This is a genomic window from Stenotrophomonas sp. FR024 (assembly GCF_047500745.2).
Classification (GTDB): Bacteria; Pseudomonadota; Gammaproteobacteria; order Xanthomonadales; family Xanthomonadaceae; genus Stenotrophomonas; species Stenotrophomonas maltophilia_A.
Genome location: NZ_JAXAXM020000001.1, coordinates 1 through 113239, shown reverse-complemented (window position 1 = coordinate 113239; position 113239 = coordinate 1). Strand labels below are relative to the sequence as shown.

Annotated in this window: 104 protein-coding genes (1 of these 104 cut by a window edge); 45 read left to right on the top strand and 59 right to left on the bottom strand. The window is 66.1% G+C overall.

Annotation, left to right across the window (positions count from 1 at the left end; genetic code table 11):
- A protein-coding gene (locus ACMZ91_RS00520) for a TonB-dependent receptor (RefSeq protein WP_414576730.1) crosses the window boundary here: on the top strand, window positions 1-1008 show its 3' portion. It extends 1188 nt beyond the left edge of the window; only the last 1008 of its 2196 coding nucleotides appear in the window; its start codon lies beyond the left edge, outside the window; it ends in the stop codon at window positions 1006-1008.
- A 145-nt stretch (window positions 1009-1153) separates the two neighbouring features.
- On the opposite strand, the gene ACMZ91_RS00515 is transcribed toward ACMZ91_RS00520, so the two are convergent.
- The 5 genes from ACMZ91_RS00515 to ACMZ91_RS00495 all read right to left on the bottom strand — a co-directional run bounded on the left by ACMZ91_RS00515 (window position 1154) and on the right by ACMZ91_RS00495 (window position 6703).
- Window positions 1154-2956 carry a hypothetical protein gene (locus tag ACMZ91_RS00515; RefSeq protein WP_414576731.1) on the bottom strand — a complete coding sequence of 601 codons (1803 nt, stop codon included), beginning with the start codon at window positions 2954-2956 and terminating at the stop codon, window positions 1154-1156.
- 276 nt (window positions 2957-3232) lie between these two features.
- Complete coding sequence (locus tag ACMZ91_RS00510) at window positions 3233-3598, bottom strand: hypothetical protein (protein WP_277778358.1); 366 nt, start codon at window positions 3596-3598, stop codon at window positions 3233-3235.
- 456 nt (window positions 3599-4054) lie between these two features.
- Window positions 4055-4645 carry an outer membrane beta-barrel protein gene (locus ACMZ91_RS00505; RefSeq protein ID WP_277778357.1) on the bottom strand — a complete coding sequence of 197 codons (591 nt, stop codon included), beginning with the start codon at window positions 4643-4645 and terminating at the stop codon, window positions 4055-4057.
- A 139-nt stretch (window positions 4646-4784) separates the two neighbouring features.
- Entirely contained in the window at window positions 4785-5498 is a 714-nt protein-coding gene (locus ACMZ91_RS00500) for a fimbrial biogenesis chaperone (RefSeq protein ID WP_080356495.1), read from the bottom strand.
- 32 nt (window positions 5499-5530) lie between these two features.
- A complete protein-coding gene (locus ACMZ91_RS00495) occupies window positions 5531-6703 on the bottom strand; it encodes a fimbrial protein (RefSeq protein WP_277778355.1) in 1173 nt (390 codons plus the stop codon).
- A 227-nt stretch (window positions 6704-6930) separates the two neighbouring features.
- Here ACMZ91_RS00495 and ACMZ91_RS00490 point away from each other — a divergent pair, with 227 nt between their 5' ends.
- Both ACMZ91_RS00490 and ACMZ91_RS00485 read left to right on the top strand, forming a co-directional pair.
- Window positions 6931-7968, top strand: coding sequence for a fimbrial protein (locus ACMZ91_RS00490; protein WP_414576734.1), 1038 nt, complete (start codon window positions 6931-6933; stop codon window positions 7966-7968).
- Window positions 7969-7978: 10 nt separating this feature from the next.
- A complete protein-coding gene (locus ACMZ91_RS00485) occupies window positions 7979-8716 on the top strand; it encodes a fimbrial biogenesis chaperone (RefSeq protein ID WP_277778353.1) in 738 nt (245 codons plus the stop codon).
- Window positions 8717-8761: 45 nt separating this feature from the next.
- Here the strand turns inward: ACMZ91_RS00485 and ACMZ91_RS00480 are convergent, their stop codons facing one another.
- From ACMZ91_RS00480 to ACMZ91_RS00435, 10 genes are all read right to left on the bottom strand, one after another.
- Window positions 8762-9457: a fimbrial biogenesis chaperone gene (locus ACMZ91_RS00480; protein ID WP_161802494.1), complete on the bottom strand. Its 696-nt coding sequence runs from the start codon at window positions 9455-9457 to the stop codon at window positions 8762-8764.
- A 30-nt stretch (window positions 9458-9487) separates the two neighbouring features.
- Window positions 9488-10567 carry a fimbrial protein gene (locus ACMZ91_RS00475; RefSeq protein ID WP_049460999.1) on the bottom strand — a complete coding sequence of 360 codons (1080 nt, stop codon included), beginning with the start codon at window positions 10565-10567 and terminating at the stop codon, window positions 9488-9490.
- Window positions 10568-10580: 13 nt separating this feature from the next.
- The gene (locus tag ACMZ91_RS00470; protein ID WP_277778352.1) at window positions 10581-13169 is read right to left on the bottom strand and encodes a fimbria/pilus outer membrane usher protein; all 2589 of its coding nucleotides are present in this window, start codon (window positions 13167-13169) and stop codon (window positions 10581-10583) included.
- 89 nt (window positions 13170-13258) lie between these two features.
- Window positions 13259-14002, bottom strand: coding sequence for a fimbrial biogenesis chaperone (locus tag ACMZ91_RS00465; protein WP_049460995.1), 744 nt, complete (start codon window positions 14000-14002; stop codon window positions 13259-13261).
- 70 nt (window positions 14003-14072) lie between these two features.
- Window positions 14073-14603, bottom strand: coding sequence for a fimbrial protein (locus ACMZ91_RS00460; RefSeq protein WP_277778351.1), 531 nt, complete (start codon window positions 14601-14603; stop codon window positions 14073-14075).
- A 165-nt stretch (window positions 14604-14768) separates the two neighbouring features.
- On the bottom strand, window positions 14769-15452 hold the full coding sequence (locus tag ACMZ91_RS00455) for an outer membrane protein (protein WP_277778350.1): 684 nt from the start codon (window positions 15450-15452) through the stop codon (window positions 14769-14771).
- Window positions 15453-15533: 81 nt separating this feature from the next.
- Window positions 15534-16454 (bottom strand): hypothetical protein, encoded by a 921-nt coding sequence (locus tag ACMZ91_RS00450; protein ID WP_049460990.1) that lies wholly within the window; start codon window positions 16452-16454, stop codon window positions 15534-15536.
- 201 nt (window positions 16455-16655) lie between these two features.
- A complete protein-coding gene (locus tag ACMZ91_RS00445; protein WP_414576738.1) occupies window positions 16656-17582 on the bottom strand; it encodes a hypothetical protein in 927 nt (308 codons plus the stop codon).
- 125 nt (window positions 17583-17707) lie between these two features.
- Window positions 17708-18028: a hypothetical protein gene (locus ACMZ91_RS00440; protein WP_149908512.1), complete on the bottom strand. Its 321-nt coding sequence runs from the start codon at window positions 18026-18028 to the stop codon at window positions 17708-17710.
- On the bottom strand, window positions 18021-18686 hold the full coding sequence (locus ACMZ91_RS00435; protein WP_049460983.1) for a response regulator: 666 nt from the start codon (window positions 18684-18686) through the stop codon (window positions 18021-18023). The genes ACMZ91_RS00440 and ACMZ91_RS00435 overlap by 8 nt, the downstream gene beginning before the upstream one ends.
- A gap of 89 nt (window positions 18687-18775) precedes the next feature.
- On the opposite strand from ACMZ91_RS00435, the gene ACMZ91_RS00430 reads away from it, so the two are divergent.
- Complete coding sequence (locus tag ACMZ91_RS00430; RefSeq protein WP_049460981.1) at window positions 18776-19429, top strand: response regulator; 654 nt, start codon at window positions 18776-18778, stop codon at window positions 19427-19429.
- Between the two features lie 20 nt (window positions 19430-19449).
- Here ACMZ91_RS00430 and ACMZ91_RS00425 read toward each other — a convergent pair whose 3' ends face one another.
- Complete coding sequence (locus tag ACMZ91_RS00425; RefSeq protein ID WP_414576740.1) at window positions 19450-22821, bottom strand: hybrid sensor histidine kinase/response regulator; 3372 nt, start codon at window positions 22819-22821, stop codon at window positions 19450-19452.
- 32 nt (window positions 22822-22853) lie between these two features.
- Entirely contained in the window at window positions 22854-25526 is a 2673-nt protein-coding gene (locus ACMZ91_RS00420; RefSeq protein WP_414576742.1) for an ATP-binding protein, read from the bottom strand.
- A gap of 215 nt (window positions 25527-25741) precedes the next feature.
- Here ACMZ91_RS00420 and ACMZ91_RS00415 point away from each other — a divergent pair, with 215 nt between their 5' ends.
- Window positions 25742-26611, top strand: coding sequence for a hypothetical protein (locus tag ACMZ91_RS00415; RefSeq protein ID WP_049460977.1), 870 nt, complete (start codon window positions 25742-25744; stop codon window positions 26609-26611).
- Window positions 26612-26660: 49 nt separating this feature from the next.
- Here the strand turns inward: ACMZ91_RS00415 and ACMZ91_RS00410 are convergent, their stop codons facing one another.
- Window positions 26661-27086, bottom strand: coding sequence for an organic hydroperoxide resistance protein (locus ACMZ91_RS00410; protein WP_032129483.1), 426 nt, complete (start codon window positions 27084-27086; stop codon window positions 26661-26663).
- A gap of 120 nt (window positions 27087-27206) precedes the next feature.
- Window positions 27207-27878, bottom strand: a complete 672-nt coding sequence (locus tag ACMZ91_RS00405; protein WP_134950872.1) for a TraX family protein — start codon at window positions 27876-27878, stop codon at window positions 27207-27209.
- Window positions 27879-27990: 112 nt separating this feature from the next.
- On the opposite strand from ACMZ91_RS00405, the gene pip reads away from it, so the two are divergent.
- Window positions 27991-28938 carry a prolyl aminopeptidase gene (pip, locus tag ACMZ91_RS00400; protein ID WP_049460972.1) on the top strand — a complete coding sequence of 316 codons (948 nt, stop codon included), beginning with the start codon at window positions 27991-27993 and terminating at the stop codon, window positions 28936-28938.
- Window positions 28939-29021: 83 nt separating this feature from the next.
- Here the strand turns inward: pip and ACMZ91_RS00395 are convergent, their stop codons facing one another.
- Window positions 29022-31568 carry an autotransporter family protein gene (locus ACMZ91_RS00395; protein ID WP_223224628.1) on the bottom strand — a complete coding sequence of 849 codons (2547 nt, stop codon included), beginning with the start codon at window positions 31566-31568 and terminating at the stop codon, window positions 29022-29024.
- A gap of 313 nt (window positions 31569-31881) precedes the next feature.
- Here ACMZ91_RS00395 and ACMZ91_RS00390 point away from each other — a divergent pair, with 313 nt between their 5' ends.
- The 11 genes from ACMZ91_RS00390 (at window position 31882) to ACMZ91_RS00340 (ending at window position 44309) form a co-directional block, all read left to right on the top strand.
- Window positions 31882-32616 carry a CS1 fimbrial subunit B flags: Precursor gene (locus tag ACMZ91_RS00390; protein ID WP_049462630.1) on the top strand — a complete coding sequence of 245 codons (735 nt, stop codon included), beginning with the start codon at window positions 31882-31884 and terminating at the stop codon, window positions 32614-32616.
- A gap of 111 nt (window positions 32617-32727) precedes the next feature.
- Window positions 32728-33225, top strand: a complete 498-nt coding sequence (locus ACMZ91_RS00385; RefSeq protein WP_049462631.1) for a CS1 type fimbrial major subunit — start codon at window positions 32728-32730, stop codon at window positions 33223-33225.
- Between the two features lie 54 nt (window positions 33226-33279).
- A complete protein-coding gene (locus tag ACMZ91_RS00380) occupies window positions 33280-35793 on the top strand; it encodes a TcfC E-set like domain-containing protein (RefSeq protein ID WP_414576746.1) in 2514 nt (837 codons plus the stop codon).
- Window positions 35794-36340: 547 nt separating this feature from the next.
- A complete protein-coding gene (locus tag ACMZ91_RS00375; protein ID WP_134950874.1) occupies window positions 36341-36997 on the top strand; it encodes a hypothetical protein in 657 nt (218 codons plus the stop codon).
- 237 nt (window positions 36998-37234) lie between these two features.
- Window positions 37235-37534: an EF-hand domain-containing protein gene (locus ACMZ91_RS00370; protein ID WP_049462634.1), complete on the top strand. Its 300-nt coding sequence runs from the start codon at window positions 37235-37237 to the stop codon at window positions 37532-37534.
- A gap of 293 nt (window positions 37535-37827) precedes the next feature.
- Window positions 37828-38127, top strand: a complete 300-nt coding sequence (locus ACMZ91_RS00365) for a hypothetical protein (RefSeq protein ID WP_049462635.1) — start codon at window positions 37828-37830, stop codon at window positions 38125-38127.
- A 63-nt stretch (window positions 38128-38190) separates the two neighbouring features.
- Window positions 38191-40950, top strand: a complete 2760-nt coding sequence (gene mgtA / locus ACMZ91_RS00360; protein WP_134950875.1) for a magnesium-translocating P-type ATPase — start codon at window positions 38191-38193, stop codon at window positions 40948-40950.
- Window positions 40951-40981: 31 nt separating this feature from the next.
- Window positions 40982-41719: an MgtC/SapB family protein gene (locus ACMZ91_RS00355; RefSeq protein WP_134950876.1), complete on the top strand. Its 738-nt coding sequence runs from the start codon at window positions 40982-40984 to the stop codon at window positions 41717-41719.
- Between the two features lie 358 nt (window positions 41720-42077).
- Window positions 42078-43133: a sensor histidine kinase gene (locus tag ACMZ91_RS00350; protein ID WP_049462637.1), complete on the top strand. Its 1056-nt coding sequence runs from the start codon at window positions 42078-42080 to the stop codon at window positions 43131-43133.
- Complete coding sequence (locus ACMZ91_RS00345; protein WP_049462638.1) at window positions 43126-43767, top strand: response regulator transcription factor; 642 nt, start codon at window positions 43126-43128, stop codon at window positions 43765-43767. The genes ACMZ91_RS00350 and ACMZ91_RS00345 overlap by 8 nt, the downstream gene beginning before the upstream one ends.
- Window positions 43764-44309 (top strand): DUF1697 domain-containing protein, encoded by a 546-nt coding sequence (locus ACMZ91_RS00340; RefSeq protein WP_414576749.1) that lies wholly within the window; start codon window positions 43764-43766, stop codon window positions 44307-44309. Before ACMZ91_RS00345 ends, ACMZ91_RS00340 begins: the two co-directional genes overlap by 4 nt.
- 111 nt (window positions 44310-44420) lie before the next feature.
- Here the strand turns inward: ACMZ91_RS00340 and ACMZ91_RS00335 are convergent, their stop codons facing one another.
- Together ACMZ91_RS00335 and ACMZ91_RS00330 are read right to left on the bottom strand one after the other, a co-directional pair.
- Complete coding sequence (locus tag ACMZ91_RS00335; RefSeq protein ID WP_414576751.1) at window positions 44421-45593, bottom strand: low temperature requirement protein A; 1173 nt, start codon at window positions 45591-45593, stop codon at window positions 44421-44423.
- A 9-nt stretch (window positions 45594-45602) separates the two neighbouring features.
- Entirely contained in the window at window positions 45603-45869 is a 267-nt protein-coding gene (locus tag ACMZ91_RS00330; RefSeq protein ID WP_006369821.1) for a hypothetical protein, read from the bottom strand.
- Window positions 45870-46072: 203 nt separating this feature from the next.
- Between ACMZ91_RS00330 and ACMZ91_RS00325 the strand changes: the two genes are divergently transcribed.
- The 4 genes from ACMZ91_RS00325 to blaL1 all read left to right on the top strand — a co-directional run bounded on the left by ACMZ91_RS00325 (window position 46073) and on the right by blaL1 (window position 50914).
- Entirely contained in the window at window positions 46073-46597 is a 525-nt protein-coding gene (locus tag ACMZ91_RS00325) for an RNA polymerase sigma factor (RefSeq protein WP_049462641.1), read from the top strand.
- Window positions 46594-47445 (top strand): FecR family protein, encoded by an 852-nt coding sequence (locus ACMZ91_RS00320; RefSeq protein WP_049462642.1) that lies wholly within the window; start codon window positions 46594-46596, stop codon window positions 47443-47445. Before ACMZ91_RS00325 ends, ACMZ91_RS00320 begins: the two co-directional genes overlap by 4 nt.
- 71 nt (window positions 47446-47516) lie before the next feature.
- Window positions 47517-49946 (top strand): TonB-dependent receptor, encoded by a 2430-nt coding sequence (locus ACMZ91_RS00315; protein WP_414576754.1) that lies wholly within the window; start codon window positions 47517-47519, stop codon window positions 49944-49946.
- A gap of 95 nt (window positions 49947-50041) precedes the next feature.
- Window positions 50042-50914, top strand: coding sequence for a L1 family subclass B3 metallo-beta-lactamase (blaL1, locus tag ACMZ91_RS00310; RefSeq protein ID WP_134951445.1), 873 nt, complete (start codon window positions 50042-50044; stop codon window positions 50912-50914).
- Window positions 50915-51042: 128 nt separating this feature from the next.
- On the opposite strand, the gene ACMZ91_RS00305 is transcribed toward blaL1, so the two are convergent.
- Both ACMZ91_RS00305 and ACMZ91_RS00300 read right to left on the bottom strand, forming a co-directional pair.
- Window positions 51043-51582: a DUF411 domain-containing protein gene (locus tag ACMZ91_RS00305; protein WP_080356555.1), complete on the bottom strand. Its 540-nt coding sequence runs from the start codon at window positions 51580-51582 to the stop codon at window positions 51043-51045.
- Window positions 51583-52059: 477 nt separating this feature from the next.
- Window positions 52060-54345, bottom strand: coding sequence for an FdhF/YdeP family oxidoreductase (locus ACMZ91_RS00300; protein ID WP_414576756.1), 2286 nt, complete (start codon window positions 54343-54345; stop codon window positions 52060-52062).
- Window positions 54346-54588: 243 nt separating this feature from the next.
- Between ACMZ91_RS00300 and fdhD the strand changes: the two genes are divergently transcribed.
- Window positions 54589-55428 carry a formate dehydrogenase accessory sulfurtransferase FdhD gene (fdhD, locus tag ACMZ91_RS00295; protein WP_414576758.1) on the top strand — a complete coding sequence of 280 codons (840 nt, stop codon included), beginning with the start codon at window positions 54589-54591 and terminating at the stop codon, window positions 55426-55428.
- A 70-nt stretch (window positions 55429-55498) separates the two neighbouring features.
- Here fdhD and ACMZ91_RS00290 read toward each other — a convergent pair whose 3' ends face one another.
- The gene (locus ACMZ91_RS00290; RefSeq protein ID WP_149908527.1) at window positions 55499-56035 is read right to left on the bottom strand and encodes a carboxymuconolactone decarboxylase family protein; all 537 of its coding nucleotides are present in this window, start codon (window positions 56033-56035) and stop codon (window positions 55499-55501) included.
- Between the two features lie 106 nt (window positions 56036-56141).
- On the opposite strand from ACMZ91_RS00290, the gene ACMZ91_RS00285 reads away from it, so the two are divergent.
- Window positions 56142-57023, top strand: coding sequence for an AraC family transcriptional regulator (locus tag ACMZ91_RS00285; protein WP_149908528.1), 882 nt, complete (start codon window positions 56142-56144; stop codon window positions 57021-57023).
- Window positions 57024-57139: 116 nt separating this feature from the next.
- On the opposite strand, the gene ACMZ91_RS00280 is transcribed toward ACMZ91_RS00285, so the two are convergent.
- The 8 genes from ACMZ91_RS00280 to ACMZ91_RS00245 all read right to left on the bottom strand — a co-directional run bounded on the left by ACMZ91_RS00280 (window position 57140) and on the right by ACMZ91_RS00245 (window position 63767).
- A complete protein-coding gene (locus tag ACMZ91_RS00280) occupies window positions 57140-57697 on the bottom strand; it encodes a TetR/AcrR family transcriptional regulator (protein WP_414576760.1) in 558 nt (185 codons plus the stop codon).
- Window positions 57698-57701: 4 nt separating this feature from the next.
- Entirely contained in the window at window positions 57702-59234 is a 1533-nt protein-coding gene (locus tag ACMZ91_RS00275; protein WP_049462649.1) for an MFS transporter, read from the bottom strand.
- A 151-nt stretch (window positions 59235-59385) separates the two neighbouring features.
- The gene (locus ACMZ91_RS00270) at window positions 59386-60114 is read right to left on the bottom strand and encodes a hypothetical protein (RefSeq protein ID WP_134951449.1); all 729 of its coding nucleotides are present in this window, start codon (window positions 60112-60114) and stop codon (window positions 59386-59388) included.
- A 17-nt stretch (window positions 60115-60131) separates the two neighbouring features.
- Window positions 60132-60752, bottom strand: a complete 621-nt coding sequence (locus ACMZ91_RS00265) for a DUF3299 domain-containing protein (RefSeq protein WP_049462650.1) — start codon at window positions 60750-60752, stop codon at window positions 60132-60134.
- On the bottom strand, window positions 60742-61293 hold the full coding sequence (locus ACMZ91_RS00260; RefSeq protein ID WP_134951446.1) for a DUF3299 domain-containing protein: 552 nt from the start codon (window positions 61291-61293) through the stop codon (window positions 60742-60744). Before ACMZ91_RS00260 ends, ACMZ91_RS00265 begins: the two co-directional genes overlap by 11 nt.
- Before the next feature lie 2 nt (window positions 61294-61295).
- Entirely contained in the window at window positions 61296-62549 is a 1254-nt protein-coding gene (locus ACMZ91_RS00255; protein WP_134951447.1) for an ABC transporter permease, read from the bottom strand.
- Entirely contained in the window at window positions 62542-63237 is a 696-nt protein-coding gene (locus ACMZ91_RS00250; protein WP_032129457.1) for an ATP-binding cassette domain-containing protein, read from the bottom strand. Before ACMZ91_RS00250 ends, ACMZ91_RS00255 begins: the two co-directional genes overlap by 8 nt.
- Window positions 63234-63767: a ZrgA family zinc uptake protein gene (locus tag ACMZ91_RS00245; RefSeq protein WP_049462652.1), complete on the bottom strand. Its 534-nt coding sequence runs from the start codon at window positions 63765-63767 to the stop codon at window positions 63234-63236. The genes ACMZ91_RS00250 and ACMZ91_RS00245 overlap by 4 nt, the downstream gene beginning before the upstream one ends.
- A gap of 32 nt (window positions 63768-63799) precedes the next feature.
- Between ACMZ91_RS00245 and ACMZ91_RS00240 the strand changes: the two genes are divergently transcribed.
- Entirely contained in the window at window positions 63800-64276 is a 477-nt protein-coding gene (locus tag ACMZ91_RS00240) for a MerC domain-containing protein (protein WP_049462653.1), read from the top strand.
- A 62-nt stretch (window positions 64277-64338) separates the two neighbouring features.
- Here the strand turns inward: ACMZ91_RS00240 and ACMZ91_RS00235 are convergent, their stop codons facing one another.
- Window positions 64339-66471 carry a TonB-dependent receptor gene (locus ACMZ91_RS00235; protein ID WP_134951448.1) on the bottom strand — a complete coding sequence of 711 codons (2133 nt, stop codon included), beginning with the start codon at window positions 66469-66471 and terminating at the stop codon, window positions 64339-64341.
- Between the two features lie 188 nt (window positions 66472-66659).
- Here ACMZ91_RS00235 and ACMZ91_RS00230 point away from each other — a divergent pair, with 188 nt between their 5' ends.
- From ACMZ91_RS00230 to ACMZ91_RS00210, 5 genes are all read left to right on the top strand, one after another.
- Window positions 66660-67514, top strand: a complete 855-nt coding sequence (locus ACMZ91_RS00230) for a helix-turn-helix transcriptional regulator (protein ID WP_049462655.1) — start codon at window positions 66660-66662, stop codon at window positions 67512-67514.
- Window positions 67515-67624: 110 nt separating this feature from the next.
- Complete coding sequence (gene copC, locus ACMZ91_RS00225) at window positions 67625-68002, top strand: copper homeostasis periplasmic binding protein CopC (RefSeq protein ID WP_049462656.1); 378 nt, start codon at window positions 67625-67627, stop codon at window positions 68000-68002.
- Window positions 68003-68012: 10 nt separating this feature from the next.
- Complete coding sequence (copD, locus tag ACMZ91_RS00220) at window positions 68013-68897, top strand: copper homeostasis membrane protein CopD (RefSeq protein ID WP_049462657.1); 885 nt, start codon at window positions 68013-68015, stop codon at window positions 68895-68897.
- A 45-nt stretch (window positions 68898-68942) separates the two neighbouring features.
- Complete coding sequence (locus tag ACMZ91_RS00215; RefSeq protein WP_049462658.1) at window positions 68943-69641, top strand: heavy metal response regulator transcription factor; 699 nt, start codon at window positions 68943-68945, stop codon at window positions 69639-69641.
- Entirely contained in the window at window positions 69638-71005 is a 1368-nt protein-coding gene (locus ACMZ91_RS00210) for a heavy metal sensor histidine kinase (RefSeq protein WP_414576763.1), read from the top strand. Before ACMZ91_RS00215 ends, ACMZ91_RS00210 begins: the two co-directional genes overlap by 4 nt.
- Before the next feature lie 65 nt (window positions 71006-71070).
- Here ACMZ91_RS00210 and ACMZ91_RS00205 read toward each other — a convergent pair whose 3' ends face one another.
- Window positions 71071-71964 carry a LysR family transcriptional regulator gene (locus ACMZ91_RS00205; protein ID WP_049462660.1) on the bottom strand — a complete coding sequence of 298 codons (894 nt, stop codon included), beginning with the start codon at window positions 71962-71964 and terminating at the stop codon, window positions 71071-71073.
- Between the two features lie 106 nt (window positions 71965-72070).
- Here ACMZ91_RS00205 and ACMZ91_RS00200 point away from each other — a divergent pair, with 106 nt between their 5' ends.
- The gene (locus ACMZ91_RS00200; protein WP_049462661.1) at window positions 72071-72814 is read left to right on the top strand and encodes an SDR family oxidoreductase; all 744 of its coding nucleotides are present in this window, start codon (window positions 72071-72073) and stop codon (window positions 72812-72814) included.
- 111 nt (window positions 72815-72925) lie between these two features.
- Here the strand turns inward: ACMZ91_RS00200 and ACMZ91_RS00195 are convergent, their stop codons facing one another.
- From ACMZ91_RS00195 to ACMZ91_RS00185, 3 genes are read right to left on the bottom strand one after another with little or no spacing between them, the layout of a single operon-like run.
- Window positions 72926-76003, bottom strand: coding sequence for an efflux RND transporter permease subunit (locus ACMZ91_RS00195; RefSeq protein ID WP_414576765.1), 3078 nt, complete (start codon window positions 76001-76003; stop codon window positions 72926-72928).
- Window positions 76000-77172: an efflux RND transporter periplasmic adaptor subunit gene (locus ACMZ91_RS00190; RefSeq protein WP_414576767.1), complete on the bottom strand. Its 1173-nt coding sequence runs from the start codon at window positions 77170-77172 to the stop codon at window positions 76000-76002. Before ACMZ91_RS00190 ends, ACMZ91_RS00195 begins: the two co-directional genes overlap by 4 nt.
- Window positions 77169-78416 (bottom strand): TolC family protein, encoded by a 1248-nt coding sequence (locus ACMZ91_RS00185; RefSeq protein ID WP_049462664.1) that lies wholly within the window; start codon window positions 78414-78416, stop codon window positions 77169-77171. Before ACMZ91_RS00185 ends, ACMZ91_RS00190 begins: the two co-directional genes overlap by 4 nt.
- A gap of 62 nt (window positions 78417-78478) precedes the next feature.
- Here ACMZ91_RS00185 and ACMZ91_RS00180 point away from each other — a divergent pair, with 62 nt between their 5' ends.
- Both ACMZ91_RS00180 and ACMZ91_RS00175 read left to right on the top strand, forming a co-directional pair.
- Entirely contained in the window at window positions 78479-79153 is a 675-nt protein-coding gene (locus tag ACMZ91_RS00180; RefSeq protein WP_049462665.1) for a response regulator, read from the top strand.
- Window positions 79146-80525, top strand: a complete 1380-nt coding sequence (locus ACMZ91_RS00175) for a sensor histidine kinase (RefSeq protein ID WP_414576769.1) — start codon at window positions 79146-79148, stop codon at window positions 80523-80525. The genes ACMZ91_RS00180 and ACMZ91_RS00175 overlap by 8 nt, the downstream gene beginning before the upstream one ends.
- Before the next feature lie 348 nt (window positions 80526-80873).
- Here the strand turns inward: ACMZ91_RS00175 and ACMZ91_RS00170 are convergent, their stop codons facing one another.
- The 3 genes from ACMZ91_RS00170 to ACMZ91_RS00160 form a co-directional block, all read right to left on the bottom strand.
- The gene (locus ACMZ91_RS00170) at window positions 80874-83219 is read right to left on the bottom strand and encodes a GH92 family glycosyl hydrolase (RefSeq protein WP_414576771.1); all 2346 of its coding nucleotides are present in this window, start codon (window positions 83217-83219) and stop codon (window positions 80874-80876) included.
- A gap of 102 nt (window positions 83220-83321) precedes the next feature.
- Window positions 83322-83645, bottom strand: a complete 324-nt coding sequence (locus tag ACMZ91_RS00165) for a thioredoxin family protein (protein WP_180865031.1) — start codon at window positions 83643-83645, stop codon at window positions 83322-83324.
- A 5-nt stretch (window positions 83646-83650) separates the two neighbouring features.
- Window positions 83651-84067: a baeRF12 domain-containing protein gene (locus tag ACMZ91_RS00160; RefSeq protein WP_414576773.1), complete on the bottom strand. Its 417-nt coding sequence runs from the start codon at window positions 84065-84067 to the stop codon at window positions 83651-83653.
- A gap of 162 nt (window positions 84068-84229) precedes the next feature.
- Between ACMZ91_RS00160 and ACMZ91_RS00155 the strand changes: the two genes are divergently transcribed.
- From ACMZ91_RS00155 to proP, 3 genes are all read left to right on the top strand, one after another.
- On the top strand, window positions 84230-84457 hold the full coding sequence (locus tag ACMZ91_RS00155; RefSeq protein ID WP_049462507.1) for a hypothetical protein: 228 nt from the start codon (window positions 84230-84232) through the stop codon (window positions 84455-84457).
- An 85-nt stretch (window positions 84458-84542) separates the two neighbouring features.
- Window positions 84543-84671: a hypothetical protein gene (locus tag ACMZ91_RS00150; protein WP_256200907.1), complete on the top strand. Its 129-nt coding sequence runs from the start codon at window positions 84543-84545 to the stop codon at window positions 84669-84671.
- 263 nt (window positions 84672-84934) lie between these two features.
- A complete protein-coding gene (proP, locus tag ACMZ91_RS00145; protein ID WP_414576775.1) occupies window positions 84935-86422 on the top strand; it encodes a glycine betaine/L-proline transporter ProP in 1488 nt (495 codons plus the stop codon).
- Between the two features lie 93 nt (window positions 86423-86515).
- Here proP and ACMZ91_RS00140 read toward each other — a convergent pair whose 3' ends face one another.
- The 11 genes from ACMZ91_RS00140 to ACMZ91_RS00090 form a co-directional block, all read right to left on the bottom strand.
- Window positions 86516-87133, bottom strand: a complete 618-nt coding sequence (locus ACMZ91_RS00140) for a hypothetical protein (RefSeq protein WP_414576777.1) — start codon at window positions 87131-87133, stop codon at window positions 86516-86518.
- Window positions 87134-87242: 109 nt separating this feature from the next.
- On the bottom strand, window positions 87243-87869 hold the full coding sequence (locus tag ACMZ91_RS00135) for an ATPase (protein ID WP_049462504.1): 627 nt from the start codon (window positions 87867-87869) through the stop codon (window positions 87243-87245).
- A 3-nt stretch (window positions 87870-87872) separates the two neighbouring features.
- The gene (locus ACMZ91_RS00130; protein WP_005413623.1) at window positions 87873-88214 is read right to left on the bottom strand and encodes a type II toxin-antitoxin system prevent-host-death family antitoxin; all 342 of its coding nucleotides are present in this window, start codon (window positions 88212-88214) and stop codon (window positions 87873-87875) included.
- A gap of 70 nt (window positions 88215-88284) precedes the next feature.
- Window positions 88285-89880, bottom strand: a complete 1596-nt coding sequence (locus ACMZ91_RS00125) for a PAS domain-containing sensor histidine kinase (RefSeq protein WP_414576780.1) — start codon at window positions 89878-89880, stop codon at window positions 88285-88287.
- A gap of 9 nt (window positions 89881-89889) precedes the next feature.
- Complete coding sequence (locus ACMZ91_RS00120) at window positions 89890-90294, bottom strand: response regulator (protein ID WP_019337750.1); 405 nt, start codon at window positions 90292-90294, stop codon at window positions 89890-89892.
- A gap of 136 nt (window positions 90295-90430) precedes the next feature.
- Window positions 90431-91885: a surface lipoprotein assembly modifier gene (locus ACMZ91_RS00115; RefSeq protein ID WP_414576782.1), complete on the bottom strand. Its 1455-nt coding sequence runs from the start codon at window positions 91883-91885 to the stop codon at window positions 90431-90433.
- Between the two features lie 90 nt (window positions 91886-91975).
- The gene (locus ACMZ91_RS00110) at window positions 91976-92740 is read right to left on the bottom strand and encodes a Slam-dependent surface lipoprotein (RefSeq protein ID WP_032129432.1); all 765 of its coding nucleotides are present in this window, start codon (window positions 92738-92740) and stop codon (window positions 91976-91978) included.
- A 53-nt stretch (window positions 92741-92793) separates the two neighbouring features.
- Window positions 92794-95916, bottom strand: a complete 3123-nt coding sequence (locus ACMZ91_RS00105; protein ID WP_414576784.1) for a TonB-dependent receptor — start codon at window positions 95914-95916, stop codon at window positions 92794-92796.
- Between the two features lie 182 nt (window positions 95917-96098).
- On the bottom strand, window positions 96099-97055 hold the full coding sequence (locus ACMZ91_RS00100) for a FecR family protein (RefSeq protein WP_414576786.1): 957 nt from the start codon (window positions 97053-97055) through the stop codon (window positions 96099-96101).
- Between the two features lie 82 nt (window positions 97056-97137).
- The gene (locus tag ACMZ91_RS00095; protein ID WP_049462496.1) at window positions 97138-97641 is read right to left on the bottom strand and encodes an RNA polymerase sigma factor; all 504 of its coding nucleotides are present in this window, start codon (window positions 97639-97641) and stop codon (window positions 97138-97140) included.
- A gap of 185 nt (window positions 97642-97826) precedes the next feature.
- Window positions 97827-98753 carry a LysR family transcriptional regulator gene (locus tag ACMZ91_RS00090; RefSeq protein ID WP_071227968.1) on the bottom strand — a complete coding sequence of 309 codons (927 nt, stop codon included), beginning with the start codon at window positions 98751-98753 and terminating at the stop codon, window positions 97827-97829.
- Window positions 98754-98904: 151 nt separating this feature from the next.
- Between ACMZ91_RS00090 and ACMZ91_RS00085 the strand changes: the two genes are divergently transcribed.
- From ACMZ91_RS00085 to ACMZ91_RS00065, 5 genes are all read left to right on the top strand, one after another.
- Window positions 98905-99771, top strand: a complete 867-nt coding sequence (locus tag ACMZ91_RS00085) for a pirin family protein (protein ID WP_134951886.1) — start codon at window positions 98905-98907, stop codon at window positions 99769-99771.
- 71 nt (window positions 99772-99842) lie between these two features.
- Window positions 99843-100523, top strand: coding sequence for a hydrolase (locus tag ACMZ91_RS00080; RefSeq protein WP_071227966.1), 681 nt, complete (start codon window positions 99843-99845; stop codon window positions 100521-100523).
- A 54-nt stretch (window positions 100524-100577) separates the two neighbouring features.
- On the top strand, window positions 100578-101219 hold the full coding sequence (locus tag ACMZ91_RS00075) for a hydrolase (RefSeq protein ID WP_005409869.1): 642 nt from the start codon (window positions 100578-100580) through the stop codon (window positions 101217-101219).
- Window positions 101220-101335: 116 nt separating this feature from the next.
- Entirely contained in the window at window positions 101336-101725 is a 390-nt protein-coding gene (locus ACMZ91_RS00070) for an OsmC family protein (RefSeq protein WP_032129425.1), read from the top strand.
- 126 nt (window positions 101726-101851) lie between these two features.
- Window positions 101852-103246, top strand: coding sequence for an ABC-F family ATP-binding cassette domain-containing protein (locus ACMZ91_RS00065; RefSeq protein ID WP_049462489.1), 1395 nt, complete (start codon window positions 101852-101854; stop codon window positions 103244-103246).
- A 131-nt stretch (window positions 103247-103377) separates the two neighbouring features.
- On the opposite strand, the gene ACMZ91_RS00060 is transcribed toward ACMZ91_RS00065, so the two are convergent.
- The 6 genes from ACMZ91_RS00060 to ACMZ91_RS00035 form a co-directional block, all read right to left on the bottom strand.
- Complete coding sequence (locus tag ACMZ91_RS00060) at window positions 103378-103707, bottom strand: hypothetical protein (protein ID WP_005409871.1); 330 nt, start codon at window positions 103705-103707, stop codon at window positions 103378-103380.
- Window positions 103708-103804: 97 nt separating this feature from the next.
- The gene (locus ACMZ91_RS00055) at window positions 103805-105550 is read right to left on the bottom strand and encodes a putative porin (protein ID WP_414576789.1); all 1746 of its coding nucleotides are present in this window, start codon (window positions 105548-105550) and stop codon (window positions 103805-103807) included.
- A 42-nt stretch (window positions 105551-105592) separates the two neighbouring features.
- Window positions 105593-106258, bottom strand: coding sequence for a cell envelope integrity protein TolA (tolA, locus tag ACMZ91_RS00050; protein ID WP_049462486.1), 666 nt, complete (start codon window positions 106256-106258; stop codon window positions 105593-105595).
- A 39-nt stretch (window positions 106259-106297) separates the two neighbouring features.
- Window positions 106298-106711, bottom strand: coding sequence for an ExbD/TolR family protein (locus ACMZ91_RS00045; protein WP_005409874.1), 414 nt, complete (start codon window positions 106709-106711; stop codon window positions 106298-106300).
- 10 nt (window positions 106712-106721) lie between these two features.
- The gene (locus tag ACMZ91_RS00040; protein ID WP_049462483.1) at window positions 106722-108506 is read right to left on the bottom strand and encodes a DUF2341 domain-containing protein; all 1785 of its coding nucleotides are present in this window, start codon (window positions 108504-108506) and stop codon (window positions 106722-106724) included.
- A gap of 38 nt (window positions 108507-108544) precedes the next feature.
- Window positions 108545-110161 carry a ShlB/FhaC/HecB family hemolysin secretion/activation protein gene (locus ACMZ91_RS00035; RefSeq protein ID WP_049462481.1) on the bottom strand — a complete coding sequence of 539 codons (1617 nt, stop codon included), beginning with the start codon at window positions 110159-110161 and terminating at the stop codon, window positions 108545-108547.
- 201 nt (window positions 110162-110362) lie between these two features.
- On the opposite strand from ACMZ91_RS00035, the gene ACMZ91_RS00030 reads away from it, so the two are divergent.
- A complete protein-coding gene (locus tag ACMZ91_RS00030; RefSeq protein ID WP_049462479.1) occupies window positions 110363-110698 on the top strand; it encodes a hypothetical protein in 336 nt (111 codons plus the stop codon).
- A gap of 130 nt (window positions 110699-110828) precedes the next feature.
- Here the strand turns inward: ACMZ91_RS00030 and ACMZ91_RS00025 are convergent, their stop codons facing one another.
- On the bottom strand, window positions 110829-111293 hold the full coding sequence (locus tag ACMZ91_RS00025) for a general secretion pathway protein (protein ID WP_180862749.1): 465 nt from the start codon (window positions 111291-111293) through the stop codon (window positions 110829-110831).
- A gap of 104 nt (window positions 111294-111397) precedes the next feature.
- Between ACMZ91_RS00025 and gspH the strand changes: the two genes are divergently transcribed.
- From gspH to ACMZ91_RS00005, 4 genes are all read left to right on the top strand, one after another.
- Complete coding sequence (gene gspH / locus ACMZ91_RS00020) at window positions 111398-111844, top strand: type II secretion system minor pseudopilin GspH (protein ID WP_049462512.1); 447 nt, start codon at window positions 111398-111400, stop codon at window positions 111842-111844.
- A complete protein-coding gene (gspI, locus tag ACMZ91_RS00015; RefSeq protein ID WP_032128115.1) occupies window positions 111841-112203 on the top strand; it encodes a type II secretion system minor pseudopilin GspI in 363 nt (120 codons plus the stop codon). The genes gspH and gspI overlap by 4 nt, the downstream gene beginning before the upstream one ends.
- Window positions 112200-112814, top strand: a complete 615-nt coding sequence (locus tag ACMZ91_RS00010; RefSeq protein WP_049462478.1) for a prepilin-type N-terminal cleavage/methylation domain-containing protein — start codon at window positions 112200-112202, stop codon at window positions 112812-112814. Before gspI ends, ACMZ91_RS00010 begins: the two co-directional genes overlap by 4 nt.
- 232 nt (window positions 112815-113046) lie before the next feature.
- Window positions 113047-113239: hypothetical protein (locus ACMZ91_RS00005; protein WP_495497633.1), on the top strand; the 193-nt coding region annotated here is incomplete at its 3' end.

The window sequence follows — 113239 nt, the reverse complement described above, 5'->3', positions numbered from 1 at the left end:
GCCGCCAACGTGACCCACTACCAGCACACGCAGAACGACTACGGCCGCCGCAGCGTGCCGGGCTGGGACTGGACCACCAACCTCTACAACCCGGTGTGGGGCCCTGCGGCACCGTTCGTGGCACCGCACATCTCGCATACCGAGCTGAAGCTGGACAGCCTCGGCTTCGCCGACACCCTGTCCTTCGCCGATGACCGCGTGCAGTTGACGCTGGGCGTGCGCCGCCAGCAGGTAGTCAGCGAGACCTTCAACGTGGCCAGCGGTGCGCGCACCTCGCGCTATGACGAGAGCGCCACCACCCCGGCAGCGGCTTTGCTGGTGAAGGCCACCGACACGATCTCGGTCTACACCAACTACATCGAAGGCCTCAGTCAGGGCGCCACCGCGCCGATGACTGCTGCCAATGCCGGCGATGTGTTCGCACCGTTCCGCACCAAACAGAAGGAGCTGGGCCTGAAGCTGGACCTGGGCAGCTTCGCGCATACCTTCAGCGTGTACGAGATCAAGCGCCCGAGCAGCTACACCGACCCGGTCACGAATATCTTCTCGTTCAGTGGCGAACAGCGGAACCGCGGCGTGGAATGGGGCTTCTTTGGCACACCGCTGGACGGCGTGCGCCTGCTGGGCGGCGTGGCCTACGTGCAACCGAAGCTGACCCGCACGGCCGGTGGCGTGAATGAAGGCCGCATCGCCACAGCGGTTGCGCAGCGGCAAGCGAAGCTGGGCGTGGAATGGGATGTGCCTACTCTGGAGGGCTTGACCCTGACCGGCAATGCCACTGCGATGTCGAAGCAGTACATCAGCGCAGACAACCGCCTGTCGGTGCCGGGGCGCACCTTGTTTGATGTGGGTGCGCGTTACAGCACCACGATGGCCGGACGACCGCTTGCCCTGCGCGCCAGCGTGAACAACGTGACCAACAAGGCGTATTGGGGCATGCCGTTGTTGTCGAGCCTGGCGCTGGGCGCACCGAGGACGGTGCTGTTGTCGGCCACGATGGATTTCTGAGGCGGGCGGCACGCACGCACCACCTGTAGAGTCGAGCGTGGCTCGACCCTACAGAATGCCTGGCACCTCACTCTGTAGAGCCGAGCACGGCTCGGCTCTACAGGGACCCAGGCATCTGAAGGGTCAATCTCCGCTCAACAAGGGCTCACCACTTGTCGGAGAATCGAGCGACGGATTTGGCTCTTGAGTTCATGTTATAGAGCACAGTCTCCTGCCCTGGATTGAAGGCCCAGCGGCCATCCGGCAGCATCCGGTGCGGTGTCGGGTAGAAGGGGAGCTGATCTCCGGAGCCGATAACCGGCACAGGCTTTGAAACACTGTTGTCCGGAAGTCCCAATGCGAAGCCTGCCCGACGACTGAACGCAGACGTGGGGCACGTGAGCGCCGTGGCGATGACGAAGGACTTCTCGGTGTACGAATAGTCGGCCCAGTCGCAGACCTCGGATTTTGTCCAGCGGTTGCTTCCGCCGTAGTAAATGCCGTCAGCGCGGTGTTGCTTGAGCAGCGCCTGCAGGTTCCGATCGCGCGCAAGATCGGCAGGCACGTCCTTGAGGTCCACGCCGGGGTAGGTGAAGCCCTCGATGGGGTTGCCAACCAGCCTGTACCGGAACGTGGCACCCGAGTTCTCCAGTGCCTCGTTGGCCCGCCGGATGTTCTCGCGCATGAGCACCAGTGCATCCCACCTGTACAGAAACTCCCCGGCGCTCCTGTCAAGCACCCACAACAGGTCGATGGTGGTGGTTTCGCGCTCCCAAAGGCCGCGGTCGTTCACGCGGAATGCGATCTTCTCGTTTTGGAGTACGGGAACATTGAGGTTGTCGGCGATGATGTTCATCGTCATTACAGGATGACCCACCGCAATGACACGGAGCCCTTGCCGCGGCTTGGGAAGGATGACGTTGGGCGTGGTCGAGCCGCCGACCGGTGCAGTCACCTCGATCACGTCATAGCCCTCGTCCTTCAGCCGTACTTCCTTCTGATTGGTTGTGTCAACCGGGCGAATCGACTGGCGCAGCAGATGCCAGCGGTTCTGTTCGGCCACGAAGACGAACTCGTACTCATCGCCGCGGCGCAGGGGGAGATGCTTGCTGGCCGGGTCGCCTTTGTTCACCTTGATCTCTGAGTCCCAGGTTGCGCTGGAGCGCAGAATGATCCGATCCCGGTCATGCGCAACGCTCGGCGGGGTTACGGGAGAAGCCCACTCGCCATCCTGGAGTTCCATGACAGTACGGGATGCAACACGGTGGTACCGGTCTTTCACCTTCTTCTCTCTGTAAGGTGCATGCACCCACATCCATCGACGTGCGAAGGGATCGAATTCGGCCCGGACGGCCTCCCCCGATGCAACATCCATGCGCTGGCCGGGGAATGGCGTATGTGTTCCCAGCACCTTGGTCGCCGAAGTTGCATTGTTCTCGATGGTGATCGTGTCGAATGCCTTGCCAACAGAGGGCAGGATCAACTCACCAGCATGCTTGCCATTCCGCAGGTCGATGATGGAAATCAGCTGGCTATTGCGTGGAATCTGCCATCGTGATGTGTTTGGTGGGCTTTGCGACGAGCTATCCCAGGTATACACGGACTGGCCGCTCTTGCGCGAAAGAAAGGAGATGGCACGACCAGCAGCCAGCTTGAGTGGTTTGCCGGGGACGCCGCTGATTGAATCATGAATTTCCAGCGTCTTTTCACTGGAAGCTGCATTGTTGATGATGTCCAGCGGCCCGAATGCATGCGGAAGACGTATCTTGTCCATCCAGCTCCTGTCATTGACAGAGAACTCTGTGAGCGTGCAACCAACGCCTGGCGGCGTGGAGGTATTGGGCAGCTGCTCCTTGAAGCCGATTGTTTCCGGCGTCCAATAGGTGGTTCTGCAGTTCGAACCCGCCGCGAGTACAGGCGTGATTGCCAGGCACAGAGCCAAGCCAAGCGTGGTGCGTGAGCGATTCATGTAAGCCTTCTGGATGGTTGAAGAAGTACGGCCTAGAGAGCCAATACAGCCTCGCTGCAGGCAGGCGCTTCTTCCATAGGACTGCTATGAAAAGCTACGTGGTTGAACTGCCACTGATGCGGCTACACTGATTGTGCCTGCCGTCCTGTAGAGCCGAACCATGCCCGGCTGCCGTTCGCGCGATGATGGAATGAGCCGAGCATGGCTCGACTCCACAAACGGCCATGCCAGAGCATCCACGCGTGGCGTGGATCTACTGAACGTCGGCCTACGCTTTCATTCCGGATGCAGGCGATAGATGGCCTGGTTGGTCAGCGCCAACGCGGCCAGCTTCAACCCTTCCATCACCCGGTCGCCCACGTAGTGCTCGGAGCCACCATTCTGCCGGGCGCGTTCGGCCGCCAGCAGGATCTCCTGCACGATGCGCAGGCCGGCCAACGCGCCATCGGCATCGGCCAACGCCAGGCAGCGGCCCGGCAGTTGATGGCGTTCGGGCCAGGGTTGCCCGTCGGCCGCCGCTCCCAGGCCAATCTGGTGCAGCAGGGCAATCAGGCTGTTGGGATCAGGCGTCTCCGCTGTGCCCTCATCGGTATTGGCCGGGGTGTACTGGGCGCGCAGAGGGGGAATATCGGTTGCGTTCATGGCAGGTCTCCGTGCAAGGCTACGGCACCGCCCTTAACAAAGGCGGCGGACGGTACGTGTGTGGAAACCGGTGGCCGAGTGATCGTGACCGGTGGATGTGCTTGCGCACACCCCACGCACCGCCCGCCATGGAACGCGAACGGATTGCCAGCCGGCGCCACACAAGGCGGCGCCGGCTGGCAAGCGCTTACATCACTCGACCAAACGGGTTTCCACACCCGGCCACCCTTTTTCGGTGGCACCCCATCATGGGCACAACTGCGCGGCAGACATCAAGCGCCGCAGCGGCACAGACGGAGACATCATGTAACGGGCGGCATTGTCGCACACCGCCGAAGCGGCGAATACGCCTTGTTTTCAGCGCTCAACCCGCCTCCGCCTCGCGGCTATGCGGGTCACCCGACCTTCGCTGTGGCGCCCCGACCGGACGCCACAGCGTGCCAGCGGCGACAGGCCTCAGAACTGGTACTGCAGGCCCAGGTTGATCGCGCTGACCTTCAGCTCACCCTTGCTCGGACCGGCGCGGTAGTCACTCTTGCCCAGATTGTCCAGATCCAGGCGCAGGGCCATGGCGTCGTTGAACCAATAGCGGGCGCCCACGCCCACACCCACGTTGATCTCGTTCGTCTTCACCCAGTACGGCTTGACGCTGCCCTCGCGCCAGTGGCTGCGCTCATTGCCAACATAGAGCTTGCCGACCAGTTCGAAGCGGTCGCCCAGCGGCACGATGCCCACCACCGCGCCGCGCATGCCGTAGCTGCTCACCTTGCCGAGCTCGAGCAGATCCGCCTTGCCCAGCGTTGAATGCGCTTCAACCTCCACGGCCAGGTGCCGGTTCCAGCGATAGCCTGCGCCGGCTTGAAGGCTGGACACCGTGTCGTTCTGCTTGACGGATTTCTCTTTGGTGGACAGCTCGCCTTCGATACCGGTGGCACCGATGCCGCCAAAGGCGTAGAAGCCTTCGTGGTCTGCGGCCTGGGCGGCGATGGGAGCGGTAGCGAGTGCCAGTGCGGCGAGGAGGGGAGCAACTGTCTTCTTGTTGAACATGCGGCCTGTTTCCAGTGTTGGTGGAAGGCTCAGCCTCCTCCGCAACCAACGCCAGCGGTATAGGATAACGACGAATTTTCAGCCTGAATTCACGCACCTTTCACCTGGATTCAGGCTCAGCGTCGAACGACGTTCGACGCTACGGGCGCTTAATAACAGGATTTTCCTGGTGCAGAATGCCGTCATCATCCACCCAGCTGTAGCGCACCGCTGTCAGTGGCCCGGTGTACCCAGCCGGATAGGCCAGGGTCTTCGTCTCTCCCGGCGCGAGATAGAAGCTGTCAAGTGGACGCTCGCCTGCTGCAGATACCAGCGTCATCTCCGCAACATTGAAGTAGTGCCGGGAATCGTTGTGTAGCGTCAGTGCATCCTGCGTCTGGTTGAAGCGGACCTTGGCCGCGGGGTTCTCTGGCGCGCCCAAGCCAGCAGGCCGATAGAACACCTTCATACGGAAACGAATCGCCAGCTGCACGGTGTTCTCTCCCGTGGTGGTTTCGCGCGGGGGCACGTCCATTACATTCAACCAATAAAGGTGCTCAAGATCTCCTTTCGGTGCTCGCTCCGGGAGGCCGCGCACGCGCAGAACCTGCGATTGCCCCGCATCCAGCCGGAACAAGGGCTTGTCGAGAACGAATGGCGCCCGGGAGGCTTCGGCCTTCTGCTCAATGCCGCCATCGGCGACCCATGCCTGGATCAGCGAGGCACGTTGTCCTTCATTTTTCAGAACAACTGCTACTTCCGGTTGCCCTGCCGGATAGATCACACGCGTCCCCTGCACGGAGACTTCCGCCTTTGCTGCCACACCAAACAGCAGCGGCAGTGCAGCAATCAGGCAGCGCAAGGTTGTACTCATGGCCATGCTCGCTCCGCGCGTTTCGCTTTGCTTCAAGGGAAAGTGAGGCTGAACACCAGGCCCGCATTGGCATCACCTGGCGTGATGGTGGGCAGGGTCTGCTGGTAACGCACACCGAATGTCTTGGTCAGCACTTCCGTGCTGGAGGAGCCACGCCCGAACTCCTTCGTGTCGTAGAACCCCATGGGCGAGCCGTCGCCATCAAGGAACTGATAGGCCACGCCCACTACGCCACCGCTGGCTTCTGCCAGGCCCTGTTCGCTGTTGATCACCACGGTGGTTGGTACGGCCTGATAGTTCACCTGCCCAACACCCGCCTCGCAATCCAGCACGAGCTCGTAGCGGCGCTCGCCCGCATGCGAACCCACGCCTTTGAACTCCGATACCGGAATAGACCCCATCGGTACATCCTGGCCCCGCATCGTGCAGCTGGGACGATCGCGGATTGTCAGAACACCCGAGCCAATCCATAGATTTTCGTCAGTGAAAGGCCCACCCGAACCATTGTACAAACGGGACTGCATGATCATCTTTGCCGAAGTGGTCCTGCTGCCACTGGGCAGATTACCCGTGCGGATGTATTTGACCATGATGCGGGTGCCGACATCCCCGGCAGGGGTGTCACCCTCGCTGAGCAAGACCTCGTCGAAGCCCAAGGCAGAAGGCCTGCCCTGTCCACCGCGCGACGATTCGACCAGGAACACAAAGCCCACGCCTTCCACACCGGTGGGGTACACCACATAGGAAGCACCGCTTTCGTGGTAACGCTCGATGTTGAAGCCACCATGGCTTTCCACCCTATGGCTGATGACATCACTGGACGAACAATGGAACTCCGCGGTGGGGGCGCCGCCATTTGCCACCAGCCACGGTGTAAGAGCGCCATTCAATGGCACATCCCTGCCGCTGAATTCGACATTCGCTGGCGCGGAGAAGCGAGGGTTGACGCCTCCGCCGCTGCAGGCTGCATGCGCCAACAACGGGCAGCATAGGAAGGCGCACGCTGCCGCCAAGAGCCGACGACGGGTACGAGGCACCAAGGACACCCAGGCTGCGAGGCGCAAGGACGACCGGAAGAGTTCAGGCATGACGAGCACCTGCGCCAGCAATGCGCGAATGTTCCACACCGTACGGGACACAGGCAAGGGCTCCGCGCGGGGAACCCAATGGCGGGTCATCGCGACGATGGCCTTGGCGGCGCCCAAGGCACGTCCCACGGTATTTGGCGTACACATACGGTACTGCCCCACAGGCAAAAGAAGAGGCTGACAGGATCGGCAACAGGCAGGTGAGCATATATAGGACATGTACCAAACGCGGACGCCCTCACAATATCTTCACCTGGAGCAGTCCCTCCCGCAGGCCATTGGCAGTGCTCCTGTGCGTCGCTTACTCTCCACCACAGGCGCCATGCGGCCCGGAGGCCCACACCATGAAAAGGACCGTCTTCATCTGGCGATACGTCGCACTGCTGTGCCTGTTGGCACCCGCGGGGGCGGTGGAGGCGGCCTGCTCGGCCGGGCCGCAAAAATGGATGGCGGCGCTGGCAGGCTATTACGATTCCTACGAGGCAGGCGATGTTGTAGTCGACTGGATGACAGCGCCGGTCGCGTACTACGTGGATTGCGATCCCATTTCAAGCGCACAGATGATGCTTCGCTCCGCAACCGGGTTTGCCGGGTTCCACCAGGGGCGCACCACGTTCCGGACGGACCATGAAGGTATTGGCATTCAGATGGAGTACCGCTATGTGCAATCCATCAACGGCGCGGGCCAGCCGGTCTACTCCGAATGGCAGGAGCCAGGAACAGCAGGCACCCCCATCACAGCGCATGCGCACTACGTGAAAGGCACCCCCACGGCACCCATCATTGTTGAAGTGGACTACCGGTTCATCGCGCTGCGTGAATTCTCCGGGGAAACCATTGCCATGGGCGATCTGGAACCCTTGGTGGCGTCGGACCGCAGCTACGGTTTTTCGCTGGAGCAACTGTCGGTAGAGGGCCCCCAACGAAGGCTGCGCGAGATAGCCAGCTGTAGCTTCAGCGCAAGGCCGCCCACCTCGCTGCGCCTGCCAGACACCCACACCTCCCTCCTGAAGAATACGGGTGACATGGGAGAGCCGGCCGATTTTTCCTTCAGCTGGAGCTGTCGCGCCGGCAATCAGGGCCATAGCGGCAGGGGCGATTTCCTTTTCAGGTCGGCCGACGCCATCACTGACTCAGCTGGACACCTGGCTACCAGCGGCGACGCCAAAGGCGTGGACATGCTGGTGACCTTGGAGCGCTCCGACGGAACCCAGGAGCCCATCGTTTTTGAGACATGGTACGCAAACCACTTGAGCCCGGGTACGGGCGGCCTACCCAGCAGCGGCAGCCAGGCCATGCAGGTGCGCTTCATCCGCAACGCCAGCCCCCTGGTGCCGGGAACAGCCAGCAGCACCCTGACCATCGAAGCCATTCCCTTCTAGGCGCAGACCCATGTTGAATCGCACGCTGTTGACGCTGCTCCTGGCCTCGCTGTCCCTGCCGGCTAGCGCAGATCTGCAGGTCAATGCTACTCGCGTGGTTCATGAGCAAGGCAGCACCGCAGCAACCAGCATCCGGGTGCGCAACATCGGCAGCGACCCATCGCTCATTCAGGCGTGGGTGGACCAAGGCAACGGGGAGTTGCCACTGGAGGCACTGCGAACCCCCTACTTTGTGACGCCCCCACTGTTCCGGCTGGATGCAGGCAAAACCCGTGACATTCAGATCCGCGAAGCGGAGACCCGCACCTTGCCCACTGATCGAGAATCACTGCTGTGGCTGAACATCGCCGATGTCCCTGCCCGCACAACTGGCGCCAACGCGCCGACGCTCGAATTTGCGATGCGCTGGCGGCTGAAAGTCTTTCATCGCCCTGCGGGGCTGACTGGCAGCCCCGAGGAAGCACCTGCGGCACTGCGGTGGAGCGTCAGGACCAATGCTACTGGCCAGATCGCGTTGCATGTGACGAACCCCACGCCCTATTTCGTCAGCTTGGCCGACCTCAAGCTGGGAGCCCTGGCCCTCTCCATTGAAGCAGATCGCGCCCAGGTCCCCCCATTCGGCGAATGGTCACGAACATTGCCAGAGAAACCCAGCGTCCCTGCAAATGCGCTCGACGTGAAGATGACATGGGTCGACGACAGGGGGATCGAACACAGCGCTCAGCGCCCGCTTGATCTGTCTCACTGATTCCGGCTCAAGCCGCTCCGTTTGCTGGCGACCGTACGCGCTCGACTACCGACCGGAAACGCTTGCCTGGCCGTTACGCGCCCTTCCAGCATCATCAACCCATCTGAAGTTCAACTGCACGCCCTCGGTATCGCCGTGCAATGGCAATGACCACTCAGAGAAGGGCGCAATCAATGCGTTGCTTGGCTCAAGCAGCAGCTGTCGTCCGTCTAGATCGAGCCGTGCCAGACTAACGTGAAAGGGCGTTGGGTTTCGCGCAATCAAGCGAGACGTCTCACCGCTACTCTCGATCTGCCAGTCCACCACGGATGCGGCCGTGTCAACCGAGCCCTTCAGGTTTTTCGGACGATGAAAGACCTTGATCCGCCAGTTTACGGCGTACTCAAGCTTCGGCGCCGTGTCCTGTCGAACCCCGGCAGGAACATCAAGGATATTGAGCCAGAACACAGACTCGCGATCTTGAGGCAAGGACTGGCCGGAGATTGCACGAATCATGATGTCGCGATTCCGGCCAGGTGACAGCTTGAACATCGGCGGGACAACCACATACGGAACTTTCAACTGCTCCGGACGCGCGGCCCCGTCTCCCACATCGATCCATGCCTGCACCAGGGAGTCACGGACACCGTCGTTCCACACCCGCACGGAAACCGGTGAGTCGCCAGCCTGCACCACACGGCTGTGCTCCACGCCCAGATCGGCCTGTGCCAAGGGGCAAACTGCCAGAAGGCCAGCAACCATGATGTATATGAATCTGCGCATTGATTGCCCTCACCATGGCTCGATGTAGATCAGCAGCGAACCATTCGCCTCGCCGGCAACCAGAGGATCCGCATTGCGCCTATAGCGCACGTCGAGGTACTCGGTGCCTTCCTCTGCCTCGTACTTAATCCATCGGGGTCTTTCGCCAGGCGTGCTGAACACAACAGGCACCATCGTTCCACCATCACGACGCCTCACCTGCAGGTCCACTCCCGTTGCGCCTCCAGTGACACTCATCAAGCCTTGTTCTGCATTCACCAGTGTGGTGCCGGCTTCGTATTTAATCCCCATTGCTTCCTCTTCACCCTGGTTTCCGTAGTCGCATTGGAAGCTCCAGCTGAATTCGGCCGCTCGCCCAACGTCGCCTTCATCCTTCAGGGATGAAACATGCGTAAACGGAAGCTCGACCTTTCGCCCGTCAACCGCCCCTGTGAACGCACAACTGCGCTGTATGGGCGCATCCAGCCGGAACCCTGTAAAGACCCGCTGGTTGAGCGCATTTCCGTAGGTCAGGTCCGTTACATCGGCAACCTGCACCCTTCCGACCCGCTGATCCCCGCTGAAGGCCCTAAGTGCCACAAAGCGCGCGCGGTAATTCAGGCCAACATACTCAGTGATGGGGTGAGTCCCTACGAAACTTCTGGTGACATGGGTCGCGGCGGTCGTGCTCAGATCGTACCAAGCCGACCAAGACGGGCCGCCACCTTCCCCTCTTCCCCTATTGTACTGATACTGGAACTGAACACCGACGTTGGCGTTGTCGGTAGCAAAAACCGGCATTTCATCGACGGTACCGACCGGCACAGACGTTGCGACAATGGATAGCGAGACCCATACGTTCGGGGCACAACCCTCAAGATAGTTTCCCTGAGCGCCATTGGACCAATCTGTAATCACAGCGCCCACGGAAAAGCCATCCTGGTACACCAGGTTCCGGCTCTCGATAAGCTCATTGGGGTCCGCAGTGCACGCCATTGCTCCAGCGAAGGGCAGCAACCCACCAACGACAAAGGCCAGTTTCATCATCGTGGCTCGGCCCGCCCCACCAAGATGGGTAGAGATCATTGTGATCGATTGCATGCTCTTCATAGCGCTACCTGCTTCAGTTCGGGGCGCCAGGCGCCATCTCGCTTTCGGAATGTTCATTGCGCTCAGCAACGTTGGCACGCAGGCAACTGCTGATGTACAGCTGGTCACTGGCCGCAGCACCAAGGTCATAGCTGATGGTGCAGCTCTGCGCCGGATTCGCACCCGGATTCACCCGCAGTTGCCCCTTGTCATTGATACCGCGCACCCACAGGCGGCTACCCTGCCCGACCACACCGACCACCTGGCCGGCCTCGTCATAGACGTCCAGGCCGAATGGCAGCGGCTGGCCCTGGTTGTCCAGCGCCTCGATCAACGCAGTGCGGCCGCTGGCGGTCGGGATGACCGCCTTGACCACCGCACCGGCGGTGGGCACCGCCGTTACCGAGCCACTCTTCAGTTCGACATCCATCGGCAGACCGGTGGGATCGACCGCGATTTCATTCATGCGATAGGCGCTGAGGTACGGCACCACCGCATAGCCACGCTTATTGGTCTTGACGCCGCGATAGCTGCCGACACCTGCACCCGGGCCATCCGGAACGTGGACCAGGCCCACCGTGTCGCCCAGGCGCTGCGAGAATGTGACGCCGTCGCCGTGCAGCACCACGCCACCGGATGCAGACAGACCCAGCTGCTGGCTGGTGTCGCTGCGGCTCCACGACGCGTTGAGGTTCGCAACCGGTGCGGCATAGGCGACGTTCGCGCCAATGTTGGTGCTGCCGGGTGCCTGGCCGTAGGACAGGTTGTAACTGCCCTGCATGCCATCGCCGAAGCTGCCATTGACACCGGCGCGGTAGCTACCGCCGTTGCGGTCACTGCTGGCGCTGGCACTCAGGCGCGGTGCGGCTGGCGCACGGCCCAGCGGCACGCTGACGCTCAGATAGGCACCCGTGCTCTGCTTCTGGCTTCCACGGTTGAACAGCGACGATTCCAGCGTGCGGCGGGCACTGATGCTGTACGAAGCACGGCCCAGCTGGCCGTTGTAGCCCAGCGAGAAGTTGGTGGTGCGGCGGTTCTCGCTCCAGTAGTCAGTGGTGCTGCCGTTGAGGTACAGCGAGCCCTTCGGCAGGCGCTGGTTGACGGTCAGGTCGATCCGGCTGCGCTGGCGCGTCACACTGGAGCCTGAGTTACCGTTGGCCAGATCGTGGCGCAGGCGCGCCGCATCGCTGAAGGACAGATAGCCCTCCGTCGAGTAGCGGTAGGCCGCCAAGGTGAAGCTGGTGGCCGTATTGAAGCTGCGGCTGTACGCCAGGCGATAGGACTGGCCCTGCATGCGCTTGCCGAAGCCCTCCATCGGCGACGGCAGCCGCGTATCAGAGAAGGTCACGTCGCCAGAGAAGGCACCGAGACGGGTATTCAGCGCGCCGCCAAGAATGATCGCGTTGTAGCCATCGGCAACGGTCGCGCCACCAAACGCGGTGAAGCCACTGCCCACGCCACGGCGCAGGGTCGCCTCAACGAACGCGGGCGCGTCGATCGCATCATTGCGCAGCTGACCGACCGTCAAGCTGGTGCGCTGCTGGCCCTGACGCAGCAACTGCGGCACCGAGGCAAACGGCACGACAAAGGTCTCCACACGACCGTCTGCTTCGGTGACCTCAACCTCAAGATCGCCGCTGCCCGCCGTATTGCGCAGGTCGTCGATCTCAAACGGTCCCGGTGCCACCGTGGTTTCGAACACCACACGGCCTGCCTGACGGATGGTTACCCGCGCATTGGTCTGAGCCAGGCCGCGAACCATCGGCGCATAGCTGCCAAACACTTCCGGCAGCATGCGCGGATCGGTGCGTAGATTGATGCCGGTATAGCTGACCGAATCGAACAGGTCGCCCGCAGTGGATGATTCCCCTACCGTCAGCTGGGCATTCAGCGCACGGATTTCGCGCTCGGCAAAGCTACGGCTTGCGCTGTAGCTGCGATTGCCGTTGCTGTCCTGCGAAAAGTAGCCGCTGTGGCGGAAGCGCCAGGCACCCAGATTCAGCCCGGCATCGATGGTCGCGCCGGTGTGGCTACTCTGGCGGCCGCCGCTCTCGAAGCGATTGTGGTTGACGCTGTAGTTGATGAGCGCCGCATTGATGCCCGTATCCCAGCGGTCCGGAGCCACCCAGCCGCTACGGTTCGAGCGCAGATAGGCCTGCGGAATGGAGACTTGCAGCTGCTGCTCACCGCTGTCCAGGTACACGCTGGCCGACGGGATGAAGCGCGAGATCGCCTCGCATGTTGCCTGCTCCGGCAACGGCAGCAGATCGCGGCCTTCATCCTTCTGGCGGTAGGCGTCCAGCTTGGTCTCGTCCAGCGACATCAGCGCAAACAACGCCGGATCCAGGCACAGAATTACCTCACCATCTTCACCTGCACGTGCCTCAACATCGTGACGGCCCACCAGCACGTCATTGACCACGATGTCGGCACTGTAGGTGCCGGGCAGCGGGCCATCATTCTGGAAGCGGCTCAGGTCCAGGCCAGCACCTGCTCCATGCAGGAAGTCTGCATTGAACTCCAGCGCAGGGGCCGCCATCGCACCGACCGGCAGCAGTGCAGCAAGCACGGCCGCAGCGAGGCGGTGGTGACGCAGCATCGATGTCGAAGATGGACGGTTCATGAGAAATTTCCAGTTCAAGGGCACAAGAGGGCTCGGAGCCCGCGAGGCAGGCCCATGCCGCTGAAACGCGGTGGGAATTCAGACGACGATCAGGGCTGGGAGAGCGGCAGACTGATGCTGCGCACACCGCCCATATCGTTGATATATTCGAACGTGATGCTCTGACCGAGCGATTGACGTTGTGCATGGCTCAGCCGATAGCGGGCCGAACCCATTGGCGGAACTGCGCCCGTGCCAACATCGACCTTTCCACTTGTAACGTCGACACTGTTTACGTTGACGAAGAACGGCGAACCGTTGGTGGCCTGCAGCTCCCACTCCTGGCCGTCCTTGACAACGCTCCATTGCAGTTGAGCGGGCGCTTGGCTGGCTCCGTCAGCACGAAGGGCCTTGGGCCGGTAGAGAAGCTTCATCTTCTTGTTGAGGACGAGATGGAGCATCTGCTGGGTACCACCATCGCCACGTGCAGCTGCGGGCACCTCTCGGACGTTGAACCAGAACAGGCTTTCACGATCCTGCGGAAGCTGTACCCCCGCAGGCATGATACGAATGACCTGGCTCCTGCCCCCATCGATACGGAACAGTGGCGGCCGAATGACAAACGGCACAGTGGAGGATTTCGGCTCAGAGCCAGACGCCTCCTCGGAAATCCACGTCTGCACCAATGACGGGTTGTTTGACTCGTTCGTGACGCGAACAGTGGCTTCACGCTTGTTCTCAGCGAAGATGATGCGTGTGCTGTCGAGGTAGATACGGGCTTCCGCGGTCGACACACCGCTCGACGCGAGCAGCGCAAGCGATGCAGTAGCAGCGAATGAGATAGTGCGCAACATGGTTGGACTCCGGCAGGCGTGTGGCGGCGCTGCGCCGGGGCCAATGACGGCCCCGACGCTACAGTTGGGATCAGCGCAGGGTCAGTTCGACGCCGACGCTGCCTACGAAGTCACCAGCGACCACATCCACGGCGGGGTTCGGGCGGAGGTAGCGTGCCTGCATTACGTACTGGTACACGCCCGCGGTGGCCCGCGTTTCATTGATCGTGTCAACGCCGAGGGTCAGCACCTCATCCTTATGGATCAGCTCCACCGCAACGTTGGTGGCAGCGCCACTGGCGGCGGTGTTGCCAATCTTGCCGTCGACCGAACCCGACGGATCCACGAACTTCACCTCCATGGTGCCGGCAGGGCACGTGTTAGCCGTACTGCCAACTTCCAAAGTGAACGGAGTTGTACGGGACGACTCTGTGCCCGACTCGACGGTGGCCTTAGTGACAGTCGCCAGCCTCAGCGGACCGCTGGCCACGCCAGCGAAGCCCACCGAACAGGATGTGGCATTGATGGCGCCGCTGAAGCTGATGGTGGCGTCGGCCGCATTGGCCGACGCAACAGCGCCCAGCGACAGCGCGGCGGACAGAGCAATTGCAAGCTTGTTCATGTTGATTAATTCCTGTTTAGGGTTGGTTGTTTGCGTTCAAGCCGCGCGTTGATGGGCTTGAGCGAAGGGCATTCCCTTCGAGAGGAAATGCTACGGATGCCGCTATCCGGCAGGCATAGGACAACGACTAAAAGCGTCAGCCCTTGCCGGATCGCAGCTCCCGGTTCAGAACGCCCAGCGGGCGCCCAGGTGGAACTCGCTGGAGGCCAGGTCCAGGCGCATCTTTTCGTCCTGCAGGCCGCGTGCGTTGCCAAAGGTGTTCCAGCCGCTTTCGGTACTGCCCATGTCGACGTAGCGGTAGCCCAGGTCGATATGCACACCGTTGGAAACGACGGCAGAAACACCTACCCCGGCCGACCACGCCAGGCCAGTACGCGTGGTACTGCCATAGCGACGGCCCTCGTTGCCCTGCCAGCCGGCAGATTTCAGCTGTGCAAGACCGGCACCCGCGCTGCCGTAGATCGACCACGCCTCGTTGATGGCGAGGTCGCGATAGACATTGAGCATCAGCCGCTGCGAGGTAACGTCATGGTTGTTGAAGCTGGTGGCGAATGTGCTCGATCCGCTGGTGTAGGTGTCACTGCGGCGCAGGGTGTACTCGCCCTCGGTGCGCCAGCCGTTGCCATGCGCGTATCCCAGGCCCACGGCACCGGTGACGAAGCGCTGGTGTTCGTCGCCTGCCACAAAGCGGCCAATGCCCGGGCGGGCGCTGGCATCCATGTTGCGGGCACGGTGATCGGCATCAACGATGCGAACAGTGGCGTAGTAACCTTCGTTGGTGTTGGCGTGGGCCAGCTGCGGCAGGCAGCAGGCGACCGTCGCCGCCAGGAGCAGTGCGTTTGCGTTCATTGGGTGTCTCTTGCTGTGGAGTGAAACGGATCACCGGGCGGGCCATGACCTCGGCTCGCCCGGACGCGGGATCCACGCGAATTACTTCTCGTACTGGCGCACCCAGCTGCGCTGCGTGGCGTCATAGCGCAGCGTCACCGGCGTGGCGCCCAGCGCCTTGGCGCCAGCACCTTCAACCTTGAAGAAATTCGAGTTCGACGGATCGGTCAGCTGGTAGATGTCACCGTCAATGGCATCGGCCGGCATGCGCATGGTCACCGGAGTAGTCACATCCTCAGCGGGGCTGCCGGTAACCAGGTCGGTCCAGCGCTGCGAAGGCTTCGGCAACTGGTACTCGGTCGGCTTGATGTGGTCGCGACCATGGCGGGCATGCCACTTGCCGTCGCCGCTGTTGAACACGAAGGCGCAGGCCTGGGTGGCCGGGCACGCGAAAGCCCGACCACCTGCGATCTCATTGCCGCTGATTGCAACGGCATGGGCACTGTCATTGGCCACGGCCAGCACGGCCCCCTTCGGTGCAGCGGCCGGCAACAGCATCGACACCGGGCCGAGCTGGCTGCCGACATAGACCTGGGTGACGGCATGCTCCGACTGCGGCACAGCAATGTCACCACGCGCGATCACGCGGCGGGCGCTCAGGCCGTCCCAGATATCCCAACGCTTGTAGTTCTTGCTCCAGCGCAGCTCGACATTGGCATAGGTATCGATCGGCAGGTAGACCAGATCGGCGAAGGCCGTCTTGGCTGCGTCCAGGCGACTGCTGCCGTGGGCCAGCGAGCTGAGCACGACAAAGTCGGCACCCTGCGGGTTCGCCGGCAGCTGCATCTGGTTGACCCAATCGCTGGAAGCCAGCTCGAAGTACAGCTTGCTGTAGCCCGACGGCATGACGCCGCTCCCGCCGTTCTTGCTCGGGGTCAGGTAGGCCTCGGTGGCCGATGCAGCAGCCGGGGCCAGGCACGCCAGCAGGGCGGCCAGCAGGGTATTGCGATGCGACTTCGTCATCAGATCTGCTCTCTCTTGAATGGAATTACCCGGAGCGCACCCGCACTCGCGCGCGTGCGCCCCGGCCCCATCAGGCTGATGGAGATCCGCCGTTCAAGCTGTCTGACTCGTCCTAATTTTCACCAGATCTTCACTAACAAGCTCTGATTCACTGGGGATACGTGCGGCCAGGATTTCTGGCCGCACGCCAGGCAAGGCTTTTTACCTGGGCTGATGCATCCAGATGCGGCGGCCCGCATCGAAGTAGAACGTGTTCACGCCACTACTGACCGGCACCACCTCGCCCAGATCGGTGTTGTCGGCAAGGATGTAGGCAAAGTGATCCCCCGAAGGATTCTTCACCTGATAGACATCGCCATCCACGCCGGAGGCCGGCAGGCGCAACATGCCCGGGGTCTGCAGATCGTCGGCAGGGCTGCCCACCATGACCGTGGTCCAGCGGTTTGTTGGTGCTGGCAGGTCGACCTGCGATGCGCTGATCTCAACAACGCCACTGCGCGGATGCCACTGGCCCGTGGGGAAGTCGAACACATAGGCACAGGCCTGCGCCGCAGCACAGACCATGACCGAGGAACCGCTGCGGACCAGAATGTCATTGCTCTGCCGGCTGGTGACCGCCAACTGTGCACCCTGCGGAGCAGCATCGGGCAGATTGATGGCGGTGAACTTCCAGCCGCTGTCGTGCACCTGCGTTACCGGAGCCCCGGATGGCAGAATGCTCAGCTCCGGCATGCCCCACTGCGGCTGCACGAATTGAGCCGAATGCCCACCCAGCACAAGCCAGCTGTTCACGCTCGGATCCCAGAACAGCCACAGCGAAGTTCCCCGGCCAACCGGCAGGTACACCAGATCCTTGAAGCTGGTGCCTGATGTATCCAGGCGCGCCATGCGATTCGATTCGGAGGTCAACAGAACCTCGTCGCCCGACCGCGGATTCGCTGGCAACGTGATCTCTTCGGCCCAATCGCCTTCTTTCAGATTGAAGTACAACGTGCCGTAGCCAGACGGCATGGCACCACTTCCACCATTGCTGTTCGGCGAGAGGTGAACTTCGGCGGCAGTTGCGGCCAGCGGAGACAGGCCGGCCAGCAAGGCAGCCACCAGGGAAAGGTGACGCAGGTTGTTCATCGTGACAGCTCCATTGAAGGGAATGCCGGCCGCCAGAGAGGACGAGGACTCTGTGCTGTAGCCGACCCAGCCAAGGTGACCGGATTCCTTCCCTGATGCTGTCTGACTCGTTCTAGTTTTCGCCGTCAGGCCTTGCGTCGTTCCTGCTGCCAGTGCGGCTCCAGTTCATCGCCACATGCGCAGCTCCGGCCATAGGCCGCAATCCAATCGCTGCGCATCTGCTTGCGCTGGCTGGGAGATGCATACAGGTACTCGTTGAGAAGTTCCATGTAGCGCTTCTGTCCATGCGGCGTCAGCTGGGCAAAACTCCACATCAGCGATGCAATGCGTGCGTCAAGTAGAGGGGGCATGGCGGCTCCGCGCGTGTCGGCAATCGATGCCTCCACCCTATCGCCCTGATCCTGAGTTTCCATCGGACAATGTCCGGTTGCGGCGGCGTCATCCATCGTCGCTGCCCTCGGGCTGGCCGCGCGCCACCTGCGAGGCCGAAACCAGGCCCTGATCCAGGGCATAGTCGAAGATCTCGCTGGTGCGCTTGAGCCCCAGCTTGCGCATGGCCGAGTGCTTCTGCGTGCTGACCGTCTGCCGGCTGCGCTTGAGCTGCTCAGCAATCTCTTTCTGGGTCATTCCATGCGCAATCATGCGCAGCACTTCCACTTCACGCTTGGTCAGGGAAACGTCGTACAGCTGCTCAAGCTGTTGCACGATGCTGGCAGACAGGAAACCACGCTGGTATCTCGCCGACTGGATCGCCAAGGCAAGGTCGGCCGCGGGGTCGAGCTTGCCGACAATGCAGTTCACCCCCGCTCGCCCGATGCTGGCCAGCACCTGCACCCCCGAAATACTGGTGAGCACCACCAGTGGCAATTTCGGGAAGCGCCGGCGAAGAAATCCAATCATGGCAACGCCGTCGCCATACTCGCCCCCTGGCATCGAGAAGTCGGTTACGACCACATCCACCGAATGCTTGCTCAATGCCTCGACCAATGCCGTAGAATTTCCAGCTGTGGCCACAATTTCCATCCCCGGCTCCTGGGCCAGGGACTCACGCACTCCGGCGAGGATGACGGGATGGTCATCGGCGATGACAATGCGGATATTCATGACATGATGTCCTTGCGGTTCTTTACTGTGTTGTCCCTGCCGGCTGCCGGCACTGGGTTCCTTCCCGCTTCCATCGGATACTCGCCTTGATGAACTCGTTGGCCATTCGCGTTGCCCTTGCCGACGATCACCCGGTGATCCGCCTGGGCGTGCGGAGTGCGCTTGATGAGGCGCCTGCCATCCAGTGCATCGGCGCAGCGGCCGACTCCACCGAACTGGTCGCCCTGCTTGAGCGCGAACCCTGCGATGTCCTGGTGACCGACTACGCGATGCCCGGCGGTGCGTTTGGCGATGGGCTGGAGCTGCTGGGTTATCTCGCACTGCACTACCCTTCCCTGCGCATCGTGGTGATGACCGGCCTGGACCAGCCCGGCCTGATCCACAAGCTCGATGCCAGCGGCGCCGCCGGCATTGTCAGCAAGTCGGATGATCTTTCGCAGGTGCAGGCAGCGGTGATGGCGGTCTATGCGCATCGCCGCTATCACTCGCCGGCGGTGGCGGAACTGCTGCGCCGCAAGGAGCAGCGCCGGGTGACCGCGCTTTCGCCGAAGGAAGTGGAAGTGGTCCGGTTGTTCCTGGAAGGCCTGAGCATCACCGAGATCGCCGCACGCCTGGACCGCAAGAAGCAGACCGTCAGCACGCAGAAGGTCAACGCGATGCGCAAGCTGGGCATCGAGCGCGATGCGGAGCTGTTCTCGTTCGCGGCCGATCTTGGCCTCAAGGTGCCCGATCCGCAGCGCTGATCGGGCGCGTGGTGCATTCGTCACGATTCCTGCTCCAGTTCGCGCCGGTAGTCATCCAGGCATGCCTGCAGCGCCGCGTGCAGGGCATCGAGCTGCGATGCCGGAACGTCCATCCCTTCGCGCAACACCTGCTCCACCTCGCCGCAACGCTCGCCCAACGCGTGCTCGCCCAGCATCTGCAGCACGCCCTTGAACGCGTGCACGCGATCCAGCAGCCGCTGCATGTCGTTCCCGGCACGTGCTTCGGCCATCGCCTGTAGATCCTTGTCGCCGGTCTCCACGAACAGGCGGCGGATGGCGGCGGATGGCCGGCTTACGCTGGCGGTTGCGATGGCCCCAGCGGCCGGGCGCCGACTGGTTCTGTTCAATCCAGCCTCAAGGCGTTCGAGATTCAAGGGCTTCAGCAGCAGATCATCGATGCCCGCCGCGAGGCAGCGCTCACGCTCGCTGGCCAGTGCGGTGGCGGTGATCGCCAGGATCGGCAGCGACTGCCCGCGCTGGCGCAGCTCACGCGCCAGGGCGTAGCCATCCATCACCGGCATGTTGATGTCGGTCAGCACTGCCAGATAGGTGTCATTGCGCCATAACGCCAATGCGGCGGCACCGTCTTCTGCAGCCTCCACCGCGAAACCCAGTTCTTCCAGCTGCTGCTGGATCAACTCACGGTTCACCGCATTGTCTTCCACCAGCAATACGCGCCCACGTGATTGCGCGGCGGCCCGCTCGGCTTGAGCGCTGGGCGCTGGACCTTGCTGCGCCGCGCCAATGGCCGCCAGCAACGCTTCACTCGCGTAGCAGGTCACTTCGGTACGATCACCGCGCAATTCCGGCGTCAACGGGCCTTGTGCATGCGCGAATACGGTGCGCTGATGGGCAGCCGCCAACTGCCGCTCCTCGTCATGGCCCCATGGGCGGTGATCGCCTGCGATCAGCAGCACCTCGCCGCTGGCATCGGCTTGCGGTGCATCCAACAGCAGGGCTTGCGCGCCCCATTCCGCCATCAGGCGCCCAACCTCATTTCGCCACTCAGGCGTGGATGACAGCACAGTGATGCGCTGGCCCGCCAAGGGCTGCGCTGCAGGCAGCGCTGCAGGCTGCAGGCGTACCGGCAGCAGCAGGGTGAAACTGCTGCCCACGCCTTCGGTACTCTCCACCGCCACCTGGCCACCCATCGCCTGCGCCAGTTGTTGGCACAAGGCCAGGCCCAGGCCACTGCCGCCGTACCGGCGCGAGACGCTGGCATCGGCCTGCTGGAACGGCTGGAACAGCTGTCCTGCCTGCTGCAGGCTCATGCCGATGCCGGAATCGATCACCTGCATGCGTAGCTGGGTGCCCATGCCATCCACATCCTGCACTTCGGCACGCAGGATGATGCGACCCGATTCGGTGAACTTGACCGCGTTGCTGACCAGGTTGTTGAGGATCTGGCGGATGCGATGTGCATCGCCAATGCAGTCCTGGCCCAGCGGCGCCTCCACGGCGAAGAACAGGCGCACGCCTTTGCGCAGCGCATCGGGAGCGTAGAGCAGTGCCACGCTTTCGATAAGAGGGCGCAGCGCAAAGGGAGCGGGCTCCACATCCAGCTGCCCGGCTTCGATCTTGGAAAAATCCAGCACATCACTGATGATCCGCATCAACGCATCGGCAGAGAATCGGATGCGATCCAGCCGCTCGCGCTGGCCGGGCTGCAGCGGCGAACGGGCCAGCAGCTCGAGGTGGCCCAGCACACCATTGAGCGGCGTGCGAATCTCATGGCTCATCGTCGCGACGAACGCGGACTTGGCACGCGTTGCAGCCTCTGCGGCCTGGCGTGCGGCCTCGGCATCCTCGCGGGCACGGCGCAGCGTGTCTTCCAGCTCCACCTGGGCGGTCACATCGCGCAGGGCACAGACCCAGACCGCTTGGTCGTGATACGTGGCCAGTGCCATGCTGATCTGCAGCTGCGTGTCGCAACCCTCGTCGTCGGGCGACCACTGCAGCTCCAGCGCTTCGTCGCCATGGCTGCTGCGCCCCAGCTCGGCCAGCCTCACGTACAGCGGTGCGATCGCATCGCTGCCTTCCTCGGCGCCCTCGCCGACCAGGGTTCGTGCGGTCTCGTTCTGCAACAGCGGCATGCCACTGTCGCGCGCCAGCAGTGCCAGCCCAATCGGTGCGGTGCCGATGATGGCCCGGCTCAGCGCTTCGCTCTCGTAGACCCGCGAGGCATCGGCCAATGCCGGCTTGAATACACGGCGGTCGATGCGCAGCAGCAGCCACCACAGCAGGCCGATGATCAGCAGCGCGCTGAGGCTGCGTGCCAGCAGGTAGGGCCCCTGCGCCGCCCAGATATCGGACCAGTCGTAGACATGGCTGAGCGTCCAGTCCACGCCCGGCAGGCTGCAACTGATGATGAAGCGACCCTGCGCGTACTGCCGCGAAGGCTTGGTGCCCATGCGAGCCGGCAAGGCCTGCAGCAGCAGGCCCTGCTCCTGGCTGCTCAGCCCGCCGCTGCTGAGCACCACCTCGTGCTTGGACGACAGCACCAGATAGCGCCCCTCTTCACGCGCTTCCAGCCGGGACTTGATGTTGTCGACCGACTCGAAGACGACGCGCCGGAAGTACGGCGTGGTGCCCTCGGCCATCGTGACCACACCCACCAGCGACGACTGCCCATTGAGCGGGTTGGTTGCAAAGCGCGACAGCAGCCTGCCCTCACGAGACGCGGCACGGATGGGGCCAGGACGCGGCGGCACTTTGCGCACCTCCGGCTCATCACGCAGCAGGCGGGCAAAGGCCTGCTGGCGGGTGGCCACGCCCAGGGTCTGCAGCAGCTGAGCCTCGTCGCGGACGTTGGACACCGCCAGCAGTCGCCCCTGTGGCTCATAGGCGAACATCGCCACCGGGCCGGGCACGTCCTGCGAGGTAATCGAATCGGCGGTATAGGCCGAGTAGATGTCGATCATGCCGAGGTAGGCCTTCAGCTCCCCGGGCGGCAAGGGATTGTCGCGGGCACCCAGCACCAGCCATGGCACGGCAGTGCGCCCTTCAGCGCGGACCACCACCTCCTCGCCCTGGGCATGGAAGCGCTCGGCCAGCGGCGCACCGACCGCCTGCAGGGCCGGCCGCTGGTCACGCCACAGCACGTCGTTGCCATTGACCGAGGTGGCATAGGCCCGGTCACGCTGGTAGAGGAAATAGTCCAGCGCGGCACGTGCTTCAAGGAAGGACTGGCGCTCGCGGGCGTGGAACTCTTCCACATCGGCAATGGAGCTGACAATGGCCGTCAGCAGCACCAGCACCGTGATCAGCGCACCGCCTCCCAGCAGCAGGCGGCGACGCAGCCGGCGCAGGTCGTCCAGGCGCGCGGCGACGGCCCTGCCGTCCGTTCCCTGCACTGCTTCGGTGCCTGCCATGACCGTGATCCTGAGGTGGGTACCCATGCAATTTATCCGATTGCGTCAATAGCTGGCATATCTGGCCCAGCCGAAGCCAGCGCCTGCAGCACTGCCTGGGACAAGGCCTCGCTGGCATAGCAGGACACCGTCCAGCCACCCTGTTCTGGCTGTGGGCGCAGCGGCCCCTCGCGGGAGACCTGGACCCACGGCTGGCCACTCTGCCGTACCCAGCGGACGTCTTCGCCAGGCGCCTCGAACAGGACCCACGCGCCCCCGCACGCGCCCTCCACCGCCGGGCCACGTACCAGCTGCACCTGTGCCCCCCACTTCTGCAGCCGCCGTTCCAGCTCCCCGTGCCACGGGCCAGGCGCAGCCAGCAGATTGATCCGCTGCCCGGCCAGTGGCAGCGGCACCGGGATGGCGATCGAGGTCAACAGCGGCACCTCGAAGACGAAACGGCTGCCAACGCCGGCGGTGCTTTCCACCCATATGCGCCCCCCCATGCGTTCGCACAGCTGCTGGCACAGCGCCAGACCCAGGCCGGAGCCGCCGAAGCGCGCAACGATGCTGGGCGCGGCCTGCACAAACGGCTGGAACAACCGCTGGCACTCGACAGCGCTCAGGCCAATGCCGGAATCAGTGGCTTCAAGGCGCAGGTAGCAGCCCTCATCACCGCGCTGGCAGGACACCCGCAGCTGCACCCGGCCCGAGGCGGTGAACTTCAGCGCATTGCTGGCCAGGTTGCGCAGCACCCGCTCGATGGCCGCCATCGGCGCCACGGCTGCGGCCGGCACATCGGCATCCACCACGCAATCCAGTTGAAGGCCCTTCGCCTGTGCTACCGGGGCGTACAGCACGGCAACACGCTCCAGCAGCGCCGAAGGGGCGAACCGTTCGGGGGTGAGCGTCCACTGCCCGGACTCGATGCGCGACAGATCCAGAACATCGGTGATGATGTCCATCAATGAATCGGCAGACTGGCGCAGGCGCAGCACACGCTCGGCAGGCTCGGCCTGCAACGGGCTGCGCGAGAGCAGCTCCAGGTGGCCAATGATGCCGTGCAGCGGCGTGCGGATTTCGTGGCTCATCGCCGCCACGAAGTTGGATTTTGCGCGGCTGCAGGCTTCTGCTTCCGCAGTCCGCTTCTGCTCCGCCACGAGCTCACGCATATCGTGGCTGATGTCCTCCACCATCAGCAGCACACCGCCCGGCCAGGCATCACCACCTGAATGCATATGCGTACGATGGAACAGGCGCTGCTTTGGATCGCCTGCCAGTGCGATGTCGCCCTCCACCTTCACCGCACCATGGCGGGTATCGGCCTGCATCATCGCCTCGCGCAGCTGTGGCATCAGTCGCGCACCGGCAGCACGATCCATGCGCTGCAAGGAACCATTCCAGTCCTGTACGTGGCCGGTGCTGGCTTCCAGCAGTGCCACGCCAACGGGCACGTGATCGAGCAGCAGGCGCAGACGGCGGTCACGGGCATAGATGGCTTTCACCTGCCGGAACGCCGGCGTGTACATGCGCCGATGCAGCCACAGCAACAGGAACCAGAGCAGTGCCAGTGCCACCAGCACACAGGCAATGCCGCTGAGCAGCATCGGTGCGATGCCGCGCAGGATATCCCGCCAGCAGTAGGTCTCCACCAGCGTCCAGGGCGTACCGGCCACGGCCAGGGCCAGGGTGAATCGGCCGTTGTGGAAGCGCGCACGCGTGGCGTCGCCCAGCAGCACCCAATCGGTGTCGGCGGACGTACGCATGGCCGTGGCATCGGCGCCGTCCGAGGCCAGCACGCGCAGGCCGTCGCGGTCCAGCAATGCGATGTGGCCTTTGCTGTTATGGCGCAGCAGTGCCTGCAGGCGTGCCATCGGCTCGTAGGCCACGAAGGTGGCGATGGGCGTCGCCCCCGCACTGGCCTGGAACACCGACACCAGCGAGGGCTCGCCGGTGATCGGGTGGCGACCGAACGTCCGCCGCGGGCTGTCGCTGCGCTCCACGCTTTCCAGCAGCGGCACCTGGTCGTGGCCGGAGGCCGGTGCCAGCAGCTGCGCCGGCGCACGCAGGTGTTCGAATACATCGCTACGTGAATTCGCCGCGAGCGCGGTGATCAGGCTGCGCTCGGTCAAACCCTTGTCCAGCGACAGGTACTGCCCGCTGGGATCGAAGAAATAGGATGCACCGGCGGGCTCGGCATCGTCTGCGGTTCCGCTCAGGCGCTGGATGAGCGACACCGCCGTGGTCAGCTGCAGATAACGCTGCAGCTCCTGCGGGCGCCACTGCGCTGTCTCCAGGCCCAGCGCCATCTGCGGCCGGCTGCTTGCATCGGCGGCCACCACCAGCCGCTGGCCGCCCTGCAGGTAGGCGTTGCGCATGGCTTCGGCGCTGGCGTCACCCAGCTGGACGTCGCGATCCCAGGCGTACTCGGCCATGTTGGCCAACCGCGCGTAGGCGGCGTCCTGGCGTGCCAGCTGGAACTGCAGCGCCGTGTGCGCACGGCGGAATTCGGCAATGCGACGCGCCTCGTAGCCGTTGACCTGGACCACGATGAGGGTGATCAGCACGCTCAGCGAGAGCAGGCTCAGCACCGCCCCACACGCCAGCATCAGCCGTCGCGGATACCGCCGCAGCGCCTGCAGCTCGCCCGCACCAGCAGGCGCCGGCCCGGCAGCGGAGTGCAGGCGGCGCAGCGAATCGGCAATGGAAGGGGCGGCGGACGGCATGGCATCGGGCGGCGTCGAGCGCTCGGCGTGAAGAACATGGGAGCGCCAGCATGCGTGGCGGTCGCCGCCGTCGATGTAGGACAAAGTCCAAAAAGATGGCCATGCGTGACGCATTTGCCCGTATAGACAGTTCTGTCCACATTTCGAACTTGTCCGGTTTCCGGGCTGCTCAAGGCTGGCGAGGCTGGGCGCTCCCCGTTGACGAGGACATCACGATGACAGCATCAAGAGGCCGCGAGCGCCTGTGGGCACTCCGTCTGATGGCCCGGCAAGCCTGCCACCGTGCAAGCCTGCGGCTCGGCGCGGTCCTGCTGCCACTGCTGCCGGCACCTGCGCGGGTCTCTCTAACCGAGGGTGCGGCCTCCGCACTCGGGCCACTACTGCAGGCAGAACGCCATGGCCGCGCCTTCGACACCCTGCAGCGGTTGGGCCACGCGCCCTCGGCTGCGGCGGAACTGAGCGCCCGTTTCCTGGCCGGGCGGTGGTTGCGTCAGGCCCATTTCCAACGCCTGCAGTCCCTGCCCTTCAGCGCCCTGCAACACGTACTGCGTGGCATGGCCTGGCAGGACCCGGGTGCGCTGTGGGCGGCGGCGGCTGGGCGGCGCCGTGTTGTCTGCCTGCTGCCCACTGGCGATGTCGAGCTGGCGCTGGCCGCCGTGCTCGATCGTCCGGGCGCGCCCGCGCACTACTTCGTCAACACCCATCACCGCGACGATTCGCCCGAACTGCGCACACTACTGGCGCTGAAGCGCCAAGGGCATCGCCTGGAGATCGGCCGTGCGCAGCAGCGGGGCGAGGCCTGGCGGCAGCTGCGCCGCGGAGCGACGGTGGTGGCCCTGCTGGACCCCTGCCCGTGGCGGGAAACCGGCGTGACCAGAGAACCTGCACCGCTGCGCCTGGCCCGTTTGGCAAACGTACCGGTGCTGGTACTGGGTCACCGGCGCGATGGCAGCGAGGCCGGCACCCTGTCCGTGCTGGGTGAGTTCAGTGCCGAGTCGCTGGCCGAGGGCGCAACTGCGCTGTATGCCGCCGCCCACGCGTTCCTGGCGGCGGCACCGCATGACTGGCATGACTTGGACCGCTAGGCAGAACGCAGAGGCCGCAGCAGGCAGCCGCCGGCTGCGGCCGATGGCATCATGCGATGACCAGTGCCACGTTGATGTTGTTGCGGGTGGCATGCGAATACGGGCAGACGACATGCGCCTTGCGCACCAGCTCCTCGGCCTGCGCGGTGGGCACGCCCGGCAGCGAGATGGTCAGTGCCACATCGATGGCGAAGCCGGTGCTGACCGCACCGATACCGACGCGGCCGGTGACCGCGGCATCGTCTGCGATGGCGATGTTGTCCTGCCCGGCGACATACTTCAGGGCGCCGAGGAAGCAGGCCGAATAGCCAGCGGCAAACAGCTGCTCCGGGTTGGTGCCGGTGCCGCCGGTGCCACCGAGTTCGGCCGGGGTGGACAGGGCGATGTCCAGGGTCTTGTCGGACGAAGTGGCGCGGCCTTCACGGCCGCCGACAGCCGTAGCCTGGGCCGAGTACAGGATCGATTCGATGCTCATGGGTTGCTCCGGTCGGTTGACTGAGTGGAGTGGCGGTACGTTCCGCCACCCAACCATCCTCCCGGGCGATGAGCGCCGCTTCCATCGGACAGCGACGATAGCGCGGCCCTGCTGCGGCCATCACCCTTGACCGCGCAGCTGTACGTACAACGCCAGTAGCGCCAGGTGCCCGATGTAATAGCCATAGAACGTCCAGCGCCACCTCGGCAGCCGCCAACGCACGCGCGCCACCGCCAGCACCACGGGAATGGTCAGCAGCGCCCAACCATTGTGGTTGGCCCAGCACACTGCAGCAAACCCGATCAGCAGCAGCCACCACGCACCATGGCGGAACGCCAGCCACCCGAGCAGCACGAAGCCGACGCCCGCCCATTGGTAGTCCACCAGCATCGGCGCCATGCCCGCCGCCAGCAGCAACAGCAGCGGCCGATTGTTCGCCAGCGCATGCACCGCCGCTGCCGCCAAGGCGAAGGTGAGCAGGATGTTGAGCGGCAGCCAGGAACCGAAGGCCAGTGCATGCAACGGCTGCGCGATCACGCCCCATGCGACCAGGCGACGGATCGACTTGCGCAGGTCCGCGCCCGGCTGGGCGAGGTTGCAGGCCATCACCAGCGCGAACAGCGGGAACGCGATGCGGCCCAGTTCGCTTACGACCGGCAGGTAGCCGCCGTAGACCACTTTTGCCACGTGGTCGCCGGTCATGGTCAGCAGCGCGATCCACTTCAGCAGCTCGCGTGCGCCACTGCTGAGGCTGGGATCGGGCGTGGACATCCCTGTCGTGGTCGATTGCATCGCGGCAGCTTATGCGCATCGGCCAGCCCATTTCCAGCACCGCGAAAGCATGTGCCACTGCAGGCATCGGGCTGCGGCGCTATGCTGGCCGCCCCTGTTTGTGAGCGCCCCCATGCGTACCCTTTACCCCGCCATCGAGCCCTACCGCGAGTTCACCCTGAAGGTGAGCGATCTGCACACGCTGCACATCGAAGAGTGCGGCACGCCCGAGGGCATCCCGGTGGTGTACCTGCATGGCGGCCCCGGCGCCGGTATCTCGCCCACCCATCGCCGCTTCTTCGACCCGGCGCGTTACCGCATCGTGTTGATCGACCAGCGCGGCAGCGGCCGCTCCACGCCGTTCGGCGAACTGCGCGACAACACCACGCAGGACCTGGTGGCCGACATCGAGAAGGTGCGCGAGCACCTGGGTATCGAGCGCTGGCTGGTCTATGGCGGCTCCTGGGGCTCAACCCTGTCGCTGGCCTACGCGCAGGCACATCCCGAACGCGCCACCGGCCTGATCGTGCGCGGCGTTTTCCTCGGTCGTGAGGTCGAGAACCGCTGGTTCGCCGAGGCCAACGGCGGTGCGCGCTGGATTTTCCCAGAGCGCTGGGACCGCTATGAGGCCTACATCCCGGAGGCCGAGCGTGGCGACATGATCGCAGCCTACTGGGCGCGCATGGACGGCCCGGATGAGGCGACCCGCATCGAAGCTGCGCAGGCCTGGCTGGGCTGGGAAGACAATGCGGCGACCCTGCAGCACGATGTGGATGCTGTTTCCACGGATGACCCGCTGGACACGCTCGCCAAGGCCCGCATCGAAGCGCACTACTTCCGCAACGGTATCTTCCTGGAGCCAGACCAGCTGCTGCGCGACATCGACCGCATCCGCCACCTGCCCGGCGTGATCGTGCAGGGCCGCTACGACATCATCTGCCCGCCGCGCAGCGCCTGGGACCTGGCCAAGGCCTGGCCGGAAGCCAGGCTGGAGATGGTGACCTCCGGCCACAGTGCGAATGAGCCGGCGACAGTGGACGCGCTGGTGCGGGCCACGGATGCGTTTGCGGAAGGGTTCTGAAACATGAGGTAGTGCCGGCCGCTGGCCGGCATACCGTCGCTAGTGGACAGGGCGGCCTCTCCGCCGCCCTGCTCCGCCATTCCTTACCAGGCCACCCTGATGCCGACCTGCCCAATGATGTTCCGATAGTTCTGGTCGGCGCGCTGCAGGCTTACTCCACCCCAGGCACCTACGCGTTCCCCCAGCTCCAGTTCGGCGCCGCCCTGCACTTCAACGCGATCGCGCGGCATGCCGACCGCAAGGGTCTGACCGTTGAAATCCAGCGCATTGGTCGCTGGGCCGCGCAACCAGTTCACGCCCAGATAGGGCTGCACGCGGTTGCCCAGTGCCATCGAGTGACCGAACACGCGCGCACCGATGCGCCCAGCCACCCCCCCCGCCTTGGCATTGCCCACCGTCGTCCCGTTTCGTTCCACATGCTGCCCTGCGTGGAACCGGCTGTAGATGAGCTGCACCTGCGGCTGTACGAACAGCGTCGCCGATGCCCCTCGCCAGACCGGAGCAATGTAGCCGCCCTCCAAGGCACCGATGATCGCCCGCGAATCATAGGACTCGCGATGCAGCCCCATACCCTGCACGCGGTTCTTGAACCGCCCATGCTGCAGGCTGCCATCTGCGTAGAAGCCCTGATCCCCTCCCGCGTCCTGCTGCCACGTGCCGTACACGCCGATCGCACTGCCACGTACCTGTCCCTTCGCGCTGTATCCGGTCCGCTCCGATACAACGGTGCTGTTGGCATTACCAACGCCGAGCATCACGCCGTAGATCGCATTGCCAGCGCGCAGCAGGTCGCTGCCGACCTGCAGCACCGACGATCCACCGTCCACCAACAACTGACCCCCCAATGCATCAAAGTCGGCCTGCTGGCTGTCAAGCCGTGCCCAGACCGTGCGGTCGTCCTCGGCCCGCATGCCGCCACGGCGCTCGGCCAGGCGGTGAACGAACATGTTCAGCGCGGCCTGCTGGTTGGCAAGATACGCGCCCGCTTCCGATCGCAGCAGCGGCCCTGGGCGGCCAATCGGGTCACCCGGTGTCCAGGGCCCGGTCGGGTCATTGGGGTCCTGCGGGTCGCCGGGCGCGCCTGGAATCCCGGGGCCGCCAGGATTCCCCGGGGCTGTCGGTTCGCCCGGATCCATCGGATCGACCGGGCACCCCGGTACCGTGGGATCAGACTCACACGGGTCCACAGGAGGCGCAGGAATCTCCGAACGAAGGTACCAGTTGCCTTCTCCGCCCGGCACGCCGCCTTTGTGCAGGAAGTACTCATACAGGCCGGCAACCACACGCCCATTCAACGTGAAATCCGCAAGGGATGCTCCATCGATCTGGAACAACGGGATGCCGGTGATGGTCTCCGCACCCAACCCGCCGATATTGTCCACCGAGACCCTGCCATCGCCAAACGCATCACCCTGCACGTGAATACGACCGATCCGTGAGTCGTCGCCGTCGAGCGCGCCTGAAAAATGGAAGACAGCGTTGCTGGCGTGCAGATCGCTGGTCACGCTGAGTACCGTGTTCTCCGCATGCGCAGGGGTCATGAGAGCAACAAGACCGTCCCTTACCTGCAGTTCGCCCACTGCTGACCCGCGGCCCATCACCCACCAGCTGTCCGTCAGCGACACACTTTCAAGCAGCGTGGAGGCGCCGGTCCACACCGAATTGCCGGTGAGCGATACGTGAACTTTCGCTGTCGAAACCCGCCCGGCCTCAAGGTCCTCACGGGTATGCACAATGTCGCCTTCCAGATAGGAACCTGCCAGATCAAGAGCAAATCGCCCGGACACGGCAGCATCGAGCGAGACGGCGATGTTGTTCAACCCGGCAATGCGAGAACCTCTGGCCAATGCAAGGCGGGAATCAGCGCCACCACGTACACGCACTCCCCCGCGCCCAGCCAACGAGCTTTCAATGAGGGCGCCGTCAAGCGCGAGGCTTCCCGCGTCGTCGACCACAGCCCCCCAGGCGTCCAAACCGTTGGCAATGACCTGGCTGTTCCACAGATTGACCTTCCCTACCCCTTCGATCACCAGCCCGTGCGCCTGCTCGCCAGCAGTTTCGATGCGGGTACCGTCATTGACGTTGACCAGGCTGGAGACCACCTTCATGCCAATCGCGTGATCCCCCCCGGTGGTGATCAGGACGCGTTCCACCGTACCCGATCCAACCCCCTGTTTGAGGATTCCGTGCGCGGCCTCACCCAGGGTTTTGATGGTGCTGTCCCGTATCAGCATCTGGCCATGCTCTACTTCCATCCCAGCAGAACCATCTCCCTCGGTCTGGATGTCCAGGTAGCTGGCCTCGGTAAGCGTGCCGTCATTGATATGGATGCCTGCAGCGTTGAGACCCGTGGTGCGCACGGACATGCGCTTGCCTTCCGCCCCAAGCATCGAGACGTGACTCATTCCCTCCAGGAACACGCCTGCCGCGCCATCGCCCGACGTCGATAGTTCGAGCTCCCCTGTTGCGATGATCTGACCACGATTGCGCGCATGGAAGGCGTGCTCATTGTCCAGGGTCGTTTCGTATGCCGTGGCGGTTGGCGTTTCCACGGTGCCATCGGCGATCAGCTGGCCCGCGATGGCCGGACCTGCTGCGAAGAGCGCGCTGGCCACGGAAATGGCCAACAAGGTGCGATGCGGAGATGTGGACATTCGTCTGATGGTTGATGAGGTAGCCCGCATCGTCGTCGCGACTGCGGCATGCTTCCATCAGACCGGTTCGAAACATGAAGGTGATGGCTGATGCGCGGGTGCGTGCCATGGCCGCGTTCGCCGACCAGTGGGCTGACCGGCATTGAATCGCCAGCGGATACATCCTGCGGCTGACGCATAGGAATCGCTTCAAACCTGTAGGACAAGTCCGACTTTTGCAACTTCTTGTATTTCGGGGTTGTGATGAAGCCGTGAGAATTCCCGCTTGCCATCCCCCTCCGGGCTCGCCATGCATCGTCTTCTGTCCTTGATTCTGTCGGTCATCCTGTGTGGTAGCGCGCACGCATCCACCCCGCAGATCAACGTCGGCGTACTGTTCGACTACCTGCAACCCACGCGCAGCAATCTGCTCAAGCGCATCCGCAACACCGGTGACGCCACGGCCTACGTACGGGTTGAAGTTACCCAGATGCACTTCGATGCGGAGGGCAAGGCCAGCGAAACACCAGTGGATACCGCCGCGCTGGTCCGTAATGCACCGGACACGCAAGGCGTCATCGCCAGTCCCAGCCGCCTGATCATCGCAGGCAATGGGCAGCAGGCCACACGCCTGGTGTATCGCGGTGCGCGTGACCAGGAGCGCTACTACCGGCTGCGCTTCATCCCGGTGGCGCCGACAGCCGAGGAATTCTCGCTCAGCGAAGACCAGGCCCGGGAGGCAGTGGAGCTCACCTCTGCCATCCGCGTATTCACCGGTTACGGCACGATCTTCTTCGTCGCGCCGGAGAACCCGCACTACGACACGCTCATTGAGCAACAGCAGGTGCGCAATCGCGGCAACGCCACCGTGGTGCTGGACAACCTGCGCCAGTGCGAGCGCGACCGTCCTGATACCTGCACGCCGGGAATCATCGCCCATGTGCGTCCCGGCAACAGCTATGCGCTGCAGGCCGCCGAGCACCAGTTCCTGCGTTTCGAGCTTCGCGAGGGCGACAGCCAACGCAGCATCGACTCGCGCCGCTAGGCAACGGCCCTATCCATGGATCTATCCCGAACGGGCCTGCCGGGCGCCCGCCGGGATTGCTTTGCCCTTGCCTGGCACCTTGATTTCCACCCTTGAACCTGGAGTGCATCCATGTCCCTGAAGACCACCTTACTGGCAGCGGCCACCGCCCTGCTGATCACCCCGGCCGTTGCCCTGGCCGCCACCGAGACCAAGTCGATCACCATCAATGTCACCGCCGACGTGCCGAACAGCGCCGGCCTGCAGGTGTCCACCCCGGACGGCTGGGAAGGCCTGCCGCAGAACCTGCCGTGGGATACGGCCCGCCAGACCCTGAGCGAACTGACGGGCCGCGTCATCAATGTCAAGTCGCCGGCTGCGGTCAGTGCCTATCTGACGGCGCCGGCGCAGATGGCATCGGCGGCGCATGTGGTGAATCTCGACGTGAAGATCGACAACGTCGTTGTGCCGGCCACCTCGGCGGCGAAGATCGAAGTGGCCAACGCCGCACAGGCCGCAGCGGGCAAGTCGCTGGCGTTTGCCATCTCTCCGACCGTGCCGGCCGATGGTTATAAGCAGGGCAGCTACGGCGGCCAGTTCCACATGATCTTCGAAAGCGACATTCCGTAAGCCGCGTTCTGCCTGTGGCGCCACGCGCGCCGCAGGCAGGCCGGAATCGCCTCCATGCGCTCCTTACGATCTCCTACCCGCCTGCCGCTGGCGCAGTTGGCCGCCGCTATCGGTGCCGCTGTCTTTGCTGCATCCAGCCAGGCAGCCGGTCTCACCCTGGATGACCTGCCCAGCCTGCTGGAGCAGCGCGAGCGTATGCCCGCCGAGTTCCGCGCGCACCTGTTCGGCAATCCGCTCACCGTGCGCGTGGAGCTGGACGGACGCTACCTGGGTGATGCCGAGGTGCTGCTGCGCGAAGACAATCGCGTGCAACTGGTCGGCTTCGGTGAAAGCCACGACAGCCCCTGGCCGCAGACCGAACGCACGCGCTGGGCCGAGGCACTGGCCGAGCCGATGGCGCTGGGAGTGTGCAGCAAGCAGTGCCGCGGCCTGGCCGCGCTGCACTACAGCCTGTCAAGCTCATTGCTCAGCCTGCGGACCCCAAGCGGAGCGCACAAGGAAGAGCGCCACGTCGCGTTGCCCGATGCGGGCAGCCATGGCCTGATCGTGCGCAACAGCCTGGCCATGCATGGCGGCCAGGATCAGCAGGCCACGGCACGCTACAGTGCCGAACTGCGCGGCAGTGTCGGCCGTTGGAGCACGGTCGGCAGCTACCAGTACTACGCCCAGCCGGGCAGTCGCGAGCACTATCTCAGCGCGCTATATGCACAGCGCGAACTGGGCGATCACTTCGTGCGTGCCGGCTACTTCCTGCCCACCTTCGAGGGCATCATCCGCCAGCCGCGTGCACCCGGCACGCAGAACGATACCGCGCTGGGCTTCATGCTCGGCTCGTCGGACGTGCTGCTGGCTGACACCCGCAGCCCCAGTGTGTACCCGGTCTATGTCACTGCCAGCCGCGAGGGCGTGGTGGAGATCCTGCGTGACGGCAACCTGCTGTCCACGCAGGCGGTCACGCCCGGCATCCAGGAGATCGACACGCGGCGGCTGCCGGGTGGCATCTACGATGTGGAACTGCGCGTCATCGAAGACGGCCGCGAAGCCTCGCGCGAAACCGCATCAATCCACAAACCCAGCCGCTGGAGGGACCCCTCCCGGCGTTGGCGCTACAGCGTGTTTGCCGGCCAGCAGCGTGGCCTGCTCGACAGTGGCAGCCCAAGCCAGGGGGGCAAGGTCGCGGCCGGCGCGGTGGTCAATTACCTGCTGCACCCACGTGCCGTGGCCGGTGCCACGGTGCAGCAGATCGGTACGCGCCACGCGGCAGGCCTGTCGATGGACTGGCAGGCCAGTGACAGCTTCAGCACCTACACCATTATCTATACATCCAGTGATGCCGGGCGCGGCATTGACCTGCAGGGCCTGTACCGGTATCGCGCAGGTTCGGTGGTGGCCAACCACGCCCGCAGCTGGACCGAGCAACGTCACCGCGTGCTGCCAGGCAACGGTTCGGCGCCGCGCTGGGAAACCCGCGGCGGCTGGCAGGACACCACTGCCGTCTCGATTACCCATCGTTTCAGCCACCGCGACAACGCCAGCCTGCGGTTGGCGCGCAGCACGGGCTTTACCAAGGGCACTGGCATTGATGTGTCTTACGGTCGTCGCGAGACCCTGTTCGGCAAGCATGATGTGAACTGGCGTGTTTCCGCCTACGACCGCCCCGGCAGCCGTTTCACCCATTACCGAAGGCAACGCGGCATCGACCTGACCGTCAGCGTGTCGCTGGGCAGCGAGCGCCGCAGCTACAGCGGCAGCCTGGGCAGTCGTACTGGCGAGGCCGGGCAGCGCGATACCTATGTCAGCGCGGCAGCGACGCAACGCGTCGATGGCAAGCTGCTGCAGAGTGTGAATGGCATGATCAGTGCCGAGCGAAGCGGCGTCGGCGGCGGCGTGGGTGCCTACCTGCAGGGTTCACTGTTGGAGGGTGACGTGCAGCTGTACCGCAGCACGGCTTCGAGGCACGTCAGTGGCACTGCCAATCTGGACAGTACGCTGGTGGTGGGTGGCGGCCATGCTGCGGTCATCGGCCAAGGCCGCAGCGGCAGCGTGGATACCGGCATCATCGTCGAGGTGCGCAGTGACTACCCTGGAGTAGCGCTGCGCGCAGACGACAGCCAGGGCGGCGGCGTACAGCTGAAGCCGGGACGCAACTTCGTACCCGTAACGGCCTATCGGGCAGGGCACGTGCAGTTCGATTTCCAGGGCCGGCACGCACCGGCTGCCACCCTGCAGCCGTCCGCCGTCAGCTACCACCTCAACAAAGGGGGCGTGATGCACGCCACCGTTGATGTGCTGCGCACCTTCACCGTGATGGGCCAGGTGCTCGATGCCGACGGCAATGGCGTGCGCGGTGTTCAGGTGATCAATCACGCTGGCCGCAGCGTCAGTCAGGAGGAGGGGTTCTTCACGCTGGAGCTGAGTGCACGTGCGCCGGTGCTGGAGCTGCGGTACCCCAACCAGATCAGCTGCGTACTGAGGATGGAGGAGGGCCGCTATCCGCGCGAGGGGGACGTGCTGATGGTGGGGGGAATCGGTTGCCCGTCACCACTTGCGAAGACAGGAGGAAGGTGACATGGGATTGGAACAATGGCGAGCCTCTGCACTTGCTGCCGTGCTTGCCGGGTTTGGATTCGGTGCAAGCACCGATGCAGGTGCTGCTGAAGTACTGGTAACGGCGGAGTTTTCACCTTCCGCGCTGGAGCCAGGGAGGATGGTCTTCCGAAACACGTCCCCACCCGGGGTGTACTGCTCCTGGCGGCCTGCGTTCTGCTCGGCAGATGGATCGTACTCCATCGATGTGCCACTGCGCTGGAGCAAAGTCTACGTTCGCGACGATGATGTGAGGAAGAGGTTCTACGTCGGATTGCCCGGCGCAAGAACCGTAGTGCTGCGCAATACGACCACAGGGGCCGAGGCCGAGGCACTCCTGACCATTGCGACGGTAAGTGGTCACCTGACTCCAGGGACTGTAGCCAACCCAGTATTCACTGCAGCTGTTAGAGGTGGGTGCCGATATGTGCACACAGCAGGTAATTCGGCATATGTACGGTTTGGTTGGACTGTGACCAACCCTCAGGCACCGATACCCTGCAATTCGCAGGGAGATGGTGCTTCGCCGATGCCCGCCACCTATTCAATGACTTGGTTCGGGCTCGGGTTGCTTATCACCACGCCTTCGCCACTTGCCCTGAACGATGGCATCTACGAAGGGGAGACAACATACAGTACGGGGGGCGAGGGTAGCGATATCGACTTCGGCGATGATGTGACGACTGAGCCCATTACATTGAAACTTCGATTCACCGTTGCGCATCAGTTCCACGTGCTGTTTCCAGTAGAGAATCCTCAAGTGCAGCTGGTGCCGCCACAGGGTTGGGCTCAATGGATCGATCATGGCACTTCACCAGGGAGATTGCGCGACGAGCTGCCCTTCCATCTGACCGCATCGATGGACCTCAGCATGAAGCTTCGCTGTGAGCATGAGCTGGGCGACCGCTGTGGAATCCGCAATAGCCGTGATGGTGCAGTCGTCCCTGTAGACGTGGATGTCACGATCCCTGGCATGAGGAACCTGCGTGATGGCCGCCCGGCGCAGGATACGGCATTGCTGCCGGATGAATCGCGGGCGCCGCGCTTCACGCCGGATGGCTACCTGATTCAACGGCGTTCGACGCTGCGCTTCACGGTTGGCCGCGAAGCGGTGACGGAGATGTTGAAGTCGCCCGGCTCGCATTGGCAGGGCAACATGACGGTGGTGTTTGATGCCAATCCGTGACAACGCACCCGGCGCGGGGCCTGCGCGGGCCTGGTGCCCCTCTTACCGGTGGGTTCCGGCGCCCTGCTGTCGCCTGCCTGACAATTTCGTCAGTTGGCGCAGCGGCAGGGGCCCGTGAACGGTGCCCCACCCGCCCGCAGGATCACCTGCATTCTTCGCACCTCCCTTACAGACCGGTGCCGATGATCCGGCCATGGGCGCCACGGTGGCGAACCCAATCCTCTTCAGGAGCACGCCATGACCGGTTTCCGCTACCTTCCCGCCGCCCTCGTCGTTGTCGCCGGCCTGCTGCTGGGGGCCTGCTCCAAGCCGCAGGAGGCCAGCAAGGCCACTGCCGCCGAGGACGTGACCGAAGTGAAGCTGATTCCGTCCTACGAGTCGCTGGACAAGGACAAGGACGGCATCGTCACCCTGGCCGAAGTGGATGCTGTGGCACCCGACTGGGCCGAGCGCCTGCACGCCTGCGATACCGATCGCGACAAGAAACTGAGCCCCGGCGAGTACGACGTGTGCAAGCAGACCAGCACCGCGCATTGATCCCGTGATGCGCCATCGATTGGCGCGACGCACGCCCGGCTATACCAAGGTATAGCCGGGCTAACCCACGGGCCTCTAGGCCTGCCCCATTCAGGGGCGGACAATAGCGCCATTGGCCAGGGCAACCCTGGCTGGCCCCCTCCCCTCATGGAGACGCAGATGGACCCCGACCCTGCCGGGCGCACCGCGCCCCGGATGCCCGCTTGTTGCCTGTTCCTGGCGCCTGCCCGCCGGTCCCTGCCTGCCTGAGTGACGGGGGATCGCCAGGTGCCGCCTGCCTGGAGATCGCCCCCATGTCCTACAAGATCCTCTACATCACCCTGCGCCGCCTGATCGGCGAGCGCGATGTTGCCGCGCTGCGCAGCCAGCTGCTGCAGCATGGCCCGATCACGTTTGCCCGTTCGCTGTCGCTCGGCTCGCCACGCGTAGTGGCCGACGCGCTGTCGCTGCTGCCGATCAGCGAGCGCATCAATGTGCTGCGCCACCTGCCCTACCCGCTGCGCGATGCGATGAAGCCGCTGTGCATCGGTGGCAGCCAGCGCCTGCACATGCAGCCGTGGTCGCCCGCGGTGCTGGCGATGCGCCACGCCTGACCTGTTCCATCCGTTCCGTTCGTGTTCCGGCCGCGGCCGGCTCTGACATTCGAGGAGAGTCCCATGAGCCTGCTCAACGCCTGGTTCAACGCCTTCCTGCGCAGCCGTCGCGCAGGCAACCTGTTCCGCCGCCGTGCGATGCCCGAGGCCGGGTTCGGCCGGGGTAGCGCCGAAGCAGCGCCGTTCGCGCTCACCACCGGCTTGGTCACCCTCGCCCAGCAGGAGGAAGCCGAACTGCTGACCACACTGGAGTCGCATGCCGATGGCCTCAGCCCGCATGAGGCCGAGGAGCGGCTGGCTACGCTCGGCCCCAACGAGGTGGATCACGAAAAGCCGCTGCCGTGGTGGCGCCACCTGTGGCAGTGCTACCGCAATCCGTTCAACCTGCTGCTGACCGTACTGGCGGCGGTGTCCTGGCTGACCGAGGACATCAAGGCCACGATCGTGATCGGCGCGATGGTGCTGCTGTCCACGCTGATCCGCTTCGTGCAGGAAGGCCGCTCCAACCGTGCCGCCGAGCGGCTGAAGGCACTGGTCGGCAACACCGCACGCGTGCTGCGCCGCAATCCGGGTACCGAGGCCGCCGATGTGGCCGACCAGTACTTCGGTGCGCACCTGCACAGCCGTCGCCCGGCCCGCCTGCTGGACCTGCCGATCCGCGAGCTGGTGCCCGGTGACCACATCGTGCTGTCGGCCGGCGACATGATTCCGGCCGATTGCCGCGTGCTGACCGCCAAGGATCTGTTCGTGGCACAGGCGGCGATGACCGGCGAGTCGCTGCCGGTGGAGAAGTTCGCGCACCCGGGCGACGGCCTGGCCGGCCTGCTGGAGCAGCACAACCTGCTGTTCATGGGCACCAACGTGGTGTCCGGCACTGCGACCGCCGTGGTGCTGGCCACCGGCAACCGCACCTACTTCGGCACCCTGGCCCAGCGCAGCACCGCCACCGACCGTGCGCCCACCGCGTTCCAGGCCGGCGTCAACAGTGTCAGCTGGCTGCTGATCCGCTTCGCGCTGGTGATGGTGCCGTTCGTGCTGCTGATCAACGGCTGGACCAAGGGCGACTGGACCGAGGCGTTCCTGTTCGCGCTGTCGGTGGCGGTAGGCCTGACCCCGGAAATGCTGCCGATGATCGTCACCTCCACCCTGGCCAAGGGCGCGGTGCTGCTGTCGCGGCGCAAGGTGATCGTCAAGCGCCTGGATGCGATCCAGAACTTCGGCGCAATGGAGGTGTTGTGCACCGACAAGACCGGCACCCTCACCCAGGACAAGATCGCCCTCGAGCGGCATACCGATGTGTTCGGCCACGATTCCGAGGACGTGCTGAAGTTCGCCTACCTCAACAGCCATTTCCAGACCGGGCTGATCAACCTGCTCGACCGTGCGGTGCTGGAGCACGTGGAGCTGCAGAGCTCGCTGCGGCTGTCGCAGGACTACCACAAGGTGGATGAGATCCCGTTCGACTTCGAGCGCCGCCGCATGTCGGTGGTGGTGTCCGAACGCGAGGACCACCATGAGCTGATCTGCAAGGGTGCGGTTGAGGAGATGCTGGCGGTATGTAGCACCGTGCGCGAGAACGGCGAGGACAAGCCGTTGGATGAGCAGCGGCTGGCGCGCGTGCGGCAGACCACGGAGGAACTGAACGAACAGGGCCTTCGCGTGGTGGCAGTGGCGATGAAGGAAACTGCTGCCAGCCAGACCGTGTATTCGCAGGCTGACGAGTGCGGCCTGACCCTGGTCGGCTACGTGGCCTTCCTCGACCCGCCGAAGGAATCGGCTGCACAGGCGCTGCAGGCGCTGGCCGCGCATGGCGTAGAGGTGAAGGTATTCACCGGCGACAACGAGCTGGTGACCGCCCGCGTCTGTGCCCAGGTCGGGCTGGAGGCGGACACCATCCTGACCGGCCCGCAGATCGAGCGCATGGATGACGGCGCGCTGTCGCGGGCGTTGCACCACCACCGTGTGTTTGCCCGATTGACACCACTACACAAGGAGCGCCTCGTACGCGAGCTACGCGCACAGGGCAAGGTGGTCGGTTTCCTCGGCGACGGCATCAACGATGCACCGGCGCTGCGCGCGGCCGACATCGGCATCAGCGTGGACAGCGCGGTGGACATCGCCAAGGAGGCCGCCGACATCATCCTGCTGGAAAAGAACCTGATGGTGCTGGAGGAAGGTGTCATCCAGGGCCGGCGCACGTTCAACAACATGCTGAAGTACATCCGCATGACCGCCAGCTCCAACTTCGGCAACGTTTTCTCGGTACTGGTGGCCTCGGCCTTCCTGCCGTTCCTGCCGATGCTGCCACTGCAGCTGCTGGTACAGAACCTGCTGTACGACATCTCGCAGATCGCCATTCCGTTCGACAACGTGGACGAGGAGCTGGTGCGCAGGCCGCTGAAGTGGAACCCGGCGGACATCGGCCGCTTCATGGTGTTCTTCGGGCCGATCAGCTCGATCTTCGACCTGACCTGCTTCGCCTTGATGTGGTACGTGTTCGATGCACGCACGCCGGCCGACCAGGGCCTGTTCCAGTCCGGCTGGTTCGTGGTGGGCCTGCTGACCCAGACCCTGATCGTGCATATGATCCGTACACCAAAGGTGCCGTTCCTGCAGAGCATCGCCGCGCCGCCGCTGCTGGTGATGACCGGCCTGATCATGGCCATTGGCGTGGCCCTGGCGATGAGCCCGCTGGCTGGTTACTTCAAGCTGCAGGCCCTGCCGACCGGCTACTGGCCGTTCCTGGTGGCGATCCTGTTCGGCTACGCGGTGCTGACGACCTTGCTGAAGAAGATCTACATCCGTCGTTACGGCTGGCAGTAAGCGCCCGCCGTCTGGTCCAGGGAGAAACACAATGGACATCAATCCGAACCTGCCGGCGTTCAACGCCGGCGCAACCCTGAGCTCGCTGATCAGCCTGTCGGTGGCGTTCGTGCTGGGCACGGCCATCGGCCTGGAACGGCAGCTGCGCCAACGCACCGCCGGACTGCGCACCAATACGCTGGTGGCAGTGGGTGCGGCGGTGTTCGTCGACCTGGCCGTACGCTTCCATGACCTGTATGGCGGCCCGCCCTCACCGCTGCATGTGGTTGCGTATGTGATCTCCGGCGTCGGCTTCCTCGGTGCCGGCGCGATCATGAAGGACGGCGCCCAGGTGTCCGGTCTGAACACCGCCGCCACCCTGTGGGGATCGGCGGCGGTGGGAGCCTGTGCCGGTATCAAGCTGCTGCCGGAAGCGGTGCTGGCCGCCATCTTCGTGCTGGCAGCCAACACCCTGCTGCGGCCGGTGGTGAACCGCATCCAGCGGCAGCCGCTGCCGGAAGCATTCAGCGAGGCGACCTATGCGATCAACGTGGTCTGCCAGCGCGAGCAGCAGGCCGAGGTGCTGGATCAGCTGTTGCTGCTGCTGGAACAGGCCCACTACCCGGTACGCGCGGTGGACCAGCGCCCGTTCGGCGAGCGCGATGTGGAGATCGAAGCGGTGTTGTATGCCACCACGGTGGATGCCGGTGAACTGGATGCGGTGCTGGCCACGCTGGCGACCACGCCCGGGGTGTTGCAGGGGTTCTGGAACGCCAGCCTGGAGGAGTAGTGCCGGCCGCTGGCCGGCAACATCGTGCACCGCTTGGTAGGTGCCGACCTTGGTCGGCACAGAACCCTCAGATGCCACCACTGCTGCCAGAGCCTGCCGACCAAGGTCGGCATCTACCAACAGCCCGCATGCACCACATTGGTAGGTGCCGACCTGGGTCGGCACAGACCTGGGTAGTGCCGGCCGCTGGCCGGCAACCTCATGAACTCCGGGACGATCCTGCAGCTGCCGGCCAGCGGCCGGCACTACCAGGCATCGCTTTGGTGGGTGCCGACAGCACAGGAGCACGCCAAGCACGGTCGGCACCTGCCAGAGGCGGCTTTGCTATCCTTTCCCCCCACGCCCGGGAGCCGCCCCGATGCCATCGCTGTCGCCCCGCCGCCCTCTGGTGCTGCTGGCCCTGATCGTCGTGATGGCGGCGATCTTCCTGATCGATACCGTCACCGACTACGCCGTGGCGGCGGCCTGCTTCTACGCAGCGGTCATCCTCGCGGCATCGCGCGTACTCGCCGCGCGCGGGCTGATCAGCCTGGCCATTGCCTGCATCGCACTCACCGCCCTGAGCTTCTTCCTCACCCGCTTCGGTACCTACCGCATCGGCCTGGTCAACTCGGTGATCGGCATGCTGGTGATCGGCATCACCACCTACCTGGCGTTGAAGATGGAAGCGGCCAAGGCCGCGATGCAGGAAGCACAGGGCCGCCTGCTGCGAGTGGCGCGCGCGTCGACCGTGGGCGAGCTGACCACCTCCATCGCCCATGAAGTGAACCAGCCGCTGGCGGCCATCGCCAGCAGCGCCGAGGCCTGCCAACGCTGGCTGGCGCAGGACCCACCGAACGTGGACAAGGCGCGGCAGACCGTGGCCCGCATCCTGGCCGATGCGCATCGCGCCGGTGACGTGATCGCCCGTATCCGTGGCCTGACCCAGGGTGCCGCACCGGAACGGCGCGCCTTCGATCTGAACCAGGCCGTGGAGGAAATGCTGGCGCTGTCGCGCAGTGAACTGGACCAGCACGGCGTGGCCGTGGCCCTGCTGCTGGACGCCGATCTGCCACTGGTGCAGGCCGACCGCGTGCAGGTGCAGCAGGTGATCGGCAACCTGATCCTCAATGCGGTGGACGCGATGGAAGCGGTGCCGGCTGCTGATCGTCGCCTGTCGCTGCTGACCCGGCGTGACGGCCAGCGGGTCAGCCTCAGCGTACGCGACCGTGGTGTCGGCCTGCCCGCCGATCATCCCGAGCGTGTGTTCGATGCGTTCTGGACCACCAAATCACACGGACTCGGGCTGGGATTGAGCCTGAGCAGGTCGATGATCGAGGCCAACGAAGGCAGGATCCGAGCCGAGCGCCCCAGCGGCGGAGGTGCCTGCTTTGTGTTTGACCTGCCCGTTGCCACGGAACGCCCTCATGCGTAAGCCCGCTGCACCCGCCGCCGATCCGGCACCCATCGTCTACGTGATCGACGACGATCCGTCGGTGCGCGCCGCGCTGGAAGACCTGCTCGCCTCGATGGGCCTGCAGGTACGGGCCTTCGCCTCCACCCAGGCGTTCCTCGAACACGAACTGGAAGATGCACCGGCCTGCCTGGTGCTGGACGTGCGCATGCCCGGTCAGAGCGGGCTGGAGTTCCATCGCACGATGGGCAGCCACGGCCTGCAGTTGCCGGTGGTGTTCATTACCGGCCACGGCGACATCGCGATGGGTGTCAATGCGATCAAGGACGGCGCCATCGAGTTCCTGACCAAGCCGTTCCGTGACCAGGAACTGCTGGATGCGATCCACAAGGGCATCGAGATCGACCGCCAGCGCCGCCGTGACGGCGAGGCGCTGGACGCCCTGCAGCAGCGCTGGAACACCCTCAACGCCGGCGAGCGCGAGGTGGTCGACGGTGTGGTGCGCGGCCGCCTCAACAAGCAGATCGCCGGCGACCTCGGGGTCAGCGAGATCACAGTGAAGGTGCGCCGCGCGCAGGTGATGCGCAAGATGGGCGCGCGTACGCTGGTCGACCTGGTACGCATGTACGACCGCCTGCAGGCAGGTTCCCCATGAGCGTGCATGTCGCACTGCTGCGAGCAGTCAATGTCGGAGGTACCGGCAAGCTGCCGATGGTTGAACTGGTGGCGATGTGCGAAGACGCCGGCTTCACCGACGTCCGCACCTATATCGCCAGCGGCAACGTGGTGTTCCGCAGCGGACTTGGCGAAGCCGGCGTGCGGAAAGCCCTTGGCCAACGGCTGCAGGCCTATGCCGGAAAACCGGTGGGTGTATTGGTGCGCTCCGCAGCCGAGATCGCAGCGGTTGCCGCCCGCAATCCGTTTCCGCATGCCGCCGGCAATCGCGTGGTCGCGCTGTTCGTGGATGAGGCACTGCCTACGGATCCCTTGGCCGGGGTGACCGGCCTGCGCGATGAGCAGCTGGCTCTGGGTACCCGCGAGATCTTCGTCCACAATGGCGACGGCATGGCCGACTCACGCCTGCGGATTCCCTATGCCCAGCAGGGCACCGCCCGCAACCTCAACACGGTCGGCAAGCTTGCGGCAATGGCCGCCGCACTCGGCCAGGTCACCGCAGACGGTAGAGGGCGGCGGTAGAGTCGACTGTCAGTCGACTATCGCGCGCAGCGCGGGATTTTCCGCAACCTTGTGGAAGAGCAGTCGACTAACAGTCGACTCTCCCCGGCACGGGCTGGATACCGGACAAGATCACGCCCGTTGCAGGCGGTGCTTCAATCGCGTATCCATCAACCCCACCGCCAGCAGCACCGCGCTGGTCAACCAGCCAGCGGCCAGCAGATGGGTCTGCGGCAACACCACGCCCAGCACGCCCAGCGCCACCGCACCGATCAGATGCGAGTACGGTGCGCGCCCGTATACCACGCGCTTGTACAGCGCGCTGCCCAGCAGGTAGATAAATGGCCCTGCAACCAGCACGGCCGCATACACCGGCGTCACCGCAGCGTGCGGGTGGTCCATGACCAGGTCATTGCCCACCGCCGTAGCGATGATCCCGGCGATCAGCAGCGCGTGCACATAGTGGAAGTTGGCCCCCATCCGGCCCGGGTCTTCGGCATGGCTGATGGCCTCGGTGGCGTCGCGGCTGGAGATGCCGAAGTACAGCCACCACATGGCGATCGTGCCGGCGAACGTTGCCAGCACCGCCGACACCACCGCCCCACTCCACTGTTCGACTTCGCTGAGCACGCCACCGGTGGCCAGCAACGTCTCGCCCAGTGCGACGATGACGAACAGCTGGCAGCGCTCGGCCAGGTGCCCGCCTTCGATGGTCCACTCACGGGTGTGCGAGCGGCCCAGCCCCGGGAACGCGAAGCCGAACATCGGTGAAACGTATTCGCACGCCACCGCCACCGCCCACAGCGCCAACCGCGTATTGCCCTCGGCTGCCGCACCTGCCAGCCAGAAGCAGGCCGACACGCTCACCCAGGCCAGCATGCGACGGAAGTTCGGTGCCAGTGGATGCGTGCGACCGACCTCCAGCAACACGAAGGCGGTGCGCCCGACCTGCATGGTGGCGTAGGCCCCGGCAAACACCCAGGCGCGGTCAGCGAACGCCTCGGGTATGGACGAGGACATCAACAAGGCCAGCAGCATGGTGGCGAACAGCAGTCCGCGGATGCGCGGCGCTTCCGGATCGAACCAGTTGCTGACCCAGCAGGCGTACTGCCAGCCCAGCCACACCGCAAACCACAGCACCAGGGTCTGCAGCACGCCGGCCAGATCCAGGTGATGCAGCAGATGGTGGCTGAGCTGGGTGACCGCGAACACGTAGACCAGGTCGAAGAACAGCTCTTCGTAGGTCACGCGCGCATGGTGGCCGTCGCGCTGGCGCAGGGCCGGCAATCGCAGTCGTGTACTCATGGCTTTCCTTCAGCGCGCCAGGCGCCAGTAGAGCAGACCGGCCAGCAGGGCCGGCACCGCGAACACCAGCAGCAGGATCGGCAGTTCTTCGCGCATCCCGTAGCCGGCCTTGCTGACGCCCACCCACAGGTTGGCCACCGTCACCAACAGCCAGGTGGCAATGAACGCGATCAGGGCCGTGGGCAGCTGTGAGGTGCCTACGCTCCACAGCCGTCCGAACAACAGGAACACTCCCAACAGCACAATGCCGCCCACCATCACCAGAAGCACATGCATGGTCCACCTCCTTGAGCCTGCAGGCAGGCTAGCCGTGGGCGATTCTGCGCTCCAGCCGATGATCGTGGATTCACTTTCCAGACGCGGCGAACAATCGCCCTGGCGATCGCGGCATGGCAAACGAGAACAGTTCCCATTAGTATTGCGTCATTACGCAGGGATGACCTCCCGGCACCCGCCTTTCACCCTTGCTGCCCGTCCGGATGTCCCAGCCGACACTTCCCCGCCCACCTGCGCTGCCGCTGGTGACCTCGCTGGTGCGCCACTACGAGGAACTGGTGGACTACCTGCATCGCCGGTTCCGCTCGCCCGGGCTGGCCCGCGAAGTGGTGCACGATATCTGTGTGCGCCTGCTGGAACGCCCGGCCGCGCATGACGCCCGCCAACCGATCGCGCTGCTGCGCAGGATCGCCCACGATGCGGCGGTCGACCGCTGCCGCGCCGAGGACCTGCGCCGGCACTGGGTAGAGCCCCGCGCCGAGCTTCCCGAAGGCGCCTGTGAGCGCCCCGGACCCGAGCGCCAGGCTCAGGGCCAGCAGGCGCTGCAGCGGCTGACCGCCAGCATCGAGCGCATGCCCTGCCGTCGGCAGCAGGTGTTCATCCTGCACAAGATCCACGAGCTGCCGCAGGCCGAGGTGGCGCAGCGGATGGGCATCGGCCTGAAGGCAGTGGAACGTCATCTGCGCCTGGCCATGGCCGACTGCCGGCTGCACGGTGCGCTGCGGTGAGCCCTGCATCACCCGATCCGGCACCGCCGTCGGCGCCCGCCGAACCGTCCGCCGAGGACATGCTCGACCAACACCGGGAGGCACTGAAGGAGCGTTTCCCGTTGCCAGGCCCGGAGCAGTTGCAGCGGCGGCGCGGCGGATCTGGCGCGAAACGGGTACTGCCGGTGCTGTTGCTGGCGGCTGCCGCGCTGCTGCTGGCCGACCCGGCCTGGCAGGTGCGTGACTACCAGACCGCCGTCGGCGAGCGCCGCGACATCGAGCTACCGGACGGCAGCCGCGTGCTGCTCGACGCGGGAACCCGCCTGCAGGTCCGTCGCCATCTGCGTTCGCGGCAGGTGCTGCTGGCGCAGGGCCATGCGCGCTTCGAGGTGCAGCATTCGGCATGGCGCCGCTTCCAGGTCGATGCCGGGCCGGTACAGGTACGCAACTACGGCACGGTGTTCGATGTTGACCGCCAGGGCGATCTCAGCGAGGTCACGCTGTGGCGCGGCGAGGTCGGTGTCAGCGTGGATGGCGGCGGCACCGAGCAGCGGCTGAAGCCGGGGCAGCGCCTGCTGGCCCAGCCGGGCTCGCTGTCTCCGCCGGAAGCCGTGGATCCGGACCGGGCCGACTGGACCACCGGCCGGCTGCAGTTCGACCGCATGCCACTGAGCGAGGTGCTGCGCATCCTGCAGCGCTATCACGACCGTCCGATCGTGCTGGACGACCCGGCACTGGGTCCGCTGCAGGTGTCGGGCGTGTTCGATGCCGATCGTGCCGAGACGGCGGTCGCGCTGCTGCCGGAGATCCTGCCGGTCCAAGTGCATACCGCCGCCGACGGCAGCCTGCATCTGCGCGCCCGCGATTGATTGCCACGCCGAGGGTGGGTTGCGCGCCGTCCCATCCGGCAAGTGCTTGAACCCTTCCGAAGGACCCCCGCATGACCCGCCCTGTTCCGCCCGCCGCGCTGCGCCGGCTGGCCCCCACCCTGCTCGCCGCCTGCCTGTGTGCGGCGCTGCCCGCCACCGCGCAGACCGCTGCGTCCGCACCTGTCGAACTGCACCTGCCGGCCGGCCCGCTGCAGGCTTCGCTCAACTCGCTGGCGCGCCAGAGTGGCATCCAGCTGCTGTTCGCTGCCGACAGCGTGAGCGGCCGCAACGCGCCCGCCCTCGACGGCCGCTACACCCCGCACGACGCCCTGCAGCGCCTGCTGGCCGGGCAAGGCCTGGCGATGCAGGAGCGCTCGCCGGGGGTGTTCGTGGTGAGTGCCGCGCCAGCATCGCCCAAGCCCCGCGCTCCGGCCCGGGCCGCGTCATCGGCAGCGTCCCCTGCCTCGACCACTTCGCTGGCCCGGGTCACGGTATCGGCCTCGACCGCGCGCATGCCGCAGGGTGAGACTGCGATGCCCAACACCATCACCGTGCTGACCCGCGAGGACATCGCGCAGCAGCTGGCGCTGGGCTCGGATGTCTCGCGCGTACTCTCGTCACAGATCCCGGCGTTTGCCCCGGCGCGCGAGAAGATGTCCAACTACGGCGAAACCATGCGTGGCCGCGGCATCCTGTACATGGTCGACGGCGTGCCGCAGTCGACGCCGCTGCGCGATGGCTCGCGTGATTCGCACACCATCGATCCGGCCATGATCGAACGCATCGAGGTCATCCACGGCGCCAACGCGCTGCAAGGCATCGGCGGTACCGGTGGCATCGTCAACATCATCACCCGCAGCGCGCCCAGCGAGCCCGGCGCCTTCCTGCTCGACACCAACGTCAGCTACAGCTCGGCCCTGCCCAACCGCCGTGATGACAACGGCCAGCGCGGCTCGGCACTGGTCGGCGTACGCGGCGAGCAGTTCGATCTGGTGGCCGGCCTGGCGTATGAGAAGCAGGGCCTGTACCACGACGGCGAGGGCCGATCGATCGGCACCAACGCGCAGGGCGAGCTGATGGACTCGACCTCATCGAACGTGTTTGCCAAGCTGGGCTGGAACATTGCCGAGGGCCATCGCCTGCAGCTGATGGCCAACCGCTACGAGCTGCGCGGGCTGGACAACTACCTGGCGGTGAACGGTGATTACCGCACCGGTCGCCCGACCATTTCGGTGCCCGGCGATACCCCGTTGGAGCCGCCGATGAACCGCTCGCGTTCGTTGACGCTGGACTACAGCGCCGCCGATCTGCTCGGTGGCCGCTTCCAGGCGCAGGCCTTCGCGGTGGACTTCGAAGGCCGCTATGGCGCCAGCCAGTGGGACCCGTGGGGCAACACCGGCGCCAACGCCGCCTGGGACCAGACCCAGAACGAATCGGACAAGCGCGGCTTCAAGCTGACCCAGAGCTGGGCCCGCATCGCCGACACCACGCTGGACGTGACCCTGGGCCTGGACGGCCTGCGCGACCGCACCCACCAGGTGCTGCTGGCCAGCGGCATGAACTGGGTGCCGCAGACCACCTACCAGAGCCTGTCGCCGCTGCTGCAGCTGCACTGGTGGCCGACCGACCACCTGATGCTGTCCGGCGGCCTGCGCTACGAAAAGGGCGAGCTGGAAGTAGGCGACTACACCACCCTGCCCCGCTACGGCGCACGCAAGGTGGCTGGCGGCAAGCCGACCATGAGCGAGACCCTGCCCAACTTCGGCGCGGTCTGGTACATCAATGACCGCCTCAACGCCTACGCCTCGTATTCGGAAGGCTACACCGTGGCCGACGTCGGCCGTGTGCTGCGTGCAATCAATCGCGACGGCCAACGCGTCGACAATCTCATCGACCTGTCACCGGTGGTGTCCGACAACCGCGAGATCGGCCTGGAGTACGACGATGGCTGCTTCAGCGGCGACATCGCCTACTACACGTCCGAATCCAAGCTCGGCTCGGTGCTGATCTACGATCCGGGCATCGATGCCTATGCGGTGCAGCGCCAGGCCACGCGCGTGGAGGGCTTCGAAAGCAACCTGCGCCTGCGCCTGAGCGACAGCCGGCTGGGCCTGGGCTACGCGCGCGCCAACGGCCGCTACGACGCCAACGTCGATGGGCGTCTCGACAGCGACCTGGCTGGCGTCAACATCGCGCCAAACCGGCTGACGGCATTCTGGGAACAGAACTGGACGCCGCAGCTGAGCACCCGCCTGCAGGCCAGCCACGCCTTCGACCGCGACTTCGACCTGCGTGGCGCGCGGGTGGCGGAGTTCAAGGGTTACACCACGGTGGACCTGGTCGCACGCTACACGCTGGACAAGCACGCCTTCACGCTGGGCGTGCAGAACCTGGCGAACAAGCAGTACATCAGCTACTACTCGCAGACCACGCCGTCGAACCCGAGCTATTTCTCGGGCCGTGGCCGGGTGGTGACGCTGGGGTGGCAGTACCGGTACTGATCCATGGCGCCCTTATGGGAGCCATGAAATCTATGCGCGACGCGATGAAGGAGGCCCATGCTAGTTTCTGGGCCTCCTTCAAACGGACGTGAACCATGCGTTTTTCCCCGCTCGCCTTCGCCCTGGTCACTGCTCTCCCGATCGCGCACGCCAGTGGCGCCGAGACACCACTGCCGCAGCTGCGGGCCTACACCGTGGATGCTTCCTGGCTGCAGCCGATGGCACCGCTGCAGATTGCCGACCACACCTGGCAGATCGGCACGCAGGACCTGACCGCCCTGCTGGTGCAGACCGCTGACGGCGCGGTACTGCTCGACGGCGGCATGCCACAGATGGCCGGCCACCTCATCAGCAACATGAAGGTGCGCGGCGTGGCGCCGCAGGACCTGCGGTTGATCCTGCTCAGCCACGCACACGCCGACCATGCCGGGCCGGTGGCGGAGCTGAAGCGCCGTACGGGCGCCAAAGTAGCGGCCAACGCCGAATCGGCGGTGCTGCTGGCGCGCGGTGGCAGCGACGATCTGCACTTCGGTGATGACATCACTTATCCGCCAGCCAGTGCAGACCGCATCGTGATGGATGGCGAGGTGGTCGAGGTGGGCGGCATCGAATTCACAGCGCACTTCATGCCCGGGCACACCCCGGGCAGCACCGCGTGGACCTGGAGCGATACCCGCGAGGGCAAGCCGGTGCGCATCGCCTATGCCGACAGCCTGAGTGCACCGGGCTACCAGCTGCAGGGCAATGCGCGCTATCCGCGCCTGGTCGATGACTACAAACGCAGCTTCGCGACGGTGCGGGCGTTGCCCTGTGACGTGTTGCTGACCCCTCATCCGGGTGCCAGCAACTGGGACTACGCCTCCGGCAGCAAGGCCAGCGCCAAGGCACTGACCTGCAAGGCCTACGCGGATGCGGCCGAACAGAAGTTCGACGCACAGCTGGCCAAGGAAACAGCCCGCGCCCGCTGATTCTGTAGAGTCGAGCTTGCTCGACTGAAGCAGAGCAGTCGAGCATGGCTCGACTCTACAAAGAGCACTCCGAGGGTGGGCTCGGCTCTCCAAAGGGTGCCGGTCAGGACGACCGGCACCCGCGACCATCAGCCGCCCTGGCCGTGCTGGGCAAACGGCTCGGTGGTGCCATCGTTGCGCACCAGTTCAACGGTGTACGGCTGCACGTAGCCATCCGGCATTTCCATGCCCGGCGAGCCGGCCGGCATGCCCGGCAACACCAGGCCGCGCGCTGCCGGCCGCTCCGCCAGCAGTCGCTTGATGTCCTCGGCCGGGATATGGCCTTCAACCACGTAGCCACCGATCTCGGCGGTGTGGCAGGAGGCCTTGCCGACCGGCACACCCAGCCGGACCTTGATCGGGTTCATGTCATCGGTATTGCGTACATCCACCTGGAAGCCTTCGGCCTTCAGGTGGTCGACCCAGATGCCGCAGCAGCCGCAGCTTGCGGTCTTGTGCACGATGGCGATGGGCAGTGCCGGATCCACCTGCGACGGGCTGGCCTTGATCGGTGCCGCCGGGGCTTGGCTGGCAACCGGTGCGGCAGGCGATTCTTCAGCTGCACGTGCGCAGGCGGTGCTGACCAGCACGGTGCCCAGCAGCAGGCCGAGGGAGAGAGAACGGTTCATGGTGTTGATTCCTTTGCAGATGCGGGCAACGCGGCCCGCTGCCTGCGCATCGAAGGCACAGGCAGAGTCGAGAATGAGTCGAGCAGCTACGGCAGGCGCTTGAGGCCTGCAGGGAATCACACGATGGGAGGCCGTAGCGGATCCGGCAACGGCGGCGGTGCGCGTTGCTGGGTGCTGGCTGGCAAAGGCGCCTCACGCCAGGGTGACGCTGGCGTTCCGCTCAGGGTGGCCAGCATGCCGAGGCTGGCCGGCGGGCATTCGCACTCATTGCTCTGGCAGACCGTTGATGCTGCCTCGTCGCAGCATCCGGCCATGGCCGCCGAATGCGGTGCGGCGCAATGCTCCGCGCTGGACTGCGCCGCGTACGAGGATGAGGCAATCGCAAGCGCCGGTGCGTTCAGCACCAGGGCAAGGAGGAGCATCCATCGCAGCAGCAGGCCAGGCAGGTTCACCGGACGATGATAGCCGATGAACGCATCACGCAATTGCCTCGGCCATCGCCCGCATCCGCACCGGAATCGACTTGGCCGCCGGCGTGCCGCTGACCCGGTCGTAATAGTCCAGCGGCAGCAGCGGGTTCAACTCGGGGTAGTAACCGGCCAGCGCGCCGCGCGGCATCGGGTAGTCCAGCACGGTCAGGCCCTCGATGCGCCGGTTCACGCCGTCGCCACTGATCGTCTCCAGGCTGACCAGCGCTTCCTTCTCCAGCCCGCGCGCCAGCCGATCCTCGATGTTCATGAACAGCACCATGCGATCGTTGTACACGCCGCGGTAGCGGTCGTTGTAGCTGTAGATGGTGGTGTTGTACTGGTCGTGCGAGCGCACTGTGGCCAACCGCAGCATCCCGGGGTCGTCCACCGGCGCGTCCACGTCCAGGCCCGGCATCACCAGGATGTTGGCCTTGCCGTTGGGCGTGGGCCACACCCGACGGCGCGGTGGAATGTCCAGATGGAAGCCGTGCGGCTGCTGGATGCGCTCGTTGAAGCCGGTGTAGATCTCCGGGTACACCGCCGCGATCAGCTCGCGGATGGGAGCGTAGTCATGCATGCACCCCGCCCAGTCGACCTTGCTGTGCGGCAATGTTGCCATCGCCATGCGGCAGACGATCTCGACCTCCGGGAGCACGTCCGTGCTGACCGGCTCGAGCACGCCGCGCGAAGCGGTCACGTTCGACATCGCGTCTTCGATGGTGACGAACTGCTCGCCGGCAGGCGTAACGATGCGCTCCGAGCGCGCGACCACCGGCAGGATCAGCGCATCGCGACCATGCACCAGGTGACCCCGATTGAGCTTGGTGGCGATGCCGACCGTCAGCTCCAGGCCACGCATGGCCTCGTACGCGCGCGGTGTATCGGGCACGGCGTGGATGAAGTTGCCACCCATACCGATGAACACCTTGGCGCTGCCGTCCAGCATCGCCTCGATCGATTCGACCACGTGATGACCGTGCTCGCGCGGCGGATCGAAGCCGAACACCTGCTGCACGCGGTCCAGATAGGCCGGTTTGGGTTTCTCGTCGATGCCGACGGTACGGTCGCCCTGCACGTTGGAATGGCCACGGATCGGTCCGATGCCTGCGCCGGGCTTGCCGAAGTTGCCACGCAGCAACAGCAGGTTGGCCACCTGCTGCAGCAGGGTCGAACCGTACTGATGCTGGGTCAGGCCCATGCCATAGCAGATCACCGTGGCCTTGGAGCGGATGTAGATCTCGGCGCAGCGGCGGATCTGCGCCTGGGTGATGCCGGAGACCTCCACGATCTCGTCCCAGTCCTGCGCCAGCACGTCTTCGCGTAGCGCCTCCAGGCCCACCGTGTGTTCTGACAGGAACTCATGGTCGAGCACGCGCTCACCCTGCGCCTCGCGCTCGAACATCACCTTCATCATGCCCTTGATCAGGGCCAGGTCGCCGCCGATGCGGATGTGCACGAACTCGCTGGTGATCTCGGTCGAACCGAACGTGGCCATCTGCACCATGTCCTGCGGTTCGGCGAAACGGATCAGCGCGCGCTCGGGCATCGGGTTGACCGCCACGATCGGGATGCCGCGTTTGCGCGCCTCGACCAGGTTGCTCATCATCCGCGGCGAATTGGTGCCGGTGTTCTGGCCGATCACGAAGATCGCCTCGGCGTGCTCGAAATCCTGCAGCACGATGGTGCCCTTGCCCACGCCGATGGCCGGCGGCAGGCCGCGGCTGGTCGGCTCGTGGCACATGTTCGAGCAGTCCGGGAAATTGTTGGTGCCGAACTCGCGCACGAAGATCGAATACAGGAACGCGGCTTCGTTGGGTGTACGGCCGGAGGTGTAGAACTCGGCCTGGTGCGGGCTGTCCAGCGCCTGCAGATGACGGCCGATCAAGGCAAACGCCTCGTCCCAGCTGCACGGAACGTAATGATCGGTGGACGCGTCGTAGCGCATCGGCTCGGTCAGCCGGCCCTGCATCTCAAGCCAGTAGTCGGTCTGCGCCATCAGCTCGGTGACCGTGTGCTGGGCGAACAGCTCGCGGCCAGCACGGAACTGGGTGGCTTCCCAGGCCAACGCCTTGGCACCGTTCTCGCAGAATTCCAGCTTCTTGCGTTCGTCGGCATCAGGGAACGCACAGCTGGGGCACTTGAAGCCACCGGGCTGGTTCATTGCCAGCAGCGCCTTCGAGCCCTTGCCGATCACACTCTGCTGCAACAGCACCTTGGCCGTGGCACCGGCGGCACCCCAGCCACCGGCCGGCTGGTTGTAGGGCTTGTAACGCGGCGGCTTCTGCTCGGACATGTTCGGGAACCTGGCGGGAGGAACACAACAATCAACGGCGCGGGATGGGCCGGATGCGGCTTCTGCAGCGCGGCCAGCCCCGCAGTCAAGCACGGACAAGGCCGCTTCGCCAGAGGCAAAAGCTGTTTTCAGCGCAGCCTGCCATGACAACGGTTACACCCGCGTCAGCGCCCGGCCACTGCGCTATTCTCGAAGCCGTGGGTGGTCCACCACCTGCGTATTTCCCTTGCCCGGACGCGCTGCATGCCTGACTCGACCCCGCCGCACACCCCGCCTGCCGGTACGGCCCAGCGCCCGTTGCAGCGCTGGCGCAGCGAGGGGCACCAGCAGCAGTTCGACGTGGTGGCCGAGGAAGTGCCGGTTGCACTGCGCTACAACGAGGCCGCCTTCGCGGTGATGATGGCCACGCCCTGCGACCTGGAAGACTTCGCGCTGGGTTTTTCGCTCAGCGAGGGGCTGATCACTACGCCCTCGCAACTGCTGTCGATCGAGGTCCGCCCGCAGCTGGAGGGCATCGAACTGCAGATGACCGTTTCCGAAGACGCACCAGGTGCCGATCTGGATCCGGCCAATGGGCGCCTGCTGCCCGGTCGCGGTGGCTGCGGCCTGTGCGGCACGCGCCAGCTGGAGGATGTGCTGCGCCCGCTGCCGCAGATCCGCGAGCGTCGCACCTATCCGCATGCCGCGTTGCAGCGGGCACTGGCCACGCTGGCACAACATCAGCCGATGAATGCGGTGAGTGGATCGACGCACGCCGCGGCCTGGGCCGATGCCAGCGGGCGGATTGGCTGGGTGCGCGAAGATGTGGGCCGTCACAATGCGTTGGACAAACTGATCGGCGCCCTCCATCACAACGAGCATGCCATCGACGGTGGGTTGCTGGTGATTTCCAGCCGCGCCAGCTATGAGATGGTCAGCAAGGCGATACGTGCGGGTGCCAGCGTGCTCGCAGCGGTGTCGGCGCCGACCGCGCTGGCGATCGACCTGGCTCGCAGTGCCGGACTGTGCCTGGTCGGATTCGCGCGGGAGAGCGGGTTCAATGTGTATACGCACCCCGAGCGGCTGCAGGCGGACGACAGGTAGCGCCGATCACCCCGTCTGCTCCATTTCGACCGGCCCGGGCGGCCCATTGCCACCCGGGCCAGACCGTACCTCAGCGCAGCGCCACCTTCGGGAAGTCCACCGGCACGTCGAACGCCACGTTGACGTAGTTGGTGAACAGGTTGAGCGCCACATGGGCGAGGATCTCGACGATCTGCTCGTCATCGAAGCCGGCTGCGCGCAACGCCTGCACATCACTGTCGGCGATCTGCGCACGTTGCTCGACCACCTTCAGCGCGAAGTCGAGCGCCGCCGAAGTGGCCGGATCGCTGGACTGGCCGATCTGCGCGGCGGCCATCTGCTCGCTGCTGGCGCCGGCCTTGCGACCCAGCGCCGTGTGCGCGGCCAGGCAGTATTCGCAGGCATTGCGGTTGGCGATGGCGACGGCGATCTGCTCGCCCAGCAGCGGCGACAGGCGACCGCCGCCCAGTGCGCCGAACGAGCCCCACATGCTCTGCAGGGCGGCCGGCGAATTGGCCACCGCGCGGAACATGGCCGGGGTGGCACCGAAGGCGGCGTGGACCTGGCCCAGCAGGGCCTGGCGGTCGGCGGTGGTGTTGGCGGCATCGATCAGGCGGACACGGGACATGGTGGATCTCCTTGGGAAAGCGCCCGGGATTGGACGACCCGCTCATCCTAGGTAGACTTATTGGACGAATCAGGCCGTATCAGCCACATCTTTTGTCCATACGTCCATGAGCATTTCCCTCGACACCACCGCGCCCGACCGCCTCTCCTCTCTGCTGGAACGCTTCCGGGTGCAGGCCGCGCTGTTCCACAGCGGTCCGCTGTGCGGGCGCCATGTCTTCGAGCCGCAGCCCGGTCGTGCGTTCCTGCATATCCTGCGCCAGGGTGAGATGGAGGTCCGCCATCCCGATGGCGATACCGCGCTGCCACGGTTGAAGATCGACACCCCCAGCCTGCTGCTGTACCCGCAGCCACTGCACCACGTGTTCTTCAATGCGCCGCTGGATGGCCCCGACTTCACCTGCGCCACGCTCGACTTCGATGGTGGCGCGCGCAACCCTATCGTGCAGTCGCTACCGCCGGTGATGGTGGTGCCGCTGGCCGCGATCAGCGAACTGGACGACACCCTGCATCTGCTGTTCACCGAGGCCGACCGCCAACGCTGCGGTTCGCGGCTGCTGACCAACCGGCTGTTCGAAGTGGCGCTGATCCAGATCCTGCGCTGGGTGGTGGATCATCCCGATGCGGCCGGGGTCAGCCACGGGCTGATGCGCGGGCTGTCCGACGCGCGGCTGGCACGCACGCTGGTGGCGATGCACCAGGCGCCGCAGGACGAATGGACGCTGCCGCGCATGGCGTCGACCGCCGGCATGTCGCGTAGCGCGTTCGCAGCCGTGTTCAAGGAGGTGATGCAGGCGACGCCGGCAAGCTATCTGCTCGACTGGCGGCTGAGCCTGGCCTGCGCGCAGCTGCGGGCAGGTGTGGCGGTCAAGCAGGTGGCGATCGAGGTGGGGTTTGCCGATACCGCGTCGTTGTCGAAGGCGTTCCGCAAGCGGTTGGGGGCTTCGCCGAGGGCGTGGTTGGCTGCGAGTGCAGCGCAGGTCGAGTAAATGGAGAGGGGTAGAGTCGACCGCTGGTCGACTATCGCGCGAAGCGCGGGATTTTCGTGAGCAGCCGACCAGCGGTCGGCTCTACCAAGAGCGGCGTCCCCGCGTCGGTCGACGGCTCAGCTGGACGTCCCATCAGACTTCGCCAGCAGCCCGGCGATACGCTCCGCCACCTGGGCGCGCACGCTTTCATCCAGCTGCCCTTCGTACATCGCTTCGTAGATCCACAGGCCATCGGCCGCCAGCCGCGCTACGAAACTGTCGAGCGCGGCCGGATCCTGTTCCGCGGCCGACGGCGGCAACGGTGCCCAGCGCCGCACTGCCGGTCCCCACGGACGCTCGTCGGCGTCCGGGTCGGCCGATTCGAGCATGAACATCAGCTCGGCGCGGGTGGCGCTCTGCGCCGACACACGCACGAAGGTCTGGTAGCGCTCCAGCGCCGTGGCCTCGCCTGCGGTCTTGCCCAGCAGCGACTCCATCGACGCTTCCCAGGCCTGCACCAGGTGCTCGTCGATACCGCGCAGCAGCGCTTCGCGCGACGGGAAGTGATACAGCAGGCCGCCACGGGTCAGCTTGGCCTCGGCCGCCACCGACTCGAAGGTCACCGCGCGCACGCCGTCACGATTGATCACGTTGACGGCGGCGTCGAGGATGCGGTCACGCTTGCTGGTTCTCATCGCGTCATTTTACGCGATCGGCCGCACCCTCGCGGCCACCGACGCGCCCCCGCAGCAGGCGCGCGATGATCGCCGCGCCCACTGCCAGCACCACCGTGATCACCAGCAGCACGATCTGGTAGCCGCGGTCATACGCGGCCGTGGCCAGTGCGAACCACTCGCCCTGCCCGCTTTCGCGTGCCGCGTGCAGCGCCTGGGTGAAGCCTTCGCGGGCAAGCTCGGGCATGTCGGCCGAGGCCGGCAGGAAGGCGCCGTACATTGCCGCACTCAGGCTGCCCAGCATCGCCACCGCCAGCAGGCCACCGAATTCGTAGGACACCTCTTCCACCGACGAGGCCATGCCCGCGCGGTGCGCCGGTACGTTGTTGAGGATGGCAGTGGACGCCACCGAGATGGCCGAGCCCATGCCAAAGCCGGTGATGGCCATGCCAGCCACCACCCAGCCGAGGCCATGCGGGAAGCCGAACGCCACCACGCCGACACCCAACGCACCTGCGGCGAGACCGCCGCAGATCAGCGGGCGCAGGCCCACGCGGTGCAGGATGCTGCCACCCAGCAGCGCACTGGGCAGGCTGCCCAGCGCCGCCACCGATACCAGCAGGCCTGCCTGCAGCGGTGTGAAGCCTGCCACCAGCTGGAAACGCTGGGTTGTAACCAGCTGCAGGCCGGCCATCGCGAACAGGGTGAACACCGCCGACAGCGTGCCGGCCAGGAACGCCGGATTGCGGAAGATCGCGAAGTCCAGCAACGGGTACGGCAACTGCTGCTGGCGACGTGCGAACGCCGCGCCGCTGATGACGGCCAGCAACAGCGCACCGGCACCCAGCGCATACGACGGCGGCGTAGCGATCAGTGACTTGATCGCCAGCACCAGGCCGGACAGCGCCGCCAATGCCAGCAACGAAGACACCAGATCCCACGGCCGCGAGGTATCGCGCTGGCCTTCCGGTGCCAGCAGCAGCGTGGCCACGAATGCGACCACCACCACCGGCACGTTGATCAGGAACACCGAGCCCCACCAGAAGTGCTGCAGCAGCCAGCCGCCGATGATCGGACCCAGCGCTGCACCGACGATGGCCACCGAGCCCCAGATCGCGATGGCGATGTTGCGCTCTCTCTCTTCGTGGAAGCTCAGGCCGATCAACGCCAACGTGGCCGGCATCATCGCGGCCGCGCCGATCGCCAGGAACGCGCGCGCGGCAATCAGCTGCGCCGCTGTACCAGCGAACGCCGCTGCCAGCGAGGCGATGCCGAACACCACCAGGCCGATCAGGAACATGCGGCGGTGGCCGATGCGGTCGCCCAGCGTGCCCGCGCCCAGCAGCAGGCCGGCCATCACCAGCGGATAGGCGTTGATGATCCACAGTGCCTGGCCGGCACTGGCCGAGAGTTCCTCGGTCAGGGTGGGCAGTGCGGTGTAGAGCACGGAGTTGTCGAGCGTAACCAGCAGCAGGCCGGCGGCGACGGTGAACAGCAGCGCCCAGCGACGGGCACGCGACAGGGCCGGAGCACCGGCCAGGGGCTGGGACAAAGCCATGGGAGAACCTGGTGGGATCGAGTACGGCCATAACTATACCGGATATCCTGTATAGTTATGATCTTCGGAATCCACCAGTTCAGGGTCTGTAGGGGCAAGTCTGTTTGGCTGAACCGCCAGCCAGGCATGGCCTGGCTCTACTGGTAAACGCTTATCGGCAGTCTTCCGGCAGCGCGGCAATCGCCGACACCACCGCACCCTGCATGCCCTGCCCCACGGCCATGTCCAGTTCCCCGCCCGTTCCCCCATGCTGGCGCCGCAGTTCGTCCTCGCACAGCCCGCGCACCCGCGCACGGGCATTGGCGCGCAGGCTGCTGCATCGCCAATCGGTGCCACCCAGCGGCAACACCGAATACACCACGCTGTTGCAGGCGTTACCGGCCCGCTGCTGCAGCGACAGGCCGCCGAAATCACGCGGTTCGCTGCTGCGCTGCGGATCGAAATAGCTGTCCGGGAAGGTGCGCGCGTACTGTTCGATGTCCACCTGCATGCTGCGCCCGCCGGCCAACGGCATCTGCAGCGGCTGGCCACAGCGCGTGGCGTCGGCCCGATGCTGGATGTACTGGTAGATCGGCCGGTCCAGCGTTGGATCCTGCTGGGTCACCGCACTGACCGCCGCCAACACCGGCAGCGATGCACGATTGGCCATGCGCGCCAGCAGCCCCGTCTGTGCCGGCTGGCAGCGGTCGCGCAACGTTGCCGCAAGCAGGAACAGCACGTCGTTGCGAAAAGCGTGGTCTTCGCCGAGGCGTTGTTCGATGCGCTGGCTGGCATCGGTCGCGGGTGCCGGGAAGGCGATCGCCGGTGGCTCGGTCACGTCGACGCGCAGGTGCCACCACACCAGCAACACCACGCTGGTGACCAACACGCCCGCAACGATGATCCAACGCGTGCGCTTCAATTGTGGATCGCCGTCAGTGTCGCCGCAGCCGCGTCGTAGGACGCGCTGGCGATATCCGCATCGAAGCGCTTGACCTGCAGGCGACCGGCCAACCGGTACGGATCCCACAGGTCGCCCAGTGCGATCGGCGTGGCCAGGGTCACATGGATGATCTGGTTCGGTGGCGGTGGCGGCACATGGATGCAGGCCCCGTAGAACGGCACGAACAACAGTTCCTCGACCAGTCCCGCGTCGTTGGTGCCCAGCGGCACCACGTAGCCATCCAGATCCACCGCGCGACCGTCGACAGCGTCGACCACGCGCGAAGAGCCGAACTGCTTGGCGCGATCCGGGCTGGAATGGTCGATTTCCTGTCCCGGTGGCGTGCCCGAGCCGGTGTCGTCGATCAGCCCGCCCACCCCGTCCATGCCATTGCGTGACAGGCCGATCTGCGGCGGCGGACGCTGGTAGGTCACTTCGTCGGGCCGCAACGCGTCCCAGCGAGCGATGGGCGCTTCGGTCGTGGCGGAGGGCGCCGGTTTGCCCTGCGGCGTGACCACGACGGCATCGTCGCCCGGCGACGTACAGCCTGCCAACCAGACGCATCCCAGCACCAACAGCAGATGACTACGGCTCATAAGGCCTCAACTGTGCGTCACGCATGGTATAGGCGGAGCCGGCCAGATCGTCATCCAACCGTTCGGCACGCAGTGTGCCGGCCAGGAAGAACGGCGAATACATGTCCGGCATCTCGATCGGGCGCGGCAGCACCACGTGCACGATCTGGTTCGGCGGTGGCGGCGGCACATGGATGCAGGCGCCGTAGTACGGCACGAACAGGAATTCGGTCAGCCGCCCGTCCTGCGCGTTGGCCAGCGGCACCACGTAACCCGGCAAGCGCACCGGCCGCTGCAGCACGGTATCCACGGTGCGGAACGTACCGAACTGCGGCATGCGCCGGTTGCCGTTGTGCTCGACCTCCGGGCCCTCGCCGCGCTCCAGCGCCGCCAGTTCTTCCTTCGGCATCATCTGCAACCAGTCCAGTTCCTGCTCCTCGACAGCTGCCGGGGCATCGCGATCGACCACCGGTGACGGTGGCAGCGCCTGCACGCCGGTATCGACCGGGCGTTCGCAGGCGCTCAGCACCAGTAACATTGGCAACAGCGGTAACCAGCGCATGCTCAGCCCCCGGGTGACAGGCCATCGGCCAGCGTGCGCCGATAGGCCAGCAGCGCCGGTACCAGGCCGGCCACCGCGCTGATCGCCAGCACACCCGCCACCCACGTCAGTTCGCGGCCATCCGGCCACACATGGGTGATCGACAGGCCAAAGTTGGCCAGCGCCCAGCCACGCCCGGCAATGCTGGCGGCCACCAGTGCAGCCAGTGCAAGCACGCAGGCAAGCGCGCTGGTCGCCACCGCCTCCACCACCAGCAGGCTGGCGATATAGCCCGGGCGTGCACCGATGGCACGCAGCACGGCCATCTCGCGCCGGCGCTCCTGCAGTGTCGAGACCAGCAGCGCCACCAGCGACACCATGCCCAGCAGCACCACCATTGCACTGATCAGCTGCAGTGCCCGCTCGGCGGTGCCCAGTGACTGCCACAGCTGCTGCAACGTCACGCCGGGCAGGATCGCCAGCATCGCCTCGTCCGGGTACTCGTTGATCCTGCGCTGTACCGAGAACGTGGCGATGCGCGAATTCAGGCCGAGCATGAAGGCGGTGATGCTGGTCGGGGTCAGGTCCAGATGGCGCGCCTGCTCGGCGCTGACACTCTGGCTGCGCAGCTGCACGCCGGAGCGCCAGTCGACGTGGATCGCCTCGATGGCCGGCAGCGAGACCAGCACCGAGGAATCGACCGGCGTGCCGGTGCGCTGCAGGATGCCGGCCACGCGGAACGGTTTGTCGGCGTGCGTGGCCAGCGTGACTGCGCCGGTGCCGTGCGCCAGCACGATCTCATCGCCGATGCCGACCTTCTGTGCGTGCGCCACCTCTGCGCCGATCACGGCGTCGTACAGATCGTCGAACGGCCGCCCCTGCGCAAACGCCAGCGCATGCCCCGCGCCGTAACGATAGTGCTCGAAGTAGCCGCCACTGGTGCCGACCACCCGGTAGCCGCGCCACGAATCGCCCAGCGACAATGGCACCGCCCACTTCACCTGCGGCAGCGAGGACAGCTCCTGGTAGGACTGCCAGGACACGTTGTTGGTCGGGTCGCCGATGTGGAACACCGAATACAGCAGCAGGTTCACCGGCCCTGATCGCGCGCCGACGATCAGGTCGGTGCCTGAGACGGTGCTGGCGAAACCTTCATGCGCCTGCGCGCGCACGCGCTCGACACCGAGCAGCAGCACCACGCTGAGGGTGATCACCAGCACGGTGAGGCTGACGCTCAATGCGCGGCTGCGCAGGCTGGCCCAGGCAAGCTCAAGCATGGGTGCCACCTGCGTGATTGATCTGCGACAACGCGATGGTGCGGTCGAACAAGGGCTGCAGGCTTTCATCGTGGCTGACCACCAGCACCGTGGTACCGGCGGCCCGGCACTGTGCGGACATCAGCTGCAGGAAGGCGGTCGCGGCTTGGCGATCCAGCGCCGAGGTCGGCTCGTCGGCCAGCAGCACCGCCGGCCGGCCGATCAGCGCACGTGCAGCGGCCACGCGTTGCTGCTGGCCGACACTCAGGGTGCCGGCCGCACGCTTGGACAGCGCCGGATCCAGCTGCAGCGCTTCCAGCAGGCGCAGGATCTCATCGTCCAGCGGCCCGCTGATGCGCTCGCTGCGCACCGGAGAAAAGCGCAGGCCCAGCGCGATGTTGTCGCGCACGCTGAGGAACGGCAGCAGGTTGAACTGCTGGAAAATCACGCCCAGGTGATCGGCACGAAAGCGATCACGCGCGGCACCCCGCATCATCTGCAGCGCGTGACCCGCCACTTCGACGCGCCCCCTGCCGGGCAGCAGGACGCCGGCCAGCAGGCCGAGCAAGGTGCTCTTGCCGCCACCGCTCACTCCACGCAACAGCACGCTGCTGCCCTGCTCTATCAGCAGCTGCGGGATATCCAGCACCAGGCGTGTTGCGTAGCCGAACTGCACATCCTCCAGGGCGATCACCGCTGGCGTGCTCACGGCGCCAGCACCACGCGCAGGTTGTCGGCACTCAGCACGCTGCGGTCCTGGCCGTTGGCCGTCGCACTGTTGACGATGACTTCGTGCAACCCGGGGAACAGCACCGGCAGGCGCACGACCAGGGCGCGCAATGCACTCGGATTCGTGCAGCGATACTGCAGGTTGGCACTGAAACCGGCGTGGCGATGCTGCCCGGCCGCTGGCACAGCGGCGGTCGCAGCGAAGCCTTCGGCACTGGCGTCACTGCTGGCCAGGCGGCAGTTGGCGGCGGTGGGCAGGGTGACCCAGCTGCCGCCCTTCAGCAATGCCGTGGCGCGCGACAGTGCCGCCTGCTCGGTCGCGTTGGCGGGCGGTCGCTCGAAATCAAGAATGCCGATGCCCGGCGCCTGCAGGGCGAACTCCAGCGTTCCCTGGTCGAGAGCGAGATCAACAGTGGCCTGGCCGTGCACGTGTGGCGCGTGCTGGCGGACATCGTGTGCCTGAGCCGCGTTGGCAGCCAGCAGCAGGAAAAGAGCAGCAGGAAGCTTCATGGGGGAGACTCCAATTGTTACTATGTAACATAATGGACCACATCCCCCCGACCCCCGCAAGGGCTCTGGCCCAGCCGCCAACTTCGGCACGCTGGCATCCCCGTTTCGATCTGGCCGGCGCCTGGCTGTCGCTGGCCTGCGCCGCCCATTGCATCGCCCTGCCCCTGCTGCTGGCCTTCGTGCCGGCGGCAATGATGGCGCTGCGCTCGTTCCAGCACCCCGGCCACGGTGTGATGACGCTGCTGTTGATGATGTCGCGCTGGGAATGGTTGTTTGCATTGATGGCCTCGACTCTGGCGCTGGCCAGTACCACGGCCGGGCTGTACCGGCATGGGCGCTGGCTGCCGATGCGGCTGGCCGTGGTTGGCGCGATCCTGCTGGTGTCGGCGTCGCTGTACCTGCCGCTGAAGGAATCGCTGCTGTGGCATGGCGTGGCCACCGCCTGCGGTGGCGTGCTGCTGGCATGCGCGCACATCGGCAACCGGCGGGCATTGCACGGCCCACGGTAGCGCCGGGCCATGCCCGGCGGGGTGCCGCCATCCACGCTTGGCGTGGATCTACCGTGGATTCGTCAGAAGCGGTAACCCACTTCCGCGCCGAAGATGCGCGGGCTGTCGACCGGGCCGTAGTAGTTTCCGTCGCGCCCGAAGGCCAGGTTGTCGAAGATCAGGCCATTGATGCGGCGCTTGTTGGTCAGGTTCTGCACGAACACCCGCGCGCTCCACGGCCCGGTCTCATAGCCCAGCTGCGCACCGAGCACGGCCACTGCGGGCTGGAACGCGCGGTTGCGTTCATCCAGTGCACTGGAGCCGGTGAACTGCGATTCCAGCCGTGCATGGATGCCTGAGTCGAACTGATAGCGCGCCGCCAGATAGCCAGTGTAATGAGGGGTCAGCTTGACCCGCTTGCCATCCAGGTTCTGGTCCACGCTGACCCACAGCTTGGTGTACTTCGCATCGACGTAGCCCACATTCGCCATCAGGGTGAAGCCCGGCAGCACTTCAAACACGCCCTCCAGCTCGGCACCGCGCGAACGGATCGAGGCATCCGAACCTACGTAGTCCGACGAGATCGGGCGGCCGTTGGCATCGGTGGCCACCTGGATCTCCTGCCAGTTGTCCGAGGTGATGTGGAACAGCGCGCCGCCGATGTGGCCACGACCGCCGGCCAGGTTCATCTTGAAGCCCAGCTCATGGCTCCACATGCGCTCGGACTCGTAGCGCAGCACCTTGTCGTTGACCACATCGCTCTGCGCCGCAGCCAGATTGAAGCCACCCGGAATGTAGCCCTTTGCCGAGGCCGCGTAGAAGGACAGGTCGTCAGTGGCGTCGTAGCGCAGCGACACCCGCGGCAGCGTGGCCGAGAAGGTATGCGCCAGCGCTGCATCGCGGTACAGCACGCGGCCACCGGCGCCCAGGTCCAGCGCACCGGCACGCTGTTCGGTGGAGCGCCGTGCCTGCTCATGGCGCAGGCCGGCGCTGGCCGTCAGCTTCGGCACCGCCGGGAAGGTATAGCTGGCGGTGGCGAAGACGCTGTAGTCCTCGCCCTTGGAGGTCTGCCGCGGCGCCAGGTTGTAGCTGTCCAGCCCATGCAGCGCCGGTCCGACGAAAGTGCCCAGGATCGAATCCTTGCTGTTGCGGTAGGTCGACACACCGGCCATCCAGGTCAGCGCCTGGTCGCTGGGCGAGCTGAAGCGCGCCTCGGCCGTCCATTCCTTCTTCCTGTCGTAGATGCGGCCGGCCAATGCCGGGCTGTTGGTCATGTCGAAGTCGTAGCCGGCCGAGGTCACCTCCTCGTCCCGCCAGGAAGCGGCCACGTCCAGCGTGCCGGCCTGCAGCTGCCATTGCGCACTGAGGCCCGCCACCGTTTCGTCCTTTTCGGTGCGTTTGGGGGCATCGTTGATGTAGGTGAAGTCACCGGCACGGCGGCCGCCATTGAGCGATGTGCCGTAGGTGCGGTTGTAGAGGCCGGTATCCAGCGGCAGGTATTCATACTCGAACATGCCCGGCGCGCGGGTGCGCAGATGATAGGCCAGCGCGTTCACCGAAACGTAATCGCTCGGCCGCCAGCGCAGCTTGCCCTGCAGGTAGCCTTCGCCGACCTTGCCGCGCGCACCGGAAGGTGTGAGGTTCTTCAGGTAGGCGTCCTCATCGGAGCCCATGAACGCCACCGAGCCGGACAGGCTGCCCGTCTTGTTCAGCGGCCCTGCCAGGAAGCCATCGAGAGCGGTGCCATTGCCGTTGCCGAACCAGGTGCTGCGCACATTGATCTCGCCCTCGCGTGCATCAGCCGGGCCGCGTGTGCGCACCAGTACCAGGCCGGATTCGCTGTTGGCGCCGTACAGCGTGCCCTGCGGGCCGCGCAGCACCTCCACCGACTCGACCTGGTTGAGCACGGCATTGCTCAGCTCGCGGAACGGAATGCCATCGATGTAGACCGAGGCACGATTGACCAGGAATGGATTGGACTCGATGCCGCGGATCGAGATGAACATGTTGCTGAGCTGCCCCATCGCATTGAACTTCACGTTGGGCGCGAGCTTGTCGAGGTCACGGAACTCGATGACGCCCGCTTCTTTCAGCGCCTGCCTGTCGAGCACCGTCACCGACAGATCGCTCTTCAGGTATGGGGTATCGCGCTTGGAACCGGTGACGCGGACACCGTCGAGCGTGGCCGGGTCGGCCTGCTGGGCAAGGGCGGGCAAGGCAGGAACGAGCAGGGATGCTGCGATGAGCGCGGCAGCAGGCGTGGACGACTTCAAAGCGGGAACCTCGACGGATGGAGTGGCGGACGCGCGGGCGGCGGCAGCGCGGGACAAGAGTGTTATCCTGTAACATTCGCGTCCTGCCGCCACTCCATTTCCGGCAGCGCCGCTCCATTCCCGGATCCGTGATGCCCGCCCTCGCCGACCAGCTGCTGCAGGAAACCCGGTCGCAGGCCCCTGCGGCCTACGCCAGCCACGATGGTGCGGTGGTGCTGCTGCGCCATCGCTTCGATGCCAGCGAAGGTGAGATGGGACATCCGCAGCAACTGCGCCTGGGCCTGGCCGTGGGCGGCGGCGGTCGGCTGCAGCAGCACACCCTCAGCGGTCTTCTGCAGGCGCCGTGGCGGCCCGGCCAGTTCAATCTGGTGCTGCCGGGAGACACCGGCACCTATGCCAGCCCCGCGGTCGATCTGCTCGGCATCGCCATCGATACCCACCTGCATCCGCAGGATCCGCAGCAGTTGCAACAGCTGCAGCCGCTGGCGGCGCGGCTGCACCACGACCCGGTGATTACTTCGGTGCTGCAGGCGCTGTGGTGCAGCGCGCAGGCTGATGTTTGCCTGCCCGGCCTCCTCGAGCATGGCGCGCAGGTGCTGCTGCACCGCCTGGGTCAGCTTGCCGGTCAGCCGCGCCAGGCGCGTGGCACGGTGTCCCCACTGTCGGCCCGACGGTTGCGACAACTGGAGGCCTACATCGACGCGCAACACGGCCAGGCGCTGACCGTTCCACAGCTGGCCGCTGCAGTGCAGATGGAGGCCGCGACGTTCGGCCGCGCGCTGCGTGCGGCCACTGGCCTGCCGCCCTATGCGTTCCTGACCGAGCACCGCATGCAGCGGGCGCGCGCCGAACTCGCGCAGGGCCGGCGTGTCACCGAGGTTGCGCTGGCCAGCGGATATGCCAATCCCAGCAAGTTCAGCGCGGCGTTCCGGCGTGTGGTCGGTTGTTCGCCGTCAGCATGGATCGCGCAGTCACGGGCCCGGTAGTGCCGGCCGCTGGCCGGCCGCCAACATTACAAACTGGTAATGTCCAGGTCAGGGCCTCGAAAGGCGGTGGACGTCACCCTGCAGGCCACTTCCTCATCGGTGATCCGCATATGACCCGCTCCCTGTTCCGCGTCGCCCCGCTCGCCCTGCTGCTGTCCGGCCTTTCGGCCGCGCCGCTGGCGCTGGCCCATCCCAGCCTGGTGCGTTCGACGCCAGCGGCCGATGCCACCGTGGCCCCGGCCAGCCAGATCGAGCTGCAGTTCAGTGAGAAGGTGATGCCGCGTGCCACCCGCATCGAACTGAGCATGGACCACGGCCGCATGAAGATGGCGATGCCAACCACGGCGCAGGAGATCTCCGAGGACGGCCACACCCTGCGCGCGCGCTTTGCCAAGCCGCTGCCCGCCGGCAGTTACGCACTGCAGTGGCGCGCGGTCGGCCAGGACAGCCATCCGATCACCGGCACCTACAGCTTCACCGTGAAGTAAGGCCATCGCTGTGGCCGAGCTTTCGCCATACGCGCTGCGGCTGGCGCTGTATCTGGCCCTGATGCTGCTGTTCGGGCGGATGCTGTTCGTCCGCCCCGGACTGCCGCGCAGCGTCTCGCTGGCCCTCGTTCTGGTGGCACTGGTGCTGGTCGGCATCGATGCGGTCACCCGATTGTCCGGCGTGCTTGGCATATCACCGGTCGACATCGATGGCGAGACAGCGCGCTGGTTTCTTACCGGTACGCCGGTGGGCGAGGCGGGACTGCTGCGCATCCTGGCCCTGCTGGCGATGCTGCCGCTGCTGGCAGTCAATCGCCCGGTGCAGGGCCTGCGCCGTCCTGCACTGCTGGCACTCTCGGCGGTGACCCTGGCCAGCCTCGCCTGGAACGGCCACGCCGCTGCTGGCGATGGGGTCGCTGGCCGGCTGCGTCTTGCTGCCGGCATCGTGCACCTGCTGGCGGCCGGTGCCTGGATCGGTGCGATCGCCGCCATCGTGCAGCTGGCACTGCGCCGCCAGGGCCTGCGCCTGCGCGAACGCACCCACGAGCTATGGCAGGCCGCGCACGGCTTCGCCCTGCCCGGCACGATCATCGTCGCCCTGCTGGCGATGACCGGCACCTATACCTATGTCGATCTCGGCGGTTCCATACAGACCCTGACCGGCGCCGCGCATGGACGCTGGCTGCTGCTCAAGCTGGCACTGGTGGGTGGCATGCTGGGCCTGGCCGCGCTGCATCGCTGGCGGCTGGTGCCGGCGCTGGCGGTCTCCATCCGGGGTGGCTGGCAGCCCAGGCCGCTGCGTTCACTGCGCCACAGCCTGGCCTGCGAATCGGTACTGGCGCTGCTGGTGCTGGCCTGTGTCGCGATTCTCGGCACGCTGGATCCGCTGGCATGAGACTGCGCAGCCAGCCCACGCCCAAGCTGCGATGATGGGCGCACCATGAAACTGCTGATCGTCGAAGACGAACCCAAGACCGGCAACTACCTGCGCCAGGGCCTGATCGAGGCCGGCTACGTGGTCGATCTCGCCTGCAACGGCGTCGACGGGCTGCACCTGGCCGGTAGCGGCGAGTACCAGCTGGTCATTCTCGATGTGATGCTGCCCGGTCTGGATGGCTGGAGTGTGCTGTCGCGGCTGCGCGAGGCCGGCTGGCAGGTGCCGGTACTGTTCCTGACCGCGCGCAGCAGCATCGCCGACCGCGTGCAGGGCCTGGAGCTTGGGGCCGATGATTACCTGGGCAAGCCGTTCGCCTTCGCCGAGCTGCTGGCACGCGTGCGCACGCTGCTGCGCCGTGGCCAGGCGCTGCCGCAGGCCGAACGCATCGTCATCGCCGACCTGGTGGTGGATACCCAGCGCCGCCGGGTGGAGCGTGGCGGCCAGCGCATCGCGCTCAGCCAGAAGGAGTACACCCTGCTGGAGCTGCTGGCACGCCGCCGTGGCGAAGTGCTGCCGCGCTCGCTGATCGCCTCGCAGGTGTGGGACATGAACTTCGACAGCGACACCAATGTCATTGATGTGGCGATCCGCCGCCTGCGCGCGAAGATCGACGATGATTTCGACGCCAAGCTGATCATTACCGTGCGCGGCATGGGCTACGTGCTCGAAGCACCAGACGACGGCGCTGTGAGCAACGGATGAGCCTGCGCCGTTCCATCGCGGTGCGGCTGACCCTGCTGTTCGCCATCGTGGCCACGCTGGTGCTGGCCGCATTGGGCGTGGCCATCTATGTCAGCGCCCGCCATGACCTTGTCGCCCAGGACTTCATCGAACTGGAGAACAAGGTTGCATTGATCAGCGATATTGCTGGCAATGGGCCCGCCGCCGCACGCGGCCCGCGGTTGGCAGAGGCGCTCAGCCATCATCCCGATATCGCCTTCCACATTGTCGATGGCCACGGAGCCGTGCTGTTCTCGACCGCACCTGCACTGCTGCGCGAGCACGCACGCAGCCAGCCCATCGACGCCGCGCCACGGCGGCACGACTGGATTCTCGACGATGGTCGCTGCATGCATGCCCTGCACCTGCGGCAGACCCTGGCCGACGGCAGCCAGCTGGTCACCCTGCTGGCCATCGATGACGACCGCCATGCCGATTTCCTGCAGCGCTTCCGCCATCTTCTGGCGATCGCCATCATCGGCGCCGCCGTGGCCAGCAGCCTGCTCGGCGGCTACGTAGTGCGACGCACGCTGCGACCGCTGCGCACGTTGGCCGATGAAGCCCGGCAGATCACCGCCGGTCGATTGCAGCGGCGTCTGAGCGCGCGCACGGCACCGGCCGAACTGGAACAGCTGGCACAGACACTCAACGGCATGCTGGCGCGCCTGCAGCAGGACTTCGCGCGCCTGACCGAGTTCTCTGGTGATCTGGCCCATGAGCTGCGCACGCCGATCACCAACATGCTGACCCAGGTACAGGTGGTGCTGGCCCACCCGCGCAGCAACGAGGCCTACCGCGAGACGCTGGCGTCGTGTGCCGAGGAGCTGCAGCAGCTGGCGCAGACCGTAGGCGACCTGCTGTACCTGGCGCAGGCCGAAGCGCCGGGCGCACTGCCCTCGCGTGAGCCGGTGGCGCTGGATGCGGTGGTGGATTCGCTGCTGGAGTTCTATGACCTGCTGGCCGAGGACCGGCAATTGACCCTGCGCCGCGACGGCGTGGCGAGCGTGGAAGGCAACCGTCTGATGCTGCACCGGGCGATCGCCAATCTGCTGTCGAATGCGTTGAAGCACGCAGCCGTGGGCAGCGAGGTGCGGGTGCAGCTGGTCGAGGGCGATGGCGTGTGCAGGGTCAGCGTGCACAATCTCGGCCCGCCGATTGCCGAAGCAGCACTGCCGCGCCTGTTCGATCGCTTCTATCGCGGCGAGCGTGGCCGCCACGAAGGTGCCGGACTGGGCCTGGCGATCACCCGTGCGATTGCACAGGCGCATGGCGGAACGGTAAGCGTGACCTCCGATGAAACCGGCACCGTGTTCGAGCTGGTGCTGCCAAGCGCATCAGCCCGGTAGTGCCGGCCGCTGGCCGGCAACCTTGGCACATCACGCGTGTTGCAGTTGCCGGCCAGCGGCCGGCACTACCTCATCTGGTCGAACACCCCGGCCACCCAGTCGATGAACACCCGCAGCCGCGGCGACGGTGTGCGGTTGCGGGGGTAGACCAGGCTCAGTGGACTCGGTGTCGGCGGCGCGTCCGGCAACAGCTCGACCAGCTGCCCGCTCGCGATGTAGGGGGCCATCCGGTAGCGCGGTGCCTGGATGATGCCGAGACCCGCCAAGGCGGCACCAAGGAATGCGTCCGCGCCGGAAACCCTCACCCGCGCGGGCAGCGGCACATAGCGCACCTGCCCACCCTGCTGGAACTCAAGCGGAATCAGCTGGCCGGTGGCGCTGGAGCGATAGCCGACCATCTGGTGGCCTTGCTCCAGTGATTCGATGGTCTCGGGCACACCGTGCGCCTGCACATAGCCCGGTGCGGCCACCGTAACTTCCCGCAACATCGTCAACCGGCGCGCCGCCAGATCGCTGTCGGCCAGGGTCCCCACCCGCAACGCCGCATCCACGCCTTCGCGCAGCAGGTCGACATAGCGGTCGCCTTCGCTGACCTCCAGTTCGATCTCGGGGTAATGCTGCAGGAAGTCCGGCAGATGCGGAAACAGCAGGTGCCGGCCCAGCGTGCCATGCACTTCAATCCGCAGCGGGCCGCGCGGCGGCACGTCACGGAACGCGGCTTCGGCGTCGTCCATGTCGGCGATCAGGCGCAGGCAACGGCCATAGAAGGCCTCGCCCTCCAGGGTGGGCACCACCAGCCGGGTGGTCCGGTGCAGCAGGCGCACGCCCAGCCGATTCTCCAGTGCCTTGATCGCATCGGTCACCGTGGCCCGCGGCAGGCCCAGGTCCTCGGAGGCCCGGGTGAAGCTGCGGCGCTCGACGATACGGACGAAGGCACGCATGGCCGTGAATCGGTCCATTGTTCGGCAATCCGGATTATGTTGGCGGATTATGCATGATTATCCGAACTGATGAGATGGCGAAGATGGCACTGCGCCAGTCCGGCGCGCCCTGCTGGAACCAACCATGCCCACCTCCTCCGCCCGCCGCGTCGCCCTGGTCACCGGCGGTTCCCGTGGCATCGGCGCGGCCATTTCGCGCCGCCTGGCCGCCGACGGCCATGCCGTGGCGATCAACTACGCCGGCCGCCGCGACGATGCCGAGGCACTGGCCGCCGAACTCACGGCCACTGGCGCGCAGGCCATCGCGCTGCAGGCCGATGTGGCGGACCCGCAGGCGGTGCGCCAGCTGTTCGACGCCATCGAGGCCCGCTTCGGCGGTATCGACGTGGTGGTGAACAGCGCCGGCGTGCTGCAGCTGGCGCCGCTGGCCGACAGCGATGACGCGTTGTTCGAGCGGGTGATCGGCATCAACCTCAAGGGCGCGTTCAACGTGCTGCGCGAAAGTGCACGACGGGTGCGCGACGGCGGCCGCCTGATCAGCCTGTCCACCAGCGTGGTCGGCATCAGGCTGGAGAACTACAGCGTGTACGCGGCCAGCAAGGCGGCGGTGGAAACGATGGCAGCGATCCTCAGCAAGGAGCTGCGTGGGCGCAACATCACGGTGAACACGGTGGCCCCCGGCCCGACCGCCACCGACCTGTTCCTGGAGGGCAAGTCACCGGAACTGATCGAGCGGTTGGCGAAGATGAATCCCCTGGAACGGTTGGGTACGCCGGAGGACATCGCCGGTGCGGTGGCCTTCCTGGCCGGTGCCGATGGCGGGTGGATCAACGGCCAGGTGCTGCGCGCCAATGGCGGGATGGTGTAGGTAGTCGCCCACCTTGGTGGGCGCGTCGCCGCGTGCCCACCAAGGTGGGCACCTACCGGGCCATGCCTGGCGGCCGGGTCGCAGCCGAGCATGGCTCGGCTCTACACGTCGTCATCCGGCGCGGGCCTCGCGGCGCCGGTGCACCCAGTAGTACAGCGTCGGCAGCACCAGCAGGGTCAGCAGCATCGCCGACAGCAGGCCACCGATCACCACCACCGCCAGCGGCTTCTGGGTCTCTGCACCGATCGCATGCGAGGTCGCCATCGGCAGCAGGCCGAACATCGCCAGCAATGCGGTCATCAGCACCGTGCGCAGGCGCTGCAGCGAGCCCTGCACCACCGACTGCAGCAGGTCCATGCCCTGCTCGCGCAGCTGGGCGAAGCGACTGAGCATCACCACCCCGTTCAGCACTGCCTGCCCGAACAATGCAATGAAGCCGATCGCCGCCGACACCGACAGTGGAATGCCGGTCAGCCACAGAGCCAGGATGCCGCCGATCATCGCCAGTGGCACGTTGGCCAGGATCAGTGCTGCGCTGCTGATGTCCTTGAAGGCGTCGAACAGCAGCACGAAGATGAGCAGCACCGACAGCGGAATCACCCAGCCCAGCCGCTTCATCGCACGCTGCTGGTTCTCGAACTCGCCGGACCATTCCAACCGGTAGCCTTCCGGCAGCTGCACACTGGCATCCACGCGCTTGCGCATGTCGGCCACCACGCTGCCCATGTCACGCCCGGCGATGAAGATGCTCACTGCCTTTACCCGCTGTGCGTTCTCGCGCGAGATGTTGATCGCGCCGCTGGCCATGCGGAAGTCGGCCACGTCGGACAATGTCACCGTGTGGCCATCGCCGATACCCACTGGCACCGTGCGCAGCCGTTGCAGGTCGCGGTCGGCATCGTCCAGGCGCAGCGAGATCGGGAACTTGCGATCGCCCTCCCATAGCTCGCCTACCTGGCGCCCGCCCAGCGCGGTCTCGATCACTTCGTCGATGTCGCGCACGTTCAGGCCATAGCGTGCTGCACGGTCGCGGTCGATCTCGATCTGCAGCTGCGGCAACGAGCCATCGCGGTCGATGAAGGCGCTCTCCACGCCCTCCACCCCGCGCACCTGGCCCAGGATGGCCTGGGCGTGCTGGTTGAGCACGTCCAGATCCGAACCGCTGACCTTGATCACCACCTGGCCCTTGATCTGCGAGATGCTTTCCAGGATGTTGTCGCGCACCGGCTGCGAGATCGAGAACTCCGGCCCCGGAATGCGCTGCTCCAGCGTGCGCTGCAGGTCACTGACCAGCTGCCGCTTGTCCACCCCCTTCGGCCATTCCTTCTCCGGCTTCAACGCCACCAGCGCCTCGATCTGGTTGGCGCCCTTGGCATCGGAGCCGTCTTCCGGCCGCCCCAGCTTGGCCACCACCGTCGATACCTGCGGGAAGGTTCCAACCAGCTCGCGGATGCGCCGCGACTGCTGCTGTGCTTCGGCCAGGCTGGTGCTGGGGTCAAGCGTGGCGGTCAGCCAGATCGAGCCCTCGTCCAGCTCGGGCAGGAACTCCGAGCCCAGGCGGGTACCCAGTGCCAACGTACCCACCAGCAATGCGACCGCGGTCAGCACCACCGCACGCGGTCTGGCCAACGCACGCTCCAGGATCGGCCGGTACCAGCCGGTCAGGCGGTCCATCAGCGGATTGCCATCTCGCATGCGGTCCCGTCGCAGCCACCAGTAGCAGAACAGCGGCACCACGGTCAGCGCCAGGATCAACGCACCGATCAGGGCCGAGGTCACCGAGTACGCCATCGGTGCGAACATGCGGCCTTCCTGCCGCTGCAGGGTGAAGATCGGAATGTGCGCGGCGATGATGATCAGCATCGAGAAGAATGTCGGCCGGCCCACTTCCGATGCGGCTGAAAGAATGGTCGAGAACCGCGTCTTCCGGTCGGCCGTAGGTGGCAGCTTCGACAATCGCGAGACGATGTGCTCGGTGACGATCACCGCGCCATCGATGATGATGCCGAAGTCCATCGCACCCAAGGACAGCAGGTTGGCCGGCACGCCCCACAGGTGCAGGCCAAGGAAGGTCGACAGCAGCGCCAGCGGCATCATCGCCGCCACGATCAGCGCGGCGCGGGCGTTGTACAGGAACAGCCACAGCACCAGGAACACCAGCACCGCACCTTCCAGCAGGTTGCGGAAGACCGTCTTCAGCGTGATCGTGACCAGCCACGAACGGTCGTAGAACGGCTCGATGCTGACCCCGGCCGGCAGCTGGTTCGCTTCGATCTCGGCGATGCGCGCATGCAGGGCGTCGAGCACGTCGGACGGATTCTCGCCCTTGCGCATGAGCGCCATGCCGAACACCGCATCGTCATTGTCGTCCTGGCCGACCAGGCCCTGCCGTGGCAGGCCGGTATCGGCGATGCCGGCCAGGTCGCGCACCAGGATCGGCGTGCCACCGCGCTGCGCCACCACCGCGTTGCCGATGTCACCCGGCGAACGCATCAGGCCCACGCCGCGGATCAGGAACTGCTGCTGGCCACGCTCCACGTAGCCGCCGCCGGCATTGGAGCTGCCCTTCTCCAGCGCCTCGGCGAATTCACCGAGGCTGATGCCGCGATCACGCAGCTTGTCCAGGTCCGGTTTGACCTGGAAGGTGCGCGCGAACCCGCCGAAGCTGATCACATCGGCCACGCCCGGCACGGTGCGCAGGCTGCGCTCCATCGTCCACTCCTGCACGGTGCGCAGCTGGGTCGGTGTCATGTGCGGGCCCTTGAGCACGTAGCGGTAGATCTCGCCCACCGCAGAGCTCATCGCCTCCAGCTCCGGGGTCACCCCTTCTGGCAGCTCCACACCCTGCAAGCGCTCCAGCACCTGCTGGCGCGCGAAATAGTCGTCGGCCTTGTCGTCGAAGGTCAGGATGATCATCGACAGGCCGAACTGGGTATGCGAGAACACCCGCACCGAATGCGGGATGCCGGACAGCGCCACTTCCAGTGGCATCGTCACTTCGCGCTCCACCTCTTCGGCGGCGCGGCCCGGGTGCAGCGACACCACCGTTACCTGGGTGTCGGAGACGTCCGGGAACGCCTCCACCGGCAGCACGCGGAACGCGGCAATGCCGGCGCCGATGAACAACAGCAGTGCCAGCATCACCATCAGCGGCTGGCGCAGGCAATAGGCAATCAGGCGATCGATCATGGGGCGGCATGCCCCGCGCCGGTGCTGGCGGCCGCTGGCGCGCTGTCGACCAGCTGCTGCAGCAGCAGGCCGCCTTCGACCACCACCCTGCTGCCAGCCGCCAGACCGTCACGCACCCACTGTCGGCCGTCACCCAGCTCCTCGGCGTGCACGGCGTGGCGCAAGTAGCGGCCCTTGCCCTCTTCCACGAACACCACCTGCTTGCCGTCGATCAGCAGCACCGCCGCATCGGGCAACGAGACACCGCCCTCGGCCGGCAACGCCACCTGGGCACGCACGTACTGCCCGGCCTTGAAGCCGCGTGCGCGATTGTCCAGCTCGGCGCGCGCCTGCACCACGCGGCGTTCGCTGTCGACGAAGTCATCCACGTGCTGGAGGGTCGCCTGCAGTGGTTGCCCATCGGCGCCGGGCACGCTCACCTGCATGCCCGCCTTCAAGCGTCCGGCGAGGCTTTCGGGGATGTCCAGCAACAGCCACAGGCGGTCCGGATCGCCGATCACTGCCAACGGCTGTTCACTGTCCGGGCTGACCGACATGCCCGGGCTCATTCGCCGCTCCACCAGCACGCCATCGATGGGAGCGCGCAGCGGCAGGCGCTGGTCGACGCGCTGGCCGTTGCCATAGGCCTTGGCGAAGGCGGCCGCGCGTGCATGATCAGCCTGACTGCCAGCGAAGTTTGCCTCGGCCTCGTCCAGTTCACGACCCGACGCCACTCCCGCCGCATGCAGTTCGCGGGTACGGTCCAGTTCCTTGCGTGCCTGCTGCAGCTCGGCGCGACCACGGGCACCTTCAGCCTGAGCCTGGCCGAACTCGGGCGAGGTGATCCAGGCGATGACCTGGCCGGCTTTCACCTTCTGCCCCGGCTGTGCCTCGATGCGCGCTACCTGCCCCGACAGCGGCGTGTGAAGTGCGCTGGAGCGCGTCTCATCCCAGACCACCCGGCCCGGCAGCTGTAGGCTGGCGCTGGCGCCGGCACTCACTGTCTCGCTGCGCAGCACGTCCAGCTGGCGGCTGTCGGAAGGAAACTGAATCTGGCCGGCGCTGACCCGAGGTGCGTCCTCAAGATAGGAAGCTGGCTCTCGACCACAGCCGCCCAGCAGGATCAGCGCCAGCAAGACGGGCAGCACGGCGTATCGCGCCTGCGGGCGATAGGCGACGGTGGACTTCATCGGGATTCTCCTTCGGCAACGGATGTGGCGGCTTCCCAGCGCGCCAGTGCAATGGCATGGTCGGTGCGCGCCTCGATCAGTGCGGCCTCGAAGTCGCGCCAGCTGCGGCGCGCATCCAGCAGATCGGTCAGATTGGCGGCACCGCGCCGGTACGCCAGTTCGATGCCCTGCACCGCCTTGCGTGCGGCGTCGGACTGCAGTCCCTCATACTCGCTGCGGCGCTGTGCGGCGGACTGCGCGCTGGCCTGCAGCTGGTCCAGCTCGGCGCGTGCTTCGCGCTGCAGCACCTGCAGCTCCAGCGCGGCCCTGTCACGGTCGGCCTCGGCACGCTGGATCGCGCCGCGCGCGCGCGACGGCCCCCCCAGCGGAATGGTCAACGACACGCCCCAGGTAACACCGCTGATGTCGGTCGGCTCTCGTTCGGCCTCCACGCCCAGCTGGATATCGCGATGGCGCTCGCTGCGCGCCAGGGCCACGCCGGCATCGGCGGCTGCCAGGCGCGAGCGTGCAGCGCGCAGATCCGCGCGCTGCTGCGGATCGAACGCGCGCTCATCGGCCCTGGCTGCGGGGTCTGGCCACGGATCATCGGCGCTGAGGTCATGGCTGTCGTCACGTCCGAGCAGCATCCCCAGCACACTCCGCGCGTCACGCAGATCCAGTGCTGCCTCGCGCGCCGCATCCGCCACAGCCAGGTCGTCCACCGCCAGGCGCGCGCGATCCACCGGTGCCATCGCCCCTGTCGCAACCTGCTTATCCGCCGCCGCCATCTGCTCGGCCGAACTCTGCCGGTTGGCGTCGGCAATCTGGGCCCGCTCCTGCGCGCCCTTCAGGCCGAAATAGGCTTCATGCAGTGCCACCTGTTGTCGGCGACGGGTATCGAGCATCTCCAGCCCTGCGACTTCCAGCAGCGCGTCGGCCTGGCGGATGCGCAACGCACGCTTGCCACCACGTTCCCAGGTCCAGCCCAGGCCCACGGTGCTGTCCACGCGCTTGTCCTGCCAGCGCCCCGGGCCGATGCCATGCTTGGGGCTGATCTTGCTGGTACCGAGCGACAGCTCGGTGGCCGGGCGCAATGCCGCCGTCTGCGCATCGCCCTGCACACCGCGCAGCTCCAGTGCCGCCGCACGCAGGTCAGGGTTGTGTGCGTCCATTGCGCGCTGCGCGTCCTGCAGGGACAGCGCCGAAGCCACAGGCGCGCACAGAAGAGTGGCCAGCACGGCCGCAAGACGAGAGGAGAAATTCATGCACGTCACGGTAAGGTGACGGACTTGCGCCAAACTTGCCCCAACCTTGCACGAAGCTTGCAATGCGAATCCTGCTGATCGAAGACGATGCCGCCCTGGCCGATGGACTGATCCGCGCCCTGCAGGGTGCCGGCCATCTGTGCGACCACCTCTCGCGCGGACTGCACGCACCTGCGGCGCTGGCCAGTGCACCCTATGACGTGATGGTGCTGGACCTTTCCTTGCCGGACGTGGATGGCCTCGACCTGCTGTCGCGCCTGCGCAACGATGGCGCCACCCTGCCGGTGCTGATTCTCACTGCACGCGATGGCGTGGAGGATCGCATCCTTGGCCTCGACCGTGGCGGCGATGACTATCTGGCAAAACCATTCGCGCTGGGCGAGCTGGAAGCGCGCCTGCGTGCGTTGTCGCGCCGCCGCAGTGACGCACCGGCGCAGAAGCGATTGGGCCGGCTGTGCTTCGACAGCATCCGCAACGAAGTGCAGGTGGACGGCCAGCGTATCGAGCTGACCGCGCGCGAGCTGTCGCTGGTCGAAGCGTTGATGCAGCACCCTGGCCGCACCGTGACCAAGCAGCGGTTGTTCGATGCGTTGTACAGCTGGGACCACGAGGCCAACCTGTCGGTGATCGAGGTGCATGTCAGCCGCCTGCGCCGCAAGCTGGAACAGGCGCGTGCCGGCGTCGGCATCCGCATGCTGCGCGGCCTCGGCTACCGGCTGGAGGCCATGGGTGACTGAGCGCGTGCACAGCCTGCGTGGCCTGCTGCTGCGGCGCCTGTGGCTGCCGCTGCTGGTGCTGCTGCTGTGCAGTGCGGTGGGTTCATTCGCGTTGGCGCGCTTCTATGCCGGCCAGGTCTACGACCGCTGGCTGCTGGATTCGGCGATGTCGTTGTCCGAGCTGGTGACGGTGCAGGACGGCCGCGCATCCATCGAGATCACCCCGGCGGTATCACGCATGTTCACCTGGGACACCGCCGACGAAGTGCATGGCGAGGTGGTCGATGCGGATGGCGGGCGCCTGTATGGCGACCTGCCCGAGGCATTGCCGCGTCCGGCGAGCGCCGCCGCGAATGACGATGCGGTCTACTACGATGCCCGCCTGCGTGGTCAACCGGTGCGCATGGTCGAAGTGGTGGTCAGCGCCGGCCCGGGCCATGACATCCGGCTGCGCGTGGCCGAGACACTGCGCAAGCGCCACCGGCTGGAACGCAAGCTGCTGCTGACCAGCGTTCCGTTCCAGGCCGCGATCCTGGCACTGGCGGCGTGGCTGGCATGGTCCGGTACCGGCGCCGCCGCAGGCCACGCCAACCTGGTCGCGCGGAAGCTGGCCAGCCCGCGGCCGGATCCATTGGCACCGCTGGATCCGGCGCAGGAGGCACCGCGCGAACTGTGGCCGGCGGTTGAGGCGTACAACGCCCTGCTGCAGCGCCTGGACGCGATGCAGGATGCGCAGCGGCGCTTCGTCAGCAACGCCGCACATCAACTGCGCACACCGTTGGCGGCCATGCAGGTGGAGCTGGAGAGCTCATTGCGCCAGCATGATCCGCAGGCCCAGCAGCTGGCGCTGTCCGGCACGCTGGCCGGGTTGGCCCGCTTGCAGCATCTGGTCAACCAACTGCTGATGTTGAGCCGCTCCGAAGATCCACATGGCAGCGCACTGCCGCTGCAGCCAGTGGACTTGGCCGCGTTGGCGCGTAGCGTGGTGGAGCGCTATGCGGACCGCGCATTGGCTGCAGGCGTGGACCTGGGTTATGACGGGCCCGACGACGGCGTGCAGGTACAGGGCGATCCGCAGCTGCTGCGCGAGGCGTTGGGCAACCTGCTGGACAACGCGCTGCGCTACGGTGCCGTGCCAGGCGTGATCACCCTGGGACTACAGCAGGGTGCCGAGAGCGTGCAGGTGTGGGTGGACGATGACGGCTCCGGCATTGCCGAAGCCGAGCGCACGCGCGTCACGGAACGCTTCTACCGGGCCAGCACAGAAGGCGACGGCTGCGGACTGGGATTGGCGATCGTGGCCGAGATCGCGCAGCGGCATGGCGCGATCCTGATGATTGATACCGCCCCGATCGGTGGCGCGCGGGTGGGGTTGCGGTTTCGTTCCCGCTGACGTGCCGCGTGCCAACCGAGGTTGGCACCTACCCGGTCACGCCATCCGGTAGACGCCCACCTTGGTGGGCGCTGTTGACGTCCCGCATGCCAACCAAGGTTGGCACCTGCCAAAAGCACCCCAGCCGGCGGATCCCGGTAGATGCCCACCTTGGTGGGCGCCGTTGACCTCCCGCATGCCAACCAAGGTTGGCACCTGCCAAAAGCACCCCAGCCGGTGGATTCCGGTAGACGCCCACCTTGGTGGGCGCCGTTGTCCTCCCGCGTGCCAACCGAGGTTGGCACCTACCAAAGGCACCCCTCCGGCGGATCCCGGTAGATGCCAACCTTGGTTGGCGCCTACCCATCATCATCGGCTCATCGAATACGGCGCCTGCGCGCCCTGCCCCGGCCAGTCCCTGTTCGGCTCGGCCTGCATGCTGAAGCGTAGTTCGCCACCTGCCAGGATCTCGTCGTGGCGCAGGAAGGTGCGCTGCAATGGCTTGCCGTTGAGGCTCACATTGCCCACATAGGTGTGCCTGTCATCCAGCCCATCGGCCACGATGGTGAACGTCTTGCCGTTCGGCAGGCGCATTGCGGTCTTCGGCAGGAACGGGCGACCCAGGATGTACTCGCCCGAGCCCGGCGCCACCGGGTAGAAGCCCAAGGCGGTGAACACGTACCACGCCGACATCTGGCCGACGTCATCATTGCCGGCCAGGCCATCGGGGCGGTCGGCGTACTGGGTATCCATGATCTGCTTCAGGCGCGCCTGCGTGCGCCATGGCTGGCCGGCATACGAATACAGGTAGGCCACGTGGTGGCTGGGCTCGTTGCCATGCGCATACCAGCCGATCAGGCCGGTGATGTCTTCCATGTGCTCGAAGATGGACGGATCGACCTTGGCGTTGAACACCTCGTCCAGACGTGCGAGCAGCTTGTCGCTGCCACCGTGCGCTGCCGCCAGACCGGCCACATCCTGCGGCACGTACCAGGAGTACTGCCAGGCATTGCCCTCGGTGTAGTCGGTGCCGTATCCACTGGCGCTGGGGTCGAATGGCGTGCGGAAGCTGCCATCGCGCTTGCGTGCGCGCATGAAGCCGGTGTCTTTGTCGAAGGCGTTGCGCCAGTTGCCGGCGCGCTTGTCGAAGGTGGCCGCAACATCGGTCTTGCCCATCGCCTGTGCCATGCGCGCGATGGTCCAGTCGTCGAAGGCGTACTCCAGTGTCTTGCTGGCCGCTTCGCCTTCCTCGTCGATCGGCACATAGCCCAGCTCGCGATACTGCGAGATGCCATCGTACGGGCCGTAGTTGGCGGTCTCGACCATCGCCTTCAGCGCCTTGTCGGCGTCGAAGCCGCGGATGCCCTTCACGTAGGCGTCGGCGATCATCGGCACCGCGTGATAGCCGATCATGCACCAGTCTTCCAGGCCGTGGAACGACCACACCGGCAGCATGCCGTACGGGCTGTGCTCATGGTGGGCCAGCATCGAATTGACGAAATCGCTGTTGCGCTTCTCCGGCTGCACCAGCGTCAGCAACGGATGCAGCGCGCGGTAGGTATCCCACAGCGAGAACGTGGAGTAGTTGGTGTAGCCCTTGGCCTGGTGCACGGCATTGTCCGAGCCGCGGTACTGGCCATCGGCATCCATGAACAGCGTTGGCCCCAGCATCGTATGGTACAGCGCGGTGTAGGCGCTGCGCCGGGCATGTTCGGGGGCGTCGATATCGAGCACCGACAGCGCCTGCGTCCATTCCTGCTTTGCCTGCGCGCGAACGCGGTCGAAATCGAAGCCGGCCACTTCCGCGTCGAGGTTTGCGATGGCACCGGCTTCACTGACCGGCGAGATCGCCACCTTGACCACCAGCGGTGCATCCAGTTTGCCGAAGGCGAAGGTGCCGACCAGCTGGCGCCCCTCGATCTGTGCGCGCTGCGCCGGATCCTTCTCGCCCGGCGGCGGGAAGCCCTTGTAGACAATGTCCTGCTCGGTGTTGTGCAGCTCATGCCCGGAAAGCGGCCGCGAGAAGCGCATCGCGAAATACAGCTGGCGGCCTGGCGCCCAGCCACGGGTTTCGCGGAATCCGGTCACCGTGCCATCGGCGCGCACCCGCACCCGCGACCACAGCACCTTGCCCGGGTAGTCGTACATGCTCGTGCGCATGTCCAGCAGCACCTTGGCGTCGGTCCCCTTGGGGAAGGCATAGCGGTGCACGCCCACGCGCGCACTGGTGGTCAGTTCGGCGCGCACCCTGTAGTCATCCAGGGTGACTGCGTAGTAGCCCGGCTCGGCCTTCTCGTCCGCGTGGCGGAAGCGCGATGCATAGCCGCTGCGCGGCTTCTCCGGATCACCGCGCTCCAGGCCGGGAGTGCCGGTGAACGGCATCAGCAGGATGTCGCCGAGGTCCGAATGACCGGTGCCGGAAAAATGCGTGTGCGAGAAGCCGACGATGCTGCTGTCGTCGTAGCGATAGCCGGCTGCCCAGCCATAGGCCTTTTCGCGTGGCTGGATGCGTGTGTCCGGGCTGAGCTGGACCATGCCGAACGGCACCGTGGCACCCGGGTAGGTGTGGCCTTCACCTCCAGTACCAATGAACGGGTCGACCGAGGCGTAGGCCTTGTCGGCGGCGGTTTTGGCGGGAGCGGCCGACGTCAGGCCGGAAGCGAGCATTGCCGTGGCGGCGACAGCGATCAGGAGACGACGGTCCAGCGTGGGCATCGGCGTTTGGATCGATTCAGGTGGTAGCCGGATGCTAGCACCGGGCCTGTCACGCCGCATGCTGCAGTGCGACTGCCCGGTGTCCCGCGCCGGGTTCAATCGTCAACCGGGAAGCGCGTTCTGCAACGACATGAGGTCCGCGCTGTGCAGCGGCCTTACCACCCGCGCGACCTCTTCTCCATCGCGCAGCAGCACCACTGTCGGCCACAGCTTCACCTTGAACGCTCGCCCCAATGCCCTTCCCTTGCCATCCTCGATCTTCCAATGCGGCAGATCGTTCGCTTCGACGAAGGCCTGCAACGCGGGCTGCGCGGCCTGGCAATGACCGCACCAGGGCGCACCGAACTCCAGCACCTGCCACCCAGCCTGCGCCGCCACCCCCGCAGAGGTGGGCTCGTTCGGAAGGTGATCACGCATGAACGGCATGAGCGCTACGCCGCCAGTGCCTGCTGGATATCCGCCAACGGTGCGTTGGTCAGGTCCTTGGCGATATCGCCGAGCAGGCGCGCCTGGACCTCTTTATGCAGCAGCGGACGGATGCGACCCAGCGTGGTCGGGTCGGCGATCAACACCAGGTGCGCATAGCGGTTCTTCAAGGCATCCTCATTGAGCTGTTCGGCCACCTGCTTGGCGAACGTCGCCTCGTTGAGCTGCGAGACCGACATGTCCTTCGGCACGGCACCCGCAGGCCCCTGCCCGGACACGCCCTGCTCACTGATGTCCTGCAGGCGCAGCTCGCCCTCCTGTTTCAGGGTCAACTGATGGTTGCTGCCCACGTTGGTGAACACCCGTGCCGAACCACCGTCGGCTACCACGATCAGCGTTCCTTCGGGAATCGTCCGCGCCATTGCATCCTCCATCAATTTGAAAAGTGGGTGTGTGCTCCACCTTATGCACGCCGATGTCACCAGAGCGCGTACAGGATGTGATTCCGTCATCGCAATCTGGAATCCGCCCTAAATTTACCGGGAGGCCTGCCGCTATGGCCTCCATCATCGCGAGGAACCTCTGTGCACGCTGGCTCACTGTTCCACGTCTGCTTCGCCACCAGCCTGGCCATTGCCGGCTGCGCCGGATGCATCCACCAGTTCCTGCAGGGCCAACCGTTTTTCGCCCTGGCCATCATGCTCTCGGTGCTCACGATGATCGGCGCCGCACTGGTCACGCGGAAACTGGCACTGCCGGGCGCCTTGGCGATGGCCTGCACGGTGTTCGGTTTGCTGGCGAAGTCGGCCTGAGCCTTCTGAACAGGCGACGTGGAACACAGCGTGCAGATCAGCCCGCTTCGCTGCACGCTCACGCCGGTGCCGTTATGATGAACGGATGATCGACACGACCCACTACGTGACGGGCGCACCTGTTACGTGGGAAGCACTGCCGACCGGCGCTTCGCTTGCCACGATTGCTCCCGCCCTGCATTTCCATCGCCTCGCGCTGGATCCCGGCGGATGACGCCCGCAGGCCCACGGCCTGCCTTCCCCACACGCTGATGTGACACGCGGCTGCCAACTGCGCGGCCGTTGTGATCCCGTTGCCGCGTTTCCGCCCTTGCGGCGGTGCTTTGCCGTGCGCGTGGCGTTGCGCCTGCACACATTCTCCGGCCCCCACGCCGCCTTCCGATGCCCCTGCGCCACTTGCGCCTGCATCGCCGTTTCCGATTTCCGGGACACACCACAGCACCCATTCCCCTATTCCATACCTACAAGGGAGCCCCTATGCAGGACACGCCCGATTCCCATGCCCACTTCGGCTGGTTCAAACGCCGCCGCCACCTGAAGGTCGATGAGATCACCGTCGTCGACAAGCCCATGCTCAAGCGCGCCGTCGGTGCCGCTGCACTCGGCAATGCCATGGAGTGGTTCGACTTCGGTGTCTACGGCTATCTGGCCGTCACCATCGGCCAGGTGTTCTTCCCATCGAGCAATCCCACCGCGCAGGTGATCGCGGCCTTCGCCACCTTCACCGTGGCATTCCTTGTGCGCCCGCTGGGTGGCCTGGTGTTCGGCCCACTCGGCGACCGCTACGGGCGCCAGAAAGTGCTGGCGTTCACCATGATCCTGATGGCGCTGGGCACGTTCTCGATCGGCCTGATTCCCTCCTATGAGCGCATCGGCATCTGGGCGCCGGTGCTGTTGCTGCTGGCGCGCGTGGTGCAGGGCTTTTCCACCGGTGGCGAATATGGCGGCGCGGCCACCTTCATCGCCGAGTATTCCACCGACCGCAACCGCGGGTTGATGGGCAGCTGGCTGGAGTTCGGCACGCTGGGCGGCTACATCGCCGGCGCCGGTACGGTGACCGCGCTGCACATGCTGTTGAGCAACGCACAGATGCTGGACTGGGGCTGGCGCATTCCGTTCCTGGTGGCTGGCCCGCTGGGCCTGCTCGGCCTGTACATGCGAATGAAGCTGGAAGAGACCCCGGCATTCCGCGCCTTCGCCGAGGAAGCCGAGAAGCGCGAGCACGACCGGCCCGGGCTGGCCGCGCTGTTCCAGGTGCACGGCCGCCAACTGCTGGTGTGCATGGGCCTGGTGCTGGTGTTCAACGTCACCGACTACATGCTGCTGACCTACATGCCCAGCTACCTCAGCGTCACCATGGGCTACGCCGAGAGCAAGGGCCTGCTGCTGATCATCATCGTGATGCTGGTGATGATGCCGCTGAACATTGTCGGCGGGTTGTTCAGTGACAGGCTGGGCCGCCGCCCGATGATCATCGGCGCCAGCATCGCGCTGCTGGTACTGGCGATTCCATGCCTGCTGCTGGTCGGCAGCGGCAACGACTGGATGATCTTCCTTGGCCTGATGCTGCTGGGCCTGGCGCTGGTGTGCTTCACCAGTTCGATGCCGTCCACGCTGCCGGCGCTGTTCTATACCCCGGTGCGCTACAGCGCGCTGTCGATCGCCTTCAACGTCTCGGTATCGTTGTTCGGTGGCACCACGCCGCTGGTGACCGCGTGGCTGGTGGAACGTACCGGCGACCCGCTGGTGCCGGCCTACTACCTGATGGGCGCGGCGGTGGTCGGCCTGATCACGATGCTGTTCGTGAAGGAAACCGCCGGCCTGCCGTTGCGTGGTTCACCGCCGGCCGTCGGCAGCGACAGGGAAGCGGCTGCGCTGCTGAAGAGCGATGCGCCGGTGACGGTGGACCCGAGCCTGCCGCCGTTGCCGGACGTTGCAGAGCCCGAGCAGGTCAAACCGGCCTGAGGCTCGCCGCGAAATGCCATCCACGCATCACGCACGGCGTAGATCTACATGGGGCCAGTGGCGCCGGGCGGATACGCCCGGCGCTACCTGGCGCTATCTCTTGATGCGGGTCAGCTTCCCCGGCGTCCAACGCAGCGTCCATGTGTAGTTTCCGTCCGGCGGACAGACGTGGCGGTTCGGGCTCTTCCATTCGCAGACCGTCGCCCCGGCACTGACGGTGAAATCGACAATGATGCGATCACCCTGGATGCGGATCGCGCGGATGGCGCCTGGAATCTGTTCAACCGCGTCGTCACCATAGCCATACTGGCGGATGGCGGCATAGTCCTCTGCTTCCACCGGCGACAGGCTGTTCGGGTTCTCCTGGCCGCGCGGATCGTTTGCCGTCAGCGCCGTCATCACCGCCACCACATTGCGTTGCGCGAAGCTGCCGCCGGTGTAGGTGGACGTATAGAAGTACACGACCTCGGCACGGCCATCGCCATCGAGGTCGGCAACAGCGGTCCACACCGGACGGAAATCGGATTCAATGTCGTCGCCGGGAATCAGCCGCAGGTTGGCTTCGGCGGCGTGGTAGGCCTGTACCAGGCTGGGCGGCGGCGCCACCCGCTTGGACGCGGCAGGCGCGGCCGTCGCCGTCAGGCTGGACAGCGCCAGCGCAGCAAGCACCAGGCAGATCGAAGTGGAGCGGAACGTCGCAGGTCCGTGCATGTCGTCCTCCATGAGTGTGCGGTCAGTCTAACCGCAGCTCCGGTGGCGCCCAGTCGTGCACGGCGCGGTTTCGCGCGATGCGTGAAAGACATCCACACATGGCGTGGATCTACTGCGGGGTGTCCAACTCCATCGCACGCATCACGATGGGTTTGGCCCAGTCCGGCGTGTGCAGCAGTTCGGCCACCGAGACCGGGTACTGCAGCTGGCCGCGCTCCATCGCCAGCACCGGGAGGGGCGCGACGCAGCCTTCTGCGTCGGCCGGCGCGCTGTTGTCGTAGACATGCAGCTCAGCCAGGTGCGGCAGCAGGTCCAACAGGTTCTCGCGCGCCGAATCGAAGCGGGCGTGGATCTTTTCCACCGGAATATCGTGGCCACCGGCCTCTACCCGCGCCGCCACGCGGGCGATGTGCAGCTCGACCGTGGCCAGGCCACAGAACCAGATCGCGACGTGATGGTGCTCGCAGGCCTCGCGCAGCAGGCGCGGAATGGTGTTGCCACCCAGCGTTGTTTCGAAGGCGAAGTCCGTGCCATCGGCCATGGCCTGGCGCAGGCGGCGGGTGCCTTCCTGCCAGGCCTCGGCATTGGCTTCGGGCAGCGGCCAGCCAGCCTCGACCAGGCGGCGGGTGAACGAATCGGGGTTGAACCAGCTCAGTCCTTCGGCTTCCAGCCAGGTACCCAGCAGCGAACTTTTGCCGGCGCCATTGACGCCGGCCAGCACCAGGATCCGCCCCATCGTTCAGAGCGGACGGCCGAGGGTGACCTTGCGGCCACGGCGGATCGGCTGGCCCAGCACCTTGCCCAGCCCCTCACCGCGCTGCAGGCTGGCCAGGGTCTGGTCGAACTCACCGCGCAGGCGCAGCAGTTCTTCACTGCGCTCACCGGCGTCACCGCCGGCGGCCTTGGCCAGCAGCTCCTGATACGTGCGGATATCCACGATCACCGCTTCGGGATGATTATGGTTGGTGATGACCAGCGCCTGCTTCTCGCGCACGGTGCGCATCAGGCTCGGCCAGCCACGGGTCTTCACCGACGAGGCCGGGGCCTTTTCGAGGCCAGGCAGATCCAGCGGCAGGGTCATGGCACGGCTCCAGACGGGGATAGTTGAGGCCATTATGCCCAATTTGGCCCAATTGGGGATAAATGGACCATTACCTGACGGAACCCTCCGCCGCCGCGCCCGGCGCATCGGTCTGCAGCAGGCTGTCGCGCTCCCGCAGCGGGAAGCGGATCCAGGCATCCAGGCCTTGTGGGCCAAAGCGCAGCTCCCCGCTGCCAGCCAGCTCGTACGGCACGCGCTGCTCGATCAGCGCCCGGCCCAGGCCGCGCTGGCGTGGCAGCTCCCAGTCCTCCACCTCGGCATGACGCTCGCACCAGTGCAGGCCCAGCCATGGCTGGCCGGCCTGAACCTGCAGATTCCAGGTGACCTCGATCCGGCCATCCTCATGGGTGAGCGCGCCATGCCTCAGCGCGTTGGTCGCTAATTCGTGGATCGCCAGGGACAGTACTTCGGCTGCTTTCGGCGGCAGCAGCACGTCCTCGCCCTGCAGGCGGTAGGCGGCCGCTGCAGGCGTCTGCGCAGCGATCTCCTCTTCGAGCATGCCACGCAGGCAGACGCCGGCATTGGCACCACGGGTCAGCAGGGTCTGCGTGCGTGCCAGCGACATCAGTCGCCCGCACAACCGTTCAGCGTATTCATCCACACTGCTGACCGACTCGCGGGTCCGCCAGGCAATGGCATGGATGGTCGACATGATGTTGCGCACCCGGTGCTGCAGTTCGGCCAGCAATACCGATTGACGCTCAGTGGCACGCTTGAGGTCGTCGATGTCCACCGCGATGGCAAATACCCCGCTGACCTCACCGTCGCCATCGCGCAGGGGCGCGGCAGCGACCCGGGTCCAGCGCGCGCGGCCATCATCATGCAGGTACTGGAACTCCAGCCCCGGCACCACGGTCTCGCCGCGCATTGCGCGGGCGATGGCGAAGTCGTCCGGTGCAATGGGGGTGCCATCGGGATGGCAGCCGTGCCAGCGATGCTGGTTGTCGGCGTCTCTGGAAGGCACCTTGCCGGTGGGCAGATAGGCGCGCATCTGATCGTTGGACAGCAGCATGCGGCCCTGCAGATCAACAATGCACAGGCCGACCGGCAGCATCCTGAAGGCCAGCTCCAGGCGCCGCTCGCTCTCGCGCCGCCGTAGTTCCTCGCGCTCGCGCGCGGCCAGCGCCAGATGCGCGGCGGTGGTTTCGAACATGGTCACCAGCACGCCGTTGATCCGCCCTTCCTCGCCGCGGATCGGGCTGTAGGTGATCGTGAACCAGATGTCTTCCAGCCGGCCGCGCCGGACCAGCGGGTACAGCTTGTCTTCGAAGGTGAGCGTCTCGCCCTGCCAAACCCGGGTATAGAGCGGCCCGTTGATGTGCCACACCTCGGGCCAGCACTCGCGGGTCGGCTGGCCGAGCCCGCCGGGATGCTTGTCGGCCAGGATCTCGGCATAACCATCGTTGTAGAGCTGCACCAGCTGCTCGCCCCACAGCACGATCATCGGGAAGCCATGGGCCAGCATCAGGTCGACAGTGGCGCGCAGGTGGGGCGGCCATTGCTCGCAGGCACCCAATGGCGTGGACGACCAGTCGTGGCGGGCGATGCGCGCGGCCATGCCATCGTGGCGCGCATGCAGGTGCGGCGCAGGCGGCATCGAGCCACGCAGCTTGGCGGCGTGGATGCCTTCAGGACGGCGCGACATGCCGCGCAATCAGGCGATGCCCGCAGAGACCTGCGGCGCCGCCACCAGCCCGGCCAGCTGCTGCACCAGGGTTTCGATGTGATAAGGCTTGGTACAGCGCGGCGCGCTGGCGAAGCGGCTGGGCAGGTTGTCGTCGTAACCGGAGGTCAGCAGAAAGGGCGTACCCGCCTCGGCCAGCCGATCGGCCAGCGGATAGACCTGCTCACCGCCCAGATTGATGTCCAGCAATGCCACATCGATGGGATGGGTATCGACCAGCTGCCCCAGCGCTTGCAGGTCACCGGCCGGCCCCACCACCTGTGCGCCTTTCAGCTCCAGATAGTCGACCAGGAACATCGCGATGGCGAATTCATCCTCTGCCACCAGTACACGCAGCCCTTTCAGGCCCTCTGGTTTGTTGCCCGCTTCCAGCACGACCGGCGCTCCTCGATACACGCGGCCCAGCTCTGCCGCAACGCCCGCAGGATGCGCGAACCGGGCTACAAGAGCGCGTGATGATGGATGAAGATCGCGGCCACGGCCCGTTCACCGCGGCATTGCAGCGGCGTGTTCAGAAGGCCCGCTCCCACTTCAGGCTGAGCAGGCTGCGGTCGTGGCTGTACAGCCAGCCAACGTTGCTGTCGATGCGCGCGTAGCGCAGGCTCAGGCTGGGTACCAGCCCGGCCACGGCAAGGCGCTCGCTGCGCACGATGGCGATCAGGTTCTGTTCGCTGTCCTCACGCCGCGCCTCCAGCAGCGGACTCCACGCGTCGTAGTCGCGCTCGCGCAACGAGACGAATACGGTGGCGGTGGTGCCCGTCCACTGGCGCGCCGCACCCAGCCGCACGCCGCGCTGGCGATAGCCGTTGGCTGGGTTGGCAGCGCTGCTGTCACTCAGGTCCAGCCCGGCAAAGAGGGTCCAGCGCGGGTTGAGCGCACGGAACCAGGTGGCATACACCGCGGCCAGCTCACCGTCGTAATTGCTGGCCAGGCCACGCTGGCGATAGCGCTGGCGCTTCCAGTCGGCCTCCAGCTTGAGCAGGCTGCGCGCGTCCAGCGCATATTGCCATTCGCCATGCAGCCCGCTGCCGCCCTGCAGGGCCCGGTTGCCGAGGCCCTGATAGTCATAGCTGGGGGCGATCTGCAGGGTATGCCGTGCGCTACGCCAGCTGTAACCCGCCTGCACGTTGGCATTGAGCTCGTTGTAGGCGCTGTGCCCACGCCATGCCTGGCCGAATGCGAGGCCACGCACGTACAGGCCATGGTGGCCCTTCAAGGCCCAGCGACGTTCGAGGTTACCGTCATAGTCCAGGCCCATGGCGCGCTGGGCCTCGGGAAGATTGCGCTGGATGATGCAGGTGTCGCCTACCCCGAACAGGCAGGTGCGGCTGGCCGAACTGCGGTTGATGTTGTCGCTCCATGCCGGGCCGGCGGACAGCGCGCCTTTCCAGCGCTGGCGCGCCTGCAGCGCAGCCAGATAGGCGTCCACCCGTCCGCGTACACCTGCGGTGGCGGGGTCATCGGCACTGATGCCATCCGCGATCGCCGTGAACAACGCCACCGCATCGCGATCGCGCTGGTCTTCGGCGTAGACGCGCGCAAGTTCAAGGCGGGCCGGCAGGAAATCCGGCTGTGCCTCCAGCAGCGCCTCGTACTCGTTGGCCGCGCGATGGTGATTGCCGGCCACCCGCGCCAGGCCGCCCTGCGCATAGTGGCGCAGCAACGGGTCGTGGCCAGGCAGTTCGATGTATTCATCCAGGAAGCGTTGCGCGGCGCCCCATTGCTGATGCTGCAGCGACAGGTACAGCGCCTGGCCCAGATCGTCGACCGTGCGCTCCACACGCAGGGTCTGGCCGTCGATGGTGATGGTCGGTCGCTCCGACTCGGCCTGCTGCAGGCGCTGCTGGTCCTGCTGCTGGTGGCGCAGGTCGGTGCCCTGTTCGAGCACGCGGCGAAGATCGTCCTGCTGGGCGCGCACGTCGGCAGCCGCCAGCAGCAGTACGACAAGGAAGATGGGATGGCGCATGGTCGATCCGTGGTGGTGCATGCAGCGGGCCGAAGCAGGGACTGGCGGATCGCGGCTTGTCCCTGCCCTGCCCCGTCAGGGGCGTGGCAATCAGTTCTTGCTGCCGCCGAAGGCGGTGTCGTACTGGCTGTTGCCGCTGAAGGTGGCGATACCGGCCAGGGCGGCCGCGTTGGCGCCGAAGAACTGCCCCTGGGTGGTGCCGGCAACGCTGCCGTTGGCGGTGGCCGAACCGGCGAACGATGCGTCGGCACTGTTGATGTTGGCAACGATGGCCAGGTTCAGGCCGTTGCCCGAGAGCGCACCATCCAGGGTGCCGGCGCCGAAGTCGGCGTCGAAGGTGCCGCTCAGCAGGTTGCTGCCGTTGAACTTGTTCAGGCCAGCCACGGTGTAGGACGCCACGCCGGCGGGCAGCGTGGTGCCGGCGCGGTCACCAACGAAGTAGACCTGGCGGTTGTTGAAGCCACCGGCGGCGCCATCCTTGGACCATTCACCGAACCAGACATCGCCACTGCCGACCTTGACGAAGTTGAAGTGGCCCATGCCGGCGTGGCTGCCCGGTGCGCCGGTGATCGGCATGGCCAGGGTACGTACCGTCACGCCATTGACGGTGGTCGGTGCCGAGTAGGCGCTCAGACCCTGGAAGTCCACCGGCTTGGCCTGGGACACGGTACCGACACCGATACCGGCCTTGCCAGCGCGGTGCGGGCCGCCATTGACCTGCGATTCGCCAACCGCCACATACAGCTCGGCATCGGTCTTGGCACTGGCGGCACCGACGATATCGGCAGCATGCGCGGCACCGACCAGAGCCAGCGAGGCAGCAACGGCGAGAACCGAACGGGAGATCATTTTCATGGTATTGCTCCTTGGTTGAGGGAACTACGGGTACAACGCTTGAAGGTGGGAGATCAGAAGCGTGCGGTGACGCCGAGCTTCAGGGTGCGACCCGGGGCCGGCAGCGTGGACCGCGTGGCTGGATCGACGTAGTAGCGGTTGCCGAGGTTGCTGCCGACCAGTTCGACGCTGGCATGCTCGTTGAAGCGCCAGCGCGCATAGGCATCGACAGTGGTGATGTTTCCCCAGGTGAACGGCGCGTTCTGCCAGAGCAGGCCGCTGCCACCGCTCAGCAGGCGGTCACGGTAGGCCTGCAGATCAGGGTTCTCGTGGCGCTGGTAGTGCACGATGCGGCTGCCAAGCTCCAGGCGCTCATCGAACAGGCGCGTGCCCAGCGACCAGTTGATCGACAGCTTGGGAATGGCCTGGGTCAGCAGGTAGCCACCGACGAAACCATCCTGCACGCAGTTCGGGACCAGGCCGCGGTTCGCATCCAGGAGCACCGCCGTGCTCTCGTCACACACCTCGTTTTCCAGCGTGCGGGTGATGCCCAGATCGGTGAAGAAGCGCCGGTTGTCGAAGCGCGCCTGCAACTCGATGCCACGGATGGTCTGCTTGTCGATGTTGTCGAACAGGAAGTTGCCATCGCGCTCGATCACGTCACGGGTCTTGTGCACGTAGTACGCCAGCTTGACGTCGGCATCGGCGGTATTGCCGAACAGGGCCGACAGGTTGTGCACGTAGCCCACTTCGTAGTTGTAGGCGTGCTCGGGCTTGAGCGCATGCAGCGGATTGAGGCTGCCGGAGAAGGCGATGGTGCTTTCGAACATGCTCGGGAAGCGCACCGCTTCGCTGTAACGCACGTAGGCACGGGCGGCCGGGGACAGGTGTGCAGTGGCCGAGAAGGTCGGCAGCCAGGCATGGTCGCGGCGGCGGCTGTTGCGTGCATCGACCGGCTGCGACTGTACGCTGTTGCCGATGTTGCAGACCTGGTCGCTGCCGGCAAACACCGGCTGCACGCCGGGAATGGCCGCCACTTCGCCATTGAGGCAGGGATTGCCGGCGCGGGTGTAGTTGCCATCGGCATCGGGCAGCCAGGGCCGCGTGTACCTGACCGGACGCGGCGTCTCGTACGGCGCCAGCAACGCACGGATGCTGTCATCGATGAACCAGCCCATGCCGCGCTTTTCCCATACGGCGCGGCGTGCTTCCAACGCGTCGATGCGGGCCTGCAGATTGGCGGGACGGGGCGGCAACTCGTTCACGGTGTACTGCGCTTCCTTGCCACCTACGCCCTTGGTCAGCAGCTCGGGGTGCGCCTCGAGGAAATCGTCGAAGGCCCAGTAGCGGCTGTAGCGCACGCCTGCATTGAGGGTAAGGAAGTCGACCGGCCGCCACTCCAGGGTGAGGTAGCCCTCGCCCTCCTGCCGGCGCCCGGCACGCGGGAACATGCGCCAGCCATCGGTGGTACCGAAGTACGGATCGCTCGAGCCGAGCTTCTCGTACTGCCAGTTGCCGCCCACGGTCAGGTCCAGGGTCGAATGCAGGGCGAAGCGGTTGCTCAGGATCAGGCCGGTGCGGTCGTTGCGCGCGTTGGCCAGCGCGGTGTTGCGCAGGATCGGGCTGGCGTCCGGGTTCCATGCCGGATTACCCACTGCGAAGTTCGGGAAGCCGCCAGCACTGTAGGTATCGCTGTCCGTCTCCGTGCGCCACAGGTTGGCGTAGAGGTCCAGCCAGCGGCTGCCGGCCGGTTGGAAGCGGTATTCCAGGTTCCAGGCATCGGACGCAACCCGGCTGAGCGGCCACTGGATGCGCCCGTAGTCGGGCGCGGACAGGATGCGCGACGGCATGATCTCGCCGTAGTGCGACAGCGTGCGCCGCCAGGTGGCCTTCAGCTGCTGGTCGTCGTTGATCTGCCAGCTGCCCTTGACCAGCCAGGACTCCTGTTCGCTGGAGGTATTGGGCACTTCATCGCCCGGTTTGAAGTAACGTGCCAGCGTGGTGATGTAGTCGATGCCCTGGTACTCGTACTGCTCGCGCCGGTCCTGGTCGTAGTACGCGCTCCCTTTGCTGCCGGAGAAGTAGTTGCCGCGCTTGCGCCAGGCGTAGGCGGCCATCAGGTCGACGTTGTCGCCGCGTACGCCCAGTGCCAACCGCCAGGCCTGGTCTTCGCCATCGAAGGGGTTGTTGCCGCTGCGCGACTTCACCGGCACCACCAGGGTGCGGTCGTCATAGGGTGAGTTCGGCGAGCCCTGCGGGAACCCCGGCACGGTGCGGTAATCCTCGCCGGTGTGCAGCCTCGGCAGGCGCGGTGCCACCGCATTGCTGCTGCCTTCGATCTTCAGCTCCCCGCCGAAGCGCTCGCCGGCAGCAACAATGTCGTCAACGTCGATGGTCTTGATCACCAGCGCACCGCCGATCCCGCTGTGCACATCGCGCACCAGCCCTGGCCCCTTGATGACCTGGATGCCACCAATCAGGTTGGGATCGATGTAGTTGCGGTTGCTGACGCCGTTGTAGCCGCGCCAGACCGTGAGCGCCTGTTCGCCACCGTCGATGCTGACCGGCACCCGCCCGGGCCCCTGGATGCCACGGATGTTGACGTCCAGCGCGCCGCTGTTGCGCGCATCGCCGCTGAACACGCCGACCAGATCCTTGACCACGTCGGCCGGATTGGAACCACGATAGCGCTCCACCCGGTCGCGCCCCGAATACGCCGTGGTCAGGTCCAGCGCGAACACATCATCGTAGCCGCGCCGATCGCGCGCCTCACCCCCTTCCGACTGAAGGCGACCGGCCACGTCCAGTGTTTCGGTCACCCGCACCCCCTCCCCTTCACCCGCCTCCGCTGCGGCCCGCAGGCTCCAGGTACCGTCCATGCCGCGCTGTGCGCGCACGCCGCTGCCGCGCAGCAGCTGCTGCAGGGCCTGCATCTGGCTGTACTCGCCACTCACCGCACTGGAGCGGCGGCCCTCCACCAGGTCACTGCGGAACACCACCTGCACATCGGCCTGGCGGCCAAAGGCACGTACGGCATCAGCCAGTGGCTGCTCCGGGATGGCGTACTGGCGCACCGGCGCGACGATCGCCGGTTGTGCCTGCACGGCCGGCACCCAGGCCAGCGGCAGCAATGCGGTGGAAACGGCCAGGGCCAGAACGGTGGCGCGACGATGACAGGCGGATGCCGTGGACGGCATGGACAGGAACTCCTCAAGCGTGGCTGGACCACGGGCACATCCGGTGCCGATGGTGTGTCTGGCTTGAGGAAAAACGGTGTTTCGCTCTGGCTATACCTCTATAGACAGCGGGACACTGCAGGTGCCCACGGTTTTTTCATGTTTTTTTCATGCAGCGTATTCCGCCATGAACCGGCGGCACCTCACCACAGCACCAACGCGCCACCGGGCAAGCGCTGCACGCGCAGTCCTGCCTGTGCGGCCACGGCATCAATGGCGGTCTCCGGCTGCTGCAGGTGGAACAGGCCACTGACCCGCACGTTCGCGCCCTGCCCGCCGAGTACCCAGACCGGTGCACGCCGATAGCGGGCCAGATCGGCGATGGCCTGCGCGGCCGGCAGATTGTCGATCGCGACCTCACCTCGCCGCCAGGGCGCCATGGTCTCGGGGTCTTCCAGCCGCACAGGCTGCAGCCAGCGACCGTCACGGAACGCCCGTGACTGCCCCGCATGCAGGCGCTGTACGCTGCCATCGCCCGGACGCACCTCGACCACACCCTCGCTGACCTGGGTGGTGACCGTGGTATCCAGCATCGACACACTGAAGGCGGTACCGATGTCACGTACCAGGCCGCCCACCGCCTCGACCTGGAACGGGCGCGCCTCGTGCGCCACCTGGAACCAGGCCTGGCCGCGCAGCAGGCGCAGGTGCCGCTGCTGGCCATCGAACTCGACCGCCAATGCGGTGCCCGCATCGAGCACGGCAGTGCTGCCGTCCTCCAACTGCACCACGCGCGGCGCATCACTGCTGCGCAGGTCACTGCGCGCCAGCAACAGCGCCTGCGGTGCGGCCGCGACCATCAGAACCACAGCGGCGGCGCTGGCCAACAGCCATGGCAGGCGACGGCGCGGTGCGACCGGACGCAATCCCTGGCGGTCGGCGGTCAGTTCAGGCAGCGCCGCCAGCACCTCGGGCCCGGCGGCATCCAGCCCCCGCCAGAACGCCGTCTGCTGGCGCCAGGCCAGCGCATGGCGTGGATCGGCCTGCAGCCAGCGCTGCAGGGTTCGTTGCTGGCGTTCCGGCAGTGGGCCTGCACTGCACCGGATCACCCAGCGCAACGCCTGCCTGGCCTGACGCGGCGAGGGTTCGGACGTGGTCATGGTTGTGGCCTGCCGCACCACGAACGGGTGCGCTTTCCTGTTGTGACAACGGCGGGCGCGATCTGCCCACTGCAATCGCCGCTCATCGATGCATTCCCTGCTGGTGCTGCTGGATCAACAGTGCCGCGCGCAGCACATGCTTGCCGACCAGGCTCTTGGAAATACCCAGCCGTGTGGCGATCTCGCGCTCGCTCAGGCCCAGGTAGCGGTTGAGCACGAAGCACTCGCGGACCTGCGCTGGCAGCGCGAGGATGGTCTGGGTGATCTCGCGCAGCTGTGCCTGGTCCAGTGCCTGGGCCTCGCCGTCGTGACCCGCCTCGGCCATGTCGGCGGCGTACTCGGCCATCGCGCGCCGCTCGCGGGCGTCGGCCTGGCTGCGGTTGAGCGCATGGTGATAGGCCATCCGGTACAGATAGCCGCGCGGCTCCAGGATCGGTGGATCACCGGGCACGCTGCTGGCCTTCAGGTACAGGTTCTGCAGGGTGTCCTCGGTACTGGCCGGGTCGAGATAGCGCGCGATGAAGCGAGACAACGCACGGCGCTCGCGGATCAGCAGCTCGACCAGCGCCAGGGCATTGGGAGACATAGGTGCCAAGGCCGGACCGGGGAATGATGGGCGTGATGGCGACGGTCCGGACATGGATTGTGGGCTGCGCGGCCGCAGGCGGCAAGCGAAAGCCCGTCGCGCGGCACCAGGATCATCCACGCATGGCGTGGATCTCCCAGGCGGCGCCGGATCCAGTAGATCCACGCCATGCGTGGATGCGGAGCCTACGGTTCGTCCAACGCCTCGAAACGCTCGGCGAGGTAATCGATCAACGCACGCACCGCCGGCAGCAGCCCACGCCGCGAAGGGAACACCGCATGCACGATGCCGTGTTTCGGCACCCACTCGGGGAGCACCGGCAGCAGCGCCCCGCTCTCCAGCTCATCGGTGATCATCATCCGCGGCAGCATCAACAGCCCGACCCCGGCCACCGCGGCTGCGCGCAGCGCGATCATGTCATCGCTGACCAGGCGCGGGCGGTGATGCACGCTGGCCTGGATCTCGCCGGGCCCACTGTATTCCCACACATGCTGCTGACTGGGCGAGGCCAGATCGACGGTCGGCATCATCGCCAGGTCGGCCGGCACCTGCGGCGTGCCCAGCCGCTGCAGCAGCGCCGGACTGGCACTGGTGCACCACACCCGGCGCGCCAGCACACGCACCACCAGGTCGCTGTCCTCCAGCGGCGGCGGCCGTACCCGGATCGCCACGTCCACACCCTCGCCCACCACGTCCACGCGGCGGTTGGTGGCGTCCAGCTGCACCGTCACCTGCGGATGCAGGGCCAGGAAGTCGGCCAGCATCGGGCCGATGCGCGCGTGCAGGATCGCGATCGGGCACGCAAGGCGGATCGTGCCGCGCGGCTCAGCGCGTGACATCGCAATCGCTTCTTCGGCCGCCTCGGCCTCGACCAGCATTGCCTTGCAATGGCGGTAGTAGTCCTGGCCGACCTCGGTGACCGAGAAACGCCGGGTCGAGCGCTGGATCAGGCGCACGCCCAACCGTTCTTCCAGCAGCGCGATGCGCCGGCTCAGTTTCGACTTCGGCATGGCCAGCGCCCGCCCGGCCTGCGAGAAGCCGCCGTGCTCGACCACCATGGCGAAATAGAACAGGTCGTTGAGGTCACAACGGCGGATATCTGCGATGAACACGGGGCGATCTCCTGCGGCCCACGGCCTGCCGCCATTGTTCACCAGATAGGACTATGACGGCAAATGTTGGCGTCTACCGGCCCCATTGTCGCGGCGATATCGTCTCCTGCAACGAAGAACAGCGGCCGGCAGCCCCGGCCAGGAGATCGCCATGAAGCGTGTCACCGGTACCTACAGCGCCCCCCGCCCGCACTGGGTGGGAGATGGATTCCCCGCCCGCTCGATGTTTTCCTACAACACCCACGGCCAGCACCTGAGCCCGTTCCTGCTGCTGGACTATGCCGGCCCGTACAGCTTCGCCCCCAGCGATACCCCGCGTGGGGTCGGCCAGCATCCGCACCGCGGTTTCGAGACGGTCACCATCGTCTATGAGGGCGAGGTCGCGCACCGCGATTCGACCGGGGCCGGGGGCACCATCGGCCCGGGTGACGTGCAGTGGATGACCGCCGCCTCCGGCATCCTCCACGAGGAGTTCCATACGCCGGAATTCAGCAGGCGCGGTGGCACGCTGGACATGGTGCAGCTGTGGGTCAATCTGCCGGCCCGGGACAAGATGGGTGCGCCGGGCTACCAGACCCTGCTCGATGCAGACATTCCCTCGGTGGATCTGCCCGACGGCGCCGGACGCGTGCGGGTCATCGCCGGCCGCTTCGACGGCCACGCCGGCCCGGCGCGTACCCACACGCCGATGGATGTCTGGGACATCCGCCTGCAGCAGGGCCACCACGCCGAACTGCCGGTGGCCGATGGCCGCACGCTGGCGCTGGTGGTGTTGAAGGGCCAGGTCCGGATCAACGGCGGCCAGCCGGTCGGCGAGGCGCAGCTGGTCACCTTCGACCGCAGCGGCGAGGACGTGTTCGTCGACGCCGACAGCGACGCCACTGTGCTGCTGCTCAGCGGCGAGCCGATCGACGAGCCGGTGGTGGGCTATGGCCCGTTCGTGATGAACAGCCAGGCCGAGATCAGCCAGGCGGTCAACGATTTCAACAGCGGCCGCTTCGGCCGGATCGCGCACTGAGCGCTTCCGCGCGGCGGGTGATGACCCGCCGCGCCAATGGGCCATCGCCCACCTTCCCCAGGAGACTGACCATGAGTACCCCCGCCAACTTCAATGGTGCCCGCCCGGTGATCGATCCGGACAACGCCGCGATGCTGCTGATCGACCACCAGAGCGGCCTGTTCCAGACCATCGGTGACATGCCATTCACCAGCGTGCGCGCCCACGCCACTGCGCTGGCGAAGATGGCCACGCTGGCAAAGATGCCGGTGATCACCACCGCCTCGGTCCCGCAGGGCCCGAACGGCCCGCTGATCCCGGAGATCCACGACGCGGCCCCGCATGCCCAGTACGTGGCGCGCAAGGGTGAGATCAACGCATGGGACAACCCGGAATTCGTTGCTGCGGTGAAGGCCACCGGCCGCAAGCAGCTGATCATCGCCGGCACCATCACCAGCGTGTGCATGGCCTTCCCATCGATCGCCGCCGTTGCCGATGGCTACCAGGTGTTCGCGGTCATCGACGCGTCTGGCACCTACTCGAAGATGGCCGAGGAGATCACCCTGGCCCGCGTGGTGCAGGCCGGCGTGGTGCCGATGGACACCGCCGCGGTGGCCTCGGAAATCCAGCGCAGCTGGAACCGCGACGATGCCCAGCAGTGGGCCGAGGTCTACACGAAGATCTTCCCGAACTACCAGCTGCTGATCGAAAGCTACCTGAAGGCGCAGGACGTGCAGAAGAACCAGGAGCAGCTGGATTCGCAGCGCAGCTGAGCTGCCCCCGGGGTGCCGGCCAGCCGCCGGCCCCCTCCCAACCGGAGACCCACCATGTCCAGTGAACCGATCCGCGACCCGGCCAGCGACCACCTGCTGACCCCGCAGAATTCCGCCTTCATCATCATCGACTACCAGCCGGTGCAGGTAAACTCCATCGCCTCGATGGACCGCCAGCTGCTGGTCAACAACATCGTCGGCACCGCCAAGGCCGCTGTGGCTTACGGTCTGCCGATCGTGCATTCGACGGTCAACGTCAAGACCGGCCTGAACAAGCCGCCGATTCCGCAGCTGCGCAAGGTGCTGGGCGACTACCCCACCTACGACCGCACCACCATCAATTCCTGGGAAGACGTCGAGTTCCGCAAGGCGGTGGAGGCCACCGGCCGCCGCAAGCTGATCATGACCGCACTGTGGACCGAAGCCTGCCTGACTTTCCCGGCCCTGGATGCGTTGAAGGAAGGCTATGAGGTGTACGTGGTGGTCGATGCCGTTGGCGGCACTTCGCTGGCGGCGCATGATGCCGCGTTGCGCCGCATCGAACAGGCCGGGGGCCAGCTGATCAGCGTGCCGCAGTTGTTCTGCGAGCTGCAGCGCGACTGGGCCCGCTCAGAAACGGTGCCGGCGTTCATGAACCTCTTCATCGAAACCGGTGGTACGGCAGGCATCCAGTTCTCGTACGATCGTACCGAGTGATCGGGTGGCGGCGCCGGTCCTGGCCGACGCCGCCTTTTGGAGCAGTCGAGCATGGCTCGACGCTACAGTGGGTTTGGTCGAGCGTGGCTCGACGCTAGAGACAGATGGAGAATGTGATGGCCTACGCGCGCATTGTTTCGACCGGCGACAACTACCTGCACCACATCAGCAATGGAAGCTTTGATGTGGATGCGGACGAGCCCGCCTCGCTGGGCGGTCAGGGCAAGGGCTTCGCGCCCTTCGATCTGTACCTGGCCTCGCTGGCGGCCTGCACCGCCATCACTCTGCGCATGTATGCGCAACGCAAGGGCTGGGAGCTGGGCGAGTTCCATGCCGAGCTGCGCTCGGAACGCGACGAAGATGGACGCTTCCACGTGCACCGCGTGCTGCATGCCAGCGCCGAGCTGAGCGATGCGCAGTGGCAGCGGTTGCTGGAGGTGGTGGAAAAGACCCCGGTGACGCTGGTGATGCGCGAAGGTGCGCGCATCACCAGTGAGCGCGGCTGAAGGAGGTCTGGCCCACCTGCGGCGGATCTTGGCCGGTTCCTCGCTTGTTCCGGCCTCGCCCCTGTTCCAAGCTGCGCGTCCGCGTTCGGATGCAGTGAGCGCGCAGCAACAGGAGGACCGCACGCGATGTTACGTGCCCATGCTTTGGATCTGGATTTCAACGGCCGCGCCCTGCTGGCCGACGTCAACCTGCACCTGCCCTCAGGTGCCCGCATCGCCCTGATCGGCGACAACGGCAGCGGCAAGAGCTGCCTGCTGCAGATATTGGCCGGTACTCTGGTGCCCAGTGGCGGGACCATCATCCGGCGCGATGGCGCACGCATCGCCTACGTGCCGCAGCACGTACCGGATGACTCCTCTCGCAGCGGCGGCGAGCAGATGCGCCATTCGCTCGCCCGCGCGCTTGATGCCGAGCCCGACGTACTGCTGCTCGATGAACCCAGCAATCACCTGGACCGCAGTGCACGCCGCTCGCTGATCGCGCGCCTGCGCCAGTTCCATGGCGCGCTGTTGGTGGCCACCCACGATGAAGCCCTGATCGATGCGCTCTGTAATGAGCTCTGGCACATACGTGGCGGGCGCGTGAGCCACTTCGGCGGCCGCTACCGCGACTATCGGGCGGACCTGCAGCAGCGACGCGAGGCCAGCGACCGGCAGCTGCGCCAGCTGGATCAGGAGCGCGGCCAGGCCCATGAGGCGTTGATGCGCGAACAGCAGCGCGCTGCCAGCTCGCGGGAACGCGGTGTGCGCAAGGTGGAACAGCGCAAGTGGGGCGGCGTGCGTTCAGCCACCAAGCTCGGCCGTGGCAATACCACCGCCGGCAGCAAGCAACTGCTGATCCGTGAGCAGCAGGAAGACATCGTGGCTCGTCGCAATGACCTGCAGCGGGAGACCATCATCGAGCCTGCCTTCGCGTTGCCGGCCGGCTGGCGACGTGAGGGAGTGGTGGTGCAGCTGACCGACGCCAGCGTGGCGCATGCCACGGAAACGGTGCTGGGTGGACTGCATCTGCGCCTGGATGTCGGCGATCGCCTGGCGATCACCGGTGACAACGGCAGCGGCAAGTCCACGCTGGCACGCGCGCTGTGCGGCGACCCAAGCATCCGCCGTGATGGTGACTGGTTGCTGCCGCCAGCTGATCAGATCGCCCTGCTCGACCAGCACTACCGGGACCTGCCGATGCAGGCCACGCCTCTCCAGGCGCTGTCTGCCCAGATGCCGGACTGGAGCCAGACCCAGTGCCGGCTGCACCTGGCCGACTTCCTGTTCCGCGGCGATGCCACGGCGCAGACGCCCGTGTCCGCATTGTCCGGTGGCGAACGGGCGCGGCTTTCATTGGCATTGATGGCGGCCAAGCCCCCAGCGCTGCTGGTTCTGGACGAACCAACCAACAACCTGGACATGACGCTGCGGATGCACCTGCTGCAGGTGCTGCGGATGTTCCCGGGCACTTTGGTGGTGGTGTCGCATGACGACGCGTTTCTGCAGGCGCTGGAACCGGGACAGGTGCTGGCGTTGTAGCTGCGGCCGAGTGTGTGCCATCCACGCATGGCGTGGATCTACTGTAAAGGCGAAGACAACGACAGGGGCTGTTGCCAACGTCGCGTGCAACCGCCCGAAAAGCCGAGCATGGGCCCGGCTCTACGGAAGGCTCAGCGCCGCGAATGCAGCACGGTGCGCTGGCGCATCGCGTTGAATTCCTGCTCCACCTGCTGGATGTCCTCGGCCTGGAAACCGGCCGCATCCAGCAGCTGGTCGGCGGCAGCCGCCGCCAGCGGATCATCGTCACGCTGGCGCCAGCAGCGCGCCGGCAGGAAATAGCCCACTTCGCTGCGCCCGCGCATGATCACCACCGGCCGGCCCGCATACAGCAGGAACTCGGCCAGGTGCTGGCGCAGGCCCTCCACTGAAACATAGGCCGGTCCAACACCCAGCATCTGGCTGGACGGTTCGGGACTCTCGAACAGTTTGCGACGGCTCATCCACTCCTCCTTTTGAACAACGCGTGGTCTCCTTTCCTTAGACGGGCGCATCGCTGCGCCCCCGCCACGCACTACGTGATCCGCATCACGTCGCCACTCAGAAGCCGGTGTTGAACTCCAGCTGGAACACGTCGATCGACAGCGGCGCACCGGACACTTCCTTGGCCGCCATCCACTTGCCGCTGATCCAGCTGCGCGCGTCCAGCGCGTAGGCACCGCCCACGTAGTAACCGCGGGCGTTGGTGCCGCCCAGGTGGAAGTTCGGATCGTTGTAGGCGTCGGGCAGCGCGTCGGCCTCAATGTGCTTGTAGCCCAGCAGTGCCTGCCACTGGCCCTTCTCCTTCAGCTCGGTAGCACCGAAGGTGGCCTGCAGCATCCAGGCGGTGTCGCCGCTGCGGAAGGTATCGATGCCGACAGTATCGCCGGCGCCGTAGTTGTTGACGATGCCGTTCTGGGCACGACTGAACATGGCCTGCTTGTCGTAGGCCAGGTTGCGGATGTAGTCGCCATCCAGGCGCAGACCGATGCCCTGCGCCAGCTGTGTATCCCAGCGCAGGTTCAGCGTGGCCAGGCGGAAGGCCGAGGCCAGGCCGACATACTGCGGGGTCGGCGTACCGGCCGGATCCACCGGATTGCGCGCGATGTTGCGGATCAGCATCAGGGTGTTGCCCTTCTGCATGAACGCCGGGCGCGACCAGTCAGTGTCGCAGCCCACCGCACCCGAATACAGCGAGCACGTTGAGGACAGGCGACCGCTGATGTTCTTGAAGTCGTAGTAGCCCAGCGCAGCACGCAGCGCGTTGTCATCGTTGAAGTGCCAGTTCACGCCCACCTGGGCACCGGACAGCCACTTGTTCTCGTTCGGAGTCTTGACCTTGCTCTGGCTCGGCGAGCTGTCGGAGGTGTACTCCAGCGGTACCACCGCGAGGTTGCCGAACAGGTCGAGGTCGCCACCATCGAAGTCATACTTCAGGTTGGCGGCCAGGCCATCGAAGTTGAGATCGTTGGAGAACAGCGTGTCGCTGGTCCAGAACGGATTGCCGAAGCGGCCGCCACGCACCGTCACCCAGTCCGCCGGGCTGTAGGCCAGCCAGGCCTGGTCCAGCCACACGTCCTTCTTGCTCAGGCCGCCGCCGAGCTGCTCGGTGGTCGACACCGGGCCATTGCTGCTGCCGCTGGCCAGGCGCACGCCGGCCGTGGTGTGCTGGCCAATGGTTGCCTCGATGCCCAGGCGGGCACGGATGCGCCACAGGTTGCGGCGGTCCTGGCGGGTGTTCAGCAGCGGCGGCAGCTGCAGGTTGGTATTGGTGTTGGTGTCGAAGCCGTTGCCGGCGTTGATCGACGACCAGTTGCTCACGATGTCGCTGTTGCGCTCGGAGTAGAAGCGCGACTCGCTGCGCACACGCATGTCACCGGTGACCTTGATGCGCTTGGTCCACTCGGCCACTTCGTTGGGTGCCGCCCAGCCTTCCGACTTCGCCTGCGCCATCACGTCCTGGCGCACTTCGTCACGGATACCGTCGCGCACGCTCTGCGGTACGTACGGCACGCGCACGTCACCGGCTTCCAGTGCCACGCCACCGCTCGCTGCGGTGCTGCCCGTGGCTGCAGTGCGCTGTGCGGCCGCCGCTTCGGCCTCGGCCTGCACCAGCAATGCCTGGCCATCTTCGGGCTTCAGCGCACCGCTGGCGATCAGGCCCTTGATCAGCTTGACCATGGTGGTTTCGGCGGCCATCGCACCGGCCGGGGCGGCCAGGCTGAGCAGCACGGCGCAGCACAGCAGCGCCCGTCGGGCCGGCCGCGGGCGGCGGGAGTCGGTTCGTGCGCGGACGTGGTCGTTCATCACGGTTCTCATCGAAAGAAGGGAAATCACGGAGGTCGGGAATCAGGCCCCGGGCCGGCGGCCCTGGATCAGGACGCGGGCGGGGAAATCGAGTGACGGCGGCGGTGCCTGGTCAACCTTGCCGATGCGACGCAGGGCATCGAGCACGGCCGCGTCGGCCTCCTCGTTGCCACTGCCGCGTACCAGCTCGACCTTCTCCAGGCGGCCGTCGTTGGCCAGCCACACATTCACCTGCAGCTGGAACGCCAGGCGCTTGACCTTGTCGTCGCGCGAGATCGCCTGCTGCATCAGGTAGCCCAGGTAGCGGCCGTAGGTAGCGTTGCCGGCGCCACCACGGCCAACGCCGGACGAACCGCCACCACTGCCGGACTGGATACCGAAGTTGTCACCACCGGCCTGCGCATCGGCGTTCATCGTTACCGGATCGGCGTTGTCCGGCGTCGGCGTCGGCTCTTCGGCCGGCGTCGGCTGATCCAGCGGCTCCGGCTCGGGCATCGTCTCTTCCGGCGGCGTCTCCGGCTCCGGTGGTTTTTCCGGGGGCGGCGGGGGCGGCGGCGGAGGGGGTGGCAGCGCCAGCATCGGCGGCTGCACCACCGGCCGACGGGTGCTGGCGGTGTCCTTGAACAACAGCCACCACACCGCGATGCCGAGCACCAGCAACGCGGCCAGCACCAGTGCCACGGTCACCAGCAACTGGCGACCGCGCATGCCGGGCTCCGGCCGAGGGGGTTGATGGGCCGTCATGCCTCAGCCCTGCGCCTTGCCGGTGACCAGGCCGACCTGGGCCAGCTCCAGGCGCCGCAGCAGGTCCAGTACCTCGACCACGCGGGCGTACTGCACCTGCGCATCACCGCGCACGATCACCGGGAAATCCGGTGTGGTCGCGCGTTCGGTACGCAGCCGGTCTTCCAGCTCGGCCATCGTCACCGGGTAGGCATCCAGGAACACCTGGCCACTGGGGTCGATGGTGATCGCCTTGGTCTTCGGCTTTTCCAGGGCCACGCTGTTGCTGGCCTTCGGCAGGTTGACCTCGATGCCGGGGATGGAGGCGTTGCTGGTCAGGATGAAGATCACCAGCACCACCAGCAGCACGTCGACGAAGGGCGTTACGTTGATGCCCTTCTCGCGCTTCTTGATGCCGAACTTCGCCTTCTGGCCCATGGCGCGCCCCTCAGCCCTGGACCGCGGCCGGGCCGCGCCCGTCCTGCTCTTCGGCCAGGCGCGCGGCGAACTCGTCGATGAACACCGCCATGTCCGCGCCGATCGCTTCGGCACGCGCACCCAGGTAGTTGTAGCCGAACAGTGCCGGGATGGCGACGCCGAGGCCGGCAGCGGTACACAGCAGCGCCGCGGCCATGCCTGGCGCCACCGAGTTGATGTCCACCGCGCCGGCCATCGCCGCCACCACGAACACCAGCATGATGCCGATTACGGTGCCGAACAGGCCCACGTACGGCGCACCTTCGATGGTGGTGGACAGCCAGTTCATGCGCCGCGCCATCGCTTCCTGCTCGCGCACCATCACCGCATCCATCGAGGCGCGGATCGCGGCGATGGTGGCGCCGCTCAGGTAGCCACTGTTGCCGTCGCGCTGGTGGCGCTGCTGCATTTCGTCGATGGCCACCTGGTAGATGCGCCACAACGAACCATCGTGCATGGCGGTCGGTGCCTTGCCCTGGCGATCCATGTCCGACAGGGTACGCAGCGGCACGCCGGACAGCTTGCCGAAGCTCTCGGTGAACACCGCATTGGCCTTGCTGGTACGGCCGAAGTGGCGGCTCTTGGCGATCATGATCGCCCACGACAGCAGCATCATCAGGCCAAGGATGGCGACCACCACCCAGGCATCGAACGGCATCGCCTTGAGGATGAAGGCGAAGTGGCTCTGGCCGGCCGACTGCTCGTCGGCACCGTAGCTGATCAGGCGTGAATCGGCGCCCTGCGCGGTGGCGTCGGCCAGCAGCAGCGCCGCCGGACGTGCAACCCGCGAGATGCGCAGCTCATCCAGAGCGCCTTCGAAGTTGGCCAAAGGCTGTGCAGCACCCGGGGCATCGGCGCCCACCACCGGCGCGGTACCCATCGCCGGCAGCTCGCCGCTCAGCTGGGCCACTACACGGCCGTTGAGGTACAGCTGCAGCGCGCCCTTCTCCGCGGTCAGTGCCACGTGCGCCCACTGCCCTTCCGGAATCGGCTGTGCCGGCGTGCTGCGCTGGCCATTGAGCTGCACGAACGGCACCCGGTTCTCGATACCGACCACCAGCTCGGAGGCGCCATCGCGACGGGCATAGATTGCCTGCGCCGCATTGTTGCTGCCCGGCTTGATCCAGGCCGAGAGGGTCAACGGCGCGCCCGCTTCCTGTGCCAGCGAGGCGCTGGCCGGCAACGGCAGCGGGCCTGCGCCCAGCTGCACGCCACGACCGATCACCGCGCCTTCGGACGGCGGCACGACGGCGCCGGCATTGTTGCCGTAGGCGGTGGTGTCGCGTGCAGGCGCATTGGCTTCGGCGAAGTGGTAGACCAGCGTGTAGTCCGGGTCGAACACCTGCTGGCCGTTGCCGCTGGCCGGGGCCTTCTCGTTGCCGTAGTACATCCAGATCGTCTGCGGCGCGGCGGCGCTGACTGCCGGCACGTCCACCCAGACCAGGGCCAGGCCCAGCTTGGGATCGAACTGTTCGATCTGATGGGCCAGCACGGTGCGGCCATCGCCCGACACGAAGCGCAGGTCGTTGCCCGCGTCCTGGGTACCGTCGAAACCGAAGTTGCCGGTATGCAGGCGCAGCAGCAGCGGCGTGCGGCCCGGGTCACCGGCCAGGCCCGCGCCCTGCGGGCCGGCATCGACGGTGATCGGCTTGCGGTACTTCCATTCGGCCTGCCACCAATTGGCATCGGCCGCAGCAGCAGGCAACGCAACCAGCGCGGCCAGCAGCAGCAACACTCGGGAAAGCAAACGGTCCATGCGAAGGGTCTCCGGAGAACGCATGTTCAAGGGAAGGGTCAGTAACTGGTGCTGATGTTGAAATGCAGGCGTGGGTCGTCCTTGCGCGTGACCGGGCCATCGGCATAGGGCCAGGCGTAGTCCAGGCGCAGCTGCAGGTGCTCACCCAGGCGCAGCTGCGCGCCCAGGCCGACCGAGACCAGGTTGTACTTGTCACGCTGTTCGGGCAGCGGCTGGCGCAGGCGCAGGTAGGCGGCGTCGGCAAAGCTGTAGACGCGCAGATCCGTGCCGCTCCACAGCGACCACGCCGGGGTACGCCATTCCAGGCTGGCCAGGCCGCCGTAGTCGCCGATCGCCTCGGCCGACAGATAGCCGCGCACGGTGTACATGCCACCGGCGGCGAACTGCTCGGCCGACACCAGCGGTGCGTCGGTCACCTGCAGCGAGCCGCGCGCGTACCACTGCCAATCGCTGCCGAAGGTGTGGGTGTTGGCCACATCGGCCTTGAACGCGATGAAACTGGGGTCCGCCCAGTAGCGCTTCTGCCCGAATCCGATGGCATCGCTGCCATAGCCGAACAGGCGGCGGGTGCCGGCCACCAGCTGGGTGTTGATGCTCAACTGATCCTGCTCGCCCTGGCGCACACCGACAAACGCCAGGGTGATCGGCGCGTACTTCAGCGGCGTCTTCAGGCTTTCCTTGCCCATCTGCGTGTCTTCCTCGGTGTCCTTGAAGTCCACGCCGAGGCTGAGCTGGCGCCACCACTGGCTGCTGCCGGCCAGTCGATAGTTGAGCTTGAGACCGATCGAATGGCCGTTGCCGATCACATTGGTTCCGGTGCCGGTACCGACCTGTCCGCCCGCGTTCAGCACGCGGCTGTCGGACTTGTAGCCGGACGCTTCCAGGCTCCACGGCGTGCCCTCGAACGGCATCATGTACGAGGCCGAGAACACCTTGGCCTGCTTGGTATCTTCCGGCGCCAGGTACACGCCGATGTTGGCGCTGTGCCCGCGCTTCCACAGGTTGTCGTAGGCCAGCGATGCACTCAGGCGCAGCTTCTCGGTGTCGGCGCTGTGGTCGTTGTTGAGCGCCGCGCTGGCACGCCACGGCGACTTCTCCTCGACCTGCAGGTCCACATCCATCGTGCCCGGCACCTGACCCTCGCGCACCAGCGGCATCACCTGCCGACGTCCACCTTCATTCAGCGCGGTCAGTTCCTTCTGCGCCTGGTCGAAGTCCGGCACCTTGCCCTCGGCAAGTGCCGGCACGCGTTCGCGGATGCGTTCGGACGATTCGTGCTTCGTGCCTACGACCCGCAGCTGCCCGATCGGCGTCTGCTGCACCTTCAGCAGCACCACGCCACCACTGACCTGCTGCTCGGGCAGCTCGACGTAGACCGACTGGTAGCCTGCCTGCTGGTACAGCGCATTGACGGCATCGCGCGCCTTCTCGACATCGGCCAGGGTCTTGCCCGGGCCGAGGAACGGCTCCACCGCACGTTCGATCTGGCGCGGATCGAGCACGGTGTTGCCGCGCACGATGTATTCATTGATGTTCACGCTGGGCGCAGGCGCCGCGTCCTGCGCGAACAATGGCAGCGGCATCGCGGCCAGAGCCAGCACCAGCGGATGCAGGCGCAGCGGAAGGCGGACGGCTCGGCACGGAACAGGAGTCATCGAAGGCATCGCGTCGTATCGAAGGGAGTGGCCAGGGAGCGGCGCGTGGGTCTATCAACAGGACGTGTACGTCGCGTCAAAACCGCCAATAGTTTTGTGACAGTGCTGTCATCTTTTGACAGCGCCGGAACAGTTGCAGGCGGACACTGTCTTCGCCATACGTCTTCATTGCTGAGCGTCGGTTTTCGCAGGAGATTCAAGATGGGTGAGTCGTTGAAGGCGGGCCTTCGCCCTGCCCTCGCCCTTGCCTTGTTGCTGGCGTTGCCATCGGCCTGGGCCGGAGAGACGAAGAAGCAGGACGATGCCGCACCCTGCATCGAAGTACAGGTCAACGGCGAGCGCATCCCCGCCTGGGAGTGCCTGCAACGCAAACTGGCCCCGGCACCGAAATCGGCGAAGTCACCGGCGCTGCCTGAAGCCGAACGCCTGATGCGGCAGCCGGGCAACCAGCTGATGCAGTACAACCTGGAAGGCACACGACAGCGCATGGGCGATGCCTTTGGTCGTTCGGTGGAACCGCAGCGTCCGGCGCGTTGAGCCTGCGCAGCTGTAGAGCCGGGCCCGCGCTCGGCAGGATTCTGTAGAGTCGAGCCATGCTCCACTGGATTTTGTAGAGTCGAGCCTTGCTCGACTGTTCTTCCAGACGCAGCCGAGCGTGGGCTCGGCTCTACAGGGAGCCGGCGGGCACGATGCCATCGCTTGGCACCGGTGGCAGCGCGGGCACCGGCAGGCTGCGCGATTGCCCGGCCTGGTTCAGTTCCACTGCGCTGGCACTGATGCTGGCCAGTACCGTGCAGGGTCCGAGTCGTTGGCCGGGCGCATACGCTTCCGCTGGGCGTCCATCTACCGAGAGCAGGGCCAATGGCGCATGGTCACCCGCCATCACGCCCAGCACCACCACCTCGGTCTGCACCGCGCCGGGCGACAGCAGCCGCACCAACGGCAGGCTGGCCACTGCATCGAACATCGGCCGTACCGGCGCCTCGGCATGCGCTTCGCTCGCGGCCGCCGCTGGCGCCACCGCAGACAGGGTGACGCTCCAGTAGGCCACCACGGCCAGCAGCAGCGTCGCCGCCAGCAGGGTCAACATCCGATTCCGATCCCAGCGCCTGCCGTCCATGTTCCACATCATCGCCACGTTCGTGTCCGCCTACGCTAGCAGGTGCGGCTGACGCTTTTGTTTCATCATGCGGGCCTACGCTGGCACGCATCGGCAAGGGACAGGAGGCAATGTCGATGCGACGCATCCCGCGTGGTTTCACCCTGCTGGAACTGATGGTGGTGCTGGTGATCATCGGCATCTGCACGGCAGGCATCGGCCTGGGCCTGGGCAGTCTGCTCGACCCCGCGCGCCAGCTGCGGCAGGAAGGCGAACGCTTGGCGCAGCGCCTGCAGGTGGCGCGCGACGAGGCCCGCATCGATGGCCGCCCCCTGCGTTGGCAGGCCGACGCAGCCGGCTATCGTTTCAGCCGCCTCGAAGGCAGCCGCTGGGTCACCGTTGAACGCGATGATCTGCTGCGTCCACAGAAGTGGCAGGCTGCAGGCATCGCGGTGCAGCCCACCAACGCCATCGAGCTGAGCCCGGAGTGGATCGGTACCGCCTGGGAGCTTGGACTGTCGCTGGACGGCCGCGCACTGCGTCTTCGTGATGATGGCAGCGGACAATTGCAGGTCGTGCAGTGAAGCAGACGGCGCGCGGATTCACCCTGATCGAGGTGTTGATCGCGCTGGCGATCGTATCGATTGCACTGGCTGCGGTGATGCGCTCGGTGGCAGTGGCGACCGACGATCAGTCACGGCTGCGCGACCGTCGCCTGGCGCTGTTGTGTGCACAGGACCGCTGGCAGGAGCTGCGCCTCGCCGGGCAGCCGCCGCAGGATGCGCGGCAGCGCTGTGTGCAGGGACGCGGCAGCTTTCTGGTCCTGCAGCATCTGGGCACTGGCAGTGACGGGCAGCCGCAACTGGAATTGACCGTGGTGGCCGAAGATGCACCGCGACAGTCGCTGGCGCGGATGCAGCTGCCGTGGACGGCGGCGCAATGAGGCGCGCCGCACGCGGCTTCACCCTGATCGAGGTGATGATCGCGATCACCATCATGGGCGTGCTGGCGCTGATCTGCTGGCGTGCGCTGGACAGCGTGGCCAGCAGCGACCAGCGCCTGCGCCAGGCCGATGCCGGGACCACGACGGCGCTGCGCGTGCTGCAGCAGTTCCAGCGCGATATTGAAATGCGTGCCGACGATGCGCTGATGAATGGCGCGGTGCGCCCGGCAGATCGTCCGCAGCGATTGCTGCCCCCGTCGCTGGTGAGCGAGCGGCACCCGGATGGCAGCTTCGCGCTGGAGATCACCCGCAGCGTGGGCAGCGATGGGCTGCACTGGCAGCGGGTGCGCTGGTGGCGGCAGGGCAGCACGCTGTGGCGGGCCAGTGGTGCGGCTACGGACCGGTATCCCCTGCCCGCACCGGATCCGTCGAAGGGCATTGCGGTGGCGCGCGATGTGCAGCGGTTCGAGGTGCGGGCGTGGCAGCCTGGAACGGGATGGGCCGTGTTGCCGAGCGAGGGCGAGGTATTGCCGGCCACCGGACTTGAACTGCGGTTGGGCCTGCGCGATGGGCGTGGGCCGTTGAGTTACCGGCGGGTGCTGGAGCTTTAGGGCGCTTTCCTGCAACGCATCCACGCATGGCGTGGATCTACTGCCGAGCGGCTTCTACTGCCAGGCCTGCTCTGGTGGGTGCCGACCGTTGGTCGGCACTGGAGCTGGCCAAGCCATCCACGCATGGCGTGGATCTACTACCGAGCCCACCCGGTGGGTGCCGACCTTGGTCGGCACTGAAGCTGGCCCAGCCGTCCGCGCATGGCGTGGATCTACTACCAAGCCCGCTCCGGTGGGTGCCGACCGTTGGTCGGCACTGAAGCTGGCCCAGCCATCCACGCATGGCGTGGGTCCACTGCCGAGCCTGCCGCCGGGTGCGCTCCTGCACCCGGCGGCCAACGTCACCCTGCATCTGCTGCATGCCCACGATGGTGCGCAGGCGCACTGCCAGCAGGGCGGCGACCACGGCGGTGGCGAGGGCAAGC

Excerpts from the sequence above, each read along its gene's own strand:
- ACMZ91_RS00515 (WP_414576731.1), bottom strand. The coding sequence starts at position 2,956 with ATGAATCGCTCACGCACCACGCTTGGCTTGGCTCTGTGCCTGGCAATC.
- ACMZ91_RS00510 (WP_277778358.1), bottom strand. The coding sequence starts at position 3,598 with ATGAACGCAACCGATATTCCCCCTCTGCGCGCCCAGTACACCCCGGCC.
- ACMZ91_RS00505 (WP_277778357.1), bottom strand. The coding sequence starts at position 4,645 with ATGTTCAACAAGAAGACAGTTGCTCCCCTCCTCGCCGCACTGGCACTC.
- ACMZ91_RS00500 (WP_080356495.1), bottom strand. The coding sequence starts at position 5,498 with ATGAGTACAACCTTGCGCTGCCTGATTGCTGCACTGCCGCTGCTGTTT.
- ACMZ91_RS00490 (WP_414576734.1), top strand. The coding sequence starts at position 6,931 with ATGAAAAGGACCGTCTTCATCTGGCGATACGTCGCACTGCTGTGCCTG.
- ACMZ91_RS00485 (WP_277778353.1), top strand. The coding sequence starts at position 7,979 with ATGTTGAATCGCACGCTGTTGACGCTGCTCCTGGCCTCGCTGTCCCTG.
- ACMZ91_RS00480 (WP_161802494.1), bottom strand. The coding sequence starts at position 9,457 with ATGGTTGCTGGCCTTCTGGCAGTTTGCCCCTTGGCACAGGCCGATCTG.
- ACMZ91_RS00475 (WP_049460999.1), bottom strand. The coding sequence starts at position 10,567 with ATGAAGAGCATGCAATCGATCACAATGATCTCTACCCATCTTGGTGGG.
- ACMZ91_RS00470 (WP_277778352.1), bottom strand. The coding sequence starts at position 13,169 with ATGAACCGTCCATCTTCGACATCGATGCTGCGTCACCACCGCCTCGCT.
- ACMZ91_RS00465 (WP_049460995.1), bottom strand. The coding sequence starts at position 14,002 with ATGTTGCGCACTATCTCATTCGCTGCTACTGCATCGCTTGCGCTGCTC.
- ACMZ91_RS00460 (WP_277778351.1), bottom strand. The coding sequence starts at position 14,603 with ATGAACAAGCTTGCAATTGCTCTGTCCGCCGCGCTGTCGCTGGGCGCT.
- ACMZ91_RS00455 (WP_277778350.1), bottom strand. The coding sequence starts at position 15,452 with ATGAACGCAAACGCACTGCTCCTGGCGGCGACGGTCGCCTGCTGCCTG.
- ACMZ91_RS00450 (WP_049460990.1), bottom strand. The coding sequence starts at position 16,454 with ATGACGAAGTCGCATCGCAATACCCTGCTGGCCGCCCTGCTGGCGTGC.
- ACMZ91_RS00445 (WP_414576738.1), bottom strand. The coding sequence starts at position 17,582 with ATGAACAACCTGCGTCACCTTTCCCTGGTGGCTGCCTTGCTGGCCGGC.
- ACMZ91_RS00440 (WP_149908512.1), bottom strand. The coding sequence starts at position 18,028 with ATGGATGACGCCGCCGCAACCGGACATTGTCCGATGGAAACTCAGGAT.
- ACMZ91_RS00435 (WP_049460983.1), bottom strand. The coding sequence starts at position 18,686 with ATGAATATCCGCATTGTCATCGCCGATGACCATCCCGTCATCCTCGCC.
- ACMZ91_RS00430 (WP_049460981.1), top strand. The coding sequence starts at position 18,776 with ATGAACTCGTTGGCCATTCGCGTTGCCCTTGCCGACGATCACCCGGTG.
- ACMZ91_RS00425 (WP_414576740.1), bottom strand. The coding sequence starts at position 22,821 with ATGGCAGGCACCGAAGCAGTGCAGGGAACGGACGGCAGGGCCGTCGCC.
- ACMZ91_RS00420 (WP_414576742.1), bottom strand. The coding sequence starts at position 25,526 with ATGCCGTCCGCCGCCCCTTCCATTGCCGATTCGCTGCGCCGCCTGCAC.
- ACMZ91_RS00415 (WP_049460977.1), top strand. The coding sequence starts at position 25,742 with ATGACAGCATCAAGAGGCCGCGAGCGCCTGTGGGCACTCCGTCTGATG.
- ACMZ91_RS00410 (WP_032129483.1), bottom strand. The coding sequence starts at position 27,086 with ATGAGCATCGAATCGATCCTGTACTCGGCCCAGGCTACGGCTGTCGGC.
- ACMZ91_RS00405 (WP_134950872.1), bottom strand. The coding sequence starts at position 27,878 with ATGCAATCGACCACGACAGGGATGTCCACGCCCGATCCCAGCCTCAGC.
- pip (WP_049460972.1), top strand. The coding sequence starts at position 27,991 with ATGCGTACCCTTTACCCCGCCATCGAGCCCTACCGCGAGTTCACCCTG.
- ACMZ91_RS00390 (WP_049462630.1), top strand. The coding sequence starts at position 31,882 with ATGCATCGTCTTCTGTCCTTGATTCTGTCGGTCATCCTGTGTGGTAGC.
- ACMZ91_RS00385 (WP_049462631.1), top strand. The coding sequence starts at position 32,728 with ATGTCCCTGAAGACCACCTTACTGGCAGCGGCCACCGCCCTGCTGATC.
- ACMZ91_RS00380 (WP_414576746.1), top strand. The coding sequence starts at position 33,280 with ATGCGCTCCTTACGATCTCCTACCCGCCTGCCGCTGGCGCAGTTGGCC.
- ACMZ91_RS00375 (WP_134950874.1), top strand. The coding sequence starts at position 36,341 with ATGCCCGCCACCTATTCAATGACTTGGTTCGGGCTCGGGTTGCTTATC.
- ACMZ91_RS00370 (WP_049462634.1), top strand. The coding sequence starts at position 37,235 with ATGACCGGTTTCCGCTACCTTCCCGCCGCCCTCGTCGTTGTCGCCGGC.
- ACMZ91_RS00365 (WP_049462635.1), top strand. The coding sequence starts at position 37,828 with ATGTCCTACAAGATCCTCTACATCACCCTGCGCCGCCTGATCGGCGAG.
- mgtA (WP_134950875.1), top strand. The coding sequence starts at position 38,191 with ATGAGCCTGCTCAACGCCTGGTTCAACGCCTTCCTGCGCAGCCGTCGC.
- ACMZ91_RS00355 (WP_134950876.1), top strand. The coding sequence starts at position 40,982 with ATGGACATCAATCCGAACCTGCCGGCGTTCAACGCCGGCGCAACCCTG.
- ACMZ91_RS00350 (WP_049462637.1), top strand. The coding sequence starts at position 42,078 with ATGCCATCGCTGTCGCCCCGCCGCCCTCTGGTGCTGCTGGCCCTGATC.
- ACMZ91_RS00345 (WP_049462638.1), top strand. The coding sequence starts at position 43,126 with ATGCGTAAGCCCGCTGCACCCGCCGCCGATCCGGCACCCATCGTCTAC.
- ACMZ91_RS00340 (WP_414576749.1), top strand. The coding sequence starts at position 43,764 with ATGAGCGTGCATGTCGCACTGCTGCGAGCAGTCAATGTCGGAGGTACC.
- ACMZ91_RS00335 (WP_414576751.1), bottom strand. The coding sequence starts at position 45,593 with ATGAGTACACGACTGCGATTGCCGGCCCTGCGCCAGCGCGACGGCCAC.
- ACMZ91_RS00330 (WP_006369821.1), bottom strand. The coding sequence starts at position 45,869 with ATGCATGTGCTTCTGGTGATGGTGGGCGGCATTGTGCTGTTGGGAGTG.
- ACMZ91_RS00325 (WP_049462641.1), top strand. The coding sequence starts at position 46,073 with ATGTCCCAGCCGACACTTCCCCGCCCACCTGCGCTGCCGCTGGTGACC.
- ACMZ91_RS00315 (WP_414576754.1), top strand. The coding sequence starts at position 47,517 with ATGACCCGCCCTGTTCCGCCCGCCGCGCTGCGCCGGCTGGCCCCCACC.
- blaL1 (WP_134951445.1), top strand. The coding sequence starts at position 50,042 with ATGCGTTTTTCCCCGCTCGCCTTCGCCCTGGTCACTGCTCTCCCGATC.
- ACMZ91_RS00305 (WP_080356555.1), bottom strand. The coding sequence starts at position 51,582 with ATGAACCGTTCTCTCTCCCTCGGCCTGCTGCTGGGCACCGTGCTGGTC.
- ACMZ91_RS00300 (WP_414576756.1), bottom strand. The coding sequence starts at position 54,345 with ATGTCCGAGCAGAAGCCGCCGCGTTACAAGCCCTACAACCAGCCGGCC.
- fdhD (WP_414576758.1), top strand. The coding sequence starts at position 54,589 with ATGCCTGACTCGACCCCGCCGCACACCCCGCCTGCCGGTACGGCCCAG.
- ACMZ91_RS00290 (WP_149908527.1), bottom strand. The coding sequence starts at position 56,035 with ATGTCCCGTGTCCGCCTGATCGATGCCGCCAACACCACCGCCGACCGC.
- ACMZ91_RS00285 (WP_149908528.1), top strand. The coding sequence starts at position 56,142 with ATGAGCATTTCCCTCGACACCACCGCGCCCGACCGCCTCTCCTCTCTG.
- ACMZ91_RS00280 (WP_414576760.1), bottom strand. The coding sequence starts at position 57,697 with ATGAGAACCAGCAAGCGTGACCGCATCCTCGACGCCGCCGTCAACGTG.
- ACMZ91_RS00275 (WP_049462649.1), bottom strand. The coding sequence starts at position 59,234 with ATGGCTTTGTCCCAGCCCCTGGCCGGTGCTCCGGCCCTGTCGCGTGCC.
- ACMZ91_RS00265 (WP_049462650.1), bottom strand. The coding sequence starts at position 60,752 with ATGAGCCGTAGTCATCTGCTGTTGGTGCTGGGATGCGTCTGGTTGGCA.
- ACMZ91_RS00260 (WP_134951446.1), bottom strand. The coding sequence starts at position 61,293 with ATGCGCTGGTTACCGCTGTTGCCAATGTTACTGGTGCTGAGCGCCTGC.
- ACMZ91_RS00255 (WP_134951447.1), bottom strand. The coding sequence starts at position 62,549 with ATGCTTGAGCTTGCCTGGGCCAGCCTGCGCAGCCGCGCATTGAGCGTC.
- ACMZ91_RS00245 (WP_049462652.1), bottom strand. The coding sequence starts at position 63,767 with ATGAAGCTTCCTGCTGCTCTTTTCCTGCTGCTGGCTGCCAACGCGGCT.
- ACMZ91_RS00240 (WP_049462653.1), top strand. The coding sequence starts at position 63,800 with ATGGACCACATCCCCCCGACCCCCGCAAGGGCTCTGGCCCAGCCGCCA.
- ACMZ91_RS00230 (WP_049462655.1), top strand. The coding sequence starts at position 66,660 with ATGCCCGCCCTCGCCGACCAGCTGCTGCAGGAAACCCGGTCGCAGGCC.
- copC (WP_049462656.1), top strand. The coding sequence starts at position 67,625 with ATGACCCGCTCCCTGTTCCGCGTCGCCCCGCTCGCCCTGCTGCTGTCC.
- ACMZ91_RS00215 (WP_049462658.1), top strand. The coding sequence starts at position 68,943 with ATGAAACTGCTGATCGTCGAAGACGAACCCAAGACCGGCAACTACCTG.
- ACMZ91_RS00210 (WP_414576763.1), top strand. The coding sequence starts at position 69,638 with ATGAGCCTGCGCCGTTCCATCGCGGTGCGGCTGACCCTGCTGTTCGCC.
- ACMZ91_RS00205 (WP_049462660.1), bottom strand. The coding sequence starts at position 71,964 with ATGGACCGATTCACGGCCATGCGTGCCTTCGTCCGTATCGTCGAGCGC.
- ACMZ91_RS00200 (WP_049462661.1), top strand. The coding sequence starts at position 72,071 with ATGCCCACCTCCTCCGCCCGCCGCGTCGCCCTGGTCACCGGCGGTTCC.
- ACMZ91_RS00195 (WP_414576765.1), bottom strand. The coding sequence starts at position 76,003 with ATGATCGATCGCCTGATTGCCTATTGCCTGCGCCAGCCGCTGATGGTG.
- ACMZ91_RS00190 (WP_414576767.1), bottom strand. The coding sequence starts at position 77,172 with ATGAAGTCCACCGTCGCCTATCGCCCGCAGGCGCGATACGCCGTGCTG.
- ACMZ91_RS00185 (WP_049462664.1), bottom strand. The coding sequence starts at position 78,416 with ATGAATTTCTCCTCTCGTCTTGCGGCCGTGCTGGCCACTCTTCTGTGC.
- ACMZ91_RS00180 (WP_049462665.1), top strand. The coding sequence starts at position 78,479 with ATGCGAATCCTGCTGATCGAAGACGATGCCGCCCTGGCCGATGGACTG.
- ACMZ91_RS00170 (WP_414576771.1), bottom strand. The coding sequence starts at position 83,219 with ATGCCCACGCTGGACCGTCGTCTCCTGATCGCTGTCGCCGCCACGGCA.
- ACMZ91_RS00165 (WP_180865031.1), bottom strand. The coding sequence starts at position 83,645 with ATGCCGTTCATGCGTGATCACCTTCCGAACGAGCCCACCTCTGCGGGG.
- ACMZ91_RS00160 (WP_414576773.1), bottom strand. The coding sequence starts at position 84,067 with ATGGCGCGGACGATTCCCGAAGGAACGCTGATCGTGGTAGCCGACGGT.
- ACMZ91_RS00150 (WP_256200907.1), top strand. The coding sequence starts at position 84,543 with ATGATCGACACGACCCACTACGTGACGGGCGCACCTGTTACGTGGGAA.
- proP (WP_414576775.1), top strand. The coding sequence starts at position 84,935 with ATGCAGGACACGCCCGATTCCCATGCCCACTTCGGCTGGTTCAAACGC.
- ACMZ91_RS00140 (WP_414576777.1), bottom strand. The coding sequence starts at position 87,133 with ATGCACGGACCTGCGACGTTCCGCTCCACTTCGATCTGCCTGGTGCTT.
- ACMZ91_RS00135 (WP_049462504.1), bottom strand. The coding sequence starts at position 87,869 with ATGGGGCGGATCCTGGTGCTGGCCGGCGTCAATGGCGCCGGCAAAAGT.
- ACMZ91_RS00130 (WP_005413623.1), bottom strand. The coding sequence starts at position 88,214 with ATGACCCTGCCGCTGGATCTGCCTGGCCTCGAAAAGGCCCCGGCCTCG.
- ACMZ91_RS00125 (WP_414576780.1), bottom strand. The coding sequence starts at position 89,880 with ATGTCGCGCCGTCCTGAAGGCATCCACGCCGCCAAGCTGCGTGGCTCG.
- ACMZ91_RS00115 (WP_414576782.1), bottom strand. The coding sequence starts at position 91,885 with ATGCGCCATCCCATCTTCCTTGTCGTACTGCTGCTGGCGGCTGCCGAC.
- ACMZ91_RS00110 (WP_032129432.1), bottom strand. The coding sequence starts at position 92,740 with ATGAAAATGATCTCCCGTTCGGTTCTCGCCGTTGCTGCCTCGCTGGCT.
- ACMZ91_RS00105 (WP_414576784.1), bottom strand. The coding sequence starts at position 95,916 with ATGCCGTCCACGGCATCCGCCTGTCATCGTCGCGCCACCGTTCTGGCC.
- ACMZ91_RS00100 (WP_414576786.1), bottom strand. The coding sequence starts at position 97,055 with ATGACCACGTCCGAACCCTCGCCGCGTCAGGCCAGGCAGGCGTTGCGC.
- ACMZ91_RS00095 (WP_049462496.1), bottom strand. The coding sequence starts at position 97,641 with ATGTCTCCCAATGCCCTGGCGCTGGTCGAGCTGCTGATCCGCGAGCGC.
- ACMZ91_RS00085 (WP_134951886.1), top strand. The coding sequence starts at position 98,905 with ATGAAGCGTGTCACCGGTACCTACAGCGCCCCCCGCCCGCACTGGGTG.
- ACMZ91_RS00080 (WP_071227966.1), top strand. The coding sequence starts at position 99,843 with ATGAGTACCCCCGCCAACTTCAATGGTGCCCGCCCGGTGATCGATCCG.
- ACMZ91_RS00075 (WP_005409869.1), top strand. The coding sequence starts at position 100,578 with ATGTCCAGTGAACCGATCCGCGACCCGGCCAGCGACCACCTGCTGACC.
- ACMZ91_RS00070 (WP_032129425.1), top strand. The coding sequence starts at position 101,336 with ATGGCCTACGCGCGCATTGTTTCGACCGGCGACAACTACCTGCACCAC.
- ACMZ91_RS00065 (WP_049462489.1), top strand. The coding sequence starts at position 101,852 with ATGTTACGTGCCCATGCTTTGGATCTGGATTTCAACGGCCGCGCCCTG.
- ACMZ91_RS00060 (WP_005409871.1), bottom strand. The coding sequence starts at position 103,707 with ATGAGCCGTCGCAAACTGTTCGAGAGTCCCGAACCGTCCAGCCAGATG.
- ACMZ91_RS00055 (WP_414576789.1), bottom strand. The coding sequence starts at position 105,550 with ATGAACGACCACGTCCGCGCACGAACCGACTCCCGCCGCCCGCGGCCG.
- tolA (WP_049462486.1), bottom strand. The coding sequence starts at position 106,258 with ATGCGCGGTCGCCAGTTGCTGGTGACCGTGGCACTGGTGCTGGCCGCG.
- ACMZ91_RS00045 (WP_005409874.1), bottom strand. The coding sequence starts at position 106,711 with ATGGGCCAGAAGGCGAAGTTCGGCATCAAGAAGCGCGAGAAGGGCATC.
- ACMZ91_RS00040 (WP_049462483.1), bottom strand. The coding sequence starts at position 108,506 with ATGGACCGTTTGCTTTCCCGAGTGTTGCTGCTGCTGGCCGCGCTGGTT.
- ACMZ91_RS00035 (WP_049462481.1), bottom strand. The coding sequence starts at position 110,161 with ATGACTCCTGTTCCGTGCCGAGCCGTCCGCCTTCCGCTGCGCCTGCAT.
- ACMZ91_RS00030 (WP_049462479.1), top strand. The coding sequence starts at position 110,363 with ATGGGTGAGTCGTTGAAGGCGGGCCTTCGCCCTGCCCTCGCCCTTGCC.
- ACMZ91_RS00025 (WP_180862749.1), bottom strand. The coding sequence starts at position 111,293 with ATGATGTGGAACATGGACGGCAGGCGCTGGGATCGGAATCGGATGTTG.
- gspH (WP_049462512.1), top strand. The coding sequence starts at position 111,398 with ATGCGACGCATCCCGCGTGGTTTCACCCTGCTGGAACTGATGGTGGTG.
- ACMZ91_RS00010 (WP_049462478.1), top strand. The coding sequence starts at position 112,200 with ATGAGGCGCGCCGCACGCGGCTTCACCCTGATCGAGGTGATGATCGCG.